Consider the following 110,442-nt stretch of genomic DNA (forward strand, 5'->3'; position numbering starts at 1 on the left):
ATGCGCTTCTGCCAGGCGCTGGTCACTGAGCTCTATCGCCACCTTGGGCCGGACACCGACGTTCCTGCCGGGGATATCGGCGTGGGTGGTCGTGAAGTGGGCTTTATGGCCGGGATGATGAAAAAGCTCTCCAACAACAGCGCATGCGTCTTTACCGGCAAAGGTCTGTCGTTTGGCGGCAGCCTGATTCGTCCGGAAGCGACGGGTTACGGTCTGGTCTATTTCACTGAAGCGATGCTTAAGCGTCACGGGCTGAGCTTCGAGGGGATGCGCGTGGCGGTCTCCGGCTCCGGCAACGTGGCGCAGTACGCTATCGAGAAAGCGATGGCGTTTGGCGCGCGCGTAGTGACCGCCTCCGACTCCAGCGGCACCGTGGTGGATGAAGCTGGCTTCACAGCAGAAAAACTGGCGCGTCTGTGCGAAATCAAAGCCAGCCGTGACGGCCGCGTGGCGGATTATGCCCGAGAGTTTAGCCTGACCTATCTGGAAGGTAAACAGCCGTGGGGTGTGCCGGTGGATATCGCCCTGCCGTGCGCGACGCAAAACGAGCTGGATGTGGATGCCGCCCGGACGCTGATTAGCAATGGCGTGAAGGCGGTAGCGGAAGGGGCAAATATGCCCACCACCATTGAAGCGACCGATCTGTTCCTGGACGCGGGCGTACTCTTTGCGCCAGGCAAGGCGGCGAACGCGGGCGGGGTGGCAACATCCGGTCTGGAAATGGCACAAAACGCCGCGAGAATGGGCTGGAAGGCGGAGAAAGTGGATGCCCGTCTGCACCACATTATGCTTGATATTCACCATGCCTGCGTGGAGTACGGCGGTGAGGCTTCACAGACCAACTACGTGCGCGGCGCCAACATCGCCGGGTTCGTGAAGGTGGCCGATGCGATGATCGGGCAGGGTGTGATTTAGTTTCGCTGCATTCTCGCCCTTGCAGGCCCGGTAAGCGTTAGCGCCACCGGGCTTTTTTCAGGCCGCAGAGCTGCTTTTTGCCGGGTGGCGGCTTCGCCTTACCCGGCCTACGGTTTAAGCGGTGGTATTTTTGGCTGCGCTTTTTTTCTTTTTGAACGGTTTCTTCGCCCCGCCACCCGGGGCAACCATCCCCCGGAATCGCTTCACTGGCGTGCTGCGCGCCTGATCAATCAACTGATAAAGCGTCCCCACCAGCGGCTGCATAAAGTCCTGGTAACGGCACTGCTTTTCGCTGATCTGCGTAAGCACCGACTCCCAGTGCGCGGTCATGTCCGGTCTGGCGGCCAGCTCTGGCAAGGAGTGAATCAGTGCCCGGCCCGGCTCTGTCGAATGGATATAGCGCCCTTTTTTCTCGAGAAAACCACGCTTAAACAGCAACTCGATAATCCCCGCGCGGGTTGCTTCCGTACCCAGACCGTCGGTGGCGCGGAGGATCTTCTTCAGATCTTTATCCTGCACAAAACGGGCGATCCCGGTCATGGCCGAAAGCAGCGTCGCATCGGTGAAGTGGCGCGGCGGCTGGGTCTGACGTTCAACCACTTCGCCTTTTTCGCACAGCAGTTCATCGCCTTTGGCTACGACCGGCAGCGGCGTGCCGTCGTTCTCTTCGTCACGCTCTTTGTTGCCGAGCAGCGTGCGCCAGCCCGCTTCCGCGAGGAAACGCGCTTTGGCGATAAATTTGCCTTTGGCAATTTCCAGCTCAATAACGCACTTGCGGAAAACCGCGTCCGGGCAGAACTGCATCAGATACTGACGCGCGATCAGGTTATAGACCTTTGCTTCGTTGTCGTTCAGGTTGACGTTGCTGGTGCGCGCCGTCGGGATTATCGCGTGGTGGGCATCGACTTTTTTATCGTCCCAGCAGCGGTTATGGGTATCCGGGTTTACCGCCGGCTGCGGCAACAGATCCGGCGCATGGACACCAATGGCATTCATCACCGAGTGGCGTCCGGCGAAGTGTTCCTCCGGCAGATAGCGGCTGTCCGAACGCGGATAGGTGATCAGCTTGTGGGTTTCATAGAGCTTCTGGCAGATATCGAGCACGTTCTGCGCGCTCAGGCCAAACTTTTTCGCGGCCTCGATCTGCAACGCCGAAAGGGAGAACGGCAGCGGTGCGGGCTCTGATTCCCGTTTGTCGTTATAGCTGGTAACGATCGCGGGCTGGCCGGTAATGCGGTTAACCACGTGCTCCGCCAGCGGACGATGCAGCAGCCGTCCCTCTTCGTCCTGATATGACTCACAGGCATCGCTCGGCTGCCAGACGGCGGTAAAGCGTTCGTCTTTCGGCGTGACGATATGCGCTTTGACTTCGAAGAAGTCTTTGGCGACGAAATTTTCGATCTCTTCGTCGCGACGCACCACCAGCCCCAGCACCGGGGTTTGAACACGCCCTACAGAGAGTACGCCCTGATAGCCCGCATTGCGTCCCAGGATGGTGTAGGCGCGGGTCATGTTGATCCCGTACAGCCAGTCCGCGCGGGCACGCGCCAGCGCGGAGACACACAGGGGAATAAATTCGCTGTTGGCGCGCAGGCGCGAAATCGCGCGCTCCACCGCCTGCGGGTTGAGGTCGTTAATTAAACAGCGCTGCACCTGCTGGCGCTTTTCCGGTGCCAACTCCAGGTAGTCGAGCACTTCGTCGACAAGCAGTTGCCCTTCCCTGTCCGGGTCACCCGCGTGGACCACTTCCGTCGCCTCATGCAGGAAACGCTTAATGACGTTGAGCTGTTTGGTGACGGAAGGACGCGGTTGCAGACGCCACTTTTCCGGCACGATCGGCAGATCGTTGAGGTTCCAGCGGGCGTAGCGGCTGTCGTAGACATCCGGCTGCGCCTGTTCAAGCAGGTGACCGATACACCAGGTGACCACCTGCCCGTTACCGCATTCGATAAAGCCATCACCTTTGCGATGCGGCTTGGGCAGCACGTCGGCGATGGCTCGCGCCAGACTCGGCTTTTCGGCAATAAACAACCGCATCGAATTAACGGATCTCAATCATCGGGCGGCCACCGCGGGCGGTCACCAGCTCGCCAATGGCCGTCAGGGTGATGCCAAACTCGGCCGCCGTTGCCTGAACGTCAGCTTCTGCTTCCGGCGTCACCGCCAGCAGCAGGCCGCCGGAGGTTTGCGGATCGCACAGCAGATTGCGCGACGCTTCCGGCATTTCGCCCATTAAATGGCCGTAGCTGGCGAAGTTGCGCTGCGTCCCGCCCGGAACGGCGCCCTGAGCAATGTACTCTTCCACGCCCGGCAGCTTCGGCACATCCTGATACCAGACCTGCGCCTGCACGCCCGCGCCCTGACAGACTTCAGAGAGGTGTCCCAGCAGACCAAAGCCGGTCACGTCGGTCATGGCCTTCACACCGTCGATATTGGCGAATGCCGCACCGGCAAGGTTCATCTGGCACATCACTTCCGTTGCCAGACCAATATGCTCGGGCTTCAGCAGGGATTTTTTCTCGGCGGTTGTCAGTACGCCAATGCCCAGCGGCTTGGTGAGGAACAGCTTGCAGCCCGCCTGCGCGGTGCTGTTGCGCTTCACGCGTTCGGTCGGCACCACGCCGGTGACGGCCAGGCCGAAGATCGGCTCCGGCGCATCGATAGAGTGACCACCGGCCAGGGCAATACCCGCCTGCTGGCAGGCAAAGCGTCCGCCTTCGATGACATCGCGGGCAATCTCCGGCGGGAGGGTGTTAATCGGCCAGCCCAGAATGGCGATCGCCATAATCGGCTTACCGCCCATCGCGAAGATATCGCTGATGGCGTTGGTGGCCGCAATGCGTCCGAAGTCGAACGGGTTGTCGACAATCGGCATAAAGAAGTCAGTGGTGCTGATAATGCTGGTGCCGTTACCTAAGTCATAAACCGCTGCATCGTCACGCGTTTCGTTACCGACAAGCAGGTTCGGGTCGACAAACTTCGCCTGTTCACTGTGCAGGATGGTCTCCAGCACTTTCGGGGAAATTTTACAACCGCAACCGGCTCCGTGGCTGTATTGCGTTAAACGAATGGTTTGCTCGCTCATGGACGTCTCCTGTCATCTCAATCGCGCTATGGTAGCGCTCATTCCATAAAGAGGTAAGTATGACTGTCTGAATTCTGCGGCGGATGCTCAGAATCCAGACAGTTTAGCGCGTGTAATTAAAAACGGCTGACGAAAGGCGTGGTGTCCGGCACGCTAATGGTGCTGGAGGCTTTAAGTTGCGGGGTGCCGAGATAGAGGAAGCCGACAATTTTATCGTGTTCACCGCAGGAGAAGCCTTCCCGCACGGCGGCGCTCCCGGTCAGCGGCCCGGTACGCCAGATGCCGTTAAAGCCCTGCGCGACGGCGGCCATCTGCATTGCCATTACCGCGCAACCGGCAGACATCTCCTGCTCCCAGACCGGCACTTTATGGTCGGCCTGGCATTTAGCGACTACCGCGATGATCATCGGCGCACGGAACGGCGCGTTACGGGCTTTATCAATCCCCTTCTCATCCTGGCCTGCGGCAACCGCCCCCTGCTCCAGCAGCTGGCTGAAGCGGTCGCGCCCTTCGCCTTCAATAATAAAGAAGTGCCAAGGCTGCAATGTGCCATGGTCCGGCGCACGCATTCCGGCACGCAGAATGTTTTCCAGCTGCTCGCCGACGGGGGCCGGGTCGGCCAGGCGGGAAGCGCTACGACGGTTAACAAGCAGTTCAAGTGCGTCCATTGGTTAACTCCTTTCGTGAAATTTACTCACAAAATTAACACGACAGCAGAATTTGTTACAGCGTGGCAGGCGATTCCTGCTGACAAGTGGCGGTTGGGTCATTACGATAACCGCACATTACCGTCCTGTGGCGACGGAAACAGTCCTTTTCTGGTTAGGGAGAATACATGCGAACCCTTTGGCGAATCTTTGCCGGTTTCTTTAAATGGACGTGGCGACTGCTCAACTTCGTCCGCAACCTGGTGATGAATATCTTCTTCATCTTCCTTGTCCTGGTATGCGCAGGTATCTGGATGCATCTCAGCAGCGCCAACCAGGCGCAGAATTCGACGCGCGGCGCACTGCTCCTCGATATCACCGGGGTGATTGTTGATAAGCCATCGACCAGCAACCGTCTGGGCGTGATTGGCCGCCAGCTGTTCGGCGCGACTTCAGACCGCCTGCAGGAAAACTCCCTGTTTGATATCGTCGACACGATCCGTCAGGCCAAAGACGATCGCAACATTACCGGTATCGTGCTGGATCTGAAAGATTTTGCCGGAGCCGATCAGCCTTCGATGCAGTACATCGGGAAAGCGCTGCGGGAATTCCGCGACAGCGGTAAACCGGTCATTGCCGTCGGCGACAGCTACACCCAGGGGCAATATTATCTGGCGAGCTTTGCTAACAAAATCTGGCTCTCTCCGCAGGGCACGGTCGATCTGCATGGCTTCGCCACAAATGGTCTGTACTACAAATCGCTGCTCGACAAGCTGAAGGTCACTACCCACGTCTTCCGCGTCGGGACCTATAAATCTGCCGTGGAGCCGTTTATCCGTGATGATATGTCCCCTGCCGCCCGTGAAGCGGACAGCCGCTGGATTGCCGAGCTGTGGCAGAACTATCTCGGCACCATTGCCGCTAACCGTCAAATGACCGCTGAGCAGGTCTTCCCGGGCGCGCGCGGTGTGCTGGAGGGCCTGCGCAAAGTGGACGGCGATACAGCGAAATACGCGCTTGATAACAAACTGGTCGATCGGCTGGGTTCCAGCGCTGAAATCGAAAAAGCGCTGACCAAACAGTTCGGCTGGAGTAAAGAGGACAAGAACTACAGCGCCATCAGCATGTATGACTACGCCGCGAAAAAGCCGGATGACAGCGGTGACAGCATCGCCGTGGTGTTTGCTAACGGGGCCATTATGGACGGTGAAGAAACGCCGGGGAACGTCGGCGGGGACACCACCGCGTCGCAGATCCGCGATGCGCGTCTGGATCCGAAAGTGAAGGCGATTGTCCTGCGGGTGAACAGCCCTGGCGGCAGTGTCAGCGCCTCCGAGGTGATCCGTGCTGAGCTGGCCGCCGCGCGTGCCGCGGGCAAGCCGGTCGTGGTCTCGATGGGGGGCATGGCGGCTTCAGGGGGGTACTGGATCTCGACGCCAGCCAACTACATTGTGGCTAACCCAAGCACGCTGACCGGCTCGATTGGCATCTTCGGCGTGATCAACACCGTAGAGAACAGCCTGGATTATCTCGGCGTTCATACCGACGGCGTTTCCACCTCGCCGCTGGCGGATGTGTCCGTGACTAAATCTCTGCCGCCTGAGGTGTCCGAGATGATGCAGCTCAGCATTGAGAGTGGCTATAAGCGCTTCATCACGCTGGTGGCGGATTCCCGTAAAAAGACGCCAGACCAGATTGACCAGATCGCGCAGGGCCACGTCTGGACCGGCCAGGATGCGAAGAGCAACGGTCTGGTAGACAGCCTGGGTGACTTCGACGATGCCGTGAAGAAAGCGGCGGAACTGGCGAAGCTCAAGCAGTGGCACGTTGACTATTATCAGGACGAACCGACGTTCTTCGATATGGTCATGGACAGCATGTCCGGCTCCGTCCGCGCCATGCTGCCGGAAGCGCTTCAGGCGTATCTGCCGGCGCCGGTGGCGACGGCGGCTAAAGCCATGAAAGCGGAGAGCGATAAGCTCGCGACTTTCAACGATCCGCAAAGCCGTTACGCGTTTTGCCTGACCTGTGCGAACGTGCGTTAAAAACCGTCCCCTCTTCCCGTTAAGAGGGGATTTTTTCTTTTGAAGAACAAGAACTCATTACCATGCAGAAGAAATCAATATATGTCGCCTATACCGGCGGTACCATCGGTATGCAGCGCTCAGAAAATGGCTATATTCCGGTTTCTGGCCACTTGCAGCGCCAGCTGGCGCTGATGCCTGAATTCCACCGTCCGGAAATGCCGGACTTTACCATCCACGAATATGAGCCGCTGATGGACTCCTCCGACATGACGCCGGAAGACTGGCAGCATATTGCGGACGATATTAAAGCCCATTACGACCAGTACGACGGCTTCGTGATCCTCCACGGCACCGACACCATGGCGTTCACCGCCTCGGCGCTCTCCTTCATGCTGGAGAACCTGGGCAAGCCCGTCATCGTGACCGGTTCGCAGATCCCGCTGGCGGAACTGCGTTCAGACGGGCAGATCAACCTGCTTAACTCCCTGTACGTGGCCGCTAATTACCCGATCAACGAGGTAACGCTGTTCTTCAACAACCGACTGTACCGCGGGAACCGTACCACTAAAGCGCACGCTGACGGCTTTGACGCGTTTGCCTCACCTAACCTGCAACCGCTGCTGGAAGCGGGGATCCATATCCGTCGTCTGGGCACGCCGCCCGCGCCAAATACTGCAGGCGAGCTGATCGTTCACCCGATCACCCCGCAGCCGATTGGCGTGGTGACGATTTATCCGGGTATTTCCGCCGACGTGGTGCGCAACTTCCTGCGCCAGCCGGTGAAGGCGCTGATCCTGCGCTCCTATGGTGTGGGTAACGCCCCGCAGAACGGTGAGTTCCTGAAAGAGCTTCAGGAGGCGAGCGATCGCGGGATTGTGGTGGTGAACCTCACTCAGTGTATGTCCGGTAAGGTCAATATGGGCGGCTACGCCACCGGCAACGCCCTGGCGCACGCTGGCGTGATCAGTGGTTTCGATATGACCGTTGAGGCAACGCTGACTAAACTTCACTATTTACTGAGTCAGGATCTGGATATTGATTCCATTCGCCGCGCCATGATGCAAAACCTGCGCGGTGAACTGACGCCGGACGATAAGGAGTTCCCATGAAGCAACGCGCCCTGTTACTGGTCGATTTGCAAAATGATTTCTGTGCGGGTGGTGCGCTGGCCGTCGCGGAAGGCGACAGCACCGTAGACGTCGCGAATTCGCTGATTGAGTGGTGTAAGGCTCGTGGTGAAGCGGTGGTGGCGAGTCAGGACTGGCATCCGGCAAACCACGGCAGCTTTGCCAGCCAGCACAACGTTGAGCCTTACAGCCAGGGCGAACTGGACGGACTGGCGCAAACCTTCTGGCCCGATCACTGCGAGCAGCAGACGGAAGGCGCTGAGCTGCATCCGCTGCTGAACCAGAAAGCCATCGACGCGGTGTTCCACAAAGGTGAAAACCCAACCATCGACAGCTACAGCGCATTCTTCGATAACGGTCACCGCCAGAAGACGGCGCTGGACGCATGGTTACGCCATCATGAGATCACCGAGCTGATTGTGCTGGGCCTGGCGACGGATTACTGCGTGAAGTTCACCGTGCTGGATGCGCTCCAGCTGGGCTATACCGTGAATGTCATTACCGACGGCTGTCGCGGGGTGAATATTCAGCCGCATGACAGCGCCCAGGCGTTTATGGATATGGCCGCAGAAGGCGCAACGCTGTATACGCTGGCTGACTGGATGGAGACGCAGGCGTAAGCTTTGTTAGCCGGGTGGCGGCTTCGCCTTACCCGGCCTACTTTCTCTGGTTTTGTAGGCCGGGTAAGCATCAGCGCCACCCAGCAAAACCCCCTCCCCGATCTCCCATAAAGTGAACTCCCTCGCATCACAAGCGAAGCGGCGATGGTATTCTCTTCAGGCTGTTTTTTCGCCACGCCTTTTCTGTGGCGTGGTTATTTTTATTCAGTCAAAGAGGAAATTATATGAAACGTTTGCCCTTGCTGGCAGCATTACCCTTGCTTTGCGCGTCACTGGCTTCCGCCGCGCCCCTGATGTCCGTGGGTTACTTCAATGGCGGTGGCGATGTTACCGCCGGACCGGGTGGCGATATTAATAAACTCGACGTCCGACAGATCACCCACCTCAACTACTCGTTTGGTCTGGTCTATAACAACGAGAAAGACGAAACCAACCCCGCGCTGAAAGATCCGGCAAAACTGCATCAAATCTGGTTATCACCTAAGGTGGCATCCGATCTGGCGTTATTTCCTCAGCTTCGTAAACAAAACCCGAACCTGAAAGTCCTGCTTTCCGTTGGCGGCTGGGGGGCGCGTGGTTTTTCTGGCGCAGCGGCAACCAAAGAGAGTCGCGCGGTATTTATTCGCTCCGCGCAGGAGATCGTCAGTAAATACGGCCTGGACGGGATCGACCTGGACTGGGAATATCCGGTCAACGGCGCGTGGGGACTGGTCGAGAGCACCCCAGCCGACAGGGATAATTTCACCGCGCTGTTAAAAGAGATGCGTGACGCGTTTGGTAAGAAAAAACTGGTCACGATTGCGGTGGGCGCAAATGCAGAAAGTCCGAAAAGCTGGGTGGATGTGAAGGCCATTGCCCCCCTGCTCGATTACATCAACCTGATGACCTACGACATGGCGTACGGGACGCAGTATTTTAACGCGAATCTGTATGACTCCAGCGCCTGGCCAACGGTGGCTGCCGCAGACAAATACAGCGTTGATTTTGTGGTGAATAACTATCTGGCCGCCGGCCTAAAGCCGCAGCAAATGAACCTCGGAATCGGTTTTTACGGTCGTGTACCGAAGCGCGCCGTTGAACCGGGTATCGACTGGAGTAAACCGGACGCGCAAAACAATCCGGTCACCCAGCCCTACTTCGGGCCGCAGGAACTGGGCCTGTTCAAATCGCTTGGCTATGACCTGACCAAAGATACCTACGTGAAATACAACGATATCGTCCGCAAACTGCTAAACGATCCGCAGAAACGCTTTACCGAGCACTGGGACGAACAGGCGAAGGTGCCGTGGCTGTCGGTAAAATCCGCCGACGGGAAGGCGCTGTTTGCGATCTCCTATGAGAACCCGCGTTCCGTGGCGATTAAAGCCGATTATATCAAGGAGAAAGGTCTCGCCGGGGCGATGTTCTGGGAGTATGGCGCGGATGACAACAACCAGTTAGCGAAGCAGCTGGCGGAGTCGCTTGGGATCCCGCACTAAGGTGTAGTGTGCCGGGTGGCGGCTTCGCCTTACCCGGCCTACATGGGAGATTTATTTGAAGGTTGCAATCGGCTTCGGCGTGATGCCGAAGTCTTCTTTCAGTTCGCGCTTACTTTTCATCACCATCTGACCGTTAGTGTCGATGGTCATGTGCTGGGCGTTGGTATTGTGACGCGCCTGCCACAGCATCACCAGCTGCAAGCTGTTCTCTTTTTGCTCAGGTGTGAGCGCCACACCGTCCGGCCATTTTCCCAGCTCAACGGCCGTCACCAGGCGCTGATAAACCTCCGGGGTCATGCCAGCAATCATGTCATTAATATTCACGATCTCTCCCTTTCAAAGGAATAATTTGCTGAATCGTTTTTTCAACCCTTGGTCTGGTCGCCGTTTTCGTCATCGGTAAAGCTCATCGAAGCCGAATTTACGCAGAAACGCTCCCCCGTCGGCTGCGGGCCATCCGGGAAGACATGCCCGAGATGGGCGTCGCAATTCCCACAACGAATTTCGGTGCGCACCATGCCGTGCGAGGAGTCCGTCAGATAGCGGATCGCATCATCGCTGACAGGCTCGTAAAAGCTTGGCCAGCCGCAGCCAGAATCGTACTTAGTCTGGGAGTTAAACAGCGGTGCATCACACACCAGGCAGTGGTAGACGCCTTCCCGTTTATTGTGCAGCAAACGCCCGGTAAACGGCGGTTCCGTGCCGTGATTTTGCGTTACGTAAAACTGCATCTCTGTAAGGTTTTTTTTTAAATCGTCGGGGTTATGTTGGTTCGACATATGCTTACATCTCGCTGTTGAAACAGACATCTTTTAACCCAGATTCTAACAAAACATTAACACCCGCGCGTGCACTTTTGATCTAAACTTATGTGTCGCGAAAAGGCGGTCAGGCAATTGTGATCAATTTCACATTTTAATCCTGCAAGGCCTTTAAAATTCCGGGCGCAGCCCCCATGTGGTTGCTAGCTCAAAGGGAAAGTGAGGCGAGTCAGTCGCACAAACGTTAGTCACAGGATTGATTTGTCGCAATGATTGACACGATTCCGCTTGACGCTGCGTAAGGTTTTTGTAATTTTACAGGCAACCTTTTATTCACTAACAAATAGCTGGTGGAATATATGACTATCAAAGTAGGTATCAACGGTTTTGGCCGTATCGGCCGTATTGTTTTCCGTGCTGCTCAGAAACGTTCTGACATCGAAATCGTTGGTATCAACGATCTCCTGGACGCTGAATACATGGCGTACATGCTGAAGTACGACTCAACTCACGGTCGTTTCGACGGCACCGTTGAAGTGAAAGACGGCCACCTGGTTGTTAACGGCAAAACCATCCGCGTTACTGCTGAGAAAGACCCAGCTAACCTGAAATGGAACGAAATCGGTGTTGACGTTGTAGCTGAAGCTACCGGTATCTTCCTGACCGACGAAACTGCACGTAAACACATCACTGCGGGTGCGAAGAAAGTTGTTCTGACTGGTCCTTCCAAAGACAACACCCCAATGTTCGTTCGCGGTGCAAACTTCGAAACTTACGCTGGCCAGGACATCGTTTCCAACGCATCCTGCACCACCAACTGCCTGGCACCGCTGGCTAAAGTTATCAACGACAACTTCGGCATCATCGAAGGTCTGATGACTACCGTTCACGCTACCACCGCTACTCAGAAAACCGTTGATGGCCCGTCTCACAAAGACTGGCGCGGCGGCCGTGGCGCGGCTCAGAACATCATCCCATCTTCTACCGGTGCTGCTAAAGCAGTAGGTAAAGTACTGCCAGAACTGAATGGCAAACTGACTGGTATGGCGTTCCGCGTTCCAACTCCTAACGTATCCGTTGTTGACCTGACCGTTCGTCTGGAAAAAGCTGCTTCTTACGAAGAAATTAAGAAAGCAATCAAAGCTGCTTCCGAAGGCCCAATGAAAGGCGTTCTGGGTTACACCGAAGACGACGTTGTATCTACCGATTTCAACGGCGAAGTGTGCACTTCCGTGTTCGATGCTAAAGCAGGTATCGCACTGAACGACAACTTCGTGAAACTGGTTTCCTGGTACGACAACGAAACTGGCTACTCTAACAAAGTACTGGACCTGATCGCTCACATCTCCAAATAAGTTGAGATGAGTGCTTGATCCTAAAAGGCGACTTCGGTCGCCTTTTTTATTGTTTTTAGACAGAGGATTGCTTAATGATTAATAAAATTTTTGCACTTCCGGTAGTCGAACAACTTACCCCTGTGCTCTCCCGCCGTCAGATTGACGGCGCCGATATCATCGTCGTCGATCATCCGCGCGTTAAAGCCTCCGTAGCGCTCAATGGCGCCCACCTGCTCTCCTGGAAACCAGAAGGCGAAGAAGAAGGCCTGTGGCTGAGCGAGGCCACCTCGTTCAAAAAAGGGGCGGCGATCCGTGGCGGCGTACCGATCTGCTGGCCATGGTTTGGTCCGTCAGCGCAGCAGGGAATGCCGTCTCACGGTTTCGCCCGTAACCAGCAGTGGACGCTGAAAGCCCACAACGAAGATGATAACGGCGCGGTGTTGACCTTTGAACTTCAGGCAAATGATGAAACGCGCGCCCTGTGGCCACATGAATTCACCCTCTATGCCCGCTTCAAGCTGGGTAAAACCTGCGAGATTGAACTGGAAGCGCACGGCGAATTCGAAACAACGTCCGCCCTGCACACCTATTTCAACGTAGGCGACATTCAGGCCGTTAAGGTGAGCGGACTTGGCGATACCTTTATCGACAAAGTGGACAACGCGAAAGAAGGCAGGCTGGACGACGGCGTTCAGAGCTTCCCGGACCGTACCGACCGCGTGTATCTGCACCCGGAAGCCTGTAGCGTCATCCACGACAGCGCGTTGAACCGCGGCATTGACGTGGTTCACCACCACCATAGCAACGTGGTGGGCTGGAACCCGGGCCCTGCCCTTTCCGTCAGCATGGCAGATATCCCGGATGACGGTTACAAGACCTTCGTGTGTGTGGAAACCGCGTGCGTGACCGCCCCGCAGAAAACCAGCGAAGAAAAACCGTCCCGCTTAGGCCAGACGATCAAGATTGTGAAGCGCTAATATTTATCAGGCATCATAAAAAACAAACGGGGCGCAAGCGCCCCGTTTTAATACATCACGTTCTGGTCAGAACTTGTAGGTCACACCCACGGAGAAGATGCCGGACCAGGACTTGTCGACCATCGGGCTGTCCTTCACTTCGTCGCTCAGACGGGTATAACGGCCAGTACCGTACACGTTCCAGTCACCGAGGAAGTTATACGAGGCGGTGAGTTCCAGGTACGGATCCCAGCCATCATCAGCGCTGTAGCTCTTCAGACCACTGCGGCGAGACTCAGCCTTAGACACGCCATAGTAGTAGTCATTGTAATTCTCGCTGCTGTACTGCACACCGATACCCGGCGTCAGGGTCACCGCGCCGTTGGTATAGCGATAAAGCCACGCCAGATCCCAGATGAAGCCATTGCTGTTGTCCAGGGTATCGCCCGCCAGCGCCGTGCGCAGGAAGCCATACTGGGTGTTATGCACATATGAAAGCCCCGCCATCAGCGAGCTTCTGCGCTTGTCCAGCTGACGAAGCGCATTGCTGTCGCTGTCGCCTGGTTTAAAGTACGTTGGGTCGTAATAGGCCATGATGGAGAGCTTATCGGCCGTATCGTTCCACAGATAGTAGCCGCCGCCCAATCCACGGAACCAGAAGTTATCGCCTTCATAGGTGACAACGGGGACAGGATAAACGTCGCGGTCATACTGCTTGTACGGGCTGTTGATCACGCCAGCACCCGCGCCAACAGTCCACTGGCTCTCAGCCTGTACGGTGCTCGCTGCGGTAGCGGCAAGGATGCCCAATGCCAGAAGTTTGAGTTTGGTCACAATCCATTCTTTCCTGTAGTCAAATAATCAGCGGGTGAAGTGTAACCGCCATTCCCGTACATCCCAAAATTTTTTGCGCGCGAATCCATTTGATTAACCCGTTATTTTTCATTTTTCAGATGACATCCCGCTTTCATTTATATGACCGATAAATGAAAAACCCCCTTTTCGCTTATAACCGCAGTGGAAATTTTTGGATGAGTTATTGATATGTCATTGAAAGTAGATTTTATCCGTATGCAAGTTTTGCAATTGCCATCTACGCTTTAATTTAAGAAGAGGTTTTGCTGAACACCCTGCGGTTCATAGCCTTCGACCTGGCACACAGGTTGCTGCTCTGGCAGTGAGGTGCGAAAGATTCTCTTCCGGGAGCCTCCACTACTCATACGAACGGCTCTTATCCTGTGCTAAAAAACGAAAGGACGGCATGCCATGAATATATTCGATCACTATCGCCAGCGCTACGAAGCTGCCAAGGACGAAGAGTTCACACTGCAGGAGTTTCTTACCATTTGTCGGCAAGATCGCAGTGCCTATGCCAATGCGGCAGAACGGCTATTGATGGCTATCGGTGAGCCAAACATGGTTGATACTGCCCTGGAGCCACGGCTTTCCCGTCTTTTTTCGAATCGGGTAGTCGCCCGATACCCGGCGTTTGAAGAGTTCTATGGTATGGAAGATGCCATTGAGCAGATTGTCTCCTACCTGAAGCATGCCGCTCAGGGGCTGGAAGAGAAGAAACAGATCCTTTACCTGCTGGGTCCCGTCGGCGGGGGTAAATCCTCCCTGGCTGAACGGCTGAAAGCGCTGATGCAGCGCGTGCCGATCTATGTGCTGAGCGCCAACGGCGAGCGCAGCCCGGTCAATGACCATCCGCTGTGCCTGTTTAATCCGCAAGAGGATGCGCAAATTCTGGAAAAAGAGTTTGGCATTCCGCATCGCTATCTCGGTACGATCATGTCGCCGTGGGCGGCAAAACGCCTGCACGAGTTTGGTGGGGACATCACCAAATTCCGCGTCGTGAAAGTGTGGCCGTCTATCCTCGAGCAGATCGCCATTGCTAAAACTGAACCCGGTGACGAGAACAACCAGGACATCTCGGCGCTGGTGGGTAAAGTCGATATCCGTAAGCTGGAACATCACGCGCAAAACGACCCGGATGCCTACGGCTATTCCGGTGCGCTGTGCCGCGCCAACCAGGGGATTATGGAATTCGTCGAGATGTTTAAAGCACCGATCAAAGTGCTGCATCCGCTGCTGACCGCCACCCAGGAGGGGAACTACAACGGGACGGAAGGTATTTCCGCCCTGCCGTTTAACGGGATTATCCTCGCCCACTCGAACGAATCTGAATGGGTGACCTTCCGTAACAACAAAAACAATGAGGCGTTCCTTGACCGCGTGTACATCGTCAAAGTGCCTTATTGCCTGCGGATCTCCGAGGAGATCAAGATTTACGAAAAATTGCTCAACCACAGTGAGCTGGTCCATGCCCCTTGCGCACCGGGAACGCTGGAAACGCTGTCACGCTTCTCGATTCTGTCGCGCCTGAAAGAGCCGGAAAACTCCAGCATTTACTCCAAAATGCGCGTGTATGACGGCGAAAGCCTGAAGGATACCGACCCGAAAGCCAAATCGTACCAGGAATACCGCGATTACGCCGGGGTCGACGAAGGGATGAACGGTTTGTCGACGCGTTTCGCGTTTAAGATCCTCTCCCGCGTCTTTAACTTCGACCACGCGGAGGTGGCCGCCAACCCGGTACATCTTTTCTACGTGCTGGAACAGCAAATTGAACGTGAACAGTTCCCACAGGAGCAGGCTGAACGCTACCTGGAGTTCCTGAAAGGCTACCTGATCCCGAAATACGCCGAGTTTATCGGCAAAGAGATCCAGACCGCCTACCTGGAATCCTATTCCGAATACGGCCAGAACATTTTCGATCGGTACGTCACCTACGCTGACTTCTGGATCCAGGATCAGGAGTACCGCGACCCGGATACCGGCCAGCTGTTTGACCGTGAATCCCTGAACGCAGAGCTGGAAAAAATTGAGAAACCGGCCGGGATCAGCAACCCGAAAGACTTCCGAAACGAGATTGTGAACTTCGTGCTGCGCGCCAGAGCGCATAACAACGGCCGCAATCCAAACTGGACCAGCTACGAAAAACTGCGCACGGTTATAGAGAAGAAAATGTTCTCTAACACGGAAGAGCTGTTGCCGGTTATCTCGTTCAACGCCAAAACCTCAACCGACGAGCAGAAAAAGCACGACGATTTTGTCGACCGTATGATGGAAAAAGGCTATACGCGCAAACAGGTCCGCCTGCTTTGTGAATGGTATCTGCGCGTGCGTAAATCGTCTTAAAACAAGTGCCCGGTAACGCGCTTACCGGGCCAACAAAATGTCCGGCACTTACGGACGCTGCAAGTTGGCAAATGCAGTACGGGGGATATATGACCTGGTTTATTGACCGGCGTCTTAACGGCAAAAACAAGAGCACGGTGAATCGCCAGCGCTTCTTGCGCCGTTATAAAGCGCAAATTAAACAGTCGATCTCCGAGGCCATCAACAAACGCTCGGTGACCGACGTCGACAGCGGCGAATCCGTCTCCATTCCCAACGATGACATCAGCGAACCGATGTTTCATCAGGGGCGTGGCGGTCTTCGCCATCGCGTGCACCCAGGTAATGACCACTTCGTCCAGAATGACAGAATCGAGCGGCCACAAGGCGGAGGCGGCGGTTCTGGCAGCGGTCAGGGACAAGCCAGCCAGGACGGTGAAGGCCAGGATGAGTTCGTCTTTCAGATTTCAAAAGACGAATATCTCGACCTGCTGTTTGAGGATCTGGCCCTGCCGAATCTGAGAAAGAATCAGCACCGTCAGCTCAACGAATACAAAACCCATCGCGCGGGTTATACCGCAAACGGGGTGCCCGCCAACATCAGCGTGGTGCGTTCACTGCAAAACTCGCTGGCGCGACGCACGGCGATGACGGCAGGCAAACGGCGCGAACTGCGCGAGCTGGAAACCAGCCTGAAAGTGGTGGAAAATACCGAACCGGCGCAACTACTGGAAGAGGAGCGCCTGCGAAAAGAGATCGCCGAACTGCGGGCGAAGATCGACCGGGTACCGTTTATCGACACGTTCGACCTGCGCTACAAGAACTACGAAAAACGTCCGGAGCCTTCCAGCCAGGCGGTGATGTTCTGCCTGATGGACGTGTCAGGTTCAATGGATCAGGCCACCAAGGATATGGCTAAGCGTTTTTATATTCTGCTCTATCTGTTCCTGAGCAGAACGTATAAGAACGTGGAGGTGGTCTACATCCGTCATCACACTCAGGCGAAAGAGGTGGATGAGCATGAGTTTTTCTACTCGCAGGAGACCGGTGGCACCATCGTGTCGAGCGCCCTGAAGCTGATGGATGAGGTGGTGAAGGAGCGCTACGACCCGGCGCAGTGGAACATCTACGCCGCCCAGGCATCGGATGGCGATAACTGGGCGGATGACTCGCCGCTGTGTCATGAAATTCTGGCGAAGAAGATCCTGCCGGTGGTGCGCTACTACAGTTACATTGAAATTACCCGTCGCGCCCACCAGACACTGTGGCGAGAGTATGAGCATCTGCAAGCGATGTTCGATAACTTTGCGATGCAGCACATTCGAGACCAGGATGACATCTATCCGGTCTTCCGGGAACTGTTCCAGAAGCAGAGTTCGACAACCTCCAATTAAATGTTATTAATCAGCCAGTTAACTCTGTTTTTCTGGCTGATTTTATTGCATTTTCATCCTCATTTTTCTCCATGTTTTTCATTCACTTAAATTTTATTTTGGGGAATGCGATTTTGAAGAAGTGATTATGCAAAACTTCCTTTGAGCTTTAGGATGCCATCATGGGATGGAGGTTAAAATTCTCTCGTTCCGACCAAACCACACAAAAAACCAGCCGCTTATGGCTGGTTATTCGTCAGTGAAGCATGGGGAACTTTATCTATATTGCAGGGCAATCATCATCTAATGCACGATTGATGAAGAACGTCACTCTGCCCAACACTTCCACCTCTTCCAGAGCGGTTCCCTCTATTGCCTCGCCATCATCCGTGATCAATGACTTACCCATCAGTTTTGCAAACTGCGTGTGGCCGTCGCACAAAATTAACAATACATCTCCTGGCCTTTTTTTCGTGGCTGGCTCAATGACTGCAAACCCAACATCTGTTTCAAGCACCCTGCTTTCTGCCCCTATGTTGCACAGAACGGATGGAGAAAGTTGGCGTTCGACGTAATCGGTCGCAGGTGATGCAAATCCCATCAGAGGACCCTCCCCATGTTTCTCAGGATCCAGTACCGGTTATCGCTACCGTCTGTCGTCTTGTCAGCGAAGCCTGGCTGATTGCGCTCTATCCATGCATTGGCGTCGGCTCGGGTGAAGTGCCAGTTAAAACCACGCAACTTTTCTATAAAGCTGTCTGTTCTCAGGTAGCGGTAGCCCTTTGGGTTAAGCTCTATGGCCGCAATAAAGGCGGCCTGAATATCTGAAATTCGGGGCATAATCTGCACTCCCTTTATTACTGTGTTTATATACAGTAGTTTCAAATGAGATGCAGATCAATTTGGGTTCGCCTATTAATTTTTAAGGCTGAATGTCCTCAGGCTGCTCTGTCAGTTCAAGAGAAGCTTCGGAAGCTCTTGTTTTCCAGATGCTATCCTCTGGCATATCGAGGCGAACGTCGATCCAGCTGTTGGCAGGAACATCTATAGGAGCCCCTTTCGTTTTAACAATTTCGCCTTCTTCGTTGAGTATGTATTTCCGCTTAAAAAGCCGAATCGTCAGCCCACCGCCTTCTGTCTGCTCAGCTTCAACTACACCCAGTTCCCCCATGCCGCCAGGGTCCATTGGTGGCAATAACTGCCAGCCCTCAGAGGCCAGTCCCGCTGAACCAGTCAGGACATAAACACCAACATCCAGTCTTGAAATCTTGATCCCTTCAGCTTCTTCATTGGCAGTGCCACCTCCACACCAGCTGAAACCGTCAGAATCAATGTCCTCACGCTGGCAGTCCTCACGGGATTTTACAATACGGGCGACAGGGGACGCCGCCTTCAAAGTACCATCGCTTGATTTTGTCGTATTACCAGTCGTGTAAGCTTCGTGATAGGCCCATGCGATCCCGCTGTAATATGAAAACCAGGTACGACGTAGAGAGTATGCCTGATGTATTCTGGTTGGCCTGTTGCCCCGATTGAGAATGATGGAAGTTAGTCCCGTATTCGATGTCAGGCCCAACTGAGTCAGACCATCATTTTGATGTGAGGTAAATCCGGTAGGCGTTAACCCGTCCATATTATCGAGGGTTGGACCGTCCGCCTGAATAGCACCAAGGTTAAATGCGCCTACCAACATCACGTTTCCAGAGTTTGTTCCGGCATCTTTTGCAGCTGCGCTACCAAGGCTTGCTTTATCAGCTTTTTCATTTAATGCAGCCGTAAAACTGTTCCATGACGGACCGGTGAATGAAGAACCATCCGGGAGCGTAACGGTTATATTTCCCGATGCACTGAATAACCGCTGCCAGTTCTGTTTGTCATAGTTCAGGCCACGCAGAGCTTCGGCGCTTTGTGCCACCAGCGCAGCAGTAACAAGGTTCATCGCAACGCGCGGCACGGCATACCATGCCGCCCCTGCCTGAGTGGGTCCGGTATAGCTGCTGACAAGCGTCAGTGAGGTATTACTGTTCACTGTTTTGATCGCCAGCGTGTAGGGAATACCGCCGATGGTCACAACAATAAAATCTCCGGCGACCAGTTCGGTGGTAAAGGCGGTGCCATTGCCGGTGACTGCTGCTGAGTTATTGGTCAGTGTCAGTGTTCCTGCGGACATAGATGCTCCTTTGAGGCAATAAAAAACCCCGCCGGAGCGAGGTTGGTATTAATACTGAAAAGGTTCAGACGTACATATCGGGGATAACGGGTAGCGAGATCGGCGTAACCCCGGCGTTCGCGAGCTGCCTGTCAGCCCAGCCGACATACAGCCCCCTCCCCGCCCTCAGTGTGCCATTCTGCATAACCAGCCCGTAATGGTAGTGATAAATGCGACCACCGCCGAAGCTGGGCACCCTGAGACCAAAGCGGCCAACCGGAACATATCCGCCACCGGGGACGGTCTGCGCTGATGTGGATGGCACAAAATTAGTGCCGAGATAAACAAATGGCCTTCTCGCCGTTGAGAACGTGCACTGGCCTGCCGCGTTATAGATATTGAATCCGGGATTCGCGGCCACGGGCGTAACGCCACCCGCAAAAATAATCACATCAACTGTGCCGATCATGGGCTGGTCTTCCGTGTTTGATCCATCATTCAGAAACAGCAGCCGGTTTCCGTCATAGTCCAGGGTGTAAGGGCTGTTCCACTTACAGCAGACCAGGTATTTACTGCGATCAAATCCTGCAATGGTCGGCGTGACCCAGCCGGACGTACCGACAGTTACCCTGGCTTTATAGATGCAGTACCCGACCCTGGACGCTGTTGTGATAGCCGTAAAGTCGGTGCTGTTCTGAACGAGAAGGCCAACGTTTGAGTTCTGGCTTACGGGCAGGATCTGCCACAGCGTGCCGGAGAACGCCACGCGCTGCGGATTGGGAAATCCGGGGTTTGAATTCCCGCTCCAGTTCTGCGTGACGTTCGCGCCGGAGATAGTGACGCTGTCCAGCTTGAATATCCCCTCGTCGCTGATTACCGTCTGGGTCGGTATGAAAATGACATTCGACCCGGCCACGTAACCCTCAACTGTCGCAGTATTCACGTTACCGATACCGCCGGATATCGCCCCGCCATATGTAGGGCAACGTAATCCGGCGGTAATTTCCATCGGTTTACCGCCATCATTGAGATCGATTAAAAGTCCTGAAGGCATAAATCACCATGAACCAACGACGATACGGCCACCGCCGGGGATGTTGACGGTAATACCGTTATTGTTGATAACGACCGTGTTATTGGTCCCGTTGAACGCAAAATTACCGCTGTCTGCATAGAGTTTGCCGTGGAATTCACAGTCGCCGTTCTTGTCGATGTTCCAGCCCCGAACTCCGGCTGCGAAGTTTGTCGAGCGGATATAACTGCCGATTTTCGCATTGGTGATACTGCCGTCCTGGATCATCGCGTCACGGATAAAGACCTGTCCGTTATAGACAAAGAAGGCGGCCTCATAGTTGCCGGGATCGCTTCCTGAGTAGATGCCGAACTGGTCAGCAGCGAATACAACCGTGGATTTGTAAGAACCACCAGAAGGCTCAATGGACATACCAAAGCCGGTGTTGTACTTCACGCCGTTACGGATAATGCCAAGGTTCAGGGTATATGAAGCCTTGCCTGTACCGTTGCTCGTCACCTCGGCGTTCATTTTCTGGTTAACCGCCGTCGTCAGGTCTCCAACCTCTGCCTGAACATAAGTATCAAGGGAAGCGATAGCTTTCGTGTTATCACTGATGGCCGTTTGCTGCTCGAGGATTTGCGAGTTAACACTTTCGAACTGAGACTTAACACTGGTGGTGAGCTGGGCTAACGCCTTGTCTACCGTGGCGATCGTTGTCCTGACCGTCATGATTTCGGCATTTACTTCCCCCAGTTGCTGGAACTGGCGTTCCACCGTGCCGTTATTCGCCAGCGCGTTTTGCAGAATGCCTTCAAGGTTGGTATCAACTCCCTTCTCCACGTTTTTCATGGCGTCAGAATTCCTGACAGACTCGTCAATGACGTCAATCAGGCCCGACGTATCGGTCTGGCACAGCGCGGCCACTTCAACAAACGCAGATGTACCAAACGCGTTGATCGTGCGGACATACCAGTAATAGGTGTGCCCGTTCTTCAGGTTATGGCTGCTCCAGGTGGTGCCAATCCCGGCACGCGTTGCCCTGCCTTCAACCGTTGACGTGCTGGTATTCGGTAGCCTGGTTTCGCCGGACGTCCAGAAATCAAACTGCGTTGATACGTTCGTCACTGCTGCCAGGCGCGGGTATAGCGTGATGGCAAAATAGCTTTGCTCAATATCTACCCTTGACGGCGCTGGCGGTGCCTGAATGCTGAATTCAAGATATGCCTCCGGCGACTCTGCCCCCATCTGGTTTACCGCAGTGACGTGGGCCGTGTAGGTAGACTGAACAAGCCCTGTCAGGCGGGTAAAGGAACCCGGAACCTGAACAGAGAGCACCGTCTGACCCGCCTTGCGGATCACAACCTTGTTGTAAACAAACTGCCCGATGTTCTGCCAGGACAGCACGCCCTGAACCACCTGCCCAATCTCCTCGACGGTGTATTTCAGGTTCTGCGGCTGCGCCACCCCACCAGATGGCAGCTGCGTGAACGGCGGCCGCTCAATTGGCTTGCCTATTGCATCACCCCAGACATCAGCAGTCTCCTGTTTCAGGGTGATCTGCACCCCGTTCTGCACACCGAACCGCCAGTCGGTCACGCGCATTTCGACATTAATGATTCCGAGCGACGGGAAATTCACCTTCACGTACATGCCGGGACGGTAGCGATAGCCGCTCAGGTTCAGTGTGAGATTCATCGTGCGTGAAATGCGGGTGCGCTTCAGTTTGATGTCTGCCAGGCGCTGAGCCTGAAACTCACTGGTGACAAAGCGAAGTTTCAGATCCTGCGAAATCTCAACGCCATCTTCAGCAACCCATTCGCTGACAGACACCGCCGGGAAATCAGCCTCAGCGTAGGTCTGCTTAGGATCGATAAAGGTACCGTTAATGGTGTTGACGCGCTCAGACTGCGATACTTCCGGCATGATTTCGATATCGCCGGCCAGCTGACTTTCGGTGATCACTTCGGTTGCAGGGCCATAATACGCACCAACCAGAATGCCGTGCTTACCCGCAATGTACGTTGGCTCGCCAGCTCCGGCAGCCAGCATCGCTTCAAGAATGCTGGCTTTGTTTTCGTTCAGGTCGAACTCACCGTTTAAGGTGTAACGTTTTTCCGTGGTTCCGTCGCCGTTCGTTACCGTCTCGTCGCAAATGTTGGCGGCTTCCTGAAACTGATCCCAGTTGATATCCGCATCCGGCACCTTCAGGTAATTGCGGTAATAGTCCAGCACGCAGAGTGCAAGGTTGTTGCTGTATTCCGTGCGGCCGGTGCGCGGGTCATAGACCTTGCGCCCCGTTTTCTCGACCTTGATGTTAGGAATGCCTGAGGGGAATTTTTCAGCGTTAAACTTCAGCGACACACGTAGCCAGGAAATGCCCTTGCCGATCATGTCCTCTTTCCAGGACGGGCAGTTCTGAAGCATAAACGGATCGGCGGTCTGGCGGTCGTTATGTACTTCGTAGGTGGCGTAATCAGGGTACGAACCAATATCGTCATCACCGAGATAGATGGTTCCCACACCGGAGAGAGGGTGTCCCGCCAGGGTGATCGCAAGGTGAAGCCATTCGCCATCAGTCTGATCGCCTTTTTCCTCTTCGGAGAAGAAAAGCGTACCTGCTGATACCGTCCTGCCATATACCACCGTTTTCGGGCTGGCAGCCGCGCGCAGAACCTGTTTCCTCTCCGCCACATCACGGTAACCGCCAATAGATGGCTTCTTCGTCAGCATCTGCGTTGCCACCTGCGCAGCAATAGTGATAGCCATGGCAATCGCATAAGCTTCGTTTGCCGCCGCAATACCCGCAGCAACCGTGGCAACAATTGGAATAGCAGCAGGCATCAGCGAACCCTCCAGGTGCTCAGTGGCTTAATCCTCAGACAAACCAGCCCATCCTCCCCCGGCACCCACACGGCGCCGCCGTAAATCACCCCGGCGCATCGGGTGCCAGCATTCTCGACAACCGCGATATCGCCGCGCTGGGCCATCTTCACAGGTACCTCATCGAGGTACTTCGCCAGCACTTTCTCCAGCGATCCGCCGCCGCGCAGCAATGCTTTTTTCGCACCCGTTTCGCTGTCATACGTCCCGCGCCAGCCGTCGGCAAAATTATCCCCGGTCATTGCTTCAGCGCAGTCAGCTGCGAACAGGCAGCAGTCATGTTCGCCCCATAAAAAAGGCCGCTTTTCAGCGGCCCTTATCACGGCGATTAATCTGTTATGCCAGTCTGGATGCTTCATGCTTCCTCACGTATAGGTAAATCCTGGCGCATCTTTTTTACTGCCCCAGTAAATAGAACGTTCTGCCATCTGTGCGACGTAACGAAAAATGCGATCGCCTGGCTGGGAGGCCTGATGCGATTCGTCGGTATAGCGGTCCGGGAACGGTCGTTGCCAGTCTTCAAAAATGTTACTGACGGTGTATTGCAGGGCGTTGGTTTCCCCCGACGTCGCGCCGGTACCGGATACCCGCCCCTTAAAAATCAGGTCAGCAACCTGAACAACGCCGTTGTCGTCCATAGCCACCAGATACAGTTCCGCCGGTTTCCCCACACAGCGCTCGTTAAGCGTTTTGGCAAACAGGGACATGTCCAGGCCGGAAAGCGTCATCCTGAGCTGCGTCGGGCTCGTCGTGTTAGTTTCATTGACATCATCAATGGCGCCCATCGTTCCCATGCCGTAATAGACATATCCGCCCAGCACCAGCGTGCCGGTGCCGGAATGGACGTAAGCGGTCCCGGATTCAAACTGGACATTGGCCGCCAGCACCGCGGTAACCCTGTCACGGGATAGCCAGGCGATCATCGAATCTGAAAAAGGGGAATACAGCATTAAAACGCCTCCTCAAATTCCAGTGTGTAGCTGGTGAAAACGCCGGGAACGCGGTTACCCGCGCCCTGCTGGTTATCTTTCAGCTTAAAAATGCCGTAGGGGTTAGCCACCTCAATTTTGCCGTTAACCGGCGGAGAGGTACGCAGCATCGGCGCAATCGGAATCATTGCGGTACCCGTTGAAGTGCTGGTCACATCAGCAGTGACCATCTTCAGCTCATCGTTCACGGTAAGGTAATCCCCGGTGCGCAGCACGAGCTTGCCGGGTGTCCAGCCTTTACTGCTGAGCTGGTTCCCCGTCTGGTTCGCATCCTGCACTACCGGATTTCCGGCTGGCGTTCTCCCCTCGCGTCCCCAGTCGCGAATTTTCACCCTGCCGTACTCACCATCGAGATCGGCCACCAGCGCATCAATACGCCGGGATTTATCGTCGGTAAGGTTGTTAAACGTCAGGGAGCAGATCCAGCGGGTGCCGGGGAAACGAACGGTCTGTGAGGCACCGTTAAAGGGAGAGCGAAATGTTTTGGTGTTACTTTCCGGTCGCCATGTCAGGGACGACGGGCATACATCAGCAGGCCATTCAAGCGCAGCCATACTTATTCACTCCTTATTAAACGCCAAGCAGTCGCCTGCCCTGCCCGTTAGTCTGGAAATCACTCAGCATGTCCTGCCGCGCCTTCTTCGCGCCGTCTCTGGCCCCTTTAGCGGCAGCCTCCTCCATCGCCTGCTTAAGCGCGGCATCGCCATTACCGGAAATGGCGAAATGCTGGTGAATGGTCTGTTGAATGCTATTCCCTCCCGCGCTAACGGAGGAGACAGCATCATCTACCATTCGCACGCCGAGAGAGCCGTCTGCGGTTCTGGTTAGCGGCATGATCGCCTCTGGCCCAGCTTCACCCATCAAGCCAGCACCTTTAGCGAAGGCGAACATCGTAGGGCTGTTCACAATTCCATTGCGGAATTTGCTCAGATCAGGGGAATCATAAACCCCACCTTTTGCGTTCAGGGTTAAACCAGAAGCGGCTGAATCGTAGGCACCAGATGGCGTACTGCCACCAGAAGACGCGCCTCCAAACATCCCGCCAAGCGAACCGAGAAGCCCACTACCACCGGCAGACTTGAGGCTATTCACCAGAATGGCTCTAAGCAGAACCTTTTGGAGCTCGCTCAGCACGCTGTTGGCCCAGTCCGCCCAGTCCGCTTTATTCCCGTTGAGTGCATTCGCCATGTTGTCAACCAACCCATCCAGGGTGTTGCCCACAAGACCCGATACCTGACTGTAATAATCGCTGGAAGTGTCAATCCAGTTAGCCAGCCCATCCTGTGCACCAGCGAGCCAGTCGCCCTGAATTTTGTCCAGCTCCTCATAATGGGAACGATATTTATCAAGCCGTACCGCAAGTGCCTTATCGAGTTCCTGGTTATAGCGGTCATATTCGGTAGAGGTCTTAATGTCTCCACTCTGGAATCTGCGTTGCAGGTCTTCGCGCTTCTCGTTAAATTCACGCTCAATATCGAGTTGCTCACGCATTCGTTCGCGTGCTTTATCCCCTAACCCGGCGCCGATAACATCCGCATCGAGGGAGCTTGCAGCGTTAGCATTTTCGCGCTGAAGGTTCGCAACATATTCGGCTAGCCTGATATTTTCCTCATTGGCCTTTTTAACTGAATTGAGGCGATCAACCTCAGTAGCGAGCTGCTCCAGGCGAGTCTTCTGAGTTTCATTAAGTCCAGCCAGTTTGCCGTCCGCAATATCAAACTGAAGCTTTTGTTGTTCTGTGACTTCTGCGCTTTTCTTTCCGGTGGTATCGATCAGAGCAATTTGACGAAGATAACTTGTCTCCATAGATTTAAACGAAGACTCAAGCTTTTTAAGATTTGAATCAGGCTTCGTTTTGCCGTTTGTTTCGTCTTTATCAAGCGCATAGCCAGTCCCTACTGTTGCAAGTTGGACAGGGAGTGTGGATTTTGGTTGCTTTTCGCTTTTCAGTTTTTCACGTATTGATAATAGTTTTGTTAGCTCGTCATTGAGAGCTTTCTCACTATCATCTCCACCAGTAAACCACGCAAAAAATGACTTATCTTGACTATAGATATCATTCCTATTTTCAAGCATCTTCTGAAGATATGTTATCCGTTCCTCTACATCTCCAGAGTCGTTGATATCTATTTTACCGCTCAGCGCTGCAAACCTATTCCCGGTCAATGATGCTATTTCGCCAAGCTTAGCTGCTATGGTAACTAACCATCCAGCCAATTGTGCAGCCTCACTAACCAAATCAACAAGACCGGAAATAACTTTAGGGTCAGTCAGTACATCTCTAACCTTATTAAACGATGTTGTTAACTCAGTTAAGTCTACTTTTGCTAGACCTGAAGCAATCTCCATCTTGAGGCCTTTTACCTGCGCCTCTATATCCTCGAAGATATTATTAACCTTGATTAAATCATCTATAGATGACGGGTCAGGAGCGACTCCATAGTCTTTAGCCAACGCAATGAATTGTCGCAACTTATCATTATTATTATCAAAGAGAGGAAGAAGTTTTGATAGATCGTTACCTAAACTCTCTAGAATTGTCGTTTTTTCGGCGTTTGTGTTGATTTTACTGAGTGCTTCACCAATCGCCATCAATTGCTGATCTGGCGTGGATTTGGATAATTTTTCAGCGGACAGACCTAAAGCATTTAATGCATCAACAGCTTCGCCTGATTGGTTGAGAACTGCATCGCCAATCTTATCGCCAATATCTTTGAAGATATCAGCCATTTGATCCCCAGAAACGCCCGCTTTCTCAGCTGCAAATTGCCATGCCAAAAGATTTTGGGTCGAAATGTTAAGGGACTTTGCCCAGCGGTCTGTTTCAGCGATTTGCTTGGAAGTGCTTTTAAGTAACTGGAATCCAGCAGCCCCCACACCCAATGCAGCAGATGCAGCAGCAGCACCTGTAGCTGCCAGTGCGAGGCTTGTTTTCTTCGCATCGTCCTGAACCTGTTTACTCCATTGAGCGGATGCTCTTTCAGCCTTATCCATCCCTGATACAAAACCGCCTGTCTTTGCGATCAGGTCAAGAGTGAGTGTTCCGAGGGATTTTCCAGCCATACTAGCACCTGTACTTGTTATGAATTATGATTAACTAACAAAATTATATTCATTCGGTAGAAACGTTAAAATTTGACTAAGGGAGCATGAAAATGAAATCAAATATTTATTTAATACTTAGGTCTCTTATACAAGGTTTATACAGAGGGAGTTTGTTTACCTTTTGCTTATGGTCGCTAATAATAATATATTCGTACTTATCAAACCCGTACTTATTATCCACTATATTTAACGGGGTATTAAATTATAAAATTGATACATTCGAAAGGTTATCATCCATGGGAGATAGATTATTAATGGCATATATTGCCGTGACATTAATCGCAATACTTTTGTCAGCAGTTGATAATTTTGTTGTTAAAAGAAACAGATAATTACCGAAAAAAAACACCTAAGGGCTATAATTTATCCCTTAGGTATTCAGCCCCATGTACGCATCGCCTCTTCAAGTTTGATCGGCTCGTTTGCTGCCTCCCGCTCTACAGCGGCAATATGAGGCGCAAAATCAGCAATGCTGAAGGCAGGGGTGTTTTTGGTACGGTTTACGTTTGCCAGCACAGAAGAAACCAGTGCCGCACCCCACTCCGTTCGCATCATCAGGTTCAGATTGCCGTACTTCTGCCGGTACTGCACCCACTGCTGGAACTCGCGGAAGCTGAGGCGTTCTTTTGCCTCAGCGATAGTGCGGCCACCTATCCCGTTAAGGACTAGTTCGCACCAGATTTCGTCTTCTGCGCTGAGTCCGTCTTTCCCAGATCGTTAACTTCCTGAATAGCCACCAACAGCGCCACGGTCAGGCCACCGTCCAGCGCGCCACGGTCTGGATCGGCCTCGCCGGTAACATCGGCAACCGTAAACACCTGATGCCCATTTTCATCGCAAATTGACGCTGCGATACGGCCAGCTACCCCATCTATACGGCCCAGACCAGCAAGCACATCTGATGTGGCAGTGTGATAGCCAAGTGGACGGATATACGTTGTCGCTGTATGTTCCTTACCATCCTGTGATTTCCAGGTAATCTCTTTTTCCACCGGGCGGCCGGTAAACGCTCCCGTTTCTTTCAGTGTGTCGAGTGTCAGTTTCATTTATCTTTCCCGATAATGTTTGTTGAAACGCGGGGGTTCAACCCCGCCAGTGATCAGCTACCAGACTGCTCTTTCGGAATCCATGCCCCCTGCCCGGAACGCTGGATAGTAGCAGAAGTCTGCACGACCGTGTTTCCCTGGAAGTCGAACGGGAAGTCGGAAACATATCCCTTGAATACGTACCAGGTGCGATCAGAAGGAAGCACCAGACCATCAACAGCTTCCGGTCCTGTTCCCGCTGTCGGCTTTGATTCACCATCAGACCAGCCGATAGCAAACGTTACGTCGCTCTGGTCATTTGACTCTGCCATGTTGCTGAGCATCAGGTGGCTGGCGTTAGTTGGATCTGCGTTAAGCGTGGCCGTTGCCTGCCCCGGTGTACGCAATCCCTTTTTATATTTTCGGGTGTTACGTTCGCTCAGGCAGGTGTCATCAATCTGATCTGCCGGGCTTCCACCTGGTGAAAATGCAGTGATGCATTCAATTTCGCTCACGACACCATTCGCGAGCACGTACAACTGTGTGCCTTGAGTCACTACTGACATGGTTATCTCCGGGTAAAAAAAACCGGCGGCGCCGGTGTGTTATGGAAGGTTGTTTTATCGTTTGACGAGCCAGTCGACGTCGAAGGAATAACGGTACTTCATGGTACTGGGTTCCAGCTCCTGCATACCCCATCTGGTGATTATTGCGCTGCCTTCGATCGCATCGCGAAGCGCCCGCGCAACCGTGATGACTTCAATATCTGTGTCGGCGTAAACGTCAATCTGAACAGAAAAGCGGTCTATATCGGGGCGCTGCTTCAGGTAATTTTGAGGATCACCGTCAATGTTCTGCCAGATCGCATAGGGATAGACAACTTCATCAAAATGCTTGCCGAAGGGGTACAGCCTTACGGGAGATTCTCCCAGCAGGGAGCGAACCTCCTGGCTGGCTGCACAAACTTTAAAAACAGGCGCTATCATGCTTTGGTCCCCTTTTTCACAGCCTGTCTGATCGCACGATCGATAGCTTTTTCCATTTCTTCCGCAAAAACGTTAATGACAGGGCCATCGATACCGTTCATCGCGGGGCGGATGATAGGTCGTGCTGCTGCATGCTCTGTTCCGAATTCAAGCATTCGCCAGTACCAGGTGTCGCCGCCGGGATTCCCTTTGTCGCCTGCTGTTTTGTAAGTTCTACCGGCTCGCCCCTTTCTGACGTTGGCTTTTGTCTGGGCATACTGTCGCGCACCACCCATAACGCCAACGCGGAAAGTCAGGTTACCAGTTCTCCGGAATTCACGACTGCCAAAGCTGGCAACGATATTTTTATAGATGGCCTCTTTGGTCAGTGGGTCATCAACCCGGGCAGCATTACTCCGGGCACGGTCCCTGATTAGGTTCGCGGCTTTACGAAGCGCAAATCGTCCCGCTTTGTTACGGGTGACGTCTGATACTGCCTCCATTTTCCCAAGCAGGGAATCAAGCCCGGTAAGACTTACTTCAACACCATCAGCCATCATTTACCCCTTCTGAGCAGGGAAGCGTGAGATATTCGCGGCCACTTTTCGGATCAGGAAGCACGCCCTCAATGTTATATATCTCACCGCGAAACAGGATCCGATTCATCCGGGTAATTCCCGGTCGAAAGCGAATTGTGATACGGGTGGTGATTTCCCCCTGCGATGCCTGGGCTGCAATATACTCGCGAGCAGACAACGGGGAGACTTCCGCCCATACGGTAGCCAAATCCCGCCAGGTTTTATTTACAGCTCCAGTCTCTGGGTTCTGAACCATCACTGGCTCCTGGATTGTTACCTGGTGACGTAGTTTCCCGGCCTGCATTCTACCCCCTGACTTTCTGGCTGAGATACTGAGGTTTCAAATCGTTCAGTGACGTAATTTCAACCCCATCATCTTCAGCCAGTGACTGGATAATGACATCGCATAACGCCATATTTGACTCAGCCAGCCGGTTTAACGCGTCCGTCTGCGCCCTCTGTGCTTCTGTCTGTTCGCGTAGCACTGTTAGCAGCTCGTTTACCTGTTGCTCGTTCATATGCAATTTTCGCCCATTTTTTTATCCACTCACGCCGTTCCGCGCATCCTGAACAAGCCATATTTACACCCCGTAAATTCGGTATGGCTGAAGCAGGGCTTCAACTGCAAGCGGGACCTCTGCAACGGTTTGCCCGATGGACACGGATTCCCGGTTTGCATACCAGTGACCGATAAGCAGTAGCATGGCTGCCTTAACATCATCATTGAGCAGTATCGGGTCTGGATCGTCAGCGTAGCCAGGGCTGCTTTCCTTTTCAAAGAGCGTTCGCCGTGTCCATGTCTGGACGTACCGGGCCGCTGCACCTGTGTAAATCTCCAGCAGAGCATCATCACCCGTAAAGTCGGTATCAATGCGGCAATGCTGTTTCACCACATTCTGATCAAGCATTTGTTTGCCCCAAAAAAAAGCGGCCCGAAGGCCGCAATAGTTATCAGCTACCCGCGCCGGTGCTGAATGAACCGTACACGAACGCCTCAGGGCGTTTCACAGCCAGCGCCAGACGTTCTTCGCAACGGATGGTGATCATGTTTTTCTCGAAGTCGTCGGCGTTCTCCGTGGAGATAACCACGTTCGCATCTTCGCGGTCGAAGATTTGCGCGCCAGCGTTAAATGCACCGGTCAGGAATTTACCCTGGAAGGCTGCCGCTTCCGTTGCAACAACCGGCAGGCCCCACAGAGTCGGACCAGTCAGCGCCGCAGGGTTCGCCAGAATGTAACGACCCAGGCTGTCTTTGGTCAGCTCGATCCGCGCCCAGTCAATGAAGTGAAGAACATGACCAGATGCCGGGAAGCGTGCCAGCTGTGCCTGCAACATTGCCAGACGCAGATCGTCAATCCCGCTCTGCTGTTCGACAGTGAACGCCGGATTGAACGCTGACGCCTGAGGAACGATGCCGTGCAGATGAACGCCGGTACCATCACCGAAGAGAATTTCCTGCTCTTCTGCATACTTCAGCCCGTAGCGCATTTCGGCATCAACGGTAGACTGCAACTGTGCGAAGTCATCCAGGATCTGCTTTGAGGCTTTGAACAGGTGGGCAATGGTGCTGACGCCAGTGATTTTCGGCGTGAACTCAATTTCGCTGTATGGTTTCTGCGTATTTTCAGGAACCACTTTCGCGTTATTGGTAAAGCCTGTCTGCTGCACCCAGAAAATAGCTGAGGAGGACGTACGGCCTGGAGCAATCAGATCGCGGATAAACAGGCGCTGTTTCGGCGCCGTATCAATACCCGGCAGGCGCTGTGGCTCCACGACACCATCAGGCACATCCACCGAAGTCAGGGCGGCCTTAACCGGGATGCTGATGCGCTTACCGCCTTCCACGCTGGAAGCAAAGGTTTTCAGGGCTTCAGCGGAGATCACCTGGTGGCCAACGGACTCGACAACCTGTTTCGCGTTTGCCAGCGGCATCTGGGCAACATGTTGCTCCAGTTCGCCCATTGCGGCCTTCAGGGTTTTTTCAGCTTCACGCAGCGCATTGAACTCAGAAGCCATTTTATCAACGGCAGCTTTTGTTTCTTCTGACAGCCTGCCTGACTTCTGCGCCTCTTTGAGTGCGTCTTCTGCTTTCGCGTTGAATTTGCCGGTTGCCTCTTCAATGCTGGCAGTGACTTTTTTCAGAATTTCGTTTACTTCAGACATAAGGGGTCCTTATTTGACTAACGCCGCAAGAGCGCTTTCAAGTGAATTGAGGGTTTCAGGTTTGATATCTTCGGCAGCGCCCGGCGTACCGTCGTTGGTGGTGACAGCGCCAGGCATGCCACCGGATAAGGCTTTAATGAGTTTTCTGCGCTCAGAGCGCGGGGTGTTGGTTTTAGCCAGCAGCGCATCAAGTTTTCGAAGCGCGGCCGCGGGTGATTCATCGCCATCACTGACCGCATCAGCAGAAAGCAGGCTGTCTGCCAGTCCCTTCGCCACAGCGTCACTGCCACCGATATAACTCTCGGCGTCCATCAGTTTCTGAACGGCTGCCATATCAAGGCCGGAACGCGCCGCGTAGATGTCTGCCATAGCGGTATCGAACGGCTCAAGAGACTGTGCCAGTTCCGCAAAGTCATGGCGGTTACCCATCGCGTAGACCCAGCAGTTGTGGATCATCAGGAAGGCACCACGACCGATCTGAATATCATCCCCGGCCATCGCAATGACCGAGGCGGCGCTGGCGGCAATACCGAGCACCTTCACAGTCACACGGCCTTCGTATTCACGCAGAAGGTTGTAGATGGCCAGGCCTTCGAACATGTCCCCGCCAGGGGAGTTAATATTGACCGTTACGTCGGCGCCATTCATCGCCCGTAGCGCACCGGCGATACGTTTGGCTGTTACGCCTTCACCCCAGTAGTCCTGCCCGATCACATCAAAAACAGAAATACTGTTGTCGTCGGTGGCCGCAGCTTTGATCCCGCCATCCCAGCGTTCCATGGCGGAGGGTAAAGTTTCACAGGTGACCCGCGCGCAGGGTCGACCCGCCGGTGCTGCCGGAAGTTGTTTTTTGCTCATCAGGAAAGTGCTCCTAAGCGGCCTGTTTCAGCGGAGATTGTTCAAAGGAAATGTCAGGGAATATATGGTTATGCAGTTCTCTCAGGGCCAGAGCCTGAACAGCAGGATTGCTGCTTTCGAGATTTTTCAGTTGCGTCAGGTTGAGCTGAACGGTGTAAATGTCACCCCCATCAATCGGTGGCATATTCTCAAGACGGCGCACGTCATTGCGGGACATCCACCCATTCTGGAGCGCGCTGGTATAGTACGCAGCACGGCCCGCGCTGTCGGCGCGCAGCAGTCCTTCTACAGAGAACTCTGCGAACACCTCATCATCGCTGTCCAGCAGGCACCGTCCTATTTCCTGTTCTATGTTCACCAGCAGGGGTCGCAGGGTATGTGTCAGGAACTGGAGGTTCATGCCCTCCAGACTGGATGCCCAGCTGCTTTGCTTCGTGGTGTGACCGACCATGAAAGGCGGAACGCGAAACCAGCGACAGATTTCCTCAATACTGAAAGAGCGGCTTTCCAGCATCTGGGCGTCTTCGGGATTCATGGTGACGCCCTGGTACTTCAATCCGCCTTCAAGCACCATGATTTTCCCGGCGTTTTTTGAACCGGTAAATGCAGCCATGTAGCTGCGAAGTCTTTCACGTTGTTCGTCAGACAGCGCATTCTCAGCGGAGAGAAAACCTGAACTCTGAAGCCCCTGTTCAAATATCTTCGCAGCAGACTCCTCAACCGCCATTGCAGAACCGATCACATCCCGGCCTGTTTTCATCGGCATCATGCCGCAAACGCCGTCAAGACCGAACCCGCGAATGTGCATGATGTTTTTGACGGGAATGACGCGCTCGTTACCGTTTTCAGTGTATTTGTATTCCAGCGCCCCGGTCACGAGACGTTTAACCACCATGTTCTGCGGCAGCAAAGGCACCAGCGAAACCAGGCGGTTTGCGATGAATTTCTTCTCAATGAAGGCGTTCCCGCGCAGGCAAATACTGGCGACCACCATCAACATAAAGCGTGATGGTGTCATTTCTGAATTGGGTCGGCGGCACAGTATCGAATAGGCCGGATGATCGGTTGCCGCTTTACGCGAACCGTCAGGCTGTCGAACGTATATTTTCAGCGGAAGGGTTGAAATAGACTCGCTTAACAGTCTTACGCATGCCCACACAGCCGATAGCTGGATGGCTTTATCGGCCGTTACCACCTTTCCGCTGCTGCTGGTACCAAACCATTCCTCCCAGAACGTGCCGGTAGTCAGGCTGATAGGCACACCAAGCCAGTTAAGCAGAGCACTTTTAACCCTGCCTGGCCGTTTGTTTTTTTTCATCAGAAACCTACCATGATGGGATTATTGAAGAATCCGGAGAGATCCTGCTGGTCGTTGCCACCGTTAACCAGAACGCGGCTCATTGCTGTGAACAAAGCCGCAGGGCCATCAATTTTGGCCTCTGGTGTGGACTTATTCGGGAAAATGTTCTCGTTCCGGTCAGGTTTTACGGTTACGTTGGACATCATCCAGTTCATCACCGGGTGATCGCTGTGATGGAAGCGACCACCGTATACCAGCGCTTCGACCTCTTTCATCGCCTCAGAGAAATTGCGAACCGTCTGCGGCACTTCCACCAGCGGCAACCCTTCTTCTGCCAGCGCAAGGCTGAACTGCGTCGCACTCCACGGGTCGAAGCCAATTTCTTTCAGGCTCTCGCCAGCAACCCACAGCTGTAGCTCTTCCTTAATCTGAGCATGGTCGATTACATCACCGTCGGTAAGGATCAGCTTGTCCATCCCGGCCCACTTACGATAGAGCTCTGCCATCTGGCGTGAACATTTCTCAAGGCGTCCTTCCGGTAGCCAGAATTTGAAATCCGCATGAACGTGGCCATCTGGCGCCCGCCAGACTTTAGCGGCCGCACAGATATCAATTTTGTTTGACAGGTCAACGCCCACCCAGGAGGGATAGGTTTTAAGTTCGTGCTGCGGGGCGATAAACTCGCATTTCTCCCATTTCATCATGTCCATCCAGGCTGACTCAGCGGTAACCCAGATATTCATGTGCTTGGTGAAAAAGTTAATTCTGGCCGAAACCTGCTCTTTCGCCTTTTTAGCCAGGCGGCGCAGGTCATCCCAGCGCTTACAGATACCCAGCCCCGGATTCGCCTTCTGCCAGACTTTTTCATCAAAGGGATCGTCACCTTCATCTAAGGTGTAGATGATGGCAAAAAACGTATCGTCTTTTACCAGACCACGCAGCACCTTGATGGCGTAATCACGCAATTCGTAGCAGATGCCTTCTTTGTTGAAACCGGCGGTGGTGATACCGAAAAGCAGCGATTGCAGACGCGCACCGGTTGCCGTCTCCAGAACGTCCCAGACGTCACGGGTTTTGTGAGCATGCAGCTCGTCGACGATAGCGCAGTGGATGTTCAGGCCGTCGAGGTTGTTCGCATCTGATGATAAAGGCTCGAACTTGGAGGCCGTTTGCTCCTGGTAGATAGCGAGCTTGTTGAATTCGAAGATCCGCCCAAGCGTGGCTTTCGCCTTTTTGACCATATTCTTCGCGTCTTCAAAAACAATTCGTGCCTGGTCACGGGTGGTTGCAGCGGAATAAACCTCCGCACCGCCCTCGCCGTCGGCACCAGCCATATAAAGCCCCACGCCGGAGCAAAGCGTTGATTTGGCATTTTTACGGGCCACCTCAACATCTGCTGTACGGAAGCGCCGAACCATTACTGGACGACCGCTGCCGTCGTTACGCAAAACGGTTTCTCCCGTTTCCTCGTTAACCAGCGGGATCACGAAACCAAAAATATTAATCAGGATGAAAACGTGCCAGTCCATTAGCTCAATAGGCTGCCCTGCCAGTGCGCCTTTTACGTGAGGTACAAAATTATAGAAATTCAGAATGTGCTGCGCGCGCGGTTCACTGAAGAAAATACCGCGCTCTTCGCCGTGTGCCAGATCGTCAAGAAAACGCTGACAGGCAAGGCGCACATACTCACAGGCAATAATTTCCCCCGCCACTACCCTCTCGGCGTAGCGGATGCCTTCTGCAACCTTAGCCATTAATCCCTCGCTTTCATAAACTCGGCCATCGGATCAACCGCTTCAGGGCCTTTTGCATTCACTTTCGATCGGCTGGCTGGAGTCATGCCGAACTCACCAAGCATGGCGCGCAGACGTTTCCAGGCATCAGCTTTCATGATGGCGGCGGGGTGAGCCTTGATCAGCACATCCCCGCTCTGCGTTTCGGTCCGGTAGGTGTAGCCCTCAACTTCAAGCGTGTCGCAGTGATGCCGGTATTCGGTATAGGCCTCAACCAGCAGCTCAAGGGCTCTGGCATCAAGCTGAGACATCACACCGATAGCATCAAGCTCGTCGGCCATCCGTTTAAACCAGTATTTCCCCTGCTTGTCGAAATGCTTCGGCGTTGGGGGTACCCCTGAAGGGGGTTTTGGTTCGTTCTCATTGATCGGGCGTTTAGATGGGTTACCCCTCACCAAACGTAGATGGGTCGGGGTTTTCGGTGGTCCAGACATAATCGAAAACTCCTATTAATCATCGAGTGGGGGACCCCATAAAAAAGTTTTCTAACCTGCGGCGATGTGAAAAGAGGTTAGGCGGCGGTCCTTTAGGGTGATTCCCCTGAGGTTTTTACCCACCCTCCCCCTTTGACCAAATATCTGGATGGCACAGATGATCCCTGATGCGGCGAACATGCGTGTGCGTAATACCGTAGCGCTTTGCAATTTCTACCAACGTCTTACCGGACTTCGCCTCTCGCTCAATGCTCAGGATGATTTCAGGCTTCAATTTTGTTGCGACCGCTCGCTGTCCGCGCCGCAGACAAGCGGCCGTTCCATGCTGCATGCTGTCTGAAGTGTTCTCCTTTGGCGTTCCCCAAGCGAGGTTTGTTTTGCAATTGTTCAGCGGGTTGCCATCCAGATGGCGGGTGATATGGGCTTCAGATGGCTTTGGCCCGGTAAAGGCAAGCAACACAAGCTGATGCACTTGCTTCTTCACTTTCGTATCATTACCTGCTCCGGTGTTTACATTCACGTGCCAATAGCCGTTATGTAGCCGCATCGACAGCCGCCGAACGCTACCTGAGCGGAGCGAGTAAATAAGACCATCGTCACTTGCCAGATACCCTGGATAACCGGGAATATCTTTCATCTGGGCGCGCGAAAGGCCTGAACCATGTTTCGATTCAGTCATCTTCACCTCGTTACTTAATTTCTGTTCAGGCGCTCGCGTGCTGTCTTGGCTTTATGGCAGCCGCGGCAAATTGATTCCAGATTAGAGAGATCGTCAGTACCGCCGTGAGCTTTCGGCTTAATGTGGTCCACCGTCTCCGCGGGTGTATACCTTCCATTTCGCAGACATTCCTGACATAAGTGTTTATCTCTTTCGAGAACGATTGGGCGCAGCCTGTCCCACTTGCTGCCATAACCTCGCTGATGCCTGCTCTGTCCTCGCTGATGCTGCTGCCAGCCTTCATTAAGGTGTTTGGGACAATAGCCTGAGCGGTCGGTGGTTGTACCAGGGCAGCCACGCTTGCGGCATGCTCTCGGTATTAACGCAGGCATCAGGCTAACCTCCACGCCCGGCGGCGTTCTGTTCGTGGCGCTGAGTCAGGGTGACGCTCAACCGGTTCGCCGTCAGCATGGTCCACCAGCGAGTAACACGGATAGACCACTGAACCGCCCCAGGCATCACCCACAGCGTAATCGGCGGGCTTGCTGCTGTCCCATCGAGAAAGGACTAGTTCAATATGCTGAGAAGGTACGCTATAACAAACGCCGTGTATCAGCCGCGGCAGTGTGATGTAGTCAGCCTGAGTCTTATCAGCAACTATCAGCCGTTCGGCTATCTGTATTTGATACTGAGGTGGGCGACCAGTGCCCAGATAAAAACTAATCAAGGAATCAGGGAAGCGTTTCAACCAGTTCGATACTGGTGTGTAGAACAAATCCACAGGCAGCGCGTCATCCTCAATTACAACTACCCGGCAAGGTTGCTCAGCAGCCCATTCAAGCGCGCGTCGGTGATTCCAGTTCGCGCCGTGGTTACCGTCGTCAATAAGCAGATGAGCATCCAGCAACGCTGCAAGACGTTGAGCTTGCTCTAAGCGAGTATGATGAGCGCAAACTACGAATTTCATGTGTAAGCCTCTGTCGGTGCGTGGGTGTGAACTCGTTTTCTGGCAGCGATAATTTCTTTTTCTGCGTCAGAAAGATTTTTAAACCATTTTTGCCACACCACTTCGCCACAGTTGAACAGAGTGGCCCGCCACATATTTCCGTCCTTATATACACCTCTCACACCTGATTCGGCTCTCCCGGCAAGTGAAAGATTTTGCATATTCTGAGAGCGAGTAGCCAACCTAAGATGATTTACATTCACACATGCTCTATTGCGGCAAATGTGGTCAATCTCCATTCCGTCAGGTATTCGGCCTTTTTCTCTTTCCCAGGCATATCGGTGGGCTGAAATGATGCGGCCTTCCGATTTTAGTTGTGGGTATCCTTTGCTGTTTTTTGCACCGGTCCACAGTAAGCACTCACCTGATATCTCGGTACTAAATTCAAATCTCACCTCAGGTGAGGCAAACCTGTCTTTCCCGGCGAGAGGATCGCCAAATTTCCTCATCCGAATGTAGTGTTTGTTGCATAGGTTGCGCGCTAAAACTTTATTGCAGCATCCGGAAACATTGCAGAATCTAGTCATAGATAATTTCCTTCGCCCATAAAAAAAGCCGCACGATGGCGGCTACTGTCTGAATATCAGGGTGTTGCTTCGTTTTAACCCTGGTTAAGGTAAGCATTCAGCCCGTCAGTGGTTGGACACTGGCGCACTCTGTCGCGGGGGGGATGGCTGATTACCTCCGAAAAGGAAAATACCCATGGGTTCCATGTCAGAACTGGAAAAAGCAGTTGCAGATTTACAACGTGAATTAAAGATTGAAAAAGCCACCAATAAACTGGTTTTTTCTTTGATTATTGAAGCTGTTAACAAGCTGTCACCAAAACAGAATGTTGGGGACGTTCTGATGGATGTACTGAAGGAGGTTACACCGCCTGAAATTTCATCTGCCCCAGATGCTCACGAAGCGATTAAGAGAGTTGAGAAAATAATTCAGAAGAAGCAATCGCGTTCGTAACTTCCTGAATTAAATCGTCAGCGGCTCGGTGCTGAGCCGCATTCACAATCTGATCGATTACAGTTTTCGCGTGAGTTTCAGCGCGCTGCTTGTAACCTTCAAGAGTAAAGTCTGCTGTAATGTCTTCACGATAAGGTACAGTCAGCATTGTTTTCTTATTGATATGTACTTTGACGTCTCCGCCAATAGCCTCAACCGTTTTACAGTCCAGTCCCTCTGCTGAGGAGTAACCATTAATTTTGAAACTTACAGATTTTTGGGTCGGGAACTCAACCTCATACGAAATCATAAGACCTCCTGTTATTTATGGCGCCACCAGGCATTTTCTTTGCCGATGCCATCAGTTTTAAACACGGTATGCACGAGAGGACCGGTGACCAGCCTGTCAGCGAATGACTGCGCAACAATGCCGAACGCCAGCATGTCGCCCACCGCGGCGCCAGCCTGTTCTTTCTTCCAGAAACGATAACTCTCGATCCGGTAGTAAAGGCGAATAATTCCGTGGGCGAACGCCATCACATCAGCGCGGGTACCACCCAGCAGGCCAGCGTTAAGCATCACATCGCCGCGGTGCGCTTCAATGAATTCCTGATAGATACGCTCAGGATGATTCAGCTTTGCCCAGCTGTCGGCGTAGGTCTTCGGTTCAGAACCGACGTAAACATTCCCGGGCTGCATTTCATCCCATGGCGCGCGAAGCATTTCGACATCGGTACCATCGGTACACCAGACGAACCGGTATTCAGGGTGTTCTCGCAGGTGCTGCCAGATGTGCAGCCAGCGACGGAAGTAGACATTCATCTTCACGTCAGGTACGAGATACAGCTCAACATCGGCCGGGGCCGTCAGTAATTCATCCACCAGCGCTATACGCCCACACTGGCGAAGCGAGGCCGCCCATTTGCTCAGCATGTCAGGCGAGGCCGCCATTTTCGTGCCGCGCTGCGGGTCAGGCTGACTGGTGAGCAGCGTTGTGATAACTACATCGCGCTGCTGACGGTATTCAACGTAACCAGTAAACCCGGAATCACGCCGTTCGTTGTGGATCTTCACGTTACGTTCCACCAGCGCCTGTCGGTCGGGACGCGGTACCGAACGCTCTACGGCTTCATGCTCATCGAGAGAATGGATCAGTTTTTCTGAACCTACCACATCACTGTAAGCCCACGTCGTCAAGCCAGCATTATGGATGCGCAGGGCGAGGTCACTGTGTTCGTACATGCCGCGACCGTAAACCGGATCGAAACCGCCAACCTTCTCGATAGCGCTACGGTGGTAATACAGCATCACGCCGCGCTGCCCGGTGTAAGCGATGTGCTTATCATCCCGGTACAGGACCGCCATATCCTTCAGCTTATTCGTTCCTGCCAGATCGAGAAACTGGTAAGCCAGGTGCGGTTCGGGTGATTCGATGTATGGAAAGTGCCAGTTATCAGCGATGGGCCAGGCGTCATCGTCCCAAAGGAAAAGATGCTCACACCCGGCGTCCATCAGCGCGGTTAAACTGGCGTTCTTCGAAGCAACAATGCCGAGTGATGTTTCATGGCGACGCAACCGCACTCCGTCAGGTACTACGGCGGCAGGTTTAGAACCGTCGTCGATAACCACCACCAGCGACCCGGCGGGCAGATGTTTAATGTGCTGCTCAATGGCGCGCGTTAAAACGTCTGGCCGGTTGTGGGTAGTGATGGCAATACCTATCCGTGACGATGAAGCGCAGGCAGGTAAAAACGGGACACCATCAATCGTGACCTCCATATTAACCCCATTGAATAATTTTTATTGAAACGCTAAGTTCAATGCACTTATCTTTGATGAATGGTGAATGAAATGGATCTTGTTCCATCCCGGAAAGAGTTAAACAGGGCTAAACGTTGTATTGAACGCATGAGATCGGCGGCATCCTACGATGAGTATGATGAGGCATGGAGCGATTTTCTAAGTCGAATTGAAAATGTTTTCAGCAGAATCAAGGTTGCAGCTGAAACTCATAAAAAGTATCCCTCGTTCTCATCAAGAACGAATCACCTCCGTGCTACAGATAGTTTGCTTGTCTATCTCAAACAGGCACGCAATTCAGTCCATCATGGAATTGCAGATACGTCCAAATATGTTAATGGCGGATTCGGTATTAATCCTGTTTCACCAGGTGGGAGCGTTCACATCAAGTCGTTAACTTTTGATAAGAACGGTAATATTAATATTATTGCCGGGTCGCCTATCAAAGTTAACGTAATACCTAGTTCGATAGAGGCAATACCATGTCGAAACAGAGGCGTTACTTACAATCCACCAGAGTCACATTTGGGTAAAGTTTTAAAAACTAAAAGCCCAATTGATATTGCTGTATTAGGCATTGAATTCTACGAATCTTATCTTGCAGAGGCTGAAAATATATTCCTCAAACAATAATTTATTAATCTAATTGTGGCAGTTCGCCTGCCACGCTTTGTTATGCGCCAGAATGTCTTTCTTCGTCTGGCGGTCCAGTACATCCCAGTCGTGCGCTGTGCCGTAAATGGGTTTAATCCAATCGCAAGCGGTATCCACCACCTCAACCCTTACGGGTCCAGTTGTCCCGCAGCTCGCGATCAACATCGTCGCCAGGCATATGGTTAACAGTCTGCTGTACATTGCTGGCCTCTTTCGTTGCTTCAACCCGGCGTTCTGCTGCTGTGACCGTTGCCGCTGCGTTATCTTCAGTGCGCTGCTGGTCGGCTTTCGCTTCCGCTTTGCTGGTGCCGCGAATATGGCCCATGCCAAAAGCTCCAGCTATAGCTGAAATCACCAACGCGACCAGCCCGATTATTGTCTCGATACCCACATTCACCTCACACCAGAACTGATTTCGCCAGATTAAACAGCGCGCGGCGTTTATCCAGCCCGTTTCTGCCCCCATTGATAAGCAATGTCACGCGCTCAACGTCACCGGAATGAAGCAGGCAACCGCGAGACGAATAGAACCATGCAGCTGAGCGCGCGGCGTATTCATCCTGTTCAAGCAGGTCCGGGTGGGTAACAAGGTCCAGTTTCAACGCGTGGCCACAACTGCGATAGTTACTCAGGCCGGTAACCTGTTTTAGCCCGCGACCGCGATATTTCCAGCCATCACCGGCAACCTGATTGCCCAAGTGTTCTTTTCCCCACTCACCACCGTATACCAGATTAGCGATCGCTTTCTGGTTTGCCGGTTGCGTTGCCGTTCTGCCAAGTGCGGCGGCCTGCTGTTGTGTGATGCGGTGGCTACCAAACGTCGGTACCAGGTTTTCAACCGCGTAATTCAGGCTCTCCACCAGCCGGGTAAATCTGGTGCTTTCATGCCCCATCTGGGCAATAAACATCGCCTGATCGAGCGGTGCGGTGATGCCGTATTCCTTCATAGCGGCGTCGATATGTGGAAACCAGCGCGCAGCTAACCCGGCGCTGATACCAGCCGCCCTCTGAAATTGTGTTTGGTTCATTAGTGCCTCAGACGATCAACCAGCCGCGCCATATTTCCACGAACCTTCAGGATGGCGGCGAAGATAAGAATGTTTGCGACCACCACCAGCCAGCTGGAATCACGATAAAGGCCGAAGATGAACTGCAAGGGGATCGCGGCGTAAACCAGCACGGTTATATACGCCAGGACAGAAATAAAGGGGCGATGCCGGGCGCCATGTCGCTGGTAAAACATCAGCACGATGACGATGGCCGCACAAATAAACGCATTAAAGACTGCTGACGGGTCAATTACCATTTCCCCCTCCCCCACGTAGCCGCGAGAAAAACTTGAACACGTTGTTCAGGTCCTGGTTGTTAAGATAAGTGAGGATTTTTATACACAGGGCAGACAGAATCACTGCACCCAGTGCATCCAGCGGTTTTTCATAGTGCGAAGCTGCATTTAGCAGTGAGCCAATAAGTCCCGCCCCAAGCACCCCAACGATAAACGACGTCAGGAAATATGCTGCCAGTCGGGCGCGGGACAGGTTTGTGGCTGTCGCGACGTAGAACACCGCACCACCAAACGCCCCGAACACCACACCAAAATCTGTATGAGTAAAGACGCCGTACAGGACTGAACCCAGCAGGCCGCCGCCGAGAACAGCGCCGGTGCCGGTTAATGGATCGGACATTAAGCCCCCTCTTATTGCTGTGATCCCTCTCAGGAAATTTGAGGGGAATAAAAAAAGCCCGCTCGCGAGAGCAGGCTAAAGTGATGATTATCACAAGAAGGTAGAAAGGAGATCATCCGAAAGACAGGTAGTGACGTCCGGGTATCGAGGCCGATTCACTGATGGTTCAGGAGAACCACCTGCCAGCGGATATAACCCTTCTTCTTTAGCGTAGCCGTAACTTCGGGAAACGAGCAAAAAAAACCTGCTGTTTAAAGCAGGCTCTCAAGGAATTATCAATTCGATATTATTGTTATCGTGGTGCCGGGTGCCTCCCGGTGAGAATTACTCCAGCAAACATTCCCGCGTCTGAGAGGTTTCCTTTTCAGGTAACTGCTGGAACGCCCCTCCGCATAGGGGGATTCACCACAATAAAAAAATAGCGCATAAATCAGAGTTGAGAAACTTCCTCGCTTAACGAATTGGACACTGGTCCGCCATCGAGGATTCGAACCCCGAACCACAGAGGTAGAAGCTCCGTGCTCTTTCCAGTTGAGCTAATGGCGGAAAAAAAAGACCAGCATTGGGTTGCTGGTCATGGGTCATGCAGTTGTCTCTGCGAAGTTGGTGTATCCCCACCAAGTGTTATCAGTATCGAGAGCATTATCGAACGCCAGTTTACTATAGCACCGAAGAAAAAATTCACTCTGTCAAAGGCCATCAGAAATGACCTTTTGCACAGTGTTATTTACTGGATTTAAACACGGGCCAGAGTAAAGCAATTACCCCGGCTACCAGCACGCCATCAGCAAGGATGGACATCATTTTGCTGGTAAAGTCGATGGCAACCACCAGGAACAACAAAACTCCGGCGGCTGCCCAGCGCAGTTTTCCGATCACAGGTACTGATCCAGTGGAAGTTGCAGCGCCTGAGCAATTTTCTTGAGCTGCTTCTCTTCTTCTTCCCCGATGCCGTCGTTGTCAGCGACATCCAGGCACAGGCAAAGAACATCAACAGCATCGTTTGTACCGGCAACGTCAGCCAGTTCGCGCAGAGCCTGAGCATTAGCAGAGCGCGGAGAAGCTTCATAGCGAGCACGGATATTGCTACTCATCTGTGCTATCTCACCAGCGAACGGTGCGAAAGCAGGCAATGCTGAAATGGTTTTTTCCAGAGTGGCGATTTCTTTCGCGTCGCATGTGCCGTCGGCATACGCAATGGAGTAAGCACCCCACACCGTAGCTTCAACCGCGTCGCGGTTTTCCATTTTCTTAACTTCGACAACAGCTTTACGTGCTTTCTTTTTGAAGATACCGAACATAGTGACTTTCCTTTTAGCGGGTGAGCCAGCGCTCAGGAATGATCAGCCCACAGAGACAGTCACACCGACCGTTCCCTATGGCTCACCCCTGAAAGGCTCTGTGGTTTAATTGCACCGAGCGTGGCGCGGATATGAAAAAGGCTGCCAAATGGCAGCCTCTGTCTTGTATGAAATGTAGGTAGGTAATAGCGCTGAAGAAAATCTGATTCTCAAAGAGAAAACGATCTTTATCAATGCCTTACAAGATGATTAAATATTGTTCTCCTCTATCACTATCTCGATAAGGGTTACAATGTCTGACAAGGATAATCCGGGTAAATTAATCTGGCACGTTTCCTGTGATGAGTCAGGAACCGGCGGACAACGATTCTATGGGTTTGGAAGCCTATGGATGAAATACCAACGCCGTGGTGACTTCGTTCAGATTATCCGGGAACTTCGTGAAAAACATAACTGTTCAGATGAGCTTAAATGGCAAAAGGCTCACTCTAAACAAAACGCTGCATTCTATGATGATGTCATTGAAGCTTTTTTTAAATATCAGTGGCTTGCCTTTCACTGCATTATTATTCAGAAAGCGCATGTAAACAAAGAGTTCCACGATGGTGATTATGATTTAGCAATGCGTAAACACTTCACTGAGCTACTGACAAAGAAAATCATCCGTGTGATTCGCAAATTCCCAGATAGAGAATGTGAGTTCCGTATTGATGTTGACCCAATTGCATCTAGGTATGATAAAGCTGACGAGGCTTTTCATAAGATTGCAAACAACATTATCAAAAATGCAACAGGGAAAGAAGAAGCCATAAAGGCTGTAATCACCAAGGATTCAAAAGAATCGGCTCAAATCCAGATCTGCGACTTTCTACTTGGTGCTGTGATGAGTGCCTACCAAGACAAAGCCTCTAACCCACGAAAAATTGCAGTCGCAAATAAAATCGCAAGTTACTTAGGTTGGGATGGTTTCCACTATGACACCTGGGGCTCCGAGCGTAAGTTTAATATCTGGTACTTTTATGATCCTACAAAGGGGCCGCGTGAACTTAAAACAAGAAAGGTAATACTCAAGTACCCATTACCAGAATAAAACAGGCGACCTCCCAGCCGCCACGGTTCGGGTCGACGCGCAAACACGCGGTTTACGAACTGGCGGACTTGTTCAGGGCCGCCCCTGATTTCAAGACAAAAAAAACCCGCAGCAGTGGCGGGTTTATGTCTTATTGCTCAGTTCGCTTTAACGTCCCGAGCTTAACACAATTTAAGCACTTTTTTGCTCACTCTGCAACTTAAATCTGTCGCCATTTGTGCCGAAAGCGTCACAAAGTGGTGCGTAAAGGATCGATTCTGCAAGACTTACCCATGTATCAATGCGACGACGGCATGTAATAAGGGTCCAGTCGGGGTGTTTTGAATTAAGCTCTTTAGCCATCTGGAGTTTACTTTTACGCAGACGATGACGATCAACAATCACGCCATACAGCCCACGGTATTCTTCGTTCATCAATACCGCAGCAATAACGCCGTCAATCTTTAGCCCCTCCTCGTCTGAGCAGAACGCTAGGCCAGTTTTGTTTTTACTGTCGAGGATTTCACGCAGGTATGCTTCCAGCTCGGGTTTAGTGATGCCGGATTTCTTCATGCGGCGCAGCGCATCGTTGATAGCGGATTTGGTTATTTTCCCGGAAGCCAGCAACTGGTTGAACATGTTTCCACCCGAGCCACCACCGATATAAGACCAGCGACCCCACATGCGGAGCTTTCCCTGTACCCAGATACTTTCTAGAGTGCGAAGGCGAACCAACTCGCCGGATTTACCTACTTCTGAAGGATTGATCATTTGCGTCTCCACTTACGCCAGTACGCCGATTGCCAGCGCACGATCTAAAAACCGAAACAGCAGCGTTAACTGGTCGCCGTATTTCGCTTCAAATGCCACGGGATCAGCGTGTAACTCGTCGTGATGCGCTCTGCACAGCGGTATCACAAACAGGTCATGCGCCTTAGTACCCATTCCACCCTGCCCGTGTCCTATCAGGTGGTGGGGGTCGTCTGCCGGGTTATTGCAGCAACTGCACTGCTGCGACTTCACCCAGCGGGTGTATTTCTCGTTTTCCCAGCGTCGGCGCTTTGGCCTCAGCATGAAAGATTCCGGCGTTTCAGGATCGACCTTCACCGCCACTATCTTTTTTGCCTTCTCCTGAAAGATTTGCGTAGCCGGTAATGACGGGACAATGTCGCTTTCCCTCATCACTGAACTGTGCTGTTCTGGCTTAATCCTGAGGGCTTTACTCGCCACCGATTCAGGAACAATGTCAGCCAGATCATTACGTACCATCCACCAGCAGAACTCAGGAAGCGAAAGAGTGTGGTCAGGGCTGAAACCTAAATCAATATTTACCCTTTCCAGCAGCCATTTTACCAGGTTCTGCATGGCAATTCCTGCCAGTCTTTCAGTGGTTTGCTCACGTAAATGGTTATCACACGACCAGCAAAGACGAATGCTCCCCGGAGCGTGGCGCATTACCGTAAAGTCACTGGCATGCCAGTCAGTGTGAGGCCACTGGCATTCAAATTTTCTCTCCAGCCAGGCATCAAGGCTACTCAATCCACCAGCTCGCTGAATGACCCTCTCGCTAACGAAAATAGCCTGCATGTTGGCATCGTCAGTCAGGGACTGGTGGGCTTCAGGGATTAATCCAGATGGCAGATGCTGGATGGCTTCGGATGGTGACTCAATAACTACCCTTCCCTGACGGAATAGCCAGAGCAGTTCGGTACCAGGGCGGAACAGAACCACCCCGGACATCGGCGCAATTTCAGGCGTCAGTATGGCTCTCACCCAATTCCCCCCATTGTTGGTTGATGCCTGGTTATCGATATTTCTACCCTTCCGCCATGCACTTTCGGCCCCCACTCCACCAGCATTCTCTGCACCTGGCTGTCATCCTCCCAAATGCCAGCATGCGTGAGCGCGTCAAACAACGCCTTGTTGTAGTTGTCGATGTCGCGGCGGCGTTCGTCTGGTGGGTACAACATAATTTCGACGGCAGCAGGTGCCGTTGAAGGTTTGGGAAGGAAGCGAAGCTGCTCGACAATGGCGACACAGGCCGCGCTTTGATATGCCCTGCCTTTGGCGCTGATTAAATGGCGGCCCTTTAACGGCCCCTTATTTGGGGCTCGCCAGTATGTGTTTACGCTCGGTGGGAACGGGAGCACCAGTTTCATAACGTCACTCCCTGTTTTTTCAGCCATTCAACAGCGTTATCTCTGGCCTTGTCTCCGCCGGATAGCAGGTCTTTGATGATCGTTACTGGATCTGCATCCCATTCCGTTTTGATGACGGTTATGCCCCTGGCAGCGCCAGGAGCAACAGTGATGTAACCCTTTTTCTTAAGTGACTTCACGTGCGCTACAGCAGCGTTCGGTGATGCGCAGCCAATTAATCCTGCAAGCTCTAACATCGTAGGTGGGAAGCCAGCCTTTTCGATATGAACCTTGATAGCTTCGAACACTTCATTCTGACGCGGCGTTAATTCCATCATTTGTTCGCTCCTCTGAAGCCATCGGGGATTTTGCTGTAGTCGGTGTTCTTGAAGCTGGATTTGAAGATTCCATCCTCACGCTCCCACTTCCCGTTAACACGCGCTGGCCTTCCGGCATTCGCCCAGTTGGTAGCGGACTTCAGGTAAGCTGGAAACTTCGTTGGCTGGAAAAGTGTCTGCGGGCGCAGGTAGGACGCCATTGTTAAATCGTCGCTCCACTTGGCGTTGCAGTAGTCCACCACCAGCGACAGTTCTTCAACGGTGAAGCCCTCCCCGATTCGGGCGCGAATGTTTTGCAGCGAGGTTGTTGAAACCTGATAACGCGAACTGGTCACCTGGTTCAGGTGGGTTAAAACCTGTTTAGCCTGATCGGCGATCAACACATCACCGTCTGGTTGCGGCGCAACCGGACAAATAGGTTTATTAGTCTGCTTGTTTAACTCTGTATTAAAGTCTGTATAGAGATAGGATTCCGTACTTTCGCGGCTCCCAAGATTCCTGTTATTCGCGGATTGAGAAACGCAGCTTCGCGGTTTTGATTCCGCATCTTCACGTTTTCCATTACGTACTTTTGCGGAATCGTTATTTTCTGGAAAGATTAATGAGATTAGAGCATCGCCGTCGATGCGATAATGCTTGGTTGGCGTGCCATTGACCTTTCGAGAACAGGTCTCGATCACGCCAGGCAGATACTTGTTTACCAACTTTTTAACCAGCCGCTCTGTCTGGTCTTCAGTTAATTCACCCGCCTCAGCTCCAAGCTCCTTGTGAGTTTTATAGAACCAGCCGTCTTCATCCCCAAATGCTGACCAGAAAACGAGGTTATTAAGAACTGCTGCCAGCGCATGAGCCTGCTGGTCTTCTTTAAAGAACAGCAGGTACGGCCTGGGAAGAACAATGACGTTCTTCTGGCCTGACATTGACTGGACGATGTCAAAGATTCTGCTCATGGTCGTCCTTTAACTCTGTAAATTTACGCTGGAATTGCTCAAGAGGGCTGAAGCACTCATGATCGTACCCTTCGCGAAGGTATATAACGCGTCGAGTCTCGGGCTCCCACCTGATGACGTGGACGGTGATGCCTCTGTGGTCTCTGAATCGCCGGTCAACTTCAGCCATTCCTCACGCCCCTTCTCGTTCATCAGTGCAAATGCCTCTACCATCGCGTTCTCAGGATGGTAGTTGTTCTCCTCCGCCCGGTTGTTTAATCTCTCCACATAGCCGAACGGGGAGTCTTTTCCCACCAGAGGAAGGCATCTGAATTGCTTCGCTGGTCTCAATCGGTTTAAACTGTTCATGCGTTAGTTTCTCCACTGAATACGACACGCCACGACGCCCGGAGCTGCACACTCGCGGGCGTCACTTCTTTTGGCTTTTCTTACGGCTAAACAGCGCGACAATCGCGCGGATCTCTTCTTCACGCGCTGCCAGATGACGGCGGTGATATTCGTTGATTTCTTCAGCTTCATGACGTTCGATTACTCCATCTTCGAGAGCTCTCTGGATCACGGTATCAACACGTCCACGCGCTGCTGACGTTCTCATGGCACGATCAAACAGGTCGACACGATCAAGGTCTTCAAGTTGAGGAACGTCCACCAGCAGCGCACCACGGCGACGGGCAAAGTAATCCGCCAGGAGGGACGTATTCGAGATGTCTTCCATCGCCTCCAGCTCGTTCACTTCGAAGAAACGGCAGCCGTTCTTCTCATACAGGTTGTTGTTGAACTGCGTTACTGACATGCCAAGAGCACCGGCCATAGCCTCACGGCCTCCTGGATACGCTTTGCACATCGCTTTAACTACTTCTTTCAGGCTTGGCTCTACCATGTTGTTTTTCCTTTGGTAGTTAAAATTAAGCAGCGTTTTGATTAGGCTTAGCGTAAAGGGTTGGATCAACTTTCAGCTTTTCAGCAGTCAGTGCCTGAATCTCGAATGCCCTGCCTTTTGGGATTACTTCACCCCACCCAGATACTGATGCATGGGAAATCCCTAAAGCCTTGGCTACGTTCCCCACGCTGCCGAAGTAAGAAACCACATCATCTTTTTTCATTTTTGCCTCAAATGTAAGGGAAACACACATCATGATAGTAGGATATCTTACATTTAAAGGTCAAGGATTCCTACATCATAAAATGGTAGGATTGCCTACATGAAAATGAATGAACGCATCCGCGCAAGACGCAAAGAGCTAAAGCTCACCCAGGCTGTTCTCGCCAAGTTGGTTGGTGTAAACCGAGTAACAGTCACAGGATGGGAGTCTGGTGATTATGAACCTGGAGGATCTAACCTACAGGGGCTGGCGGCTGCCTTAAAAACTAACCCTCAGTGGATTATTACCGGACAAGGTGATCCAGACTGTGACGAAATTCTTTACAAGCCGACTGAGAAATTTGGAGTAAAGAAAATTCCTATCCTATCTTGGGTTCAAGCTGGGGAATGGACAGAAAGTGGTGCTCCCATTACTGAGGACGATATTTCCGAATGGATATTCACCACTGCCAACTTATCTGATGAAGGTTTTGCATTACGTGTTCGTGGCGACTCTATGACAAACCCGAATGGAGCACCAAGTATTCCTGAAGGCTCCTTTGTTGTGGTGGACCCCGATTACGGCAGCCCACAAGAAGTTAATGGCAAAATTGTTGTCGCTCAGATTGTTGGTTCTGCTGAGGCCACTCTCAAAAAGTTTGTTATTGATGGGCCATTAAAATACCTGGTACCGTTAAACCCTAACTACCGCGTAATGGAAGTCAATGGTAACTGCAAAATTGTCGGTGTGGTAAAACAAGTAGTAACTGACCTCTAATATCTTTCCCCTCTTAAGACCGACATTCGTGTCGGTTTTTTTTCATCCTTAATGTAAGTTTTCCTACTTTTAGTGTTGACACACCAAAGTAAGATATCCTACATTTGAATCACGCCACTGGTACTGACAGTTACCTGTGTTGGTGTGGTAGTAAGTAGTACGGCATATGGCACATGTGCCGCAGCGGTCCGGGGATTCCTTCAAGTATCCAGATCCAGCGGGTAGCCGGAATGTGCAAGCCAGGCAAGTACGACGGCCAGAGACGTTTCACCAGCGTGGCGATCAGGTGACAGCCCAGACGATATCTGAGTGGCTATAAAAACAGATGGGAGCCGGTGGAATCCCGGCACACAACATAATACGTTTTGTATATTTCAATCATCAGCAGCGAACATTGTGAGTAAGCAACATGAGCGAGCAATCAAAGGGTGTAGTTAGCTTAAAAGCTGGATTCATTTACCAGAAGGTAGGGGCTACCGAAGGAGAACCAGTTATCGACGCAAGTGGAATGTCTGATGAGCAGATCTTTGGATGGATGGAGAAAAAGGTTGAGGCAGTAAGGCGGCTTCAGAGTCTGGTTCTCACTAAAGCCGAAATTGAAAAACAATTATCTATCCTGAATACACAAATTGAAGAGGCTACTGCGCAGAGTCGAATAGAAGTTTTTCGGCCAGATCTGGATCCCACTCCTCATCGATAAAATCAGTAAACGTAATTGGGTATCTCCCGGCAATCATTGTTGAAAAGTAGCTTTTAGCCTGACCCTCAAGAGATTCAAGTGATAGTTCATCGTGAAGTGCGATAAAAACATCTGAAAGGCTCATCGCGCGAATCTCTGACAGTGGCCAGTTATATTTCTGAAGAAGTTTGTGGTGGAGAGCTTTAGCGCCGGGGAGTTTGTTAATCGTGGTCTCATGCTTATTGCGATGTGCAGCAAGCAATAAGTCTAGGACGCACAGTTGAACGGCGCGATTGGTTACTTTTGATAATTCGTTAGAGTCAACAAAACCGATGGTTTTGATTTCTCTGATTTTTGCAATGTGCTGCTCCGTTGCGGAGTATAGGTGACCAAATCCGTTAATCATGAGCATTACCCTTCTTGGTTGTGTGAGAACTCCAAGAATACCACCGAGCCTGATGTGGTGAAAAGACAGGCAAAGTTTTGATTGCTGTGTGTAGTCTTGGCGGTCGGCAGTTTTGAATGTCCTTAATGTCGACCGCCCCTTTTACACAACTGAAAGCGCGTTCAGCGTTCAACTTGAGAGGCCGTAGTCGTTAAATCAACTCAGGAGAACGCGCTCTCAATTGTGGAGAAGCTAACTGGCGGTGGCAGCCGCCCGTTTCACTAAGTGCCCTGGTTGGGTGCTTATTAAAACGAAACCCCTTTATTTTTTTGTCGCCAATCGGCGAGGGATTCGTGCAACCAAAATTCAGCGCTGTGCAGAGCGCTCAAAACACGGAGAAACTATCCATGACGAACACACAGAACGTCACCGAGTTACAACCACGCATGACCCGGGAGCAGCTGATCGACGCAGCGCGTAAGGCCGCCCCTCTCCTTCCGCCAGCTTATCGCGGAATTATGACCGAACTGGCTAACCGCCTGGACTATACAAGCGTAGCGCTTTGCGAAGCGATTGCTCAGCGTAAGGAACTGGCTGTTCAGAACATCACCTTGCGTGAAGATGTAGCAAGCTGGGCCAAAGAGTGTGACCGCATTGTTGAACGCCACACGAAGAGCAGAACCAATATGCATTTACTGGAAGCCCAGCGAGAATTGCGTGAGCTGTCACCCATCGTCATTTCCCAAAATAACGAGGTGGCTCTCTGATGGCTAACTCATTCAAGCAAATGACCCGTGACGGGACCATCAAGCGCACCGATACCGGGATGTTCATCAGCCTCGACCAAATCCATGTGCGGGAAGGTTTCAACAAACGCGAAGATGATGAACGTACCCGCCAGGCAGATGATGACCTCTTCAACTATCTGATGAACGGTGGCTCCGTTCCCCCGCTGGAGGTTATCGCCCGTGATGAAGGGGGAGTGTGGGTTGTTGAAGGCCACCGTCGGCGTCGCTGCTATGCGCGCTGTGCAGAAGCTGGTAAGCCAGTAGACCGCATCCACATCATGCCGTTCAACGGTAGCGATGTTCAGCGCCTGGCGCGCATCATGACCAGTAACAACCAGCTCCCGCTATCCGATATGGAACAGGCAGCTGTTATTCAGGAGCTTCATAACGCCTTCAACCAGACCACCAGCGAGATAGCAAAGCTGGTGAATAAGTCTGTGTCCACCGTCGAGAAGCTGCTGCTCCTCAGCACGGCGAACCATGACGTTCAGCAGGAGGTTAAATCCGGTGCTGTGTCAGTCGATGTCGCGGTTGATCGCGTTATGGAGTATGGCGAACAGGCCGGGAAAGTACTCCAACATGATAAAGCTGTAGCGGCTGCTCAGGGTAAATCGAAAGTAACCCGTAGCTCTATCGCGCCGGAGCTGAGTGTAAAGAACGCACGCCGTTTCGTTGAGCTGATGGCTCAGGCCACGATCAGTGATGAAGGCGTCTTCACTCTTGAAGGGAGTGCACTGGCCGAGGCGCTGTCGATTATGGACGAACATAAAGCGATTGCCGAAACGCGTGAAACTTACCGCCTGTCACAACCTGTCCCTGAAACTGAGATCAGAGGGAAAACTCTTTACGTCAGACTTGAAGGTAATGAGATCGGGAAAGCGCAAATCTATCGCGGTAAGAACGTCATCCTTAATGGGATCGTGACCAGCCAGTCAAAGGCTGTGGCCCACTTCGTTAAGCAACACAAATTGCAGCAGGAGCAAAATCATGACAGCCAATAAACTAATGACCGGCGAACAGCTGGATGAACTGATGACTATTGCTGTCAACATGCAACGAGATAGTGAAAAAGTGAGCGACCGCCCTGCTGCTATGTTCGCTTATGCAGTGCAGGTAGCTGTTCTGGAACTGCGTAAGGTTCGTAATGAAGCTGCGGCGCTAGCTGCGGAGAATGCGGGGATTAAAGCTGCGATTGACGAAACTATCAGATGGCAGCAATCAACCGATCCGGAGAATGTCGAAAGCGTTCGAATGCTGGTCGACGTTAAAACCCCAGCCACCGACGCTTTCCTGGCTGAAGTTCGGGCGCAGGGTGTGGAGATGTTTGCTGCCAGCCTTGGAAGCCCATATGTAGAGCGTGGCGAGGAATGCTATCAAGATGGATACACGCATGCCATTGAAAGAATCAAACGCCGTAAAGCTCCCGAGTTCGCCGCCCAGATTCGCAAAGGAGTGCAGTCATGAGTACACAAATTAAACCTTGCCCATTCTGCGGCAGCAAAGACGTAGAGGCGTTCTCGCAGTACGAAGAGGACTGTCCTTACCAATCGGCAATTGTTCGCTGCCACTCGTGTGACGCGCAGTCTGTTCAGATGGTGGGCGCCAACAAAATCAACATGGCTATAGCTGCTTGGAACAAACGTGTCCAGGAGGCCGCCAAATGAGCATCATCGACAAACGTGTATTACGGGAAGCGGCGGTTCGCGCAGGTGGCATGAAGTGGCAATACATGCGCGCGACGCAACATTCGAAAGCATACATAACGGACGATAAAGGTTCGACAGTCATCAACTGCACTGATGGTGATGTTCCAGCCAAATGCGCCGGATTTCTCGAGTCCGCCAACCCTGCCGCCGTGCTGGCGCTGCTGGATGAGCTGGAAGTGGCTACTTATGCATGTAATGGCTGGCAGAGAAAATTTGCGGAGTCGGACGAAAGGCTGGAAGCCGCAGAGAAGCGGATTGCTGAGCTGGAGGAGCGGGAAGTGAAATTGCCTAAGCCCATTAGTGTTTTGCATCGTAGGGATTTCGGAGATGCACACCGTTCTATCTATGCATATCCAGAGGCAGAGGTTAATGCTGCTTTATCCGATGCTGGCATCCGTATTCACGGAGAGGACTAACCCATGAGCACTATTACCAAAGAATGGCTACTGAAGACAATCGCGGAGCTTGAAGAAGAGCGCGATGCTGTGCCCGGCGCAGTAAACGAAGACGCGGCTATGGCGCTTGAGGCGATGAAGATTGCTCTGGCATCGCTGCTTTATGGTAAAGCCGAACAAACAAACTACCGCGCTATTGTTGAGCGGATAGCTGAAATCGTTCACGGAAAAGTTACTGATATCGATCTGCTTACGGTAACAGTTAAGAGCATGAAGGATAAATTACAGAAATAAACACCGGGTGCAGCCGGTTAAGTGGAGAGAAACGCATGGGGCAGTTAGTAACACTTCATGAGTGGGCATCTGGTCCTAATGGATTCAAATATCCATTAAGCAACTCAGCATTAAATAAAATAGCAAAGACCAAACAGACTTATCCGCCAGCCTTAAAGCAAGGTCGACGCTGGGTTATAGATGAAGATGCTCGTTTTGTTGGCATGGTTGGCAGTGTTGATATTTCGTCATCATTATCAGACAAGGCCCGCCAGTTAGTGGAGAAAGCAATAAATGGCAGCTCGCCCCAGAAAACATAATGTCAAAATACCCAACCTTTACTGTAAGTTAGATAAGCGTACCTCAAAAATTTATTGGCAATATCGCCACCCTGTAACTGGTTCATTTATTGGATTCGGAACAGATGATGAAGCGGCAAAAGCTGCTGCAATCGAGATGAACCGTATAACCGCAGAACAAGAAACTCAGCAATCTTATGCTCTGATTGATATGGCAATGAAGAGCTCAGTGAAAAAGGATCAAGGTATACGTGTTTCTGAGTGGATTAAAAAATACATCGAAATTCAGATGGAAAGGTTGCGTGACGGTGAGATAAAAAACCCTACTGTAAAATCCAGACGATTATGTTCTCAGATTCTCGCAGATAGAGTGCCAAACCTTCGCCTGAAGGATGTTGATACAAGACTCATTGCAAAAATTATTGATGAATATAAGGCAGAGGGAAAGCACAGAATGGGCCAACTGATAAGAAGCGTACTAAACGACGTGTTCAAAGAGGCGCAGCATGCTGGCGAGGTTGATCCTGGCTACAACCCAGCCTTAGCTGTAAAAAATCCAATAGCCAAAGTAAAACGAAGCAGACTTAGCATTGAACAATGGAAGTTGATTTTTGAAAGCGCAGGCTCTTTACCTCCTTGCGCTCAAAATTCTATGCTTTTGGCTTTAGTAACCGGGCAAAGGATAGGTGACATAGTCGAGATGAAGTTTAGTGACATTTGGGATAATCACCTTCATGTTACCCAAAATAAAACCGGAATGAAGTTAGCTATCCCCTTAAATTTAAGGTGCGATGCAATCGGGTTGACTCTGGCTGATGTTATTAGTAAGTGTCGCGATAGAGTAGTAAGCCCTTATCTGATCCACCATGTTAAGCATCACGCTTACGGTAAAGCGGGATCTCACGTTCCAGAAAAAACGATATCAAGATATTTTAAGGAGGCAAGAGATAAAGCAAATATTACCTGGCCTAAGGATTGCACTGCCCTTCCGCCGTTTCATGAACAGCGCTCGCTTTCATCAAGAACATACAAAGCTCAGGGTATAGATGTCAAAACTCTTTTAGGGCATAAAACCGAAGCAATGAGCGTAATGTATGGAGATGATCGTGGTCTAGAATGGAAAAAAGTTGTGATTTAAACAGGGAGTTTTGGGGAATTATTTTGGGGATGTTTTGGGGAAAGAGTTTTATAAATTAAATTCAGTCACTTAGAATTTAGCGAATTGCTCCAGAAACAGTCTTCCACCAGCAACGCATGAATCAACAGCCAGCGCTCCCGCTGGCTGTTTTCTTTCAGCCCTCTCCCTCCCGTGCTAATGTAGCAAGCTACGTATTGGCTAATCACAGGTGAAATCGTTATGTCTGATGACGTGACCGGGACGACAACCCATCAGCAGCTAATCAGCTTATTAACCGAGCAGGAGGCGCGCTTTCGTGTGGTGGCGCATGAGGCCGTAGGGAAATGCGAAGCGGTCAGTGAAATTCGCGGGACCGATCTCCGCCAGGGAGCAAAAGCGCTGGTCTGTAAGGTAAAAGGCAACGGCGTTAAGAAACATATTCTGGCAATCCTCGCCGCCGATCGGCAGGCCGATCTGAGCCTGCTGGCCAGCCATTTCGGAGGGCTAAAAGCATCTCTCGCCAGTCCGGCCGAAGTGGATGCGCTTACCGGCTGCGTTTTCGGCGCCATTCCCCCCTTCAGCTTTCACCCGGATCTGACGCTGGTCGCCGATCCGCTGCTGTTTGAGCGCTTCGACGAGATCGCCTTTAACGCCGGTCTGCTGGAAAAATCGGTGATTATGGATACCCAGGACTATCTGCGTATCGCCCGTCCTGAACTGGTGTCGTTCCGTAAACAATAAATACAGAGGCTGGCTAACGGTCAGCCGTTTTCCAGCAGCAGCACGGAAGCAATCAAAATAATCGCGATGATAAAAAACGATGAGGAGATAATCAGCGTTTCGACAAACATAGGATCGTTCATGATGCCCTCTGCTTTGCCCATTTCCTTTTTTTTTACTCCCGCATAATGACAGTTAAATGACAATGACTCGTCCGCGAGATGACGATTTTTCGCTGAAACGATTCGCTGTTAACTCCCCTCCCCCATATAAAGTCACTGTTTAAATACTTTATTTGTTACCGGTATCACGAAAAGAAATTTACGTAACCCCGATGCCAGATCTCGCAATTGTTAACCTTTTCATGATGGTTAACCTTGTTTACGGAGCACCTCATAAATAAACCTTACACTGGCAAGGTGAATACAATGACCGAGATAATTACCCGTAAAGAAAAAATCAGTTATGGGTTAGGCGATATGGCGAGCCATATTGGGCTGGATAACGTCATTATTTTTCTGACGTTTTACTATACGGACGTGGTGGGGTTACCTGCCGCATTCGTGGGCACTATGTTTCTTCTGGCGAGAACCGCCGATGCCATAATTGATCCGGCGATGGGCTATATCGCAGACAGGACGCGTACCCGCTGGGGAAAATTCCGCCCCTGGATGCTGTGGCTGGCGCTGCCCTTTGGCGCAAGCTGTCTGCTGACCTACGCCGTGCCGGCGTCGCTCGACCTGCACGGTAAAATGATTTTCGCCACCGTCAGCTATACCCTGATGATGCTGATGTATACCGCAATCAATATTCCCTATTGCTCCATGGGCGCGGTGATTACGCCCGACAACGATGCGCGAATTTCCCTTCAGTCTTATCGCTTTTTCCTTGCCACGCTGGGTGGTGCGTTGTCGACATTCTTTATGATGCCGCTGGCAGAGTTTTTAGGCGGCGACGATAAATTACTGGGCTACCGCTGGGCGATGGCCATTATGGCGACCGTCGCGGTCGTCATGTTCTGGATCTGCTTCGCCAATACGCGTGAACGTATTAAGGCTCCCGCTACCCACAATAATTATCTTGCGGAACTGCGGGATTTATTACGAAACGACCAATGGCGAGTTGTCGCCGTCCTGGTATTAACCAACATTGGTTTTGGCGTTATTCGCCTTGGCGCAATGATGTATTTCGTCACTTATTATCTCGGTAGCGCAAGCTATTTTATGTGGATGCTCGGGGCGCATATTCTCGGGAAAGCCGCAGGCAGCGCGCTGGCCAAACGTCTGACGCAGAACGTCAGCAAAGTGCAGATGTTTGGATATTGTTCCGTACTGGCGGGGGTACTCAGCATCGCCCTGTTCTTTGCGCCTAAGTTGGTGCTTATTCTGGTGCCCATGACGTTTATCGTCTCCACCCTTTACCAGGCCACCACTACGCTAATGTGGGTGATGATGGCGGATGTCGCCGATTACGGCGAATGGAAACAGGGCAAACGCATGGACGGCGTGATCTTCTCCACCTTCCTCGCCGTACTCAAACTGGGGATGGCGATCAGCGGCGCGATTGTTGGCTGGACGCTGGGCTTAAGCGGCTATGTTGCCAATGCCCCGGAACAAACTACCACGGCCATGTACTGCATCATCGCCCTCTTCACCGTCGTACCTGGCATCTTGTCGCTCTGCGCGTTTGCCACGTTGCGCTGGTACAAGCTCGACGACAGCACAATGCAATCCATCCATCTCGCCAAACACCCTGTTTAGAAGGACGCATTATCCATGAGTGAGCTGATTCAACATTCCAACTGTATCGAATGGCGTTTTGAACGCCAGATCCTGCGCATCGAACCCTGGGGAGAAAACAGTCTTCGCGTCAGGGCCACCTGCTCCCCGGCATTTGATGACGCCTTACAGGCACTGTTACCCGCCGCCCCTTGCCAGGCCGAGATTTTCGCCGAAGCGGAAAGCCTGACGCTGCGCAACGGCAATATTACCGCGACCCTGAACCTTAAAGGTCAGTTGGCCTTCTACAATCAGCGCGGCGAACTGCTGCTGGAGGAGATGTGGCGCCAGCGTTCAACGGTGGGTATCGGTGCCAGCGAGAAGAGTCAGGATAAATATGTCAGCGCTCTGAAGCTGGATGGCCGCGAATTTAAACCGCTGATGGGCGGCAAATATCAGCTCACCGTCCGGTTTGAATCGCGTCCGGATGAACGCATCTATGGCATGGGTCAGTATCAACAGCCGTGGCTGGATCTGAAAGGCTGTACGCTGGAGCTGGCTCAGCGCAACTCCCAGGCCAGCGTGCCCTTTATGCAGTCCAGCCTTGGCTATGGCCTGCTGTGGAACAACCCGGCGATTGGTGAAGCCAGCTTTGCAAAAAATCAGACGGAATGGCGCGCCCGCGTCACAGGAGAGATGGACTACTGGATCACCGCCGCTGACACGGTGGCGGATATCACCCGCCAGTATGTGAAAGCCACCGGTACTCCGCCCCCCGCCCCGGCGTTTATCAGTGGGCTGTGGCAGTGCAAATTGCGATACCGCACCCAGCAGGAGGTGCTTGAGGTTGCGCGGGAGTATAGCCGCCGTAATCTGCCGCTGTCGGTGATGGTCATCGACTTTTTCCACTGGCCGAATCAGGGCACCTGGTGCTTCGACCCCGTAGACTGGCCCGATCCTGAAGGCATGGTCGACGAGCTGCGCGAAATGGGTATTGCGCTGATGGTGTCGGTGTGGCCAACGGTAGAGGCGCGCAGCCCCCTCTACCCGCTGATGAAAGCCAAAGGCTGGCTGGTCAGCAGTGAGCGCGGCGTGCAGGTCAACCTCGATTTTATGGGCAATACCACCTTCTTTGATGCGACCCATCCTGAGGCGCGGAAATTCGTCTGGGATACGGTGAAGAAAAATTACTACGACATGGGCATTAAGCTGTTCTGGCTGGACGAAGCGGAGCCGGAATACCGCGCCTATGATTTTGACAACTATCGCTACCACGCCGGCCCGGTACTGGAAGTGGGCAATCGCTACCCGCGTGACTTTGCACAGGGCTTTTACGATGGGCTCCAGGCAAACGGCGAAACCGACATTGTTAACCTGGTACGCTGCGCCTGGGCTGGCAGCCAACGCTTCGGCGTGCTGGCGTGGTCGGGTGATGTCCACTCCTCGTTCCATGCTTTTCGCAATCAACTCGCCGCAGGACTGAATATGGGGCTAGCGGGGATCCCATGGTGGACGACCGATATCGGCGGCTTCCAGGGAGGGAACGTTAACGACCCGGCATTCCATGAATTGCTGATCCGTTGGTTCCAGTGGGCGGTGTTTACACCGGTTCTGCGCATGCACGGCTATCGCGAACCGCAGATCCAGCCCCCGGAGCGCTACCGTGACGGCATTCCTCAGTGTAACAGCGGTTCGCCTAATGAGCTGTGGAGTTACGGAGAAGAGAATTACGCCATCATGCAGCACTGGCTTACCGTGCGCGAAACCCTGCGCCCGTATATTGACGCGTTGTACCGGCAGGCTCATCTGCACGGAGACCCGCTTATGCGTCCGCTGTTCTGGCACTATCCGAAGGATAAGCAGAGCTGGGCGTGTGAAGATCAGTATCTGTTTGGTGAAGATCTTCTGGTGGCGCCGGTTATGCAGGCCGGTCAGCGTGAGCGCGATGTCTGGCTGCCGACGGGCAATAGCTGGATCGCCCTCAACGGTGAGCGCTACGCCGGTGGGGAGCATATCCGGGTGCCTGCGGCGCTGGAAACCATCCCGGTGTTTATCCGCGAAGGGAGTCCGCTTATCCAGCAACTGGTGGACTGACGTCAGGCAAGTGCCCAAAAATAGACAATTTTTTCAGTAAAGCCTGCCTGCCGTCGCGTTTGCGCGTAAAGTAAGCAGGCTTACTATTTTTGGCAAGGATCCCGTCATGTTCGACCCTACACTACTCATACTTCTGGCCCTGGCTGCTCTGGGTTTTGTCAGCCACAATACCACCGTCGCGATTTCCATTCTGGTCCTGATCATCGTTCGCGTCACACCGTTGAACACCTTCTTCCCGTGGATAGAAAAACAGGGGCTTACCATCGGGATCATTATTTTGACCATCGGTGTGATGGCCCCGATTGCCAGCGGAACGCTACCGGCCTCAACGCTGCTGCACTCCTTTGTGAACTGGAAATCGCTGGTGGCGATTGCAGTAGGCGTTTTTGTCTCATGGCTTGGCGGGCGCGGCGTGACGCTGATGAGCAGCCAGCCTTCTCTGGTGGCCGGGCTGCTGGTGGGCACCGTGTTAGGCGTGGCGCTATTTCGTGGCGTGCCGGTTGGCCCGCTGATTGCTGCCGGACTGGTTTCGCTGTTTATCGGGAAGTCGTAGTCAGGCTGGCGATATAGCGGGCGGGCGTCTGTCCCAGTCCTTTCTTGAACATGGTGATAAAGGCGGTGGTGGAGTCATACCCCAGCGCCTGCGCCGCCTGCTGGACCGACTTTCCGCCGATCAAAAACTGCAATGCGACAATCAGCTGGAGCTGGTGTCGCCAGCGGCGAAAGCTTAAGCCGGTCTCTTTCACCACCAGCCGCGCCAGATTGCGCTCGCTCATGGCAAAGTGGCTGGCCCACTGCGCCAGCGTCTGCCAGGCGGCAGGTTCGTTTGCCATGGTCTCACTCATCAGACGAATTTTCGGATGCGGAGATACCGGCAGCTGGAGATGCTCCTGCGGTTGCAGGGGCAGTTCATCAAACAGGACGTCAACCAGCCTTCCGGTAGCGGGAAGAGGCAGTTCCTCCTGTGACCTGTCCGCGAGCGCCAGCACCAGCTCCCGCACCAGGGGCGATATTTTCAACGTACAGGTACGCTTCGGTAATTCGAGCGCACCGGGTTCAATAAACAGCAGGCAGAGCTGCGCGCCGGGCGTCGCCTTGTTGCTGTGCGGCGTTTGACCCGGTATCCACACCGCATACTGGGGCGGCACCATCAGCATCGCGTTCTCTACTTCACAGGTGATCGCTCCTCCCAGCGCCATAATCAGCTGCCCTTTGCGGTGCTGATGCAGCGGAATGTACTGTTCTTGTGCCACCACGCGGATGCGAAAGGCCACCGCCGCGTCGTGCTGGCTATCGGGATCGTAGCCGTCGAGTCCCAGTCCATACATAAAGTTGTCCGATATTAGCGATAAACTGTCATTTTAGCCTGATTTCAACCACGACTTAAATCGGTATGGTATGCGCTCGCCTGAACGTAAGAGACAATAATGACTACTGCTATTCAACCTTCCGGGAAACAGGGCGCGCTGCTGGTTGCAGGCATCCTGATGATCGCCACGACGCTGCGCGTCACCTTTACCGGGGTCGCCCCCCTGCTCGACACCATCCGACAGGACTATGGCTTAAGCACGGCGCAAACCGGCCTGCTCACAACGCTGCCTCTGCTGGCCTTCGCCTTTATCTCTCCCCTTGCCGCAGGCGTCGCCCGGCGACTGGGCATGGAGCGCAGCCTTTTTATCGCTCTGCTGCTGATTTGCATCGGAATTGGCGTACGTTCGCTGCCGTCGGCCTCGCTGCTGTTTATCGGTACGGCGATCGTGGGCTGTGGGATTGCGCTGGGCAATGTCCTGTTACCCGGATTAATCAAACGTGATTTTCCGGGCCAGGTCGCAAAACTGACGGGGGCTTATTCGCTGACGATGGGGGCCGCCGCTGCCGCAGGGTCTGCGCTGATCGTCCCGCTGTCGCTGGGGAGTGGTGGCTGGCACGGGGCGCTGTTGATGCTGATGTTCTTCCCGCTGGTGGCGCTGCTGCTGTGGTTACCGCAATGGCGCCAGAGGCCGGCCGCCACCCTGACCGGCGCGGGCGCGTTGCACAATCGGGCAATCTGGCGCTCCGCACTCGCCTGGCAGGTGACGCTTTTTCTGGGCATTAACTCGCTGATTTACTACGTCATTATCGGCTGGTTACCCGCGATTTTACTTAGCCACGGCTACAGCGAAACGCAGGCTGGCTCCATGCACGGACTTCTCCAGCTGGCAACCGCTGTTCCCGGTCTCGCCATTCCGCTGATCCTGCACCGTCTTAACGATCAGCGTGGCATAGCCGGGCTTGTCGCTCTGATGTGCGCCGTCAGTGCGGCCGGGTTCTGGTTCGCGCCGGGGCTGGCCGTCGTCTGGACGCTGGTGTTTGGCTTTGGATCCGGCGCCACCATGATCCTCGGCCTGACGTTTATCGGACTGCGGGCCAGCTCGGCCCATCAGGCCGCCGCGCTCTCCGGCATGGCACAGTCGATTGGCTATCTGCTGGCGGCCTGTGGCCCACCGCTGATGGGGAAAATTCACGATACCGCCGGAGACTGGCGCATTCCGCTGCTGGCCTGCGCGCTGGCAGCGGTAGTGATGGCCCTGTGCGGCATGCTGGCCGGGCGTGACCGGGAGATCACACCCCGCTGACATTCAAGGCAGACCTGACGGTCTGCTTTTTTTATCCCTGCGCCGCCCGCAGCATGGCCTGTACCAGCACGACTGGGCGCCCTTGAAGCGCAGCCCGCTCATGCTGGAACAGGGTGATGACAAAGAAAGGATGGGTCAGCAGCTCTGCCGCGCGGATCTCGCCCTGCTCGTCCCAGCCCGTTACGCGCATGTCGCCCCGCTCAAGCTGGCTGGCAAACTCAGACGAGACGCCGTAATTGCAGTGATAACCTTCCTGAATTTCCGGCTTGCCGTACGCTTTGGCAATCAGCGTGTTGTTCCGCAGCTCAATCGCGTCGGTTTTTTCCACCAGCGAGCAGGCCAGCGGCGCAATCACCATCCTCCCCTCGGTATCGGTTTCGGCATGGCCTGCATCGTGCCAGCCCAGCACATTACGGGCATACTCAATCAGCGCATGCTGGAACCCGCCGCAGGTGCCGAGAAAAGGGATGCTGTTTTCACGCGCGTAACGCGCGGCAATAAACGCCGCCTCGGTGTTTTTATACGGGCTTGCCGGTACCAGCCAGATGGCATCGTACCCGACCAGGTCTTCGGGGTTGGTCAGCTCAGGCGTGGCGAGCCAGTCATAATCAGCGGTGAGATCCAGAACCGCAGCGGCGTCGTCAATCGCCAGCGGGATCGCCTGGTGCGCAATAACATCGGGATTGTAATCACCAACCAGCGCAATGCGCAGCGTCGTTTTAACCGGGGAGAGTTCCATGAGAGATTCCTTATGCCGGAGGATTTTCAGATAACATAAGGAACCTCAGACTACCGATCTTTTGCAATTATCACAATACCTTAAATTGGGTGGTTAAACGCCGGGTGCTATAGTGTTCTTGCCGAACGTCGCACGGTAGGAGGAAAACGGATGATTCAATGTAAGCGCGTATATGAACAGGCAACGTCAGACGATGGTTACCGGGTGCTGGTAGACAGACTCTGGCCGCGAGGGATAAAAAAGACCGACCTCGCCTGTGATGAGTGGTGTAAAGCGCTAACGCCGTCCAGCGAACTGCGGAAAGCCTTTCACAGTGAAACGATAGATTTCACCGCGTTCAGTGAAGCCTATCGTAAAGAACTGGCGCAGCATCAGGATGAAGGCAAACGCCTGGCGGCCCTCGCCCGACAGCAGACCGTGACGCTACTCTATGGGGCGAAAAATACGGAGCAGAATCACGCGCGGGTACTGGCGGACTGGCTGCGTGAACTGTGATTAACCGATTGCCAGCTCATCCACGTTGTGTGGCATCTCGTCGGGAGTAAGCGGCATCAAATGTTCCGGGCGAACAAACGCAAAACCGTGCTGATTATCAAAGGCGTAAACATCACCGGTGACCAGCCACAGCGCACGCGCTGATGTATCAGGTAATTGCGTCATGACGCCGTTAACCGGGTTCACAAAACGCTGGCCCGGCTGACAAAGGCCAAACAGCTCCACGGATTTACCGATATTTCGACGGCCCGCCGTCGTACGCGCACCCACAATTATCGCCATGCTGCCCGGTTTTAACTGAAACATACTTCTTCTCGCAAACGTACCGCCAGAAACTGGCTAAGAATAATCCTAAAGAGAAGTGTATCGCAGTTTTATTGCCGTTGTCATCTGGTCGGTTGCGGGTGATCGCGGCGATAGAGATCCCATTCATCGATCACTTCCCCGCCTGGCAATTTGCACTCGGTACGTACGCCCTGCGGGCTTTGTACAGGGATTTGCTCTCCCCCTTTCTCCAGACAGTACACTGACGCCGGATTTGCCATACCAATAGCGTGCGGCGGTTGAGGCGCATCAGGAGGGGTGGTCTTTGTTGAGCATGCGGCCAGCGGTAAAACCAGCGCCAGGAGAAGATATTTCATTATCATGATCCTTCAGGGTGTTGAAAACGTCAGAGTAACGGGTCATCGCCGTTTTCTCCATGATTTCTCCATTAAACCTGCACGATTCATCCCTATAGTGGTGTCTGTTCTCACTCTGACCAGAGAACATCATTCCGTAATCAAGATGTTTTGCCCCGATCTCAACATCGGGGCTTTTTTTTAGCCTCTCCTTCATCCGCTTTCAGAAGAATCTATAAAATTAATCCTGTTCATGTTTTACTATGACCGGAGTCTATATTTTCAGCATAACATGCAGATACAGAGGTCTTCTGCATGGGAGTCAACCTGCCTCATGTCAGATATCATTCTTGCCCGTGTTTCAGAAACCCTCTCCACCGAGCAATCTCTCGACAGTCTGGTGCGTCAGCTACTGGAAATGCTGGAAATTGTGACGGATATGGAATCAACCTACCTGACCAAAATCGATATCAACGCGCGTTTGCAGCACATTTTATATGCCCGTAACAGCAAGCAAATGCAGATCCCGGAAGGGTTCAGCGTGCCCTGGGACGAAACGCTCTGTAAGCGCGCCATGGATAGCGACACCTTGTTCAGTAACGAGGTGCCCGACCGCTGGCCGGAGTGTGAAGCGGCAAAAGCACTGGGTATTACAACCTATATGAGCGTGCCGGTTCACCTGGCTGACGGTTCTCTGTACGGCACGCTTTGCGCTGCCAGCACCGCACAGAAACAGTTCAGCGAGCGTGGCGAGCAGGTGATCAGGCTCTTTGCCGGGTTAATTGGTCAGTACATTCAGAAAGAGTCGCTTGTGCTTCAGCTTCGTGAAGCAAATGCGGCGCTCATTGCCCACTCTTACACCGACGCCCTTACCGGCCTGCCGAATCGTCGCGCCATTTTTGAAAACCTTACCACCCTGTTCTCACTGGCGCGCCATCTTAACCGCAACGTCATGATTGCCTTTATTGATCTCGATGATTTCAAGCGAATCAATGATCAGTACGGTCATGAAGCGGGCGATCGGTTCCTCGTTCAGGTCGGCAATCGACTGACTCACCAGCAAACGCAGGACGAAATTATCGGCCGGCTCGGCGGCGATGAATTTCTGGTTGCCAGCCTGAGTCACAGCGATGATGGCGACGCCAGCACAGAGGTCAACGCTATCAAAACCCGCCTCAACGGCCGTATCACGGGTGAATATGGGTTAGGTAATGTCACTATTCTCTATCCCGGTGCAAGCCTTGGCGTCGTTATTGTCGATCCTCACAGCACGGATGAAGATAGTGCCCTGCGCACCGCAGACCTCGCGATGTATCAGGATAAAAAAGGAAAAAACAAAACAGGCTTTGTCGCGTTAGATTAAAGCCGTACACTCTACGGCCTTATACAAACTCAAACAGGTGATGGCATGAGAATAGGGATCCTCTTTCCGGTGGTTATTTTTATCACGGCAGTAGTGTTTTTAGGCTGGTTTTTCCTTGGCGGTTACGCCGCGCCGGGGGCATAAATGAGAAAAACGACCCTCATCATGCTGATTGTCGCCATCGTGGCCGTCGCCGGTACGCAGTTTGGCTGGTGGTAACGCCCAAAGTAAAAAGGCCGCCCTCAGGCAGCCTTTTTTAACACAGGTCAGATTTAGCTTTTGATTTTTCTGTAGATAAACAGAACAACCAGCGCGCCAATCACCGCGACGACAAAGCTGCCGAAGTTGAAGCCATCAACTCTGCCAAAGCCGAACAGGGTACTGATCCAGCCACCGACGACTGCACCTACAATCCCCAGAACGATCGTGACGATGAAACCGCCGCCATCTTTGCCCGGCATAATCCACTTCGCCAGGATCCCCGCAATCAGCCCAAAGATAATCCAGGATAAAATTCCCATAGCTTTCCTCTCTGTATGGTTTTTGTCATTAAATCAACGACACAGAAAAGGATAGCACAGGATCTGAGAAAGGAAATTTGTGATAAGAATCACACGGTTCGTTTGAGTAAAATCTGAGCAATAAAAATTGCCGTTCCACTCTCATCGTGGGGTTGCATCTTTTACTGAGAAAGATTATCTTTCTCATTACTGAATAGTTGAGAAAATCACTCAGGTATTCAGTACGACATTGCTCACATTGCTTCCAGTATTTCTTGCCCACTTTTAGTGGGCTTTTTTTTGCCTCACCCCACCAAAATCTGGCGTTTTTTCCCAGGAGGTGAACCGCTATTCTCTGTGGCTACTGAACAGCAAAGTGAATCTTATAACATGAACGTATCGAGCAAGTTCGTCATCTGCCTTAATCTTGTTTCTGCCAGTACGCTACTGTTACTGCTCTCGACACGGTTTGAGTGGTTCTGAGATGTAATGAGTCGGCATGGTGGCTTCCCTTTCAATCACGTGCGGGCTCAACGCGCATACTTGTAGCTTTAATGACCTGTGTTAAGATCCCTGCACCTCAGGACGTGGCGGGACAGCAGGAAAATGAACAAGGCCATTGCCGTTGCTATCATCTCAACCTTTATGGTCGTCCTGTCGCTGTATGCGGTTAACGCCATTATCGTTGAGCAGCAAAAGGACCGGCAGAGGGAGATCTCCCACACGCTCTTACGCTATTCCGAAGACTTGACGCAAAATATCGCCAGTACGCTTAAAAATACCTCCGCGATGGGATGCGATAGCGCCAGCCTGAACGTCTACCGTAATTTAAAGATGCAGAGTCTCTATTTCGCCGATGTGGGGTTTATTGAAAATGGGAAAATCACCTGCACCGCATTTTGGGGCAAGCTGGCAAATCCCATCGCCCTTCCCTCTGAGCTTCACAACACCCTGAACGGATTCAGTCTGGCGCAATTTTCACAGAAAGATTTTTTTGTAGGCAATGCGACAATTTATAACCATCTTATTATCTTCACATCACGTTCAGCCTACGATAAATTCTCTCCGGTCACCGCCAACTATTCACTTCGTTCTACCACGAAAGATTTCGACCGAACCTTTTTTACCGTTACGTCACCTACAGAAAACCTTAGCCGCTTGTCGTCACTGTTATTCACGCAGACCGTGACGCAGTGCAGCACGCGCTGGGATTTGTGCGTTACCGTCACCCACCACAATGCCGGACTGGCATCGCTCTCCCGCGTAGTGATGGTGCTCCTGTGCCTGTTTTTATACTTTATCTGGGTATCCCTGACGCTGTTTTCTCTTCGACTTTATGAAGATCGACTTTCTCTTGAGCGAACGCTGGTCAAGGCGGTGATAGCGAATACTATCAGCGTTCATTTTCAGCCCATAATTCGGGTTGCTGATAAGAAAATCGTCGGGGTTGAAGTGTTATCAAGATGGCAGGATAACAATCACAAAGAGGTTTCTCCTGAGCTGTTTATCCCGTTAATTAAAAAAATTGGTCTGTATAACGTTTATTATCAGAACATGATAAAGAAATCCCTGGCGGAAATTGCCGCTCTGGCGGCCGAACATCAGTTAATGATTTCACTGAACGTTGGCCGGACGGAAATTGAAGACGGCAAATTTCTGGCGGTATTACGTCATGCATGCTTAGAGAACGCTATTCCCTTATCGTTAATCAAAGTTGAGTTATCCGAGAATGGCGTTTCCACCTCGGCCATCCTTGAAGAGTTTTGTGAGGATCTTAAATCGGCAGGCGTCAAAATTTCAATAGACGATTTTGGCGTGCAAAACTCTAATCTGGCAAGGCTGTCCAATCTCAAATATGACGAAATCAAAGTGGATAAGTCGTTAGTGGATGGCATCAACGAGCATTATAAACAGGATATCCTGGTGATCTTTAGCGACGCGCTCGCTAAACTGCACAAAACCCTGGTGTTTGAGGGAGTCGAAAGCGAAACGCAATATCAGTTCATCGCGCAGAGATACCCCGATGCCCTCGTGCAAGGCTGGTACTTTTCAAAATCACTAACCCGGCACGACCTCGCCAGCCTGCTGGCTTACTCAGCGCGATGAAGCGTTATTCATTGCCCCATTGATTCAGGAAGTTCGCAATATCGTCAATGCGCGCTTCATCTATCTCCGCCTGGACAGCCATCTCCCGCTGCGCCTCTTCACTGATTTCCTCATTGTTGTATAAGCGAGTGAGCAGCAGCTGAAAATAGTGTGCCAGTGGCGTACGCTCCGCCTCTTCTGGCGGTTTTGCCGTTTCAGTCGCATACTCGTCGACGATGTCATAATACTTGAGCGGGATATCATGGGTCATAGCGTTGTTTTCCGTCTTGTGTGCATAAAAAACGGGAACCCTCAGGCTCCCGTTGTCATTTAACCCAGCGAGTGGATTACATGTTCGCGATAATCGCGTCGCCAAACTCTGAGCATTTCAGCAGTTTAGCGCCTTCCATCAGACGTTCAAAGTCATAGGTGACGGTTTTCGCGTTAATCGCGCCTTCCATACCCTTAACAATCAGGTCTGCGGCTTCGAACCATTCCATATGACGCAGCATCATCTCTGCGGACAGAATGATTGAGCCTGGGTTGACTTTGTCCTGGCCTGCATATTTCGGTGCAGTACCGTGAGTTGCTTCAAACAGGGCGCACTCGTCACCGATGTTCGCGCCCGGGGCGATACCGATACCACCGACCTGCGCTGCCAGCGCATCAGAGATGTAGTCGCCGTTCAGGTTCATACAGGCGATCACGTCATATTCAGCAGGACGCAGCAGGATCTGTTGCAGGAACGCATCGGCGATCACATCTTTAATGATGATCTCTTTACCGGTGTTCGGGTTTTTAATTTTCTGCCATGGGCCGCCGTCGATCAGTTCACCGCCGAACTCTTCGGTCGCCAGCTGGTAGCCCCAGTCTTTGAACGCGCCTTCGGTGAACTTCATGATATTGCCTTTGTGAACCAGGGTCACAGAGTCACGATCGTTGGTGATAGCGTATTCGATGGCGGCACGCACCAGACGCTTGGTCCCTTCTTCGGAGCACGGCTTGATGCCGATGCCGCAATGCTCAGGGAAGCGAATTTTCTTCACGCCCATCTCTTCGCGCAGGAATTTAATCACTTTTTCTGCATCAGCAGAATCCGCTTTCCATTCGATACCGGCGTAGATGTCTTCAGAGTTTTCACGGAAGATGACCATGTCGGTCAGTTCTGGGTGCTTAACCGGGCTTGGAGTGCCCTGGTAGTAACGCACCGGACGCAGACATACATACAGATCCAGTTCCTGACGCAGCGCCACGTTCAGGGAGCGAATGCCGCCGCCAACTGGCGTGGTCAGAGGGCCTTTGATAGCAACGCGATAGTCGCGGATCAGGTCCAGCGTTTCGGCTGGCAGCCAGACGTCCTGGCCATAAACTTGAGTCGATTTTTCACCGGTATAAATTTCCATCCAGGAAATTTTACGCTCGCCTTTGTAGGCTTTCTCAACAGCGGCATCAACCACTTTCAGCATTGCCGGGGTAACGTCTACACCAATACCGTCACCTTCGATGAACGGGATAATCGGGTTGTGAGGAACGTTAATCTTGCCGTTTTGCAGGGTGATCTTTTTACCTTCCGCCGGAACAACTACTTTGCTTTCCATTAACCTCTCCTTCGAGCGCTTCTGGTTGTTACTGATCTTATGTTAATAAATTGTAATGAGCCTTCCGATAGTACCTGATTGTCCGACGCCATGAAAGGTCTTCGTTATTAGGCTATAATGCGGCAATTGATAACGCCTGAAAATACCATGACGAAAACTTCTTTTAGAAAACACCGGGTTGAGCGATTCAGCTCACGACAAGCCACCAGAAGAACGCCAGAACCTCAGCCAACGCGGGTCATACTGTTCAATAAACCCTACGATGTATTGCCGCAGTTTACCGACGAGGCCGGGCGCAGCACGCTGAAGGATTTTATCCCCGTTCAGGGGGTCTACGCGGCCGGGCGTCTGGATCGCGACAGCGAGGGGCTGCTGGTGCTTACCAATGACGGCGTGCTCCAGGCCAGGCTTACTCAGCCGGGCAAACGTACCGGAAAAATTTACTATGTGCAGGTTGAAGGCGAGCCGGACGACGCATCGCTGGCAAAGCTGCGCAACGGCGTAACGCTGAACGATGGTCCTACCCTGCCAGCTGGTATTGAGCGCGTGAATGAACCCGAGTGGCTGTGGCCGCGCAACCCGCCGATTCGAGAGCGCAAATCGATTCCCACCAGCTGGCTTAAAATCACCCTTTATGAAGGCCGCAACCGACAGGTCAGGCGCATGACTGCGCATGTGGGCTTCCCTACCCTGCGACTCATTCGCTACGCCATGGGCAGCTACACGCTGGACTCGCTGGCTAACGGGGAATGGCGGGATGTTACCCCTAAGGAGAACTGATGTTTAAACCCCATGTTACGGTCGCCTGCGTGGTCCACGCGCAGGAGAAATTCCTGGTGGTGGAAGAGACCATCAACGGCAAAGCGCTTTGGAATCAGCCAGCCGGGCATCTTGAAGCCAACGAAACCTTATTGCAGGCAGCGAAACGCGAGCTCTGGGAAGAGACGGGTATCCGCGCCGAACCGCAGCACTTTATCCGTATGCATCAGTGGATAGCGCCTGACCAGACACCTTTCCTGCGCTTTTTATTCGCCGTTGAGCTTAACGAAACGTGCGCCACTGAACCGCACGACGACGATATCGATCGCTGCCTGTGGATGACCGCAGACGAGATCATGAACGCGTCAAACCTGCGCTCGCCGCTGGTTGCGGAAAGCATCCGCTGCTGGCAGTCTGCGGCGCGCCTGCCGCTGGATGTCATTGCAGAATTTAACTGGCCGTTTACAGAGGGTGTCAATGGTGGGGGGGCGTGATAGAATACGCCGCCTTGAAGTTCAATGTCGTGAGTATTCCATGTCAGATAACAGCCAGAAAAAAGTGATCGTCGGCATGTCCGGCGGTGTCGATTCCTCCGTTTCCGCCTACCTGTTGCAGCAACAGGGCTATAAGGTGGAGGGCCTGTTCATGAAGAACTGGGAGGAAGACGATGGCGAGGAATACTGCACTGCCGCTGCGGATCTCGCCGATGCGCAGGCCGTGTGCGATAAGCTCGGCATCGAACTGCACACCGTTAACTTTGCCGCAGAATACTGGGACAACGTTTTTGAACTCTTCCTCGAAGAGTACAAAGCGGGCCGCACGCCAAACCCGGATATCCTGTGTAACAAAGAGATCAAATTCAAAGCCTTCCTGGAATTCGCCGCGGAAGATCTGGGCGCAGACTACATTGCGACCGGCCACTACGTGCGTCGCGCGGATGTGAATGGTAAAAGCCAGCTGCTGCGCGGTCTGGATGGCAATAAAGATCAGAGCTACTTCCTCTACACGCTGAGCCATGAACAGATTGCCCAAAGTCTGTTCCCGGTCGGCGAGCTGGAAAAGCCGGAAGTGCGTAAGATTGCTGAAGATTTGGATCTGATCACCGCGAAGAAAAAAGACTCCACCGGTATCTGTTTTATCGGCGAGCGTAAATTCCGCGAGTTCCTGGGGCGCTACCTGCCTGCACAGCCGGGCAAAATCGTCACCGTTGACGGTGATGAGATTGGTCAGCACCAGGGGCTGATGTACCACACTCTCGGCCAGCGTAAAGGTCTGGGTATCGGCGGCACCAAAGAGGGCAGCGAAGATCCGTGGTACGTGGTCGACAAAGATGTCGAAAACAATATTCTGGTGGTGGCTCAGGGTCACGACCATCCGCGCCTGATGTCCGTTGGACTTATCGCGCAACAGCTGCACTGGGTCGATCGCGAGCCGCTGAAAGGCACGCTGCGCTGCACCGTGAAAACGCGCTACCGCCAGACGGACATCCCTTGCACCGTCACCGCACTGGATGACGATCGCATTGACGTGCGTTTCGACGAACCGGTTTCCGCCGTTACCCCTGGCCAATCTGCTGTTTTCTACAGCGGCGAAATTTGCCTCGGCGGTGGGATCATTGAACAGCGCCTGCCGCTGCCTGCTGTTTAAACCGTTTGCACACATAAAGGAGACCGTGTGGCGAAGAACTATTACGACATCACCCTGGCGCTGGCGGGAATTTGCCAGTCAGCCCGTCTGGTGCAACAGCTGGCGCATCAGGGTCATTGCGACGCTGATGCCCTGCACGTTTCACTCAACAGCGTTATCGATCTTAACCCAGGCTCCACGCTGGGCGTCTTTGGCGGCAGTGAAACCAATCTTCGTCTCGGTCTTGAAACCCTGCTCGGCGTGCTCAACGCCAGCAACCGTCAGGGGTTGAACGCGGAACTGACCCGCTACACCTTAAGCCTGATGGTGCTGGAACGTAAGCTGAACGCGGCGAAAGGCGCAATGAATACCCTGGGCGATCGCATCGCCGGGCTACAGCGCCAGCTCGACCACTTTGACCTCCAGTCTGAGACCCTGCTGAGCGCGATGGCCGGTATCTACGTCGACGTAATTAGCCCGCTCGGCCCGCGTATTCAGGTCACCGGTTCGCCTGCCGTATTGCAAAGCCCACAGGTACAGGCGAAGGTACGCGCTTCGCTGCTGGCAGGCATCCGTGCCGCCGTGCTGTGGCAACAGGTCGGCGGTGGCCGCCTACAGCTCATGTTTTCTCGTCATCGCCTGACGACTCAGGCAAAACAAATTCTTGCTCATTGTTAACCTCCCGGAGTTGCGAATTATGGAATTATCCTCACTGACCGCCGTATCCCCTGTCGATGGACGCTACGGCGATAAAGTCAGCGCGCTGCGCGGGATCTTCAGCGAATATGGCCTGCTGAAGTTCCGTGTTCAGGTTGAAGTGCGCTGGCTGCAAAAGCTGGCCGCCCAGACAGCAATCAAGGAAGTTCCTGCTTTTGACGTAAAGGCAAACGATTACCTTGATAAAATCGTTGCTGAGTTCAGCGAAGAAGATGCCGCGCGTATTAAAACCATCGAACGCACCACCAACCACGACGTGAAAGCGGTTGAATACTTCCTGAAAGAGAAAGTGGCAAGCGTCCCTGCCCTGCACGCGGTATCTGAATTTATTCACTTCGCCTGTACCTCTGAAGATATTAACAACCTGTCTCACGCGCTGATGCTCTCTACCGCACGCAAAGAGGTGGTACTCCCTTACTGGCGTAAAATCATCGATGCGGTGAAAGCGCTTTCCGTGGAATACCGCGACATTCCGCTGTTGTCCCGTACTCATGGCCAGCCAGCAACCCCATCCACCATGGGTAAAGAGATGGCGAACGTGGCGTACCGCATGGAACGCCAGTATCGTCAGCTGGAGCAGGTTGAGATCCTCGGCAAAATCAACGGCGCGGTGGGTAACTACAACGCCCACATTGCGGCGTATCCGGAAGTGGACTGGCACCAGTTCAGTGAAGAGTTCGTGACGTCTCTGGGGATCCAGTGGAACCCGTACACCACCCAGATTGAGCCGCACGACTACATCGCCGAGCTGTTTGACTGCATTGCGCGTTTCAACACCATCCTGATCGACTTCGATCGTGACGTCTGGGGCTACATCGCCCTGAACCACTTCAAGCAGAAGACCATCGCCGGGGAAATCGGTTCGTCCACCATGCCGCACAAAGTGAACCCAATCGACTTCGAAAACTCCGAAGGTAACCTGGGCCTGGCGAATGCCGTGTTGCAGCATATGGCGAGTAAGCTGCCGGTCTCCCGCTGGCAGCGCGACCTGACTGACTCCACGGTGCTGCGTAACCTGGGCGTGGGTATTGGCTACGCGCTGATCGCCTACCAGTCCACCCTGAAGGGTGTGAGCAAGCTGGAGGTGAACCGCGACCGTCTGCTGGACGAGCTGGATCACAACTGGGAAGTGCTGGCGGAGCCGATTCAGACCGTGATGCGTCGTTATGGCATCGAAAAACCGTACGAGAAACTCAAAGAGCTGACCCGCGGTAAACGCGTTGATGCTGAGGGTATGAAACAGTTTATCGATGGTCTGGCGCTGCCCGAAGAAGAAAAAGCGCGCCTGAAAGAGATGACCCCGGCAAACTATATTGGCCGCGCCATTACTATGGTTGACGAGCTGAAGTAATCACCCTCCCCCTTTCCACCCGGAAAGGGGGCTGCTTTTCATCATCGTGTCGACGTTCACACCCCGTTACAGGCTCTGCCGGGATTACAACCTGTTGTCAGGCTGGTTGTTATTTTTCGCCGTGGAATAACTTTCCGGAATATATCGTTTTAAGCCGAACGGGCACAGCCTGAACTGGCACGGGGTCTCAACCGTGCATGGCCGATCCATCTCCTGCCGGTTACCTGGACACGCGTTTTTCTGTTTGAACCCCATCCAGCCTATTGATGTATAGGGCATTGCCTGCGCTATCCATACCCTACGCCGCCGATCGTTAATCAGGATACCCTGGTTTGAGGTGGTGATGATTTCACCGGCACGAACGTAATAATCCCCTTTTAGCCAAAGGATATAATTCAGGCCATATTGTGTTTCAACTTTGCAAAAGATGGTTCCACTTTCCGGGCTCGCAATAGTCTCAACAACCTTCCATTCCATAGAATCCTCTTTACTCGCTATATTGCTGTTTTTTTGTGTAAAAATGCTGATTTTCTGGCACATCTTATGCAAATCTAATTTCGCACCATAAAATAAGCGTAGACAAAGACAGACATAGTGAGAACATCCTTACAAAAAAAAGGGCAATCTTTACAAAACTGGCGTGCCCGTTCTGTCAAAAAAGCGACTCGCCTTCAACCGTTCATAAACGGATGGATGTTTTATCCGGATTGCGGAAGCGTGCGAAAACAAGTCAGTTCATATTACCCGCGCCTTCTGGGGGCGTATGAGGCTTATGTGAGGTGGGTGGGCGATATGAAACAGGATCAGGTCAACATACTTAATAATCAGATGCCTGGCGTAATGCCACCTGTCTTCAGAAGCATGAAAAAAATCATTTAATTTCATAACGCTGGTGTCAACCTGGATAATCAGCGTTAAACTATTCATACCATTTATAAAGGGAGAAATGATGATGCGCGTACTGGTTGTTGAGGATAACGCATTGCTACGTCATCACCTGAAAGTTCAACTTCAGGAGATGGGTCATCAGGTGGACGATGCTGAAGACGCAAAAGAGGCCGATTATTATCTCAATGAACACCTGCCGGACATCGCCATTGTCGATTTAGGGCTGCCGGATGAAGACGGATTATCTCTTATCCGCCGCTGGCGTAGCCATGACGTTTCCCTGCCGGTACTGGTGCTGACTGCTCGCGAAGGCTGGCAGGACAAGGTTGAAGTGTTGAGCGCAGGCGCAGATGACTACGTGACCAAACCCTTCCATATTGAAGAAGTCGCCGCGCGTATGCAGGCGCTGCTGCGCCGCAACAGCGGGCTGGCGTCACAGGTGATCTCTCTGCCGCCGTTCCAGGTGGATCTCTCCCGCCGCGAATTTTCAATAAATGATGAAGTAATCAAGCTGACCGCATTCGAATACACCATCATGGAAACGCTGATCCGTAACAACGGTAAAGTGGTGAGCAAAGATTCCCTGATGCTTCAGCTTTATCCGGATGCCGAACTGCGCGAAAGCCACACCATTGACGTGCTGATGGGCCGCCTGCGCAAAAAAATTCAGGCACAGTACCCGCACGACGTGATTACCACCGTGCGTGGTCAGGGCTACCTGTTCGAATTACGCTAAATGAAAGGGATTTTGCGCCATATCTTACCCCTTTCACTGCGGGTTCGCTTTCTGCTGGCAACCGCCGCCGTCGTGCTCGTGCTGTCCCTCTCTTACGGAATGGTGGCGTTGGTCGGGTACAGCGTAAGCTTCGATAAAACCACCTTCCGCCTGCTTCGCGGCGAAAGTAATCTGTTCTATACCCTGGCGAAATGGGAGAACAACCAAATCACCGTCGAGATGCCGGAAAACCTGAACCAGCAGAGCCCAACGCTGGCACTCATTTACGATGAAAAAGGAAAATTGCTGTGGGCGCAGCGCGACGTCCCCTGGCTGAAAAAGCGCATCCGTCCGGAATGGCTTAAAACCAATGGTTTTCACGAAATAGAAGCCGACCTCAACTCTACCAGCATCCTGCTGCGTGACGATCGGGCGTTACAGAACAAGCTCAATGAGATCCGCGCTGAAGATGACGACACGGAGATGACCCACTCGGTGGCCATCAACCTGTATCCCGCCACTCTGAACATGCCGCAGCTGACCATTGTAGTGATCGATACGATACCGGTTGAGCTAAAACGTTCGTATATGGTCTGGAACTGGTTCGTGTACGTTCTGGCTGCCAACCTGCTGCTGGTGATCCCTCTCCTGTGGGTTGCTGCGTGGTGGAGCCTCCGCCCGATTGAATCCCTTGCCAAAGAGGTGCGCGAGCTGGAGGAACATCACCGCGAGAAGCTTAACCCTGAAACTACGCGCGAACTGACCAGCCTGGTGCGCAACCTCAACCGCCTGCTGAAAAGCGAACGTGAACGTTACGACAAGTATCGCACGACGCTCACCGATCTTACGCACAGCCTGAAAACCCCGCTGGCAGTGATGCAAAGTACACTGCGTTCAATGCGCAGTTCTAAAATGAGCGTGGATGACGCCGAGCCGGTAATGCTGGAGCAAATCAGCCGTATTTCACAGCAGATTGGTTATTACCTACACCGCGCGAGCATGCGTTCCGGAAGCGCCTTATTGAGCCGTGAACTGCACCCGGTAGCCCCGCTGCTGGATAACCTCACCTCTGCGCTGAACAAGGTTTACCAGCGTAAAGGGGTAAACATCAGTCTGGATATCTCACCGGAAATAAGCTTTGTTGGCGAGAAGAATGACTTTATGGAAGTGATGGGAAATCTGCTCGATAACGCCTGCAAATATTGTCTGGAGTTTGTCGAGGTGTCCGCGCGCGTAACGGATAACGAACTGCATATTATCGTTGAGGATGATGGTCCTGGCATTCCCCATAATAAACGCGAAGTGGTATTCGATCGCGGTCAGCGCGCCGATACGCTGCGCCCGGGCCAGGGTGTCGGATTATCCGTCGCCCGGGAAATTGTCGATCAGTACGAGGGCAAGATTGAAACCGGCGAAAGTTTGCTGGGCGGTGCCCGTATGGAAGTCATTTTTGGCCGCCAACAGCCCGTATTGAACGATAGTTAACCCGAAATGTGAAAAATACGCGGATCTCGCAGCCAGGGGTCGGTGCTTCCGTTATAATCCGTCTCAGTAAGAGCCTGCGGAATACAAAAATATGGATTATCAATTAACGCTTAACTGGCCCGAATTTATTGAACGTTACTGGCAAAAACGCCCGGTCGTTCTTAAACGCGGGATCAGCAATTTTATCGACCCTATTTCTCCTGACGAACTCGCTGGTCTGGCGATGGAAAACGAGGTAGACAGCCGTCTGGTGAGCCATCAGGACGGGAAATGGCAGGTCAGCCACGGTCCCTTTGAAAGCTACGATCACCTGGGCGAAAGCAACTGGTCTTTACTGGTGCAGGCGGTCAACAACTGGCACGAACCCACCGCAGCCTTGATGCGTCCCTTCCGCGCCCTCCCAGACTGGCGAATGGACGATCTGATGATCTCCTTCTCTGTTCCCGGTGGCGGCGTGGGTCCGCATCTTGATCAGTACGACGTGTTTATCATTCAGGGTACCGGTCGCCGTCGCTGGCGAGTGGGCGAAAAAGTGCCAATGAAGCAGCACTGCCCGCACCCGGATCTGCTTCAGGTTGATCCGTTTGAAGGGATCATTGATGAAGAGCTGGAGCCAGGCGACATTCTGTATATCCCGCCAGGCTTCCCGCATGAAGGTTATTCCCTGGAAAACTCGCTAAACTATTCGGTTGGTTTCCGCGCGCCAAGCGGCCGCGAGATGATCAGCGGATTCGCTGACTATGTTTTACAGCGCGAGCTGGGCAGCCATCGTTACAGCGATCCGGATGTTCCGGCGCGTGAGCACCCGGCCGATATTCTGCCAGAGGAGCTGGATAAGCTGCGCGGTATGATGCTGGATCTGATCAACGAACCGGAGCACTTCAGACAGTGGTTTGGCGAGTTTATCAGCCAGTCGCGTCACGAACTGGACGTCGCACCGCCAGAGCCGCCGTATCAGGCAGATGAAATTTATGATGCCCTCCAGCAGGGCGATAAGCTGGTTCGTCTGGGCGGATTACGTGTATTGCGCATTGGCGAAGAGGTATTTGTCAACGGCGAGCGCCTGGACTCTCCACACCGTCCGGCACTGGAAGCGATTGCCAGCCATATGGTGCTGTCTGCGGATACCTTTGGCGACGCGCTGGACGATCCCTCCTTCCTCGCCATGCTGGCCGCGCTGGTTAACAGCGGGTACTGGTTTTTTGAGGACTGAGTCATGATGTTTGCCGGGTGGCGGCTACGCCTTACCCGGCCTACAAAAGCCGTTCCCGTAGGCCCGGTAAGCGATGCGCCACCGGGCTTTTTTTACTTCCGCTCCCCCGCCGCAAAATCCTCAATCTCACCCGCCCAGTCTGCCGGATATAACCCCTCCCGCACGTCCCGATGAAACGTTGAATAGGGCCAGTCGACGACTTTCCCGACATAGCCATGCTTCAGCGGATTGATGTAGACGTAATCCATATGCCGCCGGTAATCCTGTTCATTGCGAATGGTGTGTTCCCAGAAACGCGGTTGCCAGACGTGGCGCATCTCAATGTTGCGGCTAAACATTTTTTTGATGTCGCGCCAGCGCGCTGAAAAGTCACTGTCCCCTTCCGGTAAGGTCCAGATACAGTGCATATGTTCAGGCAGGATAACCCAGGCGTTAATGGTGAAGGGCTTCGCATGCTTAACCGTGGCGGTAGCGGAACGCAGGCTGTCGATGTGGCGGGTAAGTAAATCGCTCTGGCGGTTTTGCAGATTGACGGTGAAAAACCAGGTCCCACCGGGGATGTAGTGGCGGCGGTAGTTTGACATTTGAACTCCCTGTTCATGTGCCGGGTGGCGGCTACGCCTTACCCGGCCTACAAAAGCCTTTACTGTAGGCCCGGTAAGCGCAGCGCCACCGGGCATTTTCTTACCGCTTCGCGGTTAACTCTGCTATCCGCACAATCACCTGCACCGCTTTTTCCATCCCTTCCAGCGTCACGAACTCATGCTTGCCGTGGTAGTTATATCCACCGGTAAACAGGTTCGGGCACGGCAGGCCCATAAATGACAGCTGCGAACCATCGGTTCCACCACGGATCGGTTTCATCACCGGCTCGATATCACAATCGCGCATCGCCTGTTGGGCGATATCAAGAATGTGCGGATGCTCCATCACCTTCTCGCGCATATTGTAATAGCTGTCTTCGATGATGAGCTCAATATAGCAATCCGGGTGCAGCCCCTTGCCGACCTTTTTCGCGATCTCCATCATCTTACGCTTGCGCGCTTCAAAGGCTTTGCGGTCAAAATCGCGGACGATATAGTGCATCTGCGCGCTGTCCACGTTCCCCTTGATGCTGGTCAGATGATAAAAACCCTCATACCCTTCCGTCATCTCCGGGCTCTCTTCGGCAGGAACTTCCGCATGAATACGCGCAGCCAGCGACAGCGCATTCACCATCACCCCTTTCGCAGAGCCCGGGTGCACGTTATTCCCGACGATTTTGATCGTCACCGATGCCGCGTTAAAGTTTTCATACTCAAGTTCACCCACGCCGCCACCGTCGACGGTGTAGGCCCACTGAGCGTTAAACGCCTCGACGTCAAAATGTTTCGCGCCTTTTCCTACCTCTTCATCCGGCGTGAAGGCCACGCGGATATCGCCATGTGGGATATTTTTGCCCTTCAGCACCGCCAGCGCCGTCATGATCTCGGCGATACCCGCTTTGTCATCGGCCCCCAGCAAGGTTTTGCCGTCGGTGGTGATTAACGTCTGCCCCAGCAGCTGATGCAGTACCGGGAACATCACCGGCGACAGCACTTCGTCGCCAATGCCCAGCGCAATATCTCCGCCGCGGTAGTTTTCAACAATCTGCGGATTAACGTGTTTACCGCTAAAATCAGGTGAGGTATCGACATGAGAAATAAAGCCAATCGCCGGGATATCTCCCTCAACGTTGGCCGGCAGCGTTCCCATCACGGTCCCCTTTTCACTGAGCGTGACATCAACCAGCCCCATGGCCTCCAGCTGCTCTTTCAGCAGATTTAGCAGCTTCCACTGGCCTTCGGTGCTTGGCACCTGTCGGACCCCCGGCTTAGATTGGGTATCCAGCGAAACGTAATGTAAGAAACGCTCAAGTAGTTTATCCATGCAGTCACCCTCACTTTTTGTGACAACATTATCATTAAGCAGCAAAACGCAAATATTGCGTCAGGTCACTTTTATCCCGCAAACGAGAACTTTTTACGTTTATATCGTTCTGCGTTAATAAATGTAGCTTATGAATAAGTGAGAAGGATTGGCGATTCAATGGGTTTGCCGTAGAATGTCCGCCCTCATTACGAGTCACCAAGGTGGTTACACACAAACCCCGCTTCAGTCTGCTGCCTGAGGCGTCTATATGGGACAGCGCGAAAATTGAATACACAACCCCGTTCCCTTTCACCGCTGGTGCAACTGGAACGAATTCGTAAAAGTTTCGATGGCAAAGATGTCATTTCCGATCTTAATCTGACCATCAATGACGGTGAGTTTCTCACGCTGCTTGGCCCCTCCGGCTGCGGCAAAACCACCGTCCTGCGCCTTATTGCCGGGCTGGAAAGCGTCGATAACGGCCATATCCATCTTGAGAACCAGGACATTACCCAGGTCCCTGCCGAAGATCGCCACGTCAATACCGTCTTTCAGAGCTATGCCCTGTTCCCGCACATGACCGTGTTTGAGAACGTGGCGTTTGGCCTGCGGATGCAAAAAACACCCGCCAGCGAGATCCCGCCGCGCGTTACCGAAGCCCTGCGCATGGTGCAGCTGGAGGCATTCGCCCAGCGCAAGCCGCATCAACTTTCTGGTGGTCAGCAGCAGCGTGTGGCTATTGCCCGCGCCGTGGTCAACAAACCACGCCTGCTCCTGCTGGATGAATCCCTCTCCGCGCTGGACTACAAGCTGCGCAAGCAGATGCAGAACGAGCTGAAAGCGCTTCAGCGTAAGCTCGGCATCACGTTCGTGTTTGTCACTCACGATCAGGAAGAAGCCCTGACTATGTCAGACCGTATCGTGGTGATGCGTGAGGGCAAGATTGAGCAGGACGGCACACCGCGTGAAATTTACGAGGAGCCGAAAAACCTGTTCGTCGCCAGCTTCATTGGCGAAATCAATATTTTCAACGCCACGGTGATTGAGCGTCTGGACGAGCAGCGCGTGCGCGCCAACGTGGAAGGCCGCGAATGCAACATCACGGTGAACTTTGCCGTGGAAAAGGGACAAAGGCTCAACGTTCTGCTGCGCCCGGAAGATCTTCGCGTCGATGAGATCCACGACACGGCTGACGCCGAAGGTCTGATCGGTTACGTTCGCGAAAGAAACTACAAAGGGATGACCCTCGAATCCGTTGTGGAACTGGAAAACGGCAAAATGGTGATGGTTAGTGAGTTCTTCAACGAGGACGATCCGGACTTCGACCACTCGCTGGATCAGAAGATGGTCATCAACTGGGTAGAAAGCTGGGAGGTTGTACTGGCTGATGAAGAACACAAGTAAGTTCCAGAATGTGGTGATTGCCACGATCGTCGGTTGGCTTGTGTTGTTTGTCTTTCTTCCCAACCTGATGATCATCGTAACCAGCTTCCTGACCCGCGACGACGCGAACTTCGTCGCGATGGTCTTTACGCTGGACAACTACGCACGCCTGCTCGATCCGCTCTACTTTGACGTGCTGCTGCACTCGCTCAATATGGCGCTGATTGCCACCGTTGCCTGTCTGGTGCTGGGGTATCCGTTCGCGTGGTTCCTGGCTCGCCTGCCGCAAAAAGTGCGTCCGCTGCTGCTGTTTTTACTGATTGTGCCATTCTGGACCAACTCGTTAATCCGCATATATGGGCTGAAAATCTTCCTCAGCACCAAAGGTTATCTTAACGAGTTTCTGCTGTGGCTTGGGGTTATTGATACGCCGATCCGCATTATGTTCACTCCGAGCGCGGTGATCGTCGGCCTGGTCTATATCCTGCTGCCGTTTATGGTGATGCCGCTTTACTCAAGTATTGAAAAGCTTGATAAACCACTTCTGGAAGCCGCGAGAGACCTGGGGGCCAGCAAGCTGCAAACCTTTATCCGCATCATTATCCCGCTGACCATGCCGGGCATTATTGCCGGATGTCTGCTGGTCATGTTGCCTGCGATGGGCCTGTTCTACGTGTCGGATCTGATGGGCGGGGCGAAAAACCTGCTGATCGGCAACGTGATCAAGAGCCAGTTCCTGAACATCCGCGACTGGCCGTTCGGCTCGGCCACCAGCATTACGCTGACGGTGGTAATGGGGCTGATGCTGCTGGTTTACTGGCGTGCCTCACGCCTGCTGAACAAGAAGGTGGAGCTGGAATGATCGGTCGACTGCTTCGCGGCGGTTTTATGACCGTCATTTATGCCTATCTCTATATTCCAATAATCATTTTGATCGTGAACTCCTTTAACAGTTCACGCTTCGGGATCAACTGGCAAGGGTTTACCACCAAATGGTATGGCCTGCTGATGAACAATGACAGTCTGCTACAGGCCGCTCAGCACTCGCTGACGATGGCGGTATTCTCTGCCACCTTCGCGACGCTGATTGGCTCGCTGACCGCCGTGGCGCTGTACCGCTACCGTTTTCGCGGTAAGCCGTTCGTCAGCGGTATGCTGTTTGTGGTGATGATGTCCCCGGACATCGTGATGGCCATTTCACTGCTGGTGCTGTTTATGCTGCTGGGCGTCCAGCTCGGTTTCTGGTCGCTGCTGTTTTCGCATATCACCTTCTGCCTGCCGTTTGTGGTGGTAACCGTCTACGCGCGACTGAAAGGGTTCGACGTACGCATGCTGGAAGCGGCGAAGGATCTGGGAGCCAGCGAGATGACCATTCTGCGCAAAATCATCCTGCCGCTGGCGATGCCTGCCGTGGCAGCCGGATGGCTGCTCAGCTTTACCCTGTCGATGGACGACGTGGTCGTGTCCTCCTTCGTCACCGGGCCGAGCTACGAAATTCTGCCGTTGAAGATCTACTCAATGGTGAAAGTCGGTGTTTCACCCGAAGTGAACGCGCTGGCGACTATTCTGTTGGTGTTATCGCTGGTTCTGGTGATTGCCAGCCAGGTTATTGCTCGTGATAAAACAAAATCTCAGGGGACACAGAAATGAAAAAAATGCTTGCCGCTGCGGCACTGGTGCTCGGAATGGGTGCCGCGCATGCTGATGACAGCAAAACGCTCTATTTCTACAACTGGACCGAGTATGTGCCGCCGGGCCTGCTGGAGCAGTTCACCAAAGAGACGGGCATCAAGGTGATCTATTCGACCTACGAGTCGAATGAAACCATGTACGCCAAGCTCAAAACCTATAAAGATGGCGCGTATGACCTGGTGGTGCCGTCGACCTATTTCGTCGACAAGATGCGCAAAGAAGGCATGATCCAGAAGATCGATAAAACGAAGCTAACCAATTTTTCAAACCTCGATCCTGAGATGCTAAACAAGCCATTCGACCCGAACAACGATTATTCCATTCCGTACATCTGGGGCGCGACGGCAATTGGCGTCAACAGGGATGCCGTTGATCCAAAAACGGTTTCATCCTGGGCTGACCTGTGGAAGCCGGAATACAAAAGCAGCCTGCTGTTAACCGATGATGCGCGCGAAGTGTTCCAGATTGCGCTGCGTAAACTCGGCTACTCCGGCAACACCACCGATCCGAAAGAGATCGAAGCGGCGTATAACGAACTGAAAAAGCTGATGCCAAACGTGGCGGCGTTCAACTCGGATAACCCGGCTAACCCGTATATGGAAGGTGAAGTGAATCTGGGGATGGTCTGGAACGGCTCTGCGTTTGTGGCGCGTCAGGCCGGTACGCCGCTGGAGGTGGTCTGGCCGAAAGAGGGCGGCATCTTCTGGATGGACAGCCTCGCGATCCCGGCTAATGCGAAAAACGTCGATGGCGCCCTGAAGCTGATTAACTTCCTGCTGCGCCCGGATGTGGCAAAACAGGTGGCGGAAACTATTGGTTACCCGACACCAAACCTGGCCGCGCGGAAGCTGTTAAGTCCTGAAGTGGCGAATGATAAATCGCTTTATCCGGACGCTGAAACCATCAGCAAAGGGGAATGGCAGAACGACGTCGGTGACGCGAGCCGCCTGTATGAAGAGTATTATCAGAAGCTAAAAGCAGGCCGTTAATGCACAACGGGCGACGCAAGGTCGCCCGTTACCCTTACAGCCCCTTCAGGAGTTTATCCACAAAGGCTGGCACCACCTCGCTGGCCAGACCGTAATGCTTCTCTTCAAACTCACTCCCGACCTGGCTTGGCTCAAGATTAAGCTCCACCGTATGGGCACCTTGCAGTCGCGCTTCGTGAACAAACCCCGCCGCCGGATAGACATGTCCTGAGGTACCAATGGCGATAAAGACGTCCGCCATTGCCAGGGCACTGTAGATCTCATCCATTCCCAGCGGCATTTCGCCAAACCAGACCACATGGGGACGCAGACGCGAAGGGAACTGACAGCAGTGGCAGCGGTCTTCGTCCAGCACGTCCTCTTTCCACTCCAGCACCTGCCCACTCCATGCGCACCGCACCTTGAGCAGTTCGCCGTGCATGTGAATGATGTTGTGGTTTCCGGCTCTTTCGTGAAGATTGTCGATGTTTTGCGTCACCAGCAGAAAACGATCCCCCAGCGCCTCCTCCAGCTTTGCCAGCGCCAGGTGCGCCGCGTTTGGCGCAATCTCCGGCTGCTGAAGCTGGCGACGACGGGCGTTGTAAAACGCCTGAACCAGCGCCGGATCGCGGGCGAAACCTTCCGGCGTCGCCACATCTTCTACTCGGTGTTCTTCCCACAGCCCGTCCGCCGCGCGGAAGGTCTGAATACCGGATTCGGCGGAGATCCCCGCCCCGGTCAACACCACCACTCTGGGTTTATCCATCGCTTCTGGCATCATCCTGTCTCTGAAAAAGATCCGCTGACGCAGGCGTTCACGTAAGCGGCGTTTATTTTTGCGAAAACGGCTGAGTCGACCCTGGCGACGCGACAGCATAGTAACCTCGTAAACTAATCGGTGAGATGAAGGAATGCGGCTCCGCGCATGCCTCCTGCGTCCCCGTGTCGCGCACGCTCAATGCGCGGCACGCGGGCGACCGGCAATAAATGTCGGGGCAAACGCCCGGACAGCTGTTCCGTAATCGCAGTGAAATTTGACAGCCCTCCCCCGATCACCAGCAGATCCGGGTCGACGATGGTCAGGATATTCCCCAGACACACCGCCAGCAAATCAAGATAGCGCTCAACGTGCTCACGCGCCTGCGCGTCTCTTTGCTCCCACAGCGTAATGATTTGAGGGGCCTCAAGTTTCTGATGATAGAAGTGTTCATAAAGCCATGCAAACCCGCGCCCTGAAAGGTAACTCTCAATGCAGCCGTGCTGACCACAGCCGCAGCGGGTAAGCGGGAAATCACGACCAACGACGTCCAGCGCATCCACTGGCAGACGGATATGACCAAATTCTCCGGTAATGTAGCTGCGCCCGGTAATGGGCTTACCGTTAATGACAATCCCGCCACCGACGCCCGTTCCGAGGATCAGCCCCATCACCAACGGATAGCGACGAAACTCGTCGTCCCAGGCCTCTGAGAGAGCAAAACAGTTGGCATCGTTGTCTAAGCGCACGTCGCGCTCAAGGAGAACAGAAAGATCGGCACGCAGCGGTTTGCCGCTGGCAGCAGGAACGTTGGCGGCATACAGCGTGCCGTCGTCGGTTTCGGGCATACCCGGTATACCAATGCCGACGCTGCCTTTGACGCCAAAGCGTTCATCCGCCTGCGCCACCAGCGCGGCAATGGCGGTTAAAAATTCATCGTAGCTATCGCGCGGCGTAGGCACGCGGGTTTCCCATTGTAGCTTAAGGTCTTTATCGAACACGCCGAGCGCAATCTTGGTGCCGCCAATATCAAATCCGTAATACATGATGCATTCCTCTGTTTGATTCAGCGGCCAAAAGACCGCTAAACCATGACGAAATTACTGGCCACTTAATACCCTCGCCGGATCAATTCGGCTTGCGCGACGCGCCGGATACCAGCTTGCCAGCAGACTCAGTAAAAGTGCTGTAACCAGCACATAAATGACGTCCAGCCAGTGCAGTTCAGACGGCAGGAAGTCAATAAAATAGATATCGCCTGACAGGAATTGATGGCCGATAAGCGCCTCAATCCCGTTGATAATCGGCGTCAGCTGAAGAGACACCACCACGCCGATGACCGCGCCGCAGAGGCTACCAAACAGCCCCGCCAGCAAACCGTACCAGACGAAGATGGCGCGAATAAGACCGTCTTTCGCCCCTAAGGTACGCAGCACGGCAATGTCGCCGCTCTTGTCCTTAACGGCCATGACCAGCGTAGAGACGATATTAAAGCACGCCACGCCAATCACCAGCACCATCGCCAGATACATAATCGCGCGGATCATCTGGATATCACGGTACATATACCCGTAAGTGCCGATCCAGCTTTTGATGTAGACATAGTTATTGGTCACGCTGCCAGCGTCACGCACCAGTGTATTGGCGTTGAAAACGTCGTTAACCTTAATGGCAATGCCCGTCACGCTGTCGCTCATATCCAGATACTGGCGCGCATCTTCCAGCGGCACCATCGCGAAGCTGTGATCGAGCTGGCCGCTCAGTTGCAAAATACCGGTGACGTGCAGACGCACGCGCTTAGGTTGCTGCAATTTGTGATCAGCGCTGGCGTTCGGGATCATGATCGAGACCCAGTCGCCCTGCTTCACCTTCAGTGCATCGGCAACGCCTTTGCCCATGATGATCTGCTGTTCGCCAGCCTTAAAGTTTGCCCATGCACCATTTTGCACATAGCGAGGCAGCGCGCTCAGACGCTCCTCCTGACGTGGGTTCACCCCTTTCACCTGAATGGCGCGCAGGTTTACCCCGCTCTCTACCAGCCCGGTAAAGTTGATGTAAGGTGCAGCCGCCGCAATGCCGGGTACCTTTTCCACTTTGTTCAGGGCATCACGCCAGTTGGACCACGGCTGGTTAACCGGCTCGATTTCACCGTGGGGTACAACGGCCAGAATGCGGTTATTCAGTTCGCGCTCAAAGCCATTCATGGCGCTTAAGCCCACGATTAGAACCGCCACGCCCAGGGCGATACCGATGGTGGAGATCACGGAGATAAGGGAAACCATCCCGCTCCGGCGACGACCGCGGCTAAAGCGTAACCCAATGAGTAACGATAACGGTGAAGCCATTACTCCGCTCCCATCAGCGTCAGTTCTGCATTCAGACGACCGTCGCGCATTTCCAGCTGACGGCCCATCCGCTTAGCCAGCTGCAAATCGTGCGTGACCACCAGAAACGCGGTTCCCTGCGCGGCGTTCAGTTCGCCGAGAAGCTGGAAAATGCTGTCTGCGTTACGCGCATCGAGGTTACCTGTCGGTTCATCCGCCAGCACCAGGCGCGGGTTGTTGACCAGCGCACGGGCGATGGCCACACGCTGACGCTCGCCGCCGGAAAGCTCAGACGGACGATGATTCCCGCGATGACCCAGCCCTACCGCGTTTAGCATGTCGCTGGCGCGGGCATTAATTTCCGCGGGTTTCTTTTTACCAATCAGCAGCGGCATTGCGACGTTTTCCAGCGCCGTAAAGTCCGGCAGCAGATGGTGGAACTGATAGATAAAACCCAGCTCACGGTTACGCAGCTCGGCTTTCGCCGTAGACGACATTTTACTCAGCGGCTGCCCGGAAAAGATCACATCGCCTTCGGTTGGCGTGTCCAGCCCGCCCAGCAGGTGCAGCAGCGTACTTTTGCCGGAGCCGGAGCTGCCAACAATCGCCATCATCTCGCCTTCACCCACGCTAAAGCTCACATTGTGCAGCACGTCGGTCTGCACAGTGCCTTCCTGATAGCGTTTGGACAGGTTGTCGCACTGCAACAGGATCTTATTCATAACGTAAAGCCTCAGCGGGTTGAGTGGCGGCAGCCCGCCAGGAAGGATAAAGCGTAGAGAGCAGCGCAATAGCCATCGCGGCCAGCGCAATACCGACCACCTGGAGCGGCTCGATAGCCACCGGCAGCGCCGCACCATCAAGCAGCGCGCCGATAATCGGCATGAGATTGTTGAGCTGGCTGGCGAGCAGCGCACCCAGCGCCGCGCCGAGCAGCGCGCCGATGATGCCAGCGCTGGCGCCCTGGACCATAAATACCGCCATGATCTGGCGCGGCGTCAGCCCCTGGGTTTGCAGAATGGCGACTTCGCCTTGCTTCTCCATCACCATCAGCCCGAGCGAGGTGATGATATTAAACGCGGCAACGGCCACGATCAGGCTCAGCAGCAGCCCCATCATGTTTTTCTCCATGCGCACGGCCTGGAATAGTTCGCCTTTGCGGTCGCGCCAGTCCTGCCATTTCGTTCCTTCCGGTAGCGTCTGCTGGCTAAGGGTATCCACCTTCAGCGGCGCATCAAGCCACAGACGCCAGCCGGTGATATTTCCCGCCGGGTAGCGCATCAGACGCGAGGCGTCCTGAATGTTAACCAGCATCTGGTAACCATCGACTTCGCTGTTCGCCGCAAACGTGCCAATCACGTTGAACAGGCGCTGGCTTGGCAGACGCCCCATCGGCGTAAACTGACTGGCTGAGGGCACCATCACGCGCAGTTGATCGCCACGGTTGACCCCGAGCTGCCCGGCAAGCTGCTCGCCGAGGATGACGTTGTATTTACCCGCTTCCAGGTCGGTTTGTTTTACGTTGACCAGGAACGGCGTCAGCGGATCTTTTTGCGCCGGATCGATACCCAGCATCACCCCGACCGCCACGCTGCGGGCGCTTTGCAGCACCACATCGCCCGTCGTGAGCGGCGCAACGCGCGTGACACCCTGTAACTTCACCGCGCTTTCCGGCAGCTGTTGCGGGTTAACGGAGCCCTGAGTGGAAGAGAGAACGGCCTGCGGCATCAGCCCCAGGATATTGTTTTGCAGCTCGCGCTCGAAGCCGTTCATGACGGAAAGCACCGTCACCAGAGCCATCACGCCAAGCGTAATGCCAATAGTCGAAAGCCAGGAGACAAAGCGACCGAAGCGGTCCGCGGCGCGCCCACGCATGTAACGTAAGCCTATGAAGAGTGCGACAGGTTGATACATGAAATCCGTCTGTTTGCTGATAGCAGACCCACGAGTATATAAGCGAATCCGCTAAGCGTAAATGACTGAAACCGTAAGATTCGGTAATCATTTTTCCGAAAAATTCAGATAAATCATCATGCTACTGACTGAACTTCCGCCATACAGCCTCCACTTTTTCCGAAAATCATCCTGATACAGACTGTTACCCGTTACATCGGGGTTTCATTTTACAACAATCGACCTTTCGTTTATGGCAACAAGGTCGTCACGCACAATGAAACAAAAAGCATTATGGATTAACCAGATAAAAGGGCTGTGCATCTGCCTGGTGGTGATTTACCACTCGGTGATCACCTTTTATCCTCACCTGGACGGGCTACAGCATCCGTTATCGGGCCTGCTCGCCAAATGCTGGGTCTACTTTAATCTTTACCTCGCACCGTTCCGTATGCCGGTGTTTTTCTTCATCTCCGGCTATTTGATTCGTCGATATATTGACGAGGTGAACTGGCGCACCAGTCTCGACAAGCGGATCTGGAGCATTGTCTGGGTGCTGGCCCTGTGGGGCGTCCTGCAATGGCAGGCGCTGACCCATCTGAATGCCTGGCTCGCCCCCGAGCGTGAACTGGCGACAGCAACCAATGCGGCCTACGCCGATTCCGTTTCAGGGTTTGTACTGGGAATGCTCACGGCCAGCACCAGCCTGTGGTACTTGTACGCCTTAGTGGTCTACTTCACGCTCTGTAAACTGCTGAGCCGCTGGAAACTGCCGATGCTGGGGCTTCTGGCGCTGGCAAGCATCGCCATTAACTTCCTGCCTTTACCGTGGTGGGGAATGAACAGCGTGGTGCGCAACACGATCTACTACAGCCTCGGCGCATGGTACGGCGCGCAGTTGATGACGTGGATGAAAGGGATGAATTTACGCCGCAGCTGGCTGGTACTTATCGCCTCTGGCGCGGTGTCGGTAGTGCTGTGGTTCGCTAATGTTCCTCTGCCGCTCTCACTGCTGTCGATCGTGGTCATCATGAAGCTCTTTTACAGCTTCGAGCAGCGTTATGCCGTTCATCCCAATAATCTGCTGAACGTCATCGGTTCAAACACCATCGCGATTTATACCACCCACCGCATTTTAATTGAGGCGTTTAGCCTGCTCCTGATTCGCGAAATGAATGCGGCGTACTGGCCGATCTGGGCGGAGTTAACGCTGATTCTGGTCTATCCGTTCATCAGCCTACTCGTCTGCACGCTGGTTGGACTGGGCGCACGTAAGCTCTCGACCGCCCTCTTTGGCGACCTTTTCTTCTCCCCTCCCGCACGGCTTACGCCACAGCTCGCCAGCCGCTAACCTACCCTGCCCCCATCCGGGGGCACTTTTCCTCTTGTGCGGTTACGATTTGCTTATGCATAACGATCGAGGATAATAAAGACATTGCGTATCAGTGATATGCCCCAATACTGTTGGTATATCCCCAAGAGACCCTGACATAGCCATGCCTGAACACTATCGTTTTTCCTTGCCTGTAAAAGCAGGTGACCAACGCCAGCTGGGCGAACTGACAGGCGCGGCCTGCGCCACGCTGGTGGCGGAAATTGCCGAGCGCCATCCGGGGCCGGTGGTGCTGGTTGCCCCGGACATGCAAAACGCCCTGCGCCTGCACGACGAAATTCGTCAGTTCACCGACAGTCTGGTATTCAGCCTGGCCGACTGGGAAACGCTTCCCTACGACAGTTTCTCTCCGCACCAGGAGATCATCTCCTCACGCCTGTCGACGCTGTATCAGCTCCCCACCATGCAGCGCGGTGTGCTGATTGTGCCGGTGAATACCCTGATGCAGCGCGTCTGTCCGCACAGCTATTTGCACGGCCACGCGCTGGTGATGAAAAAAGGCCAGCGCCTGTCGCGCGATGCCCTGCGCGTGCAGCTTGACGGAGCCGGTTACCGTCATGTCGATCAGGTGATGGAGCACGGCGAATACGCGACGCGCGGTGCGCTGCTGGATCTCTATCCGATGGGCAGCGACCAGCCGTATCGTCTGGATTTCTTCGATGATGAGATCGACAGCCTGCGCGTGTTCGACGCCGACACCCAGCGCACGCTGGAGGAAGTGGACTCCATTAATCTGCTGCCCGCCCATGAGTTCCCGACGGATAAAACCGCCATCGAACTGTTCCGCAGCCAGTGGCGCGACAGGTTCGACGTGAAACGTGATGCCGAACATATCTACCAGCAGGTCAGCAAAGGCACCCTTCCGGCCGGGATCGAGTACTGGCAGCCCCTGTTCTTTAACGAACCGCTGCCGGCGCTGTTCAGCTACTTCCCGGCGAATACGCTGATTGTTAACACCGGGGATATCGACGCCAGCGCCAGCCGCTTTGAAAGCGAAACGCGCGCCCGCTTTGAAAACCGGGGCGTTGACCCGATGCGTCCGCTGCTGCCGCCGGAAATGCTGTGGCTGCGTACCGACGAGCTCAACGCCGAGCTAAAACGCTGGCCGCGTATGCAGCTCAAAACCGATTCGCTTGCCGATAAGGCGGCGAACACCAATCTCGCGTTCCGGACGCTGCCCGATCTGGCCGTCCAGGCGCAGCAGAAATCCCCGCTCGATAACCTGCGCAAGTTTCTTGATTCCTTCACCGGGCCAGTGGTGTTCTCCGTTGAGAGTGAGGGTCGTCGTGAAGCGCTGGGCGAACTACTAGGACGGATCAAAGTTGCACCGAAGCGCATTCATCGCCTGAGCGAAGCGACCGGAAATGGTCGTTACCTGATGATCGGCTCCGCCGAACACGGATTTATTGATACGCTCAATAACCTGGCCTTGATTTGTGAAAGCGACCTGCTGGGCGAGCGCGTGGCGCGCCGTCGTCAGGACAGCCGTCGCACCATCAACCCGGACACCCTGATCCGCAACCTGGCCGAACTGCACCCCGGTCAGCCGATCGTTCACCTGGAACACGGTGTGGGTCGCTATCAGGGAATGACCACCCTCGAAGCAGGCGGCATCAAAGGTGAATACCTGATGCTGACCTACGCGAACGACGCCAAACTGTACGTGCCAGTGTCGTCCCTGCACCTTATCAGCCGCTACGCCGGTGGCGCGGAAGATAACGCGCCGCTGCATAAGCTGGGCGGCGACGCCTGGTCACGCGCGCGGCAGAAGGCGGCGGAAAAAGTGCGCGACGTGGCCGCCGAGCTGCTGGACATTTACGCCCAGCGCGCGGCCAAAGAGGGTTATGCGTTTAAGCATGATAAAGAGCAGTACCAGCTGTTCTGCGACAGCTTCCCGTTTGAAACTACGCCGGATCAGGCTCAGGCCATAAATGCCGTGCTGAGCGACATGTGCCAGCCGCTGGCGATGGATCGCTTAGTCTGCGGCGACGTGGGCTTCGGTAAAACCGAGGTAGCAATGCGTGCCGCTTTCCTGGCGGTGGAAAACAACAAGCAGGTGGCGGTGCTGGTGCCGACTACCCTCCTCGCCCAGCAGCACTTCGACAACTTCCGCGACCGCTTCGCCAACTGGCCGGTACGCATTGAGATGCTGTCGCGTTTCCGCAGCGCCAAAGAGCAGACGCAAATCCTGGAACAGGCAAGCGAAGGCAAAATTGACATTCTGATCGGCACCCACAAGCTGCTGCAAAGCGACGTGAAGTGGAAAGATCTGGGGCTGCTGATCGTCGATGAAGAGCACCGCTTTGGGGTGCGCCACAAAGAGCGCATCAAAGCGATGCGCGCCGACGTCGACATTCTGACCCTGACCGCCACGCCGATCCCGCGCACCCTGAATATGGCGATGAGCGGCATGCGCGATCTGTCGATTATTGCCACCCCGCCGGCGCGCCGTCTGGCGGTGAAAACCTTTGTTCGCGAGTACGACAATCTGGTGGTTCGCGAGGCGATCCTGCGTGAAGTGCTGCGCGGCGGCCAGGTATATTACCTGTATAACGACGTTGAAAACATTCAGAAAGCCGCCGACAGGCTGGCAGAGCTGGTGCCGGAAGCGCGCATCGCCATTGGTCACGGCCAGATGCGCGAGCGCGAGCTGGAGCGGGTGATGAACGACTTCCACCATCAGCGTTTCAACGTGCTGGTATGTACCACCATCATTGAGACCGGGATCGACATTCCGACGGCGAACACCATCATCATCGAACGCGCGGATCACTTCGGCCTGGCCCAGCTGCATCAGCTGCGCGGGCGCGTCGGGCGTTCGCACCATCAGGCCTACGCGTGGCTGCTGACGCCGCATCCGAAGGCGATGACCACCGACGCGCAAAAGCGTCTGGAAGCTATCGCCTCGCTGGAAGATCTGGGTGCTGGCTTTGCGCTGGCGACGCACGACCTGGAGATCCGCGGCGCCGGTGAGTTGTTGGGTGAAGACCAGAGCGGCTCCATGGAAACCATCGGTTTTTCTCTGTATATGGAGCTGCTGGAAAATGCCGTCGACGCGCTTAAAGCCGGACGTGAACCGTCTCTGGAAGATCTCACCAGCCAGCAGACCGAAGTGGAACTGCGCATGCCTTCCCTGTTGCCGGATGATTTTATTCCTGACGTGAATACCCGTCTGTCGTTCTACAAACGCATTGCTAGCGCGAAAAGCGAAGGCGAGCTGGAAGAGATTAAAGTCGAACTGATTGACCGTTTTGGGATATTGCCCGATGCGGCGCGCAACCTGCTGGATATTGCCCGCCTGCGTCAGCAGGCGCAGAAGCTGGGCATTCGCAAGCTTGAAGGCAACGAGAAAGGCGGCGTAATTGAGTTTGCCGAGAAGAACCACGTCGATCCGATGTGGCTGATTGGCCTTCTGCAAAAACAGCCGCAGCATTTCCGTCTTGATGGCCCGACGCGTCTGAAATTTACTCAGGATCTGACGGAACGTAAAATCCGCATGGACTGGGTGCGTAACTTTATGCGTCAGTTGGAAGAGAACGCCATCGCATAACGGTTTCCCCCGCCAGCGCCCGGCTGGTGGGGGACAATTTACAAACTCTTTGCACTTCGCCCGATCTTCCCGACCATACATTCGCCATAATTATCATTAACGCCTTATAAAACAATAACCTTATCATTTGTATGGATTATGATAATGATGATTTCTTCGCGTTTTACCCGCTGGTTAACTGTGGTTGCGCTGGCCGCGACGGTTGCCGTCGCGCTCCCTGCTCGCGCCAATACCTGGCCTCTTCCGCCCGCCGGCAGCAACGTCGTAGGTGAAAACCGCTTTCACGTGGTTGAAAACGATGGCGGTTCGCTGGAAGCGATTGCTAAAAAATATAACGTCGGGTTCCTGGCGCTGTTGCAGGCCAACCCGGGCGTAGATCCCTATGTGCCCCGGGCGGGCAGCGTACTGACGATTCCGCTGCAAACCATCCTGCCGGACGCGCCGCGTCAGGGGATTGTGATAAACCTCGCCGAGCTGCGTCTTTACTATTACCCGCCGGGGAAAAATGAAGTAACCGTCTACCCTATCGGCATCGGCCAGCTGGGAGGCGATACGCTCACGCCGACCATGGTGACCACCGTCTCCGACAAGCGCGCTAATCCAACCTGGACTCCGACGGCAAACATCCGCGCCCGCTATAAGGCACAGGGTATCGATCTCCCTGCCGTGGTTCCCGCGGGCCCGGATAATCCGATGGGGCACCATGCCATTCGCCTGGCGGCCTACGGTGGGGTTTATCTTCTGCACGGAACGAATGCGGATTTCGGGATCGGGATGCGCGTCAGCTCCGGCTGCATTCGCCTGCGCGATGACGACATCAAAACGCTCTACCGCGTGATCGCCCCTGGCACGAAAGTGAATATCATCAATACGCCGATTAAAGTGTCTGAAGAGCCGGGTGGCGTCCGTCTGGTTGAGATCCACCAGCCGCTATCGAAAAACATTAATGACGATCCGCAGACGCTGCCGATTAATCTGAATGCCTCGATGGTGAGCTTTAAAACGAATGCAAACACCGATGGCGCAGTGATGGAGCGGGCGATGGAAGCGCGCTCCGGGATGCCAACCGATGTCACGCGGCATCATGAGGTTGCTCAGCAGTCAATGTAAACGGTAATAACGACAAACGCCCTGCATTAGCAGGGCGTTTTTTTTTGCAGTGGCATAACGGAGGGTTGCGTTACGCTTATTTGTAGATAACTGCGGTACCGTGCAGGGTGTTAGGACCGGTCACAGAGGTGATGCGGAATGATTTCGCACCCATTTCGTCAGCTTTTTGTGCCAGCTGATCTTCCAGAGAGCCGAGGTTAGTCCCGGCAGTGGCAGAGATGGTACCGACTTTCTGCTGGTCTGCTGGAGTGGATTGCACTTCAACAGCAGCGAAGCTTGCGAAAGAGAGTGAACTCAGAACGGCGGCAGCGATGAGGGTTTTAACGTTTTTCATGATTTTATACCTTTGGGCAGATGATGTAGTGGTCGTTAGTTATTTAGTTAACGATCGATAGGTAAATGATAGATGTGATCCAGGTCACACGTCAACCCATTTTTATAATGGTCGTTAAATTAATTTCATTTTCCTTATATTTCATAAAGATAAAATTAAATTATTTTTAAGAAATCACCGCTGGTCGTCGCAGACGTTTATTTTTATAATGACTATTCAACAAAACAACAGAGGACCAACGGCACATGACAACCGATGTCACGCGTTGCGCAAAGAAAAGCCGTGGCCGACCAAAAGTGTTCGACAGGGATGCGGCGCTCGATAAGGCCATGACGCTCTTCTGGCAGCATGGGTATGAAGCCACGTCGCTCTCCGACCTGGTGGAAGCAACGGGCGCGAAAGCCCCTACCCTGTACGCAGAGTTCACCAACAAAGAAGGCTTATTCCGGGCCGTACTGGACAGATACATCTCGCGCTTCGCGGCAAAACACGAAGCCCAGCTATTCTGTGAAGAAAAAACGGTTGAGCAGGCATTGCAGGATTATTTCTGCGCAGTCGCAACCTGCTTTACCAGTAAAGACACGCCCGCGGGCTGTTTTATGATCAACACCTCCGCGACCCTCGCGGCATCGTCGAAAGAGATTGCCAACACGGTCAAATCGCGCCATGCGATGCAGGAGGAGACGCTCAGCACGTTTCTGGCTCAACGCCAGCAGCGCGGTGAAATTCCGGCGCATTGCCGTCCGCAGGAGCTGGCCCAGTATCTGAGCTGTATTCTACAGGGGATGTCCATCAGCGCCCGTGAAGGCGCGACGCTGGAAAAACTGCAGGGGATTACGCAAACAACGCTGCGCCTGTGGCCTGAACTTCTTAAACTCTGACGCAAAAAAAAGCTCCTCAGCCTGAGCGCATGAGGAGCTAAGTTCAGAGAACATCTTTTTTACACTTTGTTATTCAGTATCAGCTGACCATTGCTGTCGAGAGGGATCTGCGTACCAGGATCTTTATCCATGCGGATTTTGCCCTGCTGATCGCCAATTTTGTAGGTTACGTCGTAGCCCAACATTTTTTCAGACTTGTCATACACGGTTTTACAGCGCTGCTGCGTTGTGGTGTAGGTATCATTTTCCTGCATCGCGCCCTGCACCTGGTTACCGGCATAACCGCCACCCAGCGCACCAACTACCGTCGCGACATCCTTACCACGGCCACCACCAAACTGATGACCAATCACCCCACCAGCAACCGCGCCCAGCACGGAGCCAGCGATACGGTTTTCATCCTGAACCGGACGACGATGGGTGACAGAAACATTACGGCACTCCTGACGAGGCGTCTTGACCGTCTCTTTGATCGGTGTAGCGGAAACCACCTGCGCATACTGCGGGCCACGATCAAGTACGTTCAGACTGGCAACGGCAGCCACACCTAACGCAGCTGCGACGCCAATCCCTATACCCGCCAACATTGATTTATTCACGGGACTTCCTCCTTTGTTGCAATTGGTAGCAATTTTGCAGCGCAATAAACGCTTCGCCAATAAGATAAAGGATCAAAAAACCGGGGGGATGAGCTGGGATAGCGTCTGTTTAAGAGAACTCTTAAGCGTCAGGAGCGAAATGCACAGCATGATGTGCTAAGAACTCCCTCCGGAGAGCCCGGAGGGAGGGAGAAATTAGTGCAGCTTCAGGCGTGGGCGGATAACGCGGTTGATGCGGCCAACCAGCATCATCAGGCCGGTTTTGAAGTAGCCGTGCAGCGCAATCTGGTGCATACGGTACAGAGAAATGTACACGAAGCGGGCGATGCGCCCTTCCACCATCATGGAGCCGCGCATCAGGTTGCCCATCAGGCTGCCCACGGTGGAAAAGTTTGAGAGCGACACCAGAGAGCCGTGGTCTTTGTAGACATAGGCTTTCATCGGTTTGCCTTTCATCTGCGCCAGGATGTTATGCAGCACGAGGCTTGCCATCTGGTGCGCGGCCTGGGCGCGAGGAGGCACAAACCCGCCTTCCGGACGCGCGCAGGAGGCACAGTCGCCGATAGCGAAGATGTCCGGATCGCGCGTGGTTTGCAGCGTCGGCTCTGTCACCAGCTGGTTAATACGGTTTGTCTCCAGCCCACCGATATCTTTCATGAAATCAGGCGCTTTGATCCCCGCAGCCCAGACCATCAGGTCGGCCTGGATGTATTCGCCGTCTTTGGTATGCAGTCCGCCCTCATCCGCGCTGGTCACCATGGTCTGGGTCAGCACGCGCACGCCCAGTTTGGTCAGCTCGTTGTGCGCCGCGCCGGAAATACGCGGCGGCAGCGCAGGCAGAATACGTTCACCTGCTTCCACCAGCGTCACATTCAGCGCTTCATTAGTCAGTCCTTTGTAGCCGTAGCTGTGCAGCTGTTTGACCGCATTGTGCAACTCCGCCGATAATTCAACGCCCGTTGCGCCGCCGCCCACGATAGCAATGTTAACCTTGCCGTTAGCACCCATGTTGTTGGTGTACTTCAGGAACAGGTTAAGCATCTCCTGATGGAAACGACGCGCCTGATGCGGGTTATCCAGGAAGATACAGTGCTCTTTTACGCCTGGGGTGTTGAAATCATTGGACGTACTGCCCAGGGCCATCACCAGCGTGTCATAGGCCAGCTTGCGCTCAGGAACCAGCAGCTCGCCTTTATCATCACGCAGCTCGGCTAGCGTGATGGTTTTATTTTCACGGTTGATGTCCACCACCGAACCCAGCTGGAACTGGAAGTGGTGGTTACGCGCATGTGCCAGATAGCTGAGCGCATCCACGCCCTCATCCAGCGACCCGGTCGCCACTTCGTGCAGTAACGGCTTCCACAGATGGCTGTGGTTACGATCCACCAGCGTGATTTTGGCTTTCTTACCGCGACCCAGTTTCTTACCCAGCTGCGTCGCCAGCTCCAGTCCGCCAGCACCACCGCCGACAATCACTATCTTTTTCAATGGCGTAGTCAACGTGACCCCCTCAAATTATTAACCAATTGTTAATTAAAAGTTATATAAATAACCCTTAATTAACAACAGGTTACTGCGCTGAAACCATTCATATTCATTGAGAATAGCACGTCAGGCGCATTGGTCATACCAAAATTGATATGCATCAAGTTTTGATGGTTTAAAAGTAGACAACTCTGACAAAAAAGAGGCCCGGCACGCTTTCACGTACCGGGCCTTTGTCAGGTTCAGGGAGTTCAGCCCAGCGTTTTAAAGGCCTTAATACGCTGCAAGTGCGGGGAAATATTTTTGAACTTGTGGGTCTGCTCTTCGTCCCAGACAATTTCGTAGTAATGATGCAGAAGTTCGGCAGCGCGGGAGCTGTCCAGCGCTTCATCGTTGCGGGAGAGGATCGCCAGACACCGGTCGCGGTTCTTTTCGCGGAAATTGCTCACGCATTTTGTTGCGATATCGGCGTACTCTTCCGGACGGTCAATCTTGCCTTCCATGTTTTCGTTTGGAAACAGGTTAGGATTAAAAATGACCTGACGGATATCGCACAAAAAACCGATGCGCTCTGCCCAGTATCCCCCCAACCCCACGCCGCAGATCAGCGGACGATCGTCGATATTGAGCTGCAACATTTTGTCCACTTCTTTAAGCAGATGCTGCATGTCATGCTTCGGATGACGCGTGCTGTAACTGATCAGCCGGACATCCGGATCGATAAACTGCAATTGCAGCACTTTCTCATGATTACCAGGACTGTTTGAGTCAAAACCGTGTAAATAAATGATCATCGTCTCACCACGCTACGCCTTCCGGGATGAATTAAAGGGCTGCTTTATGTGCCTGCCAGCGCTCGTTCAGGGCTTCAAGCCGGGCGTTTACCGTTTTCCAGCGCGCCGAGTCCATCAGCTCCTGACGACTAAATGAACCTTTATGATACAATTGTGTAACACGTTCAGCATTGATCGGCGACAGGTTATCCAGCACGCTCACCGCCCCTTTACGATTATTGCAGACGAGGATCATATCGCAACCCGCATCCAGCGAAGCCTGCCCACGTTCGGCATAGCTTCCCATGATCGCCGCCCCTTCCATGGATAAATCGTCAGAGAAAATAACGCCATTGAAGCCTAACTCGTGACGCAGCACGGTTTTAAGCCAGTGCGGAGAGCCGCTGGCCGGACGCGGATCAACGTCACTGTAGATGACGTGCGCAGGCATAATAGCGTCCAGCTTGTTATCGGTAATCAGCGAGCGGAAAACAGACATATCTTTAGCGCGAATGTCTGCTTCCGGGCGCGGATCGCGCGGGGTTTCTTTATGGGAATCCGCCGTCACCGCCCCGTGGCCAGGGAAATGTTTGCCGGTGGTTTTCATGCCCGCATCGTGCATACCGTCAATGAAGCGCGTCGCCATTGCCAGCGCGATACGTGGATCGTCATGATACGAACGCTCACCAATTGCCGCGCTAATGTGTCCTACGTCCAGCACCGGGGCGAAGCTGATATCGATATCCATGGCGATCATCTCGCTGGCCATCAGCCAGCCTGCGTCCTGCGCCAGTTGACCGCCCTCTTCAGCACCCAGCAGCGCAGCAAAAGATTGTGCGGCGGGTAAGCGGGTAAACCCTTCGCGGAAACGCTGCACGCGTCCACCTTCCTGGTCGACGGCCACCACCAGGCGATTGCGTGACGCCGCGCGGATCTGGCGAACCAGCTCGCGCAACTGCGCCGGATCGTGATAATTGCGGGTGAAAAGAATCAGCCCCCCTACCAGCGGGTGCGCCAGAATTTCGCGCTCTTCCGCATCAAGCTCAAACCCTTCAACATCCAACATTACTGGACCCACACCAACCTCTCTTATCCTTTCGTTTGTAACTGACGCCAGGCATCATTTGCCAGCGCAATAAATTGTTCGTCATCTGTCTGCTGAAGTCGCATTTCAAACCATCCCGCCATCAGCATCAGCACCCACGGACGCCAGCGCGCGACCTGCCGCGCAAGGGTGAGTACATTTATGTTGGCGTTTCGGGCATAGGCGGTTATCAGCTGCACGCGCGAAGCCTCATCAGGCATCCAGACCGCAGCGAGTTCAAGCGCCACGTCACCGTCCCCTGCATATTCCCAGTCGATAAGTTTCTCGCCCGCCGTGGTATGAACGATATTCCCCGCATGGACATCCATATGCAGCGGCGCCAGACGTAACGCCTTCGGCTCTCCCGCTTTACGCAGCCGCTTAAGCTGCGCCAGCCAGAAGGGCGTGCGTCGTCCAGGCGCAGCCTGCTGCCAATAGCTATCCAGTAATGGAAGTAACGTCACCCGCCAGCCCAGACGCGGCTGTCGATGCAGATGATACAGCATGGCTGCCAGCGTGGGCGTATCGGGAAGCTCGCTTTTGATCTCACCCGCAATAAACGCCACCGCCATCCAGTCCCTGATAAAGAGATGAGGTTTCGGGGCAAGGTCGGCGGGAAGGCGCTTCAGGGCGCGGAACTGGCGACGAAAATGGGCGGCAGGCGCGGCGGCATCGTGATGCTGACGTAATACCAGCCGATGGTCGCCACGCTCAATAATGCAACTCGCGCCGCCAAGCCCGACGGGGGCTTGCGGCGCGATAACACGGTACTGGGGGAAATAACGCGTCTGGACATCCTGACGCGTGCGCTTATTGTTGCGTAACGGCACCTTTACCTGACCAGATAATTTCGCCGGTTTGAACCAGCATTAACTGCATCTGCAACGACGGCGTGTTCACGTTGCCTGTCGCGTTAGAATAAAGGACATACTGCGCACCAACGTTGCGGGCGATACCAATCGCTTTACTGCGCGAACCCAGGCTGTCCTGAGGCGACAGACCAAGCTGTTGCTTGGCGACCGCGAGCTGCTGGGCTGAGACCAGCGTAAATTTACCGTTGTTTGCCAGCGCGTTGCGCAGGGTTTCCGTCGCTTCTCCCACATTCAGGGAACCGTTTGTACGGTTGTTCACGCTGTCCACCAGCAGCACACTGCCAGGCGTAACGCCCTGTGCCTGCAACATTTTGCCCACCATCGGCTGCATCGCGCCGTTCCAGTCATAGTGCCGCACTCGCGGCGCAGGCTGCGCGGTATCGTCCGGATGTTCGATCGGGCCAGGCTGCGCCGGAATAGTCGGTACAGACGGCACGGTTGGAACAGGTTGCGCCGGTGTGGTCGGCTGTTCCGTTCCCGGCTTCGCCTGATCCACCGGTGCAGGTTCTTCCGTTCGCGTCACACAGCCTGCCAGAAAGAGTGCGAACGCACTCAGGAGCGCATAACGGCTCATTGTTTTAATCAAGGTTCACTCCTTACAAATAAAGATAAAGTCTCACCTTATGTGCACCCAGATAACTGGCGCTGCCGTAGAGCGTGACCGACGATCTTGCCGGGACCGTCACGCTACGCGGCGCCTCAAGCGGGTGCATCTCAAGACCTCTCACGTCATACCAGTAGAAGCGATAATGCACCGTCACTGGCTCTTGCCTTTCGTTATAGAGCGTAGAGGAGGCAGAAGACTGGATTTCGCTTATGGTCAACGAAGGATTTTCCGCCGTGATGCCCGCAGCAAGCACTGAGGACTCCATCACCAGCGTCTGTTCTTCACTGACCGGGATGGCGGGACGCGCGCTGCACCCAACCATAACCAGCGTCACGATCAGCGCTGCAATACGCCCAGTTAACATATTAAAGACCTTTATGTGCCAGCATCGGTCCCAGTGGACGTCCACCCAGAAGATGCATATGAATATGATAGACTTCCTGGCCGCCATGGCGATTACAGTTCATGATCAAACGGTATCCATCTTCAGCAATCCCTTCCTGCTCAGCAATTTTCGCGGCCACCGTAAGCATACGGCCCAGCGCCACTTCATGCTCGGTTTTAACGTCATTGACGGTCGGAATCAGAATATTGGGAATAATAAGGATGTGCGTCGGCGCCTGGGGAGAAATGTCGCGGAAAGCCGTGACCAGTTCATCCTGATAGACAATATCCGACGGAATTTCGCGGCGGATAATTTTACTGAAAATCGTTTCTTCAGCCATGACCTTTTCCTTTTATGTTTAATCTGGCGTCGTGCGTCCGTTGTTAACACACATTGTCTGTTTTACTGTGTGACACAACACAAGAGTATGAGCGAGTTTCTCCTGTCCTTTCAACCTTCTCCCGTTATTTCTTTCCTGATTATCGCCCATCTGGCTGAAGAGGCATCGCTTTAGGACATTTCTTTTCTGAAACCTGATTTCAGTTCATCCCGAAACATCTGTTTACAGCGTTAATCACAATGCGTATATTTCGCATTTGCATTTTCATGCGCATTTTTAACATAGAAAACGACGTCAGCCCGTGCTAGCGGGACTGTCGCGCACTACCTTCACCATTCACTAAGGGTTTGATGATGTCTTTCATTAATCACACCAGGGATGGGCAACGTCAGCCTGCCGCAACACCTTCGTTGCTGGCCGCCTGCATTGCTATGGCATTGACGCCAACCACCGCTTTCGCTGCTTCAACAGCCGAAGATACCGTCGTCGTTGATGGGGGTTTTGATAACACACAGGATCTTTCTGCCAGCCAGGAGCAGGATTACAGCGTAAAAACCACCACCACCGGCACCAAACTGTTGCTGGTTCCCCGCGACATCCCACAGTCCGTCAGCGTTATCAGCCAGCAACGTATGGCTGACCAGAATCTGCAATCCATCGGCCAGGTGCTGACGAACACCACGGGCATTACGGCGCAGGTGCAGGACAGCGATCGTACCGTATTTTACTCACGCGGATTTTTCGTCAGCAACTACGCCTATGACGACCTTCCAACGTCCATCAGTGAAGTGTGGAACTTTGGTGATACCGCCGCCGATACCGCAATTTATGACCGCATTGAAGTGGTCCGCGGCGCCACAGGCCTGATGTCCGGGACGGGCAACCCGGCGGCGTACGTTAATATGGTGCGCAAGCATGCGGACAGCCAGGAATTTAAAGGCAACGTCTCCGCCAGCTACGGCAGCTGGGACAAGCAGCGTTACGTGCTGGATCTCCAGGCGCCGCTAGTGGAATCAGGTAAGGTACGGGGTCGTCTGATCACGGGTTATCAGGACAACGACAGCTTCGTGGATAACTACCACTACCGGAAGAAATTCCTCTACGGCGTGATGGATGCAGATGTTACCGACAGCACGACCCTCTCGGTAGGGTATGAGTATCAGGAAAGCCATACCGCCGACCCAACCTGGGGCGGGCTGCCGACCTGGTACAGCGACGGAAGTAAGACCAACTACAATCGCAGCCAGACCGTCGCGCCTGACTGGGCCTATTCAGATAAAGACAGCACCCGCATCTTCGCTAACCTGACCCAGCGTTTCGATAATGGCTGGGAAGCGCACATCAACGGCATGCATGCTGAAACCAACTTTGACTCTAAGCTGATGTATATGTCCGGTTATCCGGATAAAGAGACCGGCGCTGGCCTGGTGGGTTACGGCGGCTGGAACCGCGGGGAACGTAAACAGGATGCGGTCGATGCCTTCCTGCGCGGCGGCTTCGATCTCTTTGGCCGTCAGCACGAGATGATGTTCGGCGGCAGCTTTAGCCGTCAGCGTAACCATTACGACAACACCATGCCGGATGCAGTATACGGCATGGTTGATGTCGGCAACTTTAAGAACTGGAACGGGAACATTGCCGATCCGCAGTGGACGCCGTGGAAACTCTACAGCAAGGATGATATTCGCCAGTCTTCAGCCTATTCCTCTGCGCGTTTCTCACTCGCCGATCCGTTGCATCTGATCCTGGGGGCGCGTTACACCCAATACAACATACGCTATAACCCCGCTGGTTCGCCGAATACCCGTCTGGAAAGCACCAAAGATGATGTCACGCCGTATGCCGGCTTGGTGTATGACATCAATGAGGACTGGTCGACCTACGTCAGCTATACCTCTATCTTCCAGCCGCAGGATAAGCGCAATGCCAGTGGACGTTATCTCGACCCTACCACGGGTAAAAGCTACGAAGCCGGGGTGAAGGCAGACTGGTTTAATACCCGCCTCACCACCTCACTGGCGATTTTCCGCATTGAGCAGGATAACGTGGCCAGCAACACGTATACCTACATGCCGAGCGGTGAGTCGATTTATGAATCGCTGGACGGGGTGGTCAGCAAAGGGGTCGAGTTTGAGCTCAACGGTGCACTAACCGATAACTGGCAGCTGACCTTTGGCGCGACGCGTTACATTGCAGAAGATAAGAATGGCAACGCCGTCAGCTCCGATCAGCCACGCACAACCATGAAACTGTTCACCCGTTATCAACTGCCAATGCTGCCGGAACTGACCGTGGGCGGTGGCGTAAACTGGCAGAACAAAGTGTGGACGGACGTGGAAGGCGGTCCGGCAGGACGTTCCCGCGCGGAGCAAGGCAGCTATGGGCTGGTGAACCTGTTCAGTCGCTTTCAGGTCACCAAAGACTTTGCTGTTCAGGCTAACGTCAACAACCTGTTCGACAAAGAATATTACGACTACGTCGGATCGTATGTAGTGTATGGCGCGCCACTGAACGTTTCGGTGAGCGCGAGCTACGACTTCTGAGTATTAAGCCCGGTGGCGCTGCGCTTACCGGGCCTACCCATCACGTAGGCCGGGTTAGGCGCAGCCGCCACCCGGCACCACAAACCGCAATAATAAAAAAGGCAGCCAATCGGCTGCCTTAGTCTCCCCAGATCACAGCTTAGTTGTTGCGGATGTACTCATCCATTTCGGTTTTCAGGTTATCGGATTTCGTTCCGAAGATTGCCTGAACACCAGAACCTGCAACAACGACGCCTGCTGCGCCCAGTTTTTTCAGACCCGGCTGGTCGACTTTCGCAACGTCGGCAACGCTCACACGCAGACGAGTGATACACGCGTCCAGGTTAGTGATGTTCTCTTTACCGCCGAAAGCAGCAACCAGAGCAGGTGCCATTTCGCTGGTCACACCGGCTTTGCTGTCTTCCGTTGCATCTTCACGACCCGGCGTTTTCAGGTCCAGTGCTTTGATCAGCACGCGGAAGACGGTGTAGTACACCACTGCGTAGCCCGCACCCACGATTGGGAACAGCCACAGCTTGCTGCTGTTACCGGACAGAACGATGAAGTCGATCAGGCCGTGAGAGAAGGACGTACCGTCACGCATACCCAGCAGGATACAGATTGGGAATGCCAGACCTGCCAGTACCGCGTGGATGATGTACAGGATCGGCGCAACGAACATGAAGGAGAACTCGATCGGCTCGGTGATACCGGTCAGGAACGAGGTCAGCGCTGCGGAGATCATGATACCGCCCACTTTTGCACGGTTCTCTGGTTTAGCAGAGTGCCAGATAGCAATTGCAGCGGCCGGCAGACCGTACATTTTGAACAGGAAGCCACCAGACAGTTTACCTGCCGTTGGGTCGCCCGCCATGTAGCGTGGGATGTCGCCGTGGAACACCTGACCTGCTGCGTTGGTGTATTCACCAATCTGCATCTGGAATGGAACGTTCCAGATGTGGTGCAGACCAAATGGTACCAGGCAGCGCTCAATGAAGCCGTAGATACCGAACGCCACAACCGGGTTCTGGTAAGCTGCCCACTGAGAGAAGGTCTGGATTGCCGTACCGATTGGTGGCCAGATGAAGGACAGGACCACACCGGTGAAAATCGCGGCCAGACCAGAAATGATCGGCACAAAACGTTTACCCGCGAAGAAGCCCAGATACTCAGGCAGCTTGATGCGATAGAAGCGGTTAAACATATACGCTGCAATCGCACCGGAGATGATACCACCGAGAACACCGGTGTCCGCCAGGTGCTTAGCGGCAATCTCTTCAGCAGGTAAATGCAGTACCAGCGGCGCAACCACAGCCATGGTTTTCACCATGATGCCGTAAGCAACAACGGACGCCAGAGCGGAAACACCGTCGTTATTGGTGAAGCCCAGAGCAACACCGATAGCGAAGATCAGCGGCATGTTAGCAAAAACAGAACCGCCTGCTTCGGCCATCACGTGGGAAACTACGGCTGGCAGCCAGCTGAAGTTTGCAGAACCGACACCCAGCAGGATACCTGCGATAGGCAGTACGGATACTGGCAGCATCAGCGATTTACCGACCTTTTGCAGGTTAGCAAATGCATTCTTAAACATAATTGAGAGTGCTCCTGAGTATTTGTGCTTTTTTTTACGTTTTCACGCATTGGCCCGGGGGGAGTACCGCGCCGTGGACAGGACATCTAAGCGCCCTTTATTTATTACACAGAGTAAAATAATTCCCTCTGAGTTTGTTTGACGGCTATCACGTTTCAGTTCAAGACGGCCAAAAAACTTGCAGATATTTACATAAAGCATGTCTGGATGTGTCTAAAAACGCCATCACCGCCCCGAATGAGGCGGTGAACTTTACTCGCTTTACTTATTAATTACGAGCCTAAAAATAACAGGTGTATCAGACAGATTGCAGGCGGGCGGGGTCAATATGGAACAGGCTGGCGAAGTTTTCCGTTGTCACGCGAGCCAGTTCTTCAATACTGACACCTTTCAGAACGGCCATATACTCAGCGACATCCCGGGTCATCGCTGGCTGGTTCTCTTTGCCACGATGAGGCACCGGCGCCAGGTACGGGGAATCGGTTTCCACCAGAATACGATCCAGCGGAACATAGCGCGCCGCATCACGCAGTTGCTCAGCATTACGGAACGTGACAATCCCCGAGAACGAGATATAAAAGCCCAAATCAAGCAGCTTACCCGCCGTTTCTCTGTCTTCTGTGAAACAGTGTAGTACGCCACCGCAATCCGTCACCTTTTCTTCCCGCAGGATACCCAGCGTGTCGGCGCGCGCATCTCGGGTGTGAACGATAACCGGCTTATTCAGTTCCCGGCCAATGCGGATGTGGTTACGGAAGGATTCCTGCTGGCGAGGTTTCGTTTCCGGAGTGTAGAAATAGTCCAGGCCGGTCTCGCCCATCGCCACTACGCCCTCTTCTGCGGCAAGACGGCGTAAATCCTCAACGTCGTACGCTTCATCCTGATTCAGCGGATGCACGCCGCAGGAGAAGACGACATTATCGCGCTCGCCTACCAGTTCACGCATGGAGCGGTAACCCGGCAACGTGGTTGCCACGGCCAGGCAAAATTTCACATCGCGCGCGGCGGCTTTCGCCAGCACGTCGTCCACATTTTTATGCAGGGATTGATAATCCAGGCCATCGAGATGGCAGTGTGAGTCGACTAAAAACATAATGTCTCTCTCAGAGGTGGGAAACCGGCGGTATGACACCCGGTTGCAGGTAGTGTTCGATACGCAGTAACTGGTCGGTCAGTAAAAGCTCGCGATTGAGACCGGTTACCGTCAAAAGTTGTTCACGACTCTGGCAGATATCATGAAGGATAGCGTGCAGCGACTGCCCTGACAGGCGATTCGCCAGCGTGGTGACCAGCGCCCACACGTCAGGGTTAGTCAGAAGCGTAGCCCCCTGCTGAATTTTGAGCGCATCCAGCAGCAGCGCGGCCAGCCAGTGCAGCCGTTCCGGAGCCTGATCGCTGTTCAGCGCTGGCAGCACGCTCAGCCAGTCATGGCTGTCGAGGGCTGATTCAACCGCACGACACAGCGTTTCACGCTGGGACCACACCTCGGGCTGTAATAAGGCCAGCGCAGCCGCAGGCGCACCGCTGCACAGGCGCAACGCTGAGAGCGCCGCGTCTTGTGACACCGTCACTTCCCGCTCAAGCCAGGCGAGTGCCCAGGATTCCTGAGGGACAGCAAGGTGGTGAAGACGGCAGCGACTGCGCAGCGTCGCCAGCAAGCGTTCCGGCTCGCGGCAGGAGAGGAAAAACCAGGTGTTTTCTGGCGGCTCTTCCAGGGTTTTTAACAGCGCGTTGGCTGCGGCTTCCGTGAGCAGCGCGGCGTCTTTCAGCCACACTACTTTCGCCCCCCCCAGACGCGCATATTCGTACAGTTTCTCACTGACCTCACGCACCGCGTCGATACCGAGCGTATTTTTGCCCTTCTCAGGTTCGAGGGTGTAATAGTCAGGATGCGTGCCCGCCTGCA

The 110,442-nt window shown here is 53.5% G+C and carries 126 protein-coding genes and 1 tRNA gene (1 of these 127 cut by a window edge); 49 read left to right on the forward strand and 78 right to left on the reverse strand.

Going from position 1 to position 110,442, the window contains the following annotated elements:
- On the forward strand, nt 1-915 hold a 915-nt coding region (locus tag ACOTX2_RS04810), incomplete at its 5' end, for a Glu/Leu/Phe/Val dehydrogenase dimerization domain-containing protein (RefSeq protein WP_421625886.1).
- 114 nt (nt 916-1,029) lie between these two features.
- On the opposite strand, the gene ACOTX2_RS04815 is transcribed toward ACOTX2_RS04810, so the two are convergent.
- The 3 genes from ACOTX2_RS04815 to ACOTX2_RS04825 all read right to left on the reverse strand — a co-directional run bounded on the left by ACOTX2_RS04815 (nt 1,030) and on the right by ACOTX2_RS04825 (nt 4,668).
- The gene (locus tag ACOTX2_RS04815; RefSeq protein WP_063147503.1) at nt 1,030-2,952 is read right to left on the reverse strand and encodes a DNA topoisomerase III; all 1,923 of its coding nucleotides are present in this window, start codon (nt 2,950-2,952) and stop codon (nt 1,030-1,032) included.
- A gap of 4 nt (nt 2,953-2,956) precedes the next feature.
- On the reverse strand, nt 2,957-4,000 hold the full coding sequence (selD, locus tag ACOTX2_RS04820; protein ID WP_063147504.1) for a selenide, water dikinase SelD: 1,044 nt from the start codon (nt 3,998-4,000) through the stop codon (nt 2,957-2,959).
- Between the two features lie 116 nt (nt 4,001-4,116).
- Nucleotides 4,117-4,668: an NAD(P)H nitroreductase gene (locus ACOTX2_RS04825; RefSeq protein ID WP_022647795.1), complete on the reverse strand. Its 552-nt coding sequence runs from the start codon at nt 4,666-4,668 to the stop codon at nt 4,117-4,119.
- 167 nt (nt 4,669-4,835) lie between these two features.
- Here ACOTX2_RS04825 and sppA point away from each other — a divergent pair, with 167 nt between their 5' ends.
- From sppA to ACOTX2_RS04845, 4 genes are all read left to right on the forward strand, one after another.
- Nucleotides 4,836-6,692: a signal peptide peptidase SppA gene (gene sppA, locus ACOTX2_RS04830; protein ID WP_063147505.1), complete on the forward strand. Its 1,857-nt coding sequence runs from the start codon at nt 4,836-4,838 to the stop codon at nt 6,690-6,692.
- 62 nt (nt 6,693-6,754) lie between these two features.
- Nucleotides 6,755-7,783, forward strand: a complete 1,029-nt coding sequence (ansA, locus tag ACOTX2_RS04835; protein WP_063147506.1) for an asparaginase — start codon at nt 6,755-6,757, stop codon at nt 7,781-7,783.
- A complete protein-coding gene (gene pncA, locus ACOTX2_RS04840) occupies nt 7,780-8,421 on the forward strand; it encodes a bifunctional nicotinamidase/pyrazinamidase (RefSeq protein ID WP_063147507.1) in 642 nt (213 codons plus the stop codon). Before ansA ends, pncA begins: the two co-directional genes overlap by 4 nt.
- Nucleotides 8,422-8,645: 224 nt before the next feature.
- Nucleotides 8,646-9,899 carry a glycoside hydrolase family 18 protein gene (locus ACOTX2_RS04845; RefSeq protein ID WP_063843775.1) on the forward strand — a complete coding sequence of 418 codons (1,254 nt, stop codon included), beginning with the start codon at nt 8,646-8,648 and terminating at the stop codon, nt 9,897-9,899.
- Nucleotides 9,900-9,950: 51 nt separating this feature from the next.
- On the opposite strand, the gene ACOTX2_RS04850 is transcribed toward ACOTX2_RS04845, so the two are convergent.
- Both ACOTX2_RS04850 and msrB read right to left on the reverse strand, forming a co-directional pair.
- On the reverse strand, nt 9,951-10,223 hold the full coding sequence (locus ACOTX2_RS04850) for a YeaC family protein (RefSeq protein ID WP_058647223.1): 273 nt from the start codon (nt 10,221-10,223) through the stop codon (nt 9,951-9,953).
- A 41-nt stretch (nt 10,224-10,264) separates the two neighbouring features.
- Nucleotides 10,265-10,678: a peptide-methionine (R)-S-oxide reductase MsrB gene (msrB, locus tag ACOTX2_RS04855; RefSeq protein WP_022647790.1), complete on the reverse strand. Its 414-nt coding sequence runs from the start codon at nt 10,676-10,678 to the stop codon at nt 10,265-10,267.
- 341 nt (nt 10,679-11,019) lie between these two features.
- Between msrB and gapA the strand changes: the two genes are divergently transcribed.
- Entirely contained in the window at nt 11,020-12,015 is a 996-nt protein-coding gene (gene gapA / locus ACOTX2_RS04860) for a glyceraldehyde-3-phosphate dehydrogenase (RefSeq protein WP_006809136.1), read from the forward strand.
- Nucleotides 12,016-12,089: 74 nt separating this feature from the next.
- A complete protein-coding gene (locus tag ACOTX2_RS04865) occupies nt 12,090-12,974 on the forward strand; it encodes a D-hexose-6-phosphate mutarotase (RefSeq protein ID WP_063147540.1) in 885 nt (294 codons plus the stop codon).
- Between the two features lie 66 nt (nt 12,975-13,040).
- On the opposite strand, the gene ACOTX2_RS04870 is transcribed toward ACOTX2_RS04865, so the two are convergent.
- Nucleotides 13,041-13,787: a MipA/OmpV family protein gene (locus ACOTX2_RS04870; RefSeq protein ID WP_023299885.1), complete on the reverse strand. Its 747-nt coding sequence runs from the start codon at nt 13,785-13,787 to the stop codon at nt 13,041-13,043.
- A gap of 432 nt (nt 13,788-14,219) precedes the next feature.
- Here ACOTX2_RS04870 and yeaG point away from each other — a divergent pair, with 432 nt between their 5' ends.
- Together yeaG and ACOTX2_RS04880 are read left to right on the forward strand one after the other, a co-directional pair.
- Entirely contained in the window at nt 14,220-16,154 is a 1,935-nt protein-coding gene (yeaG, locus tag ACOTX2_RS04875) for a protein kinase YeaG (protein WP_006809140.1), read from the forward strand.
- Between the two features lie 89 nt (nt 16,155-16,243).
- Nucleotides 16,244-17,527, forward strand: a complete 1,284-nt coding sequence (locus ACOTX2_RS04880) for a YeaH/YhbH family protein (RefSeq protein WP_023299884.1) — start codon at nt 16,244-16,246, stop codon at nt 17,525-17,527.
- Between the two features lie 259 nt (nt 17,528-17,786).
- Here the strand turns inward: ACOTX2_RS04880 and ACOTX2_RS04885 are convergent, their stop codons facing one another.
- The 25 genes from ACOTX2_RS04885 to ACOTX2_RS05005 all read right to left on the reverse strand — a co-directional run bounded on the left by ACOTX2_RS04885 (nt 17,787) and on the right by ACOTX2_RS05005 (nt 38,951).
- A complete protein-coding gene (locus ACOTX2_RS04885; protein ID WP_022650865.1) occupies nt 17,787-18,107 on the reverse strand; it encodes a hypothetical protein in 321 nt (106 codons plus the stop codon).
- Entirely contained in the window at nt 18,107-18,346 is a 240-nt protein-coding gene (locus tag ACOTX2_RS04890; protein ID WP_022650864.1) for a hypothetical protein, read from the reverse strand. The genes ACOTX2_RS04885 and ACOTX2_RS04890 overlap by 1 nt, the downstream gene beginning before the upstream one ends.
- An 82-nt stretch (nt 18,347-18,428) precedes the next feature.
- Entirely contained in the window at nt 18,429-19,676 is a 1,248-nt protein-coding gene (locus ACOTX2_RS04895) for a hypothetical protein (protein ID WP_063418875.1), read from the reverse strand.
- Between the two features lie 64 nt (nt 19,677-19,740).
- Nucleotides 19,741-20,709 carry a DUF6453 family protein gene (locus ACOTX2_RS04900; protein ID WP_032104563.1) on the reverse strand — a complete coding sequence of 323 codons (969 nt, stop codon included), beginning with the start codon at nt 20,707-20,709 and terminating at the stop codon, nt 19,741-19,743.
- A gap of 3 nt (nt 20,710-20,712) precedes the next feature.
- A complete protein-coding gene (locus ACOTX2_RS04905) occupies nt 20,713-23,511 on the reverse strand; it encodes a phage tail tip fiber protein (protein WP_032104564.1) in 2,799 nt (932 codons plus the stop codon).
- Complete coding sequence (locus ACOTX2_RS04910) at nt 23,511-23,909, reverse strand: DUF6950 family protein (protein ID WP_032104566.1); 399 nt, start codon at nt 23,907-23,909, stop codon at nt 23,511-23,513. Before ACOTX2_RS04910 ends, ACOTX2_RS04905 begins: the two co-directional genes overlap by 1 nt.
- Before the next feature lie 6 nt (nt 23,910-23,915).
- On the reverse strand, nt 23,916-24,500 hold the full coding sequence (locus tag ACOTX2_RS04915; protein ID WP_032104568.1) for a hypothetical protein: 585 nt from the start codon (nt 24,498-24,500) through the stop codon (nt 23,916-23,918).
- Nucleotides 24,500-25,093 carry a hypothetical protein gene (locus tag ACOTX2_RS04920; RefSeq protein WP_063135820.1) on the reverse strand — a complete coding sequence of 198 codons (594 nt, stop codon included), beginning with the start codon at nt 25,091-25,093 and terminating at the stop codon, nt 24,500-24,502. Before ACOTX2_RS04920 ends, ACOTX2_RS04915 begins: the two co-directional genes overlap by 1 nt.
- Nucleotides 25,094-25,109: 16 nt before the next feature.
- Entirely contained in the window at nt 25,110-27,602 is a 2,493-nt protein-coding gene (locus ACOTX2_RS04925; RefSeq protein WP_421625887.1) for a phage tail tape measure protein, read from the reverse strand.
- 420 nt (nt 27,603-28,022) lie between these two features.
- Nucleotides 28,023-28,235: a phage tail assembly protein T gene (locus ACOTX2_RS04930; protein WP_050499237.1), complete on the reverse strand. Its 213-nt coding sequence runs from the start codon at nt 28,233-28,235 to the stop codon at nt 28,023-28,025.
- 74 nt (nt 28,236-28,309) lie between these two features.
- Entirely contained in the window at nt 28,310-28,690 is a 381-nt protein-coding gene (locus ACOTX2_RS04935) for a phage tail assembly chaperone family protein, TAC (RefSeq protein ID WP_032104576.1), read from the reverse strand.
- 53 nt (nt 28,691-28,743) lie between these two features.
- Nucleotides 28,744-29,235: a phage tail tube protein gene (locus ACOTX2_RS04940; protein ID WP_023296823.1), complete on the reverse strand. Its 492-nt coding sequence runs from the start codon at nt 29,233-29,235 to the stop codon at nt 28,744-28,746.
- Between the two features lie 54 nt (nt 29,236-29,289).
- Nucleotides 29,290-29,655, reverse strand: coding sequence for a tail completion protein gp17 (gp17, locus tag ACOTX2_RS04945; protein ID WP_063418877.1), 366 nt, complete (start codon nt 29,653-29,655; stop codon nt 29,290-29,292).
- Nucleotides 29,652-30,191 (reverse strand): HK97-gp10 family putative phage morphogenesis protein, encoded by a 540-nt coding sequence (locus ACOTX2_RS04950; protein WP_063418880.1) that lies wholly within the window; start codon nt 30,189-30,191, stop codon nt 29,652-29,654. Before ACOTX2_RS04950 ends, gp17 begins: the two co-directional genes overlap by 4 nt.
- Nucleotides 30,184-30,516 (reverse strand): phage head closure protein, encoded by a 333-nt coding sequence (locus ACOTX2_RS04955; RefSeq protein ID WP_063418882.1) that lies wholly within the window; start codon nt 30,514-30,516, stop codon nt 30,184-30,186. The genes ACOTX2_RS04950 and ACOTX2_RS04955 overlap by 8 nt, the downstream gene beginning before the upstream one ends.
- Before the next feature lie 277 nt (nt 30,517-30,793).
- Nucleotides 30,794-31,120 carry a head-tail connector protein gene (locus ACOTX2_RS04960; protein ID WP_063418886.1) on the reverse strand — a complete coding sequence of 109 codons (327 nt, stop codon included), beginning with the start codon at nt 31,118-31,120 and terminating at the stop codon, nt 30,794-30,796.
- A gap of 43 nt (nt 31,121-31,163) precedes the next feature.
- Nucleotides 31,164-32,375 carry a phage major capsid protein gene (locus ACOTX2_RS04965; protein WP_032622508.1) on the reverse strand — a complete coding sequence of 404 codons (1,212 nt, stop codon included), beginning with the start codon at nt 32,373-32,375 and terminating at the stop codon, nt 31,164-31,166.
- Nucleotides 32,376-32,384: 9 nt separating this feature from the next.
- The gene (locus tag ACOTX2_RS04970) at nt 32,385-33,233 is read right to left on the reverse strand and encodes a head maturation protease, ClpP-related (RefSeq protein ID WP_032636949.1); all 849 of its coding nucleotides are present in this window, start codon (nt 33,231-33,233) and stop codon (nt 32,385-32,387) included.
- Nucleotides 33,234-33,246: 13 nt separating this feature from the next.
- Nucleotides 33,247-34,551, reverse strand: coding sequence for a phage portal protein (locus ACOTX2_RS04975; RefSeq protein ID WP_063418888.1), 1,305 nt, complete (start codon nt 34,549-34,551; stop codon nt 33,247-33,249).
- Nucleotides 34,551-36,287: a terminase large subunit gene (locus ACOTX2_RS04980; protein ID WP_016063095.1), complete on the reverse strand. Its 1,737-nt coding sequence runs from the start codon at nt 36,285-36,287 to the stop codon at nt 34,551-34,553. The genes ACOTX2_RS04975 and ACOTX2_RS04980 overlap by 1 nt, the downstream gene beginning before the upstream one ends.
- Nucleotides 36,287-36,760 carry a phage terminase small subunit P27 family gene (locus ACOTX2_RS04985; RefSeq protein ID WP_063135828.1) on the reverse strand — a complete coding sequence of 158 codons (474 nt, stop codon included), beginning with the start codon at nt 36,758-36,760 and terminating at the stop codon, nt 36,287-36,289. The genes ACOTX2_RS04980 and ACOTX2_RS04985 overlap by 1 nt, the downstream gene beginning before the upstream one ends.
- Nucleotides 36,761-36,875: 115 nt before the next feature.
- Nucleotides 36,876-37,439, reverse strand: a complete 564-nt coding sequence (locus tag ACOTX2_RS04990) for an HNH endonuclease (RefSeq protein WP_063418890.1) — start codon at nt 37,437-37,439, stop codon at nt 36,876-36,878.
- Between the two features lie 14 nt (nt 37,440-37,453).
- Nucleotides 37,454-37,810, reverse strand: coding sequence for an HNH endonuclease (locus ACOTX2_RS04995; protein ID WP_074163397.1), 357 nt, complete (start codon nt 37,808-37,810; stop codon nt 37,454-37,456).
- On the reverse strand, nt 37,810-38,385 hold the full coding sequence (locus tag ACOTX2_RS05000) for a hypothetical protein (RefSeq protein ID WP_074163398.1): 576 nt from the start codon (nt 38,383-38,385) through the stop codon (nt 37,810-37,812). Before ACOTX2_RS05000 ends, ACOTX2_RS04995 begins: the two co-directional genes overlap by 1 nt.
- A complete protein-coding gene (locus ACOTX2_RS05005) occupies nt 38,382-38,951 on the reverse strand; it encodes an HNH endonuclease signature motif containing protein (RefSeq protein ID WP_049019491.1) in 570 nt (189 codons plus the stop codon). The genes ACOTX2_RS05000 and ACOTX2_RS05005 overlap by 4 nt, the downstream gene beginning before the upstream one ends.
- Nucleotides 38,952-39,126: 175 nt before the next feature.
- On the opposite strand from ACOTX2_RS05005, the gene ACOTX2_RS05010 reads away from it, so the two are divergent.
- On the forward strand, nt 39,127-39,384 hold the full coding sequence (locus ACOTX2_RS05010) for a hypothetical protein (protein WP_032665356.1): 258 nt from the start codon (nt 39,127-39,129) through the stop codon (nt 39,382-39,384).
- Here the strand turns inward: ACOTX2_RS05010 and ACOTX2_RS05015 are convergent.
- Both ACOTX2_RS05015 and ACOTX2_RS05020 read right to left on the reverse strand, forming a co-directional pair.
- On the reverse strand, nt 39,338-39,673 hold the full coding sequence (locus tag ACOTX2_RS05015) for a hypothetical protein (protein WP_062939401.1): 336 nt from the start codon (nt 39,671-39,673) through the stop codon (nt 39,338-39,340). The genes ACOTX2_RS05010 and ACOTX2_RS05015 overlap by 47 nt on opposite strands.
- A gap of 11 nt (nt 39,674-39,684) precedes the next feature.
- Nucleotides 39,685-41,142: a glycosyltransferase family 2 protein gene (locus tag ACOTX2_RS05020; RefSeq protein WP_063418896.1), complete on the reverse strand. Its 1,458-nt coding sequence runs from the start codon at nt 41,140-41,142 to the stop codon at nt 39,685-39,687.
- A 72-nt stretch (nt 41,143-41,214) separates the two neighbouring features.
- Between ACOTX2_RS05020 and ACOTX2_RS05025 the strand changes: the two genes are divergently transcribed.
- Nucleotides 41,215-41,796, forward strand: coding sequence for a hypothetical protein (locus ACOTX2_RS05025; protein ID WP_127341667.1), 582 nt, complete (start codon nt 41,215-41,217; stop codon nt 41,794-41,796).
- Nucleotides 41,797-41,805: 9 nt separating this feature from the next.
- On the opposite strand, the gene ACOTX2_RS05030 is transcribed toward ACOTX2_RS05025, so the two are convergent.
- The 8 genes from ACOTX2_RS05030 to ACOTX2_RS05065 all read right to left on the reverse strand — a co-directional run bounded on the left by ACOTX2_RS05030 (nt 41,806) and on the right by ACOTX2_RS05065 (nt 44,803).
- A complete protein-coding gene (locus ACOTX2_RS05030) occupies nt 41,806-41,934 on the reverse strand; it encodes a hypothetical protein (protein ID WP_265389882.1) in 129 nt (42 codons plus the stop codon).
- Nucleotides 41,935-41,938: 4 nt separating this feature from the next.
- Nucleotides 41,939-42,208, reverse strand: coding sequence for a hypothetical protein (locus ACOTX2_RS05035; RefSeq protein ID WP_074163402.1), 270 nt, complete (start codon nt 42,206-42,208; stop codon nt 41,939-41,941).
- Between the two features lie 7 nt (nt 42,209-42,215).
- Nucleotides 42,216-42,845 carry a glycoside hydrolase family 19 protein gene (locus tag ACOTX2_RS05040; protein ID WP_032610613.1) on the reverse strand — a complete coding sequence of 210 codons (630 nt, stop codon included), beginning with the start codon at nt 42,843-42,845 and terminating at the stop codon, nt 42,216-42,218.
- A complete protein-coding gene (locus tag ACOTX2_RS05045; RefSeq protein WP_017384386.1) occupies nt 42,845-43,123 on the reverse strand; it encodes a phage holin family protein in 279 nt (92 codons plus the stop codon). The genes ACOTX2_RS05040 and ACOTX2_RS05045 overlap by 1 nt, the downstream gene beginning before the upstream one ends.
- Complete coding sequence (locus ACOTX2_RS05050; RefSeq protein ID WP_017384387.1) at nt 43,113-43,502, reverse strand: phage holin family protein; 390 nt, start codon at nt 43,500-43,502, stop codon at nt 43,113-43,115. Before ACOTX2_RS05050 ends, ACOTX2_RS05045 begins: the two co-directional genes overlap by 11 nt.
- Nucleotides 43,503-43,971: 469 nt before the next feature.
- A tRNA-Arg gene (locus ACOTX2_RS05055) sits at nt 43,972-44,048 on the reverse strand.
- 177 nt (nt 44,049-44,225) lie between these two features.
- Nucleotides 44,226-44,381, reverse strand: a complete 156-nt coding sequence (locus ACOTX2_RS05060; protein WP_032667391.1) for a DUF3927 family protein — start codon at nt 44,379-44,381, stop codon at nt 44,226-44,228.
- Complete coding sequence (locus tag ACOTX2_RS05065) at nt 44,378-44,803, reverse strand: tellurite resistance TerB family protein (protein WP_015570939.1); 426 nt, start codon at nt 44,801-44,803, stop codon at nt 44,378-44,380. The genes ACOTX2_RS05060 and ACOTX2_RS05065 overlap by 4 nt, the downstream gene beginning before the upstream one ends.
- A 292-nt stretch (nt 44,804-45,095) precedes the next feature.
- Here ACOTX2_RS05065 and ACOTX2_RS05070 point away from each other — a divergent pair, with 292 nt between their 5' ends.
- A complete protein-coding gene (locus ACOTX2_RS05070) occupies nt 45,096-45,893 on the forward strand; it encodes a DUF3800 domain-containing protein (protein WP_048206882.1) in 798 nt (265 codons plus the stop codon).
- 171 nt (nt 45,894-46,064) lie between these two features.
- Here ACOTX2_RS05070 and ACOTX2_RS05075 read toward each other — a convergent pair whose 3' ends face one another.
- From ACOTX2_RS05075 to ACOTX2_RS05110, 8 genes are all read right to left on the reverse strand, one after another.
- Nucleotides 46,065-46,643 carry a DUF1133 family protein gene (locus ACOTX2_RS05075; protein ID WP_048206884.1) on the reverse strand — a complete coding sequence of 193 codons (579 nt, stop codon included), beginning with the start codon at nt 46,641-46,643 and terminating at the stop codon, nt 46,065-46,067.
- A 12-nt stretch (nt 46,644-46,655) separates the two neighbouring features.
- Entirely contained in the window at nt 46,656-47,645 is a 990-nt protein-coding gene (locus ACOTX2_RS05080) for a DUF968 domain-containing protein (RefSeq protein WP_063418900.1), read from the reverse strand.
- The gene (locus ACOTX2_RS05085) at nt 47,642-48,031 is read right to left on the reverse strand and encodes a RusA family crossover junction endodeoxyribonuclease (protein ID WP_063418902.1); all 390 of its coding nucleotides are present in this window, start codon (nt 48,029-48,031) and stop codon (nt 47,642-47,644) included. The genes ACOTX2_RS05080 and ACOTX2_RS05085 overlap by 4 nt, the downstream gene beginning before the upstream one ends.
- A complete protein-coding gene (locus tag ACOTX2_RS05090) occupies nt 48,028-48,348 on the reverse strand; it encodes a LexA family transcriptional regulator (RefSeq protein WP_063418904.1) in 321 nt (106 codons plus the stop codon). The genes ACOTX2_RS05085 and ACOTX2_RS05090 overlap by 4 nt, the downstream gene beginning before the upstream one ends.
- On the reverse strand, nt 48,345-49,298 hold the full coding sequence (locus ACOTX2_RS05095; RefSeq protein WP_063418906.1) for a conserved phage C-terminal domain-containing protein: 954 nt from the start codon (nt 49,296-49,298) through the stop codon (nt 48,345-48,347). The genes ACOTX2_RS05090 and ACOTX2_RS05095 overlap by 4 nt, the downstream gene beginning before the upstream one ends.
- Entirely contained in the window at nt 49,282-49,467 is a 186-nt protein-coding gene (locus tag ACOTX2_RS05100; RefSeq protein WP_072044687.1) for a DUF4222 domain-containing protein, read from the reverse strand. Before ACOTX2_RS05100 ends, ACOTX2_RS05095 begins: the two co-directional genes overlap by 17 nt.
- Before the next feature lie 240 nt (nt 49,468-49,707).
- On the reverse strand, nt 49,708-50,178 hold the full coding sequence (locus ACOTX2_RS05105) for a YmfL family putative regulatory protein (protein WP_032634711.1): 471 nt from the start codon (nt 50,176-50,178) through the stop codon (nt 49,708-49,710).
- A gap of 25 nt (nt 50,179-50,203) precedes the next feature.
- Nucleotides 50,204-50,401 carry a Cro/CI family transcriptional regulator gene (locus tag ACOTX2_RS05110; protein ID WP_032634882.1) on the reverse strand — a complete coding sequence of 66 codons (198 nt, stop codon included), beginning with the start codon at nt 50,399-50,401 and terminating at the stop codon, nt 50,204-50,206.
- A 99-nt stretch (nt 50,402-50,500) separates the two neighbouring features.
- On the opposite strand from ACOTX2_RS05110, the gene ACOTX2_RS05115 reads away from it, so the two are divergent.
- Nucleotides 50,501-51,157, forward strand: coding sequence for a LexA family protein (locus ACOTX2_RS05115; protein ID WP_032634713.1), 657 nt, complete (start codon nt 50,501-50,503; stop codon nt 51,155-51,157).
- Between the two features lie 638 nt (nt 51,158-51,795).
- Here ACOTX2_RS05115 and ACOTX2_RS05120 read toward each other — a convergent pair.
- A complete protein-coding gene (locus tag ACOTX2_RS05120; protein ID WP_158236390.1) occupies nt 51,796-52,242 on the reverse strand; it encodes an ECs1072 family phage-associated protein in 447 nt (148 codons plus the stop codon).
- A 386-nt stretch (nt 52,243-52,628) separates the two neighbouring features.
- Between ACOTX2_RS05120 and ACOTX2_RS05125 the strand changes: the two genes are divergently transcribed.
- The 9 genes from ACOTX2_RS05125 (at nt 52,629) to ACOTX2_RS05165 (ending at nt 57,540) form a co-directional block, all read left to right on the forward strand.
- Nucleotides 52,629-52,988, forward strand: coding sequence for a hypothetical protein (locus tag ACOTX2_RS05125; protein WP_230373152.1), 360 nt, complete (start codon nt 52,629-52,631; stop codon nt 52,986-52,988).
- Complete coding sequence (locus ACOTX2_RS05130) at nt 52,988-54,010, forward strand: chromosome partitioning protein ParB (protein ID WP_080468961.1); 1,023 nt, start codon at nt 52,988-52,990, stop codon at nt 54,008-54,010. Before ACOTX2_RS05125 ends, ACOTX2_RS05130 begins: the two co-directional genes overlap by 1 nt.
- Nucleotides 53,997-54,473, forward strand: a complete 477-nt coding sequence (locus ACOTX2_RS05135) for a hypothetical protein (protein WP_063418914.1) — start codon at nt 53,997-53,999, stop codon at nt 54,471-54,473. Before ACOTX2_RS05130 ends, ACOTX2_RS05135 begins: the two co-directional genes overlap by 14 nt.
- Nucleotides 54,470-54,673, forward strand: coding sequence for a Lar family restriction alleviation protein (locus ACOTX2_RS05140; protein WP_063418916.1), 204 nt, complete (start codon nt 54,470-54,472; stop codon nt 54,671-54,673). Before ACOTX2_RS05135 ends, ACOTX2_RS05140 begins: the two co-directional genes overlap by 4 nt.
- Complete coding sequence (locus tag ACOTX2_RS05145) at nt 54,670-55,131, forward strand: ead/Ea22-like family protein (protein WP_063418918.1); 462 nt, start codon at nt 54,670-54,672, stop codon at nt 55,129-55,131. Before ACOTX2_RS05140 ends, ACOTX2_RS05145 begins: the two co-directional genes overlap by 4 nt.
- A gap of 3 nt (nt 55,132-55,134) precedes the next feature.
- Nucleotides 55,135-55,404 (forward strand): hypothetical protein, encoded by a 270-nt coding sequence (locus ACOTX2_RS05150; RefSeq protein WP_063418920.1) that lies wholly within the window; start codon nt 55,135-55,137, stop codon nt 55,402-55,404.
- A gap of 35 nt (nt 55,405-55,439) precedes the next feature.
- On the forward strand, nt 55,440-55,703 hold the full coding sequence (locus tag ACOTX2_RS05155) for an excisionase (protein WP_022650818.1): 264 nt from the start codon (nt 55,440-55,442) through the stop codon (nt 55,701-55,703).
- On the forward strand, nt 55,678-56,820 hold the full coding sequence (locus ACOTX2_RS05160; RefSeq protein WP_063418922.1) for a phage integrase Arm DNA-binding domain-containing protein: 1,143 nt from the start codon (nt 55,678-55,680) through the stop codon (nt 56,818-56,820). The genes ACOTX2_RS05155 and ACOTX2_RS05160 overlap by 26 nt, the downstream gene beginning before the upstream one ends.
- Before the next feature lie 219 nt (nt 56,821-57,039).
- A complete protein-coding gene (locus ACOTX2_RS05165; RefSeq protein ID WP_023305892.1) occupies nt 57,040-57,540 on the forward strand; it encodes a YbaK/prolyl-tRNA synthetase associated domain-containing protein in 501 nt (166 codons plus the stop codon).
- 20 nt (nt 57,541-57,560) lie between these two features.
- On the opposite strand, the gene yoaI is transcribed toward ACOTX2_RS05165, so the two are convergent.
- Nucleotides 57,561-57,662, reverse strand: coding sequence for a small membrane protein YoaI (gene yoaI / locus ACOTX2_RS05170; protein WP_017384693.1), 102 nt, complete (start codon nt 57,660-57,662; stop codon nt 57,561-57,563).
- A 285-nt stretch (nt 57,663-57,947) separates the two neighbouring features.
- On the opposite strand from yoaI, the gene ACOTX2_RS05175 reads away from it, so the two are divergent.
- The 3 genes from ACOTX2_RS05175 to ACOTX2_RS05185 all read left to right on the forward strand — a co-directional run bounded on the left by ACOTX2_RS05175 (nt 57,948) and on the right by ACOTX2_RS05185 (nt 61,884).
- Nucleotides 57,948-59,279 (forward strand): glycoside-pentoside-hexuronide (GPH):cation symporter, encoded by a 1,332-nt coding sequence (locus tag ACOTX2_RS05175; protein ID WP_063147576.1) that lies wholly within the window; start codon nt 57,948-57,950, stop codon nt 59,277-59,279.
- Nucleotides 59,280-59,294: 15 nt separating this feature from the next.
- Nucleotides 59,295-61,331, forward strand: coding sequence for a TIM-barrel domain-containing protein (locus ACOTX2_RS05180; protein WP_063147577.1), 2,037 nt, complete (start codon nt 59,295-59,297; stop codon nt 61,329-61,331).
- A gap of 106 nt (nt 61,332-61,437) precedes the next feature.
- A complete protein-coding gene (locus ACOTX2_RS05185; RefSeq protein ID WP_003857881.1) occupies nt 61,438-61,884 on the forward strand; it encodes a DUF441 domain-containing protein in 447 nt (148 codons plus the stop codon).
- Here ACOTX2_RS05185 and ACOTX2_RS05190 read toward each other — a convergent pair.
- Complete coding sequence (locus tag ACOTX2_RS05190; RefSeq protein ID WP_063147578.1) at nt 61,868-62,659, reverse strand: AraC family transcriptional regulator; 792 nt, start codon at nt 62,657-62,659, stop codon at nt 61,868-61,870. The two genes, ACOTX2_RS05185 and ACOTX2_RS05190, sit on opposite strands and share 17 nt — an antisense overlap.
- A 99-nt stretch (nt 62,660-62,758) precedes the next feature.
- Between ACOTX2_RS05190 and ACOTX2_RS05195 the strand changes: the two genes are divergently transcribed.
- On the forward strand, nt 62,759-63,946 hold the full coding sequence (locus ACOTX2_RS05195) for a CynX/NimT family MFS transporter (protein ID WP_023305888.1): 1,188 nt from the start codon (nt 62,759-62,761) through the stop codon (nt 63,944-63,946).
- 31 nt (nt 63,947-63,977) lie between these two features.
- On the opposite strand, the gene ACOTX2_RS05200 is transcribed toward ACOTX2_RS05195, so the two are convergent.
- Nucleotides 63,978-64,685, reverse strand: coding sequence for a CTP synthase C-terminal region-related (seleno)protein (locus tag ACOTX2_RS05200; protein ID WP_022647780.1), 708 nt, complete (start codon nt 64,683-64,685; stop codon nt 63,978-63,980).
- A 150-nt stretch (nt 64,686-64,835) separates the two neighbouring features.
- Between ACOTX2_RS05200 and ACOTX2_RS05205 the strand changes: the two genes are divergently transcribed.
- On the forward strand, nt 64,836-65,180 hold the full coding sequence (locus ACOTX2_RS05205; protein ID WP_063147579.1) for a DUF488 domain-containing protein: 345 nt from the start codon (nt 64,836-64,838) through the stop codon (nt 65,178-65,180).
- On the opposite strand, the gene ACOTX2_RS05210 is transcribed toward ACOTX2_RS05205, so the two are convergent.
- A complete protein-coding gene (locus tag ACOTX2_RS05210) occupies nt 65,181-65,486 on the reverse strand; it encodes a hypothetical protein (protein WP_022647778.1) in 306 nt (101 codons plus the stop codon).
- Nucleotides 65,487-65,566: 80 nt separating this feature from the next.
- On the reverse strand, nt 65,567-65,821 hold the full coding sequence (locus tag ACOTX2_RS05215; RefSeq protein WP_015570791.1) for a DUF333 domain-containing protein: 255 nt from the start codon (nt 65,819-65,821) through the stop codon (nt 65,567-65,569).
- Between the two features lie 313 nt (nt 65,822-66,134).
- Here ACOTX2_RS05215 and ACOTX2_RS05220 point away from each other — a divergent pair, with 313 nt between their 5' ends.
- The 3 genes from ACOTX2_RS05220 to yoaJ are packed head-to-tail and all read left to right on the forward strand — an operon-like array spanning nt 66,135 to nt 67,382.
- On the forward strand, nt 66,135-67,163 hold the full coding sequence (locus tag ACOTX2_RS05220; protein WP_063147580.1) for a sensor domain-containing diguanylate cyclase: 1,029 nt from the start codon (nt 66,135-66,137) through the stop codon (nt 67,161-67,163).
- Nucleotides 67,164-67,208: 45 nt separating this feature from the next.
- Complete coding sequence (locus ACOTX2_RS05225; protein ID WP_015570793.1) at nt 67,209-67,307, forward strand: YoaK family small membrane protein; 99 nt, start codon at nt 67,209-67,211, stop codon at nt 67,305-67,307.
- On the forward strand, nt 67,308-67,382 hold the full coding sequence (gene yoaJ / locus ACOTX2_RS05230; RefSeq protein WP_071841870.1) for a protein YoaJ: 75 nt from the start codon (nt 67,308-67,310) through the stop codon (nt 67,380-67,382). It abuts the gene before it with no gap.
- Nucleotides 67,383-67,435: 53 nt separating this feature from the next.
- Here the strand turns inward: yoaJ and ACOTX2_RS05235 are convergent, their stop codons facing one another.
- Nucleotides 67,436-67,684: a GlsB/YeaQ/YmgE family stress response membrane protein gene (locus tag ACOTX2_RS05235; RefSeq protein WP_022647775.1), complete on the reverse strand. Its 249-nt coding sequence runs from the start codon at nt 67,682-67,684 to the stop codon at nt 67,436-67,438.
- Between the two features lie 369 nt (nt 67,685-68,053).
- Here ACOTX2_RS05235 and yncL point away from each other — a divergent pair, with 369 nt between their 5' ends.
- Both yncL and ACOTX2_RS05245 read left to right on the forward strand, forming a co-directional pair.
- The gene (gene yncL / locus ACOTX2_RS05240) at nt 68,054-68,146 is read left to right on the forward strand and encodes a stress response membrane protein YncL (RefSeq protein ID WP_071524166.1); all 93 of its coding nucleotides are present in this window, start codon (nt 68,054-68,056) and stop codon (nt 68,144-68,146) included.
- Nucleotides 68,147-68,269: 123 nt separating this feature from the next.
- Nucleotides 68,270-69,769 (forward strand): EAL domain-containing protein, encoded by a 1,500-nt coding sequence (locus ACOTX2_RS05245; RefSeq protein WP_063147581.1) that lies wholly within the window; start codon nt 68,270-68,272, stop codon nt 69,767-69,769.
- 4 nt (nt 69,770-69,773) lie between these two features.
- Here ACOTX2_RS05245 and ACOTX2_RS05250 read toward each other — a convergent pair whose 3' ends face one another.
- Nucleotides 69,774-70,019, reverse strand: coding sequence for a DUF2543 family protein (locus tag ACOTX2_RS05250; RefSeq protein WP_022647773.1), 246 nt, complete (start codon nt 70,017-70,019; stop codon nt 69,774-69,776).
- 76 nt (nt 70,020-70,095) lie between these two features.
- Nucleotides 70,096-71,346, reverse strand: a complete 1,251-nt coding sequence (icd, locus tag ACOTX2_RS05255; RefSeq protein ID WP_003857898.1) for an NADP-dependent isocitrate dehydrogenase — start codon at nt 71,344-71,346, stop codon at nt 70,096-70,098.
- Nucleotides 71,347-71,463: 117 nt separating this feature from the next.
- On the opposite strand from icd, the gene rluE reads away from it, so the two are divergent.
- Genes rluE through purB form a run of 5 tightly spaced genes read left to right on the forward strand, consistent with a single transcriptional unit; the run spans nt 71,464 to nt 75,799 of the window.
- On the forward strand, nt 71,464-72,126 hold the full coding sequence (gene rluE / locus ACOTX2_RS05260; protein WP_022650805.1) for a 23S rRNA pseudouridine(2457) synthase RluE: 663 nt from the start codon (nt 71,464-71,466) through the stop codon (nt 72,124-72,126).
- Complete coding sequence (locus ACOTX2_RS05265; protein ID WP_063147582.1) at nt 72,126-72,599, forward strand: NUDIX hydrolase; 474 nt, start codon at nt 72,126-72,128, stop codon at nt 72,597-72,599. Before rluE ends, ACOTX2_RS05265 begins: the two co-directional genes overlap by 1 nt.
- A 40-nt stretch (nt 72,600-72,639) precedes the next feature.
- Nucleotides 72,640-73,752 carry a tRNA 2-thiouridine(34) synthase MnmA gene (gene mnmA / locus ACOTX2_RS05270; RefSeq protein ID WP_032103856.1) on the forward strand — a complete coding sequence of 371 codons (1,113 nt, stop codon included), beginning with the start codon at nt 72,640-72,642 and terminating at the stop codon, nt 73,750-73,752.
- Nucleotides 73,753-73,779: 27 nt separating this feature from the next.
- On the forward strand, nt 73,780-74,409 hold the full coding sequence (gene hflD, locus ACOTX2_RS05275) for a high frequency lysogenization protein HflD (protein WP_006809213.1): 630 nt from the start codon (nt 73,780-73,782) through the stop codon (nt 74,407-74,409).
- A gap of 19 nt (nt 74,410-74,428) precedes the next feature.
- Nucleotides 74,429-75,799, forward strand: coding sequence for an adenylosuccinate lyase (gene purB, locus ACOTX2_RS05280; RefSeq protein WP_063147583.1), 1,371 nt, complete (start codon nt 74,429-74,431; stop codon nt 75,797-75,799).
- Nucleotides 75,800-75,883: 84 nt separating this feature from the next.
- Here the strand turns inward: purB and ACOTX2_RS05285 are convergent, their stop codons facing one another.
- Entirely contained in the window at nt 75,884-76,276 is a 393-nt protein-coding gene (locus ACOTX2_RS05285; protein WP_022647769.1) for a hypothetical protein, read from the reverse strand.
- Nucleotides 76,277-76,751: 475 nt separating this feature from the next.
- Between ACOTX2_RS05285 and phoP the strand changes: the two genes are divergently transcribed.
- The 3 genes from phoP (at nt 76,752) to ACOTX2_RS05300 (ending at nt 80,100) form a co-directional block, all read left to right on the forward strand.
- On the forward strand, nt 76,752-77,423 hold the full coding sequence (gene phoP, locus ACOTX2_RS05290) for a two-component system response regulator PhoP (protein ID WP_026094318.1): 672 nt from the start codon (nt 76,752-76,754) through the stop codon (nt 77,421-77,423).
- Complete coding sequence (phoQ, locus tag ACOTX2_RS05295) at nt 77,424-78,887, forward strand: two-component system sensor histidine kinase PhoQ (RefSeq protein ID WP_022647768.1); 1,464 nt, start codon at nt 77,424-77,426, stop codon at nt 78,885-78,887.
- Nucleotides 78,888-78,978: 91 nt separating this feature from the next.
- Nucleotides 78,979-80,100, forward strand: a complete 1,122-nt coding sequence (locus tag ACOTX2_RS05300; RefSeq protein WP_022647767.1) for a cupin domain-containing protein — start codon at nt 78,979-78,981, stop codon at nt 80,098-80,100.
- 92 nt (nt 80,101-80,192) lie between these two features.
- Here the strand turns inward: ACOTX2_RS05300 and ACOTX2_RS05305 are convergent, their stop codons facing one another.
- Both ACOTX2_RS05305 and pepT read right to left on the reverse strand, forming a co-directional pair.
- The gene (locus tag ACOTX2_RS05305; RefSeq protein WP_022647766.1) at nt 80,193-80,684 is read right to left on the reverse strand and encodes an REP-associated tyrosine transposase; all 492 of its coding nucleotides are present in this window, start codon (nt 80,682-80,684) and stop codon (nt 80,193-80,195) included.
- 100 nt (nt 80,685-80,784) lie between these two features.
- Nucleotides 80,785-82,008 (reverse strand): peptidase T, encoded by a 1,224-nt coding sequence (gene pepT, locus ACOTX2_RS05310; RefSeq protein ID WP_032624465.1) that lies wholly within the window; start codon nt 82,006-82,008, stop codon nt 80,785-80,787.
- Between the two features lie 237 nt (nt 82,009-82,245).
- Between pepT and potA the strand changes: the two genes are divergently transcribed.
- From potA to potD, 4 genes are read left to right on the forward strand one after another with little or no spacing between them, the layout of a single operon-like run.
- A complete protein-coding gene (gene potA / locus ACOTX2_RS05315; protein WP_163385517.1) occupies nt 82,246-83,394 on the forward strand; it encodes a spermidine/putrescine ABC transporter ATP-binding protein PotA in 1,149 nt (382 codons plus the stop codon).
- The gene (potB, locus tag ACOTX2_RS05320; RefSeq protein ID WP_022647763.1) at nt 83,378-84,235 is read left to right on the forward strand and encodes a spermidine/putrescine ABC transporter permease PotB; all 858 of its coding nucleotides are present in this window, start codon (nt 83,378-83,380) and stop codon (nt 84,233-84,235) included. The genes potA and potB overlap by 17 nt, the downstream gene beginning before the upstream one ends.
- Nucleotides 84,232-85,023 (forward strand): spermidine/putrescine ABC transporter permease PotC, encoded by a 792-nt coding sequence (potC, locus tag ACOTX2_RS05325; protein WP_063147621.1) that lies wholly within the window; start codon nt 84,232-84,234, stop codon nt 85,021-85,023. Before potB ends, potC begins: the two co-directional genes overlap by 4 nt.
- Nucleotides 85,020-86,054, forward strand: a complete 1,035-nt coding sequence (gene potD, locus ACOTX2_RS05330; protein ID WP_063147622.1) for a spermidine/putrescine ABC transporter substrate-binding protein PotD — start codon at nt 85,020-85,022, stop codon at nt 86,052-86,054. Before potC ends, potD begins: the two co-directional genes overlap by 4 nt.
- Nucleotides 86,055-86,088: 34 nt before the next feature.
- On the opposite strand, the gene cobB is transcribed toward potD, so the two are convergent.
- From cobB to lolC, 5 genes are read right to left on the reverse strand one after another with little or no spacing between them, the layout of a single operon-like run.
- Nucleotides 86,089-86,910, reverse strand: a complete 822-nt coding sequence (gene cobB / locus ACOTX2_RS05335; RefSeq protein WP_022647760.1) for a Sir2 family NAD+-dependent deacetylase — start codon at nt 86,908-86,910, stop codon at nt 86,089-86,091.
- A 14-nt stretch (nt 86,911-86,924) separates the two neighbouring features.
- Nucleotides 86,925-87,836, reverse strand: a complete 912-nt coding sequence (gene nagK / locus ACOTX2_RS05340; protein WP_063147623.1) for an N-acetylglucosamine kinase — start codon at nt 87,834-87,836, stop codon at nt 86,925-86,927.
- Between the two features lie 54 nt (nt 87,837-87,890).
- The gene (lolE, locus tag ACOTX2_RS05345) at nt 87,891-89,135 is read right to left on the reverse strand and encodes a lipoprotein-releasing ABC transporter permease subunit LolE (protein ID WP_063841151.1); all 1,245 of its coding nucleotides are present in this window, start codon (nt 89,133-89,135) and stop codon (nt 87,891-87,893) included.
- Entirely contained in the window at nt 89,135-89,836 is a 702-nt protein-coding gene (gene lolD / locus ACOTX2_RS05350) for a lipoprotein-releasing ABC transporter ATP-binding protein LolD (protein WP_022647757.1), read from the reverse strand. The genes lolE and lolD overlap by 1 nt, the downstream gene beginning before the upstream one ends.
- A complete protein-coding gene (gene lolC / locus ACOTX2_RS05355) occupies nt 89,829-91,028 on the reverse strand; it encodes a lipoprotein-releasing ABC transporter permease subunit LolC (protein ID WP_017384712.1) in 1,200 nt (399 codons plus the stop codon). The genes lolD and lolC overlap by 8 nt, the downstream gene beginning before the upstream one ends.
- A 256-nt stretch (nt 91,029-91,284) precedes the next feature.
- On the opposite strand from lolC, the gene ACOTX2_RS05360 reads away from it, so the two are divergent.
- The 3 genes from ACOTX2_RS05360 to ldtC all read left to right on the forward strand — a co-directional run bounded on the left by ACOTX2_RS05360 (nt 91,285) and on the right by ldtC (nt 97,060).
- Nucleotides 91,285-92,358 carry an acyltransferase family protein gene (locus tag ACOTX2_RS05360; protein WP_063147625.1) on the forward strand — a complete coding sequence of 358 codons (1,074 nt, stop codon included), beginning with the start codon at nt 91,285-91,287 and terminating at the stop codon, nt 92,356-92,358.
- A gap of 145 nt (nt 92,359-92,503) precedes the next feature.
- Complete coding sequence (gene mfd, locus ACOTX2_RS05365) at nt 92,504-95,950, forward strand: transcription-repair coupling factor (RefSeq protein WP_032624473.1); 3,447 nt, start codon at nt 92,504-92,506, stop codon at nt 95,948-95,950.
- Nucleotides 95,951-96,094: 144 nt separating this feature from the next.
- Nucleotides 96,095-97,060, forward strand: coding sequence for a L,D-transpeptidase LdtC (ldtC, locus tag ACOTX2_RS05370; RefSeq protein ID WP_023299804.1), 966 nt, complete (start codon nt 96,095-96,097; stop codon nt 97,058-97,060).
- A gap of 76 nt (nt 97,061-97,136) precedes the next feature.
- On the opposite strand, the gene bhsA is transcribed toward ldtC, so the two are convergent.
- Entirely contained in the window at nt 97,137-97,394 is a 258-nt protein-coding gene (gene bhsA / locus ACOTX2_RS05375; protein ID WP_006809234.1) for a multiple stress resistance protein BhsA, read from the reverse strand.
- Nucleotides 97,395-97,639: 245 nt separating this feature from the next.
- On the opposite strand from bhsA, the gene comR reads away from it, so the two are divergent.
- Nucleotides 97,640-98,275: a TetR family copper-responsive transcriptional repressor ComR gene (gene comR, locus ACOTX2_RS05380; RefSeq protein ID WP_022647753.1), complete on the forward strand. Its 636-nt coding sequence runs from the start codon at nt 97,640-97,642 to the stop codon at nt 98,273-98,275.
- 59 nt (nt 98,276-98,334) lie between these two features.
- On the opposite strand, the gene ACOTX2_RS05385 is transcribed toward comR, so the two are convergent.
- The 8 genes from ACOTX2_RS05385 to hinT form a co-directional block, all read right to left on the reverse strand.
- Nucleotides 98,335-98,874: a glycine zipper 2TM domain-containing protein gene (locus tag ACOTX2_RS05385; protein WP_017384715.1), complete on the reverse strand. Its 540-nt coding sequence runs from the start codon at nt 98,872-98,874 to the stop codon at nt 98,335-98,337.
- 195 nt (nt 98,875-99,069) lie between these two features.
- Nucleotides 99,070-100,374, reverse strand: a complete 1,305-nt coding sequence (locus tag ACOTX2_RS05390; protein ID WP_017693633.1) for an NAD(P)/FAD-dependent oxidoreductase — start codon at nt 100,372-100,374, stop codon at nt 99,070-99,072.
- A gap of 236 nt (nt 100,375-100,610) precedes the next feature.
- Nucleotides 100,611-101,153 (reverse strand): alpha/beta hydrolase YcfP, encoded by a 543-nt coding sequence (gene ycfP / locus ACOTX2_RS05395; protein WP_022647750.1) that lies wholly within the window; start codon nt 101,151-101,153, stop codon nt 100,611-100,613.
- Nucleotides 101,154-101,184: 31 nt separating this feature from the next.
- Nucleotides 101,185-102,210, reverse strand: coding sequence for a beta-N-acetylhexosaminidase (nagZ, locus tag ACOTX2_RS05400; RefSeq protein WP_046618348.1), 1,026 nt, complete (start codon nt 102,208-102,210; stop codon nt 101,185-101,187).
- Between the two features lie 11 nt (nt 102,211-102,221).
- Nucleotides 102,222-103,046: a thiamine kinase gene (thiK, locus tag ACOTX2_RS05405; protein ID WP_063147626.1), complete on the reverse strand. Its 825-nt coding sequence runs from the start codon at nt 103,044-103,046 to the stop codon at nt 102,222-102,224.
- Nucleotides 103,027-103,674 (reverse strand): penicillin-binding protein activator LpoB, encoded by a 648-nt coding sequence (lpoB, locus tag ACOTX2_RS05410; RefSeq protein ID WP_063147627.1) that lies wholly within the window; start codon nt 103,672-103,674, stop codon nt 103,027-103,029. Before lpoB ends, thiK begins: the two co-directional genes overlap by 20 nt.
- Before the next feature lie 10 nt (nt 103,675-103,684).
- A complete protein-coding gene (locus tag ACOTX2_RS05415) occupies nt 103,685-104,059 on the reverse strand; it encodes a YcfL family protein (RefSeq protein WP_022647747.1) in 375 nt (124 codons plus the stop codon).
- A gap of 1 nt (nt 104,060) precedes the next feature.
- Entirely contained in the window at nt 104,061-104,420 is a 360-nt protein-coding gene (gene hinT, locus ACOTX2_RS05420) for a purine nucleoside phosphoramidase (protein WP_006809243.1), read from the reverse strand.
- Between the two features lie 353 nt (nt 104,421-104,773).
- On the opposite strand from hinT, the gene fhuE reads away from it, so the two are divergent.
- Complete coding sequence (fhuE, locus tag ACOTX2_RS05425; protein WP_063147628.1) at nt 104,774-106,963, forward strand: ferric-rhodotorulic acid/ferric-coprogen receptor FhuE; 2,190 nt, start codon at nt 104,774-104,776, stop codon at nt 106,961-106,963.
- Between the two features lie 139 nt (nt 106,964-107,102).
- Here fhuE and ptsG read toward each other — a convergent pair whose 3' ends face one another.
- The 3 genes from ptsG to holB form a co-directional block, all read right to left on the reverse strand.
- Complete coding sequence (gene ptsG / locus ACOTX2_RS05430; RefSeq protein ID WP_006809245.1) at nt 107,103-108,536, reverse strand: PTS glucose transporter subunit IIBC; 1,434 nt, start codon at nt 108,534-108,536, stop codon at nt 107,103-107,105.
- 298 nt (nt 108,537-108,834) lie between these two features.
- Nucleotides 108,835-109,629 carry a metal-dependent hydrolase gene (locus ACOTX2_RS05435; protein WP_023299800.1) on the reverse strand — a complete coding sequence of 265 codons (795 nt, stop codon included), beginning with the start codon at nt 109,627-109,629 and terminating at the stop codon, nt 108,835-108,837.
- Between the two features lie 10 nt (nt 109,630-109,639).
- On the reverse strand, nt 109,640-110,442 hold the 3' portion of the coding sequence (holB, locus tag ACOTX2_RS05440; protein WP_421625888.1) for a DNA polymerase III subunit delta'. The gene runs 202 nt beyond the window's last position; the window shows 803 of its 1,005 coding nt (coding positions 203-1,005); its start codon lies beyond the right edge, outside the window — the gene reads right to left on this strand; its stop codon occupies nt 109,640-109,642.

The sequence above is a fragment of the Enterobacter cloacae complex sp. IR5412 genome (assembly GCF_049237385.1).
Lineage (GTDB): Bacteria > Pseudomonadota > Gammaproteobacteria > Enterobacterales > Enterobacteriaceae > Enterobacter > Enterobacter intestinihominis.

Excerpts from the sequence above, each read along its gene's own strand:
- ACOTX2_RS05175 (WP_063147576.1), top strand. The coding sequence starts at position 57,948 with ATGACCGAGATAATTACCCGTAAAGAAAAAATCAGTTATGGGTTAGGC.
- ACOTX2_RS04940 (WP_023296823.1), bottom strand. The coding sequence starts at position 29,235 with ATGTCAGTAGTGACTCAAGGCACACAGTTGTACGTGCTCGCGAATGGT.
- ACOTX2_RS04915 (WP_032104568.1), bottom strand. The coding sequence starts at position 24,500 with ATGCTGTATTCCCCTTTTTCAGATTCGATGATCGCCTGGCTATCCCGT.
- yeaG (WP_006809140.1), top strand. The coding sequence starts at position 14,220 with ATGAATATATTCGATCACTATCGCCAGCGCTACGAAGCTGCCAAGGAC.
- ACOTX2_RS04815 (WP_063147503.1), bottom strand. The coding sequence starts at position 2,952 with ATGCGGTTGTTTATTGCCGAAAAGCCGAGTCTGGCGCGAGCCATCGCC.
- yncL (WP_071524166.1), top strand. The coding sequence starts at position 68,054 with ATGAACGTATCGAGCAAGTTCGTCATCTGCCTTAATCTTGTTTCTGCC.
- ACOTX2_RS05070 (WP_048206882.1), top strand. The coding sequence starts at position 45,096 with ATGTCTGACAAGGATAATCCGGGTAAATTAATCTGGCACGTTTCCTGT.
- ACOTX2_RS05160 (WP_063418922.1), top strand. The coding sequence starts at position 55,678 with ATGGCAGCTCGCCCCAGAAAACATAATGTCAAAATACCCAACCTTTAC.
- ACOTX2_RS05190 (WP_063147578.1), bottom strand. The coding sequence starts at position 62,659 with ATGTATGGACTGGGACTCGACGGCTACGATCCCGATAGCCAGCACGAC.
- ACOTX2_RS05285 (WP_022647769.1), bottom strand. The coding sequence starts at position 76,276 with ATGGAATGGAAGGTTGTTGAGACTATTGCGAGCCCGGAAAGTGGAACC.
- ACOTX2_RS05235 (WP_022647775.1), bottom strand. The coding sequence starts at position 67,684 with ATGGGAATTTTATCCTGGATTATCTTTGGGCTGATTGCGGGGATCCTG.
- mnmA (WP_032103856.1), top strand. The coding sequence starts at position 72,640 with ATGTCAGATAACAGCCAGAAAAAAGTGATCGTCGGCATGTCCGGCGGT.
- ACOTX2_RS05090 (WP_063418904.1), bottom strand. The coding sequence starts at position 48,348 with ATGATGGAATTAACGCCGCGTCAGAATGAAGTGTTCGAAGCTATCAAG.
- msrB (WP_022647790.1), bottom strand. The coding sequence starts at position 10,678 with ATGTCGAACCAACATAACCCCGACGATTTAAAAAAAAACCTTACAGAG.
- ACOTX2_RS05125 (WP_230373152.1), top strand. The coding sequence starts at position 52,629 with ATGACGAACACACAGAACGTCACCGAGTTACAACCACGCATGACCCGG.
- ACOTX2_RS05075 (WP_048206884.1), bottom strand. The coding sequence starts at position 46,643 with ATGATCAATCCTTCAGAAGTAGGTAAATCCGGCGAGTTGGTTCGCCTT.
- ACOTX2_RS05155 (WP_022650818.1), top strand. The coding sequence starts at position 55,440 with ATGGGGCAGTTAGTAACACTTCATGAGTGGGCATCTGGTCCTAATGGA.
- ACOTX2_RS04935 (WP_032104576.1), bottom strand. The coding sequence starts at position 28,690 with ATGAAACTGACACTCGACACACTGAAAGAAACGGGAGCGTTTACCGGC.
- ACOTX2_RS05215 (WP_015570791.1), bottom strand. The coding sequence starts at position 65,821 with ATGAAATATCTTCTCCTGGCGCTGGTTTTACCGCTGGCCGCATGCTCA.
- ACOTX2_RS04865 (WP_063147540.1), top strand. The coding sequence starts at position 12,090 with ATGATTAATAAAATTTTTGCACTTCCGGTAGTCGAACAACTTACCCCT.
- ACOTX2_RS05180 (WP_063147577.1), top strand. The coding sequence starts at position 59,295 with ATGAGTGAGCTGATTCAACATTCCAACTGTATCGAATGGCGTTTTGAA.
- ACOTX2_RS05185 (WP_003857881.1), top strand. The coding sequence starts at position 61,438 with ATGTTCGACCCTACACTACTCATACTTCTGGCCCTGGCTGCTCTGGGT.
- ldtC (WP_023299804.1), top strand. The coding sequence starts at position 96,095 with ATGATGATTTCTTCGCGTTTTACCCGCTGGTTAACTGTGGTTGCGCTG.
- ACOTX2_RS05100 (WP_072044687.1), bottom strand. The coding sequence starts at position 49,467 with ATGGCTGAAGTTGACCGGCGATTCAGAGACCACAGAGGCATCACCGTC.
- ACOTX2_RS05040 (WP_032610613.1), bottom strand. The coding sequence starts at position 42,845 with ATGAACCAAACACAATTTCAGAGGGCGGCTGGTATCAGCGCCGGGTTA.
- yoaI (WP_017384693.1), bottom strand. The coding sequence starts at position 57,662 with ATGAACGATCCTATGTTTGTCGAAACGCTGATTATCTCCTCATCGTTT.
- potD (WP_063147622.1), top strand. The coding sequence starts at position 85,020 with ATGAAAAAAATGCTTGCCGCTGCGGCACTGGTGCTCGGAATGGGTGCC.
- ACOTX2_RS05245 (WP_063147581.1), top strand. The coding sequence starts at position 68,270 with ATGAACAAGGCCATTGCCGTTGCTATCATCTCAACCTTTATGGTCGTC.
- gp17 (WP_063418877.1), bottom strand. The coding sequence starts at position 29,655 with ATGATAGCGCCTGTTTTTAAAGTTTGTGCAGCCAGCCAGGAGGTTCGC.
- ACOTX2_RS05165 (WP_023305892.1), top strand. The coding sequence starts at position 57,040 with ATGTCTGATGACGTGACCGGGACGACAACCCATCAGCAGCTAATCAGC.
- icd (WP_003857898.1), bottom strand. The coding sequence starts at position 71,346 with ATGGAAAGCAAAGTAGTTGTTCCGGCGGAAGGTAAAAAGATCACCCTG.
- bhsA (WP_006809234.1), bottom strand. The coding sequence starts at position 97,394 with ATGAAAAACGTTAAAACCCTCATCGCTGCCGCCGTTCTGAGTTCACTC.
- sppA (WP_063147505.1), top strand. The coding sequence starts at position 4,836 with ATGCGAACCCTTTGGCGAATCTTTGCCGGTTTCTTTAAATGGACGTGG.
- ACOTX2_RS05200 (WP_022647780.1), bottom strand. The coding sequence starts at position 64,685 with ATGGAACTCTCCCCGGTTAAAACGACGCTGCGCATTGCGCTGGTTGGT.
- ACOTX2_RS04970 (WP_032636949.1), bottom strand. The coding sequence starts at position 33,233 with ATGAGCAAAAAACAACTTCCGGCAGCACCGGCGGGTCGACCCTGCGCG.
- selD (WP_063147504.1), bottom strand. The coding sequence starts at position 4,000 with ATGAGCGAGCAAACCATTCGTTTAACGCAATACAGCCACGGAGCCGGT.
- ACOTX2_RS04895 (WP_063418875.1), bottom strand. The coding sequence starts at position 19,676 with ATGTCCGCAGGAACACTGACACTGACCAATAACTCAGCAGCAGTCACC.
- ACOTX2_RS05220 (WP_063147580.1), top strand. The coding sequence starts at position 66,135 with ATGTCAGATATCATTCTTGCCCGTGTTTCAGAAACCCTCTCCACCGAG.
- ACOTX2_RS05265 (WP_063147582.1), top strand. The coding sequence starts at position 72,126 with ATGTTTAAACCCCATGTTACGGTCGCCTGCGTGGTCCACGCGCAGGAG.
- ACOTX2_RS04825 (WP_022647795.1), bottom strand. The coding sequence starts at position 4,668 with ATGGACGCACTTGAACTGCTTGTTAACCGTCGTAGCGCTTCCCGCCTG.
- ACOTX2_RS04845 (WP_063843775.1), top strand. The coding sequence starts at position 8,646 with ATGAAACGTTTGCCCTTGCTGGCAGCATTACCCTTGCTTTGCGCGTCA.
- ACOTX2_RS05135 (WP_063418914.1), top strand. The coding sequence starts at position 53,997 with ATGACAGCCAATAAACTAATGACCGGCGAACAGCTGGATGAACTGATG.
- ACOTX2_RS05120 (WP_158236390.1), bottom strand. The coding sequence starts at position 52,242 with ATGATTAACGGATTTGGTCACCTATACTCCGCAACGGAGCAGCACATT.
- ACOTX2_RS05225 (WP_015570793.1), top strand. The coding sequence starts at position 67,209 with ATGAGAATAGGGATCCTCTTTCCGGTGGTTATTTTTATCACGGCAGTA.
- comR (WP_022647753.1), top strand. The coding sequence starts at position 97,640 with ATGACAACCGATGTCACGCGTTGCGCAAAGAAAAGCCGTGGCCGACCA.
- potB (WP_022647763.1), top strand. The coding sequence starts at position 83,378 with ATGAAGAACACAAGTAAGTTCCAGAATGTGGTGATTGCCACGATCGTC.
- lolC (WP_017384712.1), bottom strand. The coding sequence starts at position 91,028 with ATGTATCAACCTGTCGCACTCTTCATAGGCTTACGTTACATGCGTGGG.
- ACOTX2_RS05250 (WP_022647773.1), bottom strand. The coding sequence starts at position 70,019 with ATGACCCATGATATCCCGCTCAAGTATTATGACATCGTCGACGAGTAT.
- ACOTX2_RS04900 (WP_032104563.1), bottom strand. The coding sequence starts at position 20,709 with ATGCCTTCAGGACTTTTAATCGATCTCAATGATGGCGGTAAACCGATG.
- ptsG (WP_006809245.1), bottom strand. The coding sequence starts at position 108,536 with ATGTTTAAGAATGCATTTGCTAACCTGCAAAAGGTCGGTAAATCGCTG.
- pncA (WP_063147507.1), top strand. The coding sequence starts at position 7,780 with ATGAAGCAACGCGCCCTGTTACTGGTCGATTTGCAAAATGATTTCTGT.
- ACOTX2_RS05210 (WP_022647778.1), bottom strand. The coding sequence starts at position 65,486 with ATGTTTCAGTTAAAACCGGGCAGCATGGCGATAATTGTGGGTGCGCGT.
- ycfP (WP_022647750.1), bottom strand. The coding sequence starts at position 101,153 with ATGATCATTTATTTACACGGTTTTGACTCAAACAGTCCTGGTAATCAT.
- ACOTX2_RS05015 (WP_062939401.1), bottom strand. The coding sequence starts at position 39,673 with ATGATTTCGTATGAGGTTGAGTTCCCGACCCAAAAATCTGTAAGTTTC.
- ACOTX2_RS05095 (WP_063418906.1), bottom strand. The coding sequence starts at position 49,298 with ATGAGCAGAATCTTTGACATCGTCCAGTCAATGTCAGGCCAGAAGAAC.
- purB (WP_063147583.1), top strand. The coding sequence starts at position 74,429 with ATGGAATTATCCTCACTGACCGCCGTATCCCCTGTCGATGGACGCTAC.
- ACOTX2_RS04905 (WP_032104564.1), bottom strand. The coding sequence starts at position 23,511 with ATGCCTGCTGCTATTCCAATTGTTGCCACGGTTGCTGCGGGTATTGCG.
- phoQ (WP_022647768.1), top strand. The coding sequence starts at position 77,424 with ATGAAAGGGATTTTGCGCCATATCTTACCCCTTTCACTGCGGGTTCGC.
- phoP (WP_026094318.1), top strand. The coding sequence starts at position 76,752 with ATGCGCGTACTGGTTGTTGAGGATAACGCATTGCTACGTCATCACCTG.
- mfd (WP_032624473.1), top strand. The coding sequence starts at position 92,504 with ATGCCTGAACACTATCGTTTTTCCTTGCCTGTAAAAGCAGGTGACCAA.
- ansA (WP_063147506.1), top strand. The coding sequence starts at position 6,755 with ATGCAGAAGAAATCAATATATGTCGCCTATACCGGCGGTACCATCGGT.
- ACOTX2_RS04990 (WP_063418890.1), bottom strand. The coding sequence starts at position 37,439 with ATGACTGAATCGAAACATGGTTCAGGCCTTTCGCGCGCCCAGATGAAA.
- ACOTX2_RS05150 (WP_063418920.1), top strand. The coding sequence starts at position 55,135 with ATGAGCACTATTACCAAAGAATGGCTACTGAAGACAATCGCGGAGCTT.
- ACOTX2_RS05025 (WP_127341667.1), top strand. The coding sequence starts at position 41,215 with ATGGATCTTGTTCCATCCCGGAAAGAGTTAAACAGGGCTAAACGTTGT.
- ACOTX2_RS05050 (WP_017384387.1), bottom strand. The coding sequence starts at position 43,502 with ATGTCCGATCCATTAACCGGCACCGGCGCTGTTCTCGGCGGCGGCCTG.
- ACOTX2_RS05110 (WP_032634882.1), bottom strand. The coding sequence starts at position 50,401 with ATGAAAAAAGATGATGTGGTTTCTTACTTCGGCAGCGTGGGGAACGTA.
- ACOTX2_RS04960 (WP_063418886.1), bottom strand. The coding sequence starts at position 31,120 with ATGCTTGATCAGAATGTGGTGAAACAGCATTGCCGCATTGATACCGAC.
- ACOTX2_RS04885 (WP_022650865.1), bottom strand. The coding sequence starts at position 18,107 with ATGGGATTTGCATCACCTGCGACCGATTACGTCGAACGCCAACTTTCT.
- lolE (WP_063841151.1), bottom strand. The coding sequence starts at position 89,135 with ATGGCTTCACCGTTATCGTTACTCATTGGGTTACGCTTTAGCCGCGGT.
- ACOTX2_RS04950 (WP_063418880.1), bottom strand. The coding sequence starts at position 30,191 with ATGGCTGATGGTGTTGAAGTAAGTCTTACCGGGCTTGATTCCCTGCTT.
- ACOTX2_RS05305 (WP_022647766.1), bottom strand. The coding sequence starts at position 80,684 with ATGTCAAACTACCGCCGCCACTACATCCCCGGTGGGACCTGGTTTTTC.
- ACOTX2_RS04965 (WP_032622508.1), bottom strand. The coding sequence starts at position 32,375 with ATGTCTGAAGTAAACGAAATTCTGAAAAAAGTCACTGCCAGCATTGAA.
- ACOTX2_RS05435 (WP_023299800.1), bottom strand. The coding sequence starts at position 109,629 with ATGTTTTTAGTCGACTCACACTGCCATCTCGATGGCCTGGATTATCAA.
- ACOTX2_RS05140 (WP_063418916.1), top strand. The coding sequence starts at position 54,470 with ATGAGTACACAAATTAAACCTTGCCCATTCTGCGGCAGCAAAGACGTA.
- ACOTX2_RS05360 (WP_063147625.1), top strand. The coding sequence starts at position 91,285 with ATGAAACAAAAAGCATTATGGATTAACCAGATAAAAGGGCTGTGCATC.
- ACOTX2_RS05085 (WP_063418902.1), bottom strand. The coding sequence starts at position 48,031 with ATGAAACTGGTGCTCCCGTTCCCACCGAGCGTAAACACATACTGGCGA.
- ACOTX2_RS05145 (WP_063418918.1), top strand. The coding sequence starts at position 54,670 with ATGAGCATCATCGACAAACGTGTATTACGGGAAGCGGCGGTTCGCGCA.
- ACOTX2_RS04920 (WP_063135820.1), bottom strand. The coding sequence starts at position 25,093 with ATGGCTGCGCTTGAATGGCCTGCTGATGTATGCCCGTCGTCCCTGACA.
- ACOTX2_RS04925 (WP_421625887.1), bottom strand. The coding sequence starts at position 27,602 with ATGGCTGGAAAATCCCTCGGAACACTCACTCTTGACCTGATCGCAAAG.
- ACOTX2_RS05045 (WP_017384386.1), bottom strand. The coding sequence starts at position 43,123 with ATGGTAATTGACCCGTCAGCAGTCTTTAATGCGTTTATTTGTGCGGCC.
- ACOTX2_RS05000 (WP_074163398.1), bottom strand. The coding sequence starts at position 38,385 with ATGAAATTCGTAGTTTGCGCTCATCATACTCGCTTAGAGCAAGCTCAA.
- potC (WP_063147621.1), top strand. The coding sequence starts at position 84,232 with ATGATCGGTCGACTGCTTCGCGGCGGTTTTATGACCGTCATTTATGCC.
- ACOTX2_RS04910 (WP_032104566.1), bottom strand. The coding sequence starts at position 23,909 with ATGAAGCATCCAGACTGGCATAACAGATTAATCGCCGTGATAAGGGCC.
- fhuE (WP_063147628.1), top strand. The coding sequence starts at position 104,774 with ATGTCTTTCATTAATCACACCAGGGATGGGCAACGTCAGCCTGCCGCA.
- ACOTX2_RS05065 (WP_015570939.1), bottom strand. The coding sequence starts at position 44,803 with ATGTTCGGTATCTTCAAAAAGAAAGCACGTAAAGCTGTTGTCGAAGTT.
- ACOTX2_RS04880 (WP_023299884.1), top strand. The coding sequence starts at position 16,244 with ATGACCTGGTTTATTGACCGGCGTCTTAACGGCAAAAACAAGAGCACG.
- lolD (WP_022647757.1), bottom strand. The coding sequence starts at position 89,836 with ATGAATAAGATCCTGTTGCAGTGCGACAACCTGTCCAAACGCTATCAG.
- nagK (WP_063147623.1), bottom strand. The coding sequence starts at position 87,836 with ATGTATTACGGATTTGATATTGGCGGCACCAAGATTGCGCTCGGCGTG.
- ACOTX2_RS05130 (WP_080468961.1), top strand. The coding sequence starts at position 52,988 with ATGGCTAACTCATTCAAGCAAATGACCCGTGACGGGACCATCAAGCGC.
- ACOTX2_RS05010 (WP_032665356.1), top strand. The coding sequence starts at position 39,127 with ATGGGTTCCATGTCAGAACTGGAAAAAGCAGTTGCAGATTTACAACGT.
- pepT (WP_032624465.1), bottom strand. The coding sequence starts at position 82,008 with ATGGATAAACTACTTGAGCGTTTCTTACATTACGTTTCGCTGGATACC.
- ACOTX2_RS04980 (WP_016063095.1), bottom strand. The coding sequence starts at position 36,287 with ATGGCTAAGGTTGCAGAAGGCATCCGCTACGCCGAGAGGGTAGTGGCG.
- ACOTX2_RS04955 (WP_063418882.1), bottom strand. The coding sequence starts at position 30,516 with ATGCAGGCCGGGAAACTACGTCACCAGGTAACAATCCAGGAGCCAGTG.
- ACOTX2_RS04975 (WP_063418888.1), bottom strand. The coding sequence starts at position 34,551 with ATGAAAAAAAACAAACGGCCAGGCAGGGTTAAAAGTGCTCTGCTTAAC.
- hinT (WP_006809243.1), bottom strand. The coding sequence starts at position 104,420 with ATGGCTGAAGAAACGATTTTCAGTAAAATTATCCGCCGCGAAATTCCG.
- ACOTX2_RS05020 (WP_063418896.1), bottom strand. The coding sequence starts at position 41,142 with ATGGAGGTCACGATTGATGGTGTCCCGTTTTTACCTGCCTGCGCTTCA.
- ACOTX2_RS05195 (WP_023305888.1), top strand. The coding sequence starts at position 62,759 with ATGACTACTGCTATTCAACCTTCCGGGAAACAGGGCGCGCTGCTGGTT.
- ACOTX2_RS04995 (WP_074163397.1), bottom strand. The coding sequence starts at position 37,810 with ATGCCTGCGTTAATACCGAGAGCATGCCGCAAGCGTGGCTGCCCTGGT.
- gapA (WP_006809136.1), top strand. The coding sequence starts at position 11,020 with ATGACTATCAAAGTAGGTATCAACGGTTTTGGCCGTATCGGCCGTATT.
- cobB (WP_022647760.1), bottom strand. The coding sequence starts at position 86,910 with ATGCTGTCGCGTCGCCAGGGTCGACTCAGCCGTTTTCGCAAAAATAAA.
- ACOTX2_RS04985 (WP_063135828.1), bottom strand. The coding sequence starts at position 36,760 with ATGTCTGGACCACCGAAAACCCCGACCCATCTACGTTTGGTGAGGGGT.
- rluE (WP_022650805.1), top strand. The coding sequence starts at position 71,464 with ATGCGGCAATTGATAACGCCTGAAAATACCATGACGAAAACTTCTTTT.
- ACOTX2_RS05205 (WP_063147579.1), top strand. The coding sequence starts at position 64,836 with ATGATTCAATGTAAGCGCGTATATGAACAGGCAACGTCAGACGATGGT.
- ACOTX2_RS05300 (WP_022647767.1), top strand. The coding sequence starts at position 78,979 with ATGGATTATCAATTAACGCTTAACTGGCCCGAATTTATTGAACGTTAC.
- ACOTX2_RS05115 (WP_032634713.1), top strand. The coding sequence starts at position 50,501 with ATGAAAATGAATGAACGCATCCGCGCAAGACGCAAAGAGCTAAAGCTC.
- ACOTX2_RS05415 (WP_022647747.1), bottom strand. The coding sequence starts at position 104,059 with ATGTTAACTGGGCGTATTGCAGCGCTGATCGTGACGCTGGTTATGGTT.
- ACOTX2_RS05005 (WP_049019491.1), bottom strand. The coding sequence starts at position 38,951 with ATGACTAGATTCTGCAATGTTTCCGGATGCTGCAATAAAGTTTTAGCG.
- ACOTX2_RS04890 (WP_022650864.1), bottom strand. The coding sequence starts at position 18,346 with ATGCCCCGAATTTCAGATATTCAGGCCGCCTTTATTGCGGCCATAGAG.
- ACOTX2_RS05105 (WP_032634711.1), bottom strand. The coding sequence starts at position 50,178 with ATGGTAGAGCCAAGCCTGAAAGAAGTAGTTAAAGCGATGTGCAAAGCG.